This is a genomic window from Sinorhizobium fredii, assembly GCF_002944405.1.
Lineage (GTDB): Bacteria > Pseudomonadota > Alphaproteobacteria > Rhizobiales > Rhizobiaceae > Sinorhizobium > Sinorhizobium fredii_C.
The window spans coordinates 705693-817818 of the sequence record NZ_CP024307.1 but is presented as its reverse complement, the minus strand read 5'-3'; the positions used below and the strand labels follow the sequence as shown (position 1 = coordinate 817818).

Sequence of the window (112126 nt, the reverse complement as noted above, 5' to 3'; positions counted from 1 at the left end):
CCTGGTTCGAATCCAGGTTCCCCAGCCAATTCTTGCCTGTCCGCCACAAACCCCTTTTAGGGAACATTCTCTCAGTCGTGGTGTTATTCCTCTTTAGGGACGGCGACATGAAGAAGCCCCACAGGGACGTGGCGACGCATATCCGGCAGGTGATGGCAACCGACTCCAACGTCGCTTTTCTCCGATCACTTCCCGTGTTCACAGTCATCCCCAAACTCCCAAAGAATATAAGAGTTCTCGTTGAGCGGTTGCATGATGTGGAGAAAGCAGGGAAATGACCGTCCCTCACGTAGACGGCTTCGGTGGCCCCGTTGACACGGATGCTGGCCAGGGTCGGTATCACGCCGCGACGGTAAGCTGCCAGCAGTCCCGATCTGCGACGTTCAGATCAGGCACACTACAGTCTCTGCATGAAGGCCCTAAGGGCAAGTGTCGCCTGTTACCGGAGAACTAGGCGATCCGTTGCGTCATCACGAGAACATCGTTCGACAAGTAGCAAAACGGCCGGCGCCCTTGCGCTTGGCTGCTAAAGGGCGCATGTTCTCAACGTCAGCAGCCATTGTCAGGGCGCTGCTGCTTCGGGGCCTTGGTGTCCTGGCCCCAAAGAAAGGAGGACAGCATGTCTTCCGACCTCCACCTTCACATCGTCGCTCGTAATCTCGTCAGCGTCAGCGAATTTGGTTACGGCGAAAACGTTCGGCTTCAGCATAATGGTAAAGGCGAGCCAGCGGCAGCACCGCGCATCAAACGGTTCAACTTGGCAGCGCGAGCCGCCAGGCTTTCCTGCTTTCGTGGCGCAAAGCTTCGTCCTTGCTGAGTAAGAGTGCGCTGACGCCGCAGCGCAACCGATCATAAACCGAAAATTCAGGAGCATCAGATGGCCAAGGGCCAAGCTAGAAGCAATCGCGAAAAGCGAAAGCCGAAAAAAGACAAGACCGTGGCTCCGGGCGCGGGCCTGCAGGGCACGACCGCAAAGTTTGCGAACAGCGGGTTAGGTCTCGGAAAGAAGCAGAAGTGACTCTCACGGAAGTAGAGGCGCCGGGCCTATAGCTTCTGCCGCGTCGGTGAGGCCAAGGACGTTGCGCTTTTCGGCGGGCAGCAGTAGCCGTCTTGAATTGGACAGTACGCGTCACCACCTAAACACTGCGTTTCAGCTTTCGGCTACGTGATCCCCGGTTCGTCCGGGTGCTTGGCGACTCCCGATTTGCAACGTTTCGAACTCCGCCCATGGCAGGAGATAATCGCGCTACAAGTTATCCCGGCGCGCATCCAGTCTTAGGATACCCCTTATGAAAGACACGACCCGCCACGTGGCGGAAAGCCTATTTTCGCGCGCAATGCCCGAAGGCTCAAATGCTGCCAAGTTGCAGGAGATACGCGCCAGACAAGTCCGCAGGATGCGGGAACTCAGGCCAGTTGAAAGGCAGAGGCGCCTTGAAAAGCGTATGAGGACAGCCGACGCTTTGTTCGCCCCCAAGGAGCGGCTCCATGGCGACGTTTGATTACAGTGCCGGCGCAGGACTTTATCCATGTAAGACCGTGAGAAGAACGAGCCGCCTTCGATACAAGAGGTTTGAATCGGCCGCGGAAGCAATTCGCTTTGCGATCGAGGATATGCCGGTCGCGATGCTTCGCGGCTCCGTCCTGGAGGTCGACGAAGCCCGCTACGATGGTCAACAGATGCGGAGGCTTTACGAAGCCGATGCATACCCTCTGCCGCGGCGGGGCATGTGAAGTTACGATCTTCACGCACTTCCCGGCGTTCCCCTTTGCGTGGCAAGGCGGCAGGGTGACTCATCCCCCGATTTCTAGCAAAGGTAGTATATCTGCGAAACTCAAAACAAGAAGTTGACGCGCCGGTCAAAAAGCTGTACTGGACACCATCGATACTTTGTTTGCCGATATTTGTTTTTGCTGCGCCTCGCGCTTCTTAACGAACTTCTCCTTTCAAAAGTCGAAAAATGCCCGCTGTGCGTCGCCCAGCGGTGATCAATATTGCTAAGAAAGGGTTCGTTATGACCACTGGCACAGTTAAATGGTTCAATTCCACCAAAGGCTTCGGCTTCATCCAGCCTGACGACGGCAGCGCCGACGTGTTCGTTCACATTTCGGCCGTCGAGCGCTCAGGGATGAACTCGATCGTCGAAGGCCAGAAGCTCGGCTTCGAGCTCGAGCGCGACAACAAGTCGGGCAAAATGTCCGCAGGCCAGCTCCGCGCTGCCTAAAGCTTTTAGCCGCCGATGACCACGGATGTACTGGCATGGCGGCAAGAAGTTCGAAAAGGCCAGGCGGATGTCTGGCCTTTTTCTGTTCTGAGGCTCTATTTGCCGGCACGACATCCGTCTTTTCTTTCCGAGAGCGTGACCGGCTCGTCACCAGCGAGAATTAAGGATTTTCCATTGAGACACCCGAACGACAATGGCTTTGCCGAGCGCCGTACTGCTGCGGCCGAAGCCAAGCGTCAGCTTCTGGCAAAATTCGCCGCCGCCCCCAAGGCAACCGACCCGGAGATGCAGGAGCGGCTTGCCGCCCGCGAAACAGTGGCGGTTGCACGCGAGGCTCGTCGCGCCGAACGCGAAGCGCTGAAGCGGGCGGAAGCCGCAGCAGCGATGGCGGCGGCCGAAGCCATGGAGCGGAAAGAAACCGAAGCGCGGCAGGCTGAAATTGCCGATCACGCTTCACGTGCCGTGGCGGCCGAGGCTGCCCGCAAAGCCGAGCGCGATCGCCGCTATGCGGCACGCAAGGCTCGTCAGGCCTGACACCTTCAGCCATTGCAACTGAAGCTCAGGCGCAAGGCCACAGCCTGGCAGATGATTTACGAGTCGAGGAACACGGACCAGTTTTGATGAATGCACATGTCTGCCCGCCGGCTTCGCTTGCCGAAAATGATGCCGCAGCTTGGTTGAAGACGCTTGCGAAATACCGTCAGCCCCGCATTGGACGCAGCGCCTTCGAGCTTCTTGTCACCATCGTCCCGCTCGCCGGCTTCTGGGCCGTCGCCTATTTTTCCCTCGCCAGCGGGTTCTGGTTCGGGCTCATCGCAATCATTCCGGCCGCAGCCTTCCTTCTGCGGCTTTTCATGATCCAGCACGATTGCGGCCACGGCTCGTTCTTCGCTCGCCGCGGCCTCGACGATTGGACAGGGCGTGCCATCGGCGTGCTTACGCTGACCCCATATGATTACTGGCGCCGGGCGCACGCCGCTCATCACGCCTCGGCCGGCAATCTGGACGAGCGGGGTGTCGGCGATATCACCACGCTCACGATCTCAGAGTACCGTTCACTTTCTCCCATGAAGCGCTTGGGCTACCGCCTTTATCGGCATCCGCTGGTAATGTTCGGCATCGGCCCCGCGTGGCTCTTTCTCCTCAAGCAGCGCTTGCCGTTCGGAATGATGACGGGCGGTGCGCTGCCCTGGATCTCGACGATGGCGACGAACGTTGCGATCGTGACAGGCGCCGCCTTGATGGCTTGGGCGATCGGATTCCTGCCCTTCCTGTTGATCCACCTGCCGATCGTGCTCCTGTCGGGCACGGCCGGCATCTGGCTCTTCTACGTGCAGCATCAGTTTGAAGAGACGCACTGGTCGGCCGGCGAGGATTGGCGTTTTCCCCGGGCGGCCCTACACGGTGCGTCCCACTATGACCTGCCGCTGGTACTGCGATGGCTGTCCGGCAATATCGGCATTCATCACGTGCATCACCTATCGAGCAGGATCCCATACTACAGATTGCCGGAGGTTCTGCGTGACCACCCACAACTCGCGCGTATCGGCCGCATCACGCTTTGGGAAAGCTTTCGGTGTGTTAGGCTTGTCCTTTGGGACGATAGAAACCAAAAACTCGTTTCATTCCGTGACGCCGCCGATGCCGCCGTTCACGCACCATAACCACCCTTATTTGCTGAGCTTTAAGCCGAAACACCATAGCGCTTTCCAAATGAGCGCGCCGCGGTGCGGAATACACTCGGCTGAAGCCGCCTTTGTTCGGAGCTCGCTATTCCATGCTGCAGACGCCGCTGCGGAGCTGATACGGTCGGTTGCACTCCCAGGCGTTACCGGAAGAATCGAGATGCGCATTCTCAGGAAGCTTGACCTCTGAACACGTGGTTCCTTTCGATTCAAACCCGCGATCACACTTCCATTTCTGACCATAGGTCGTATCGACGAAGAATGCGTTTTTCGGAACTTGGACGGCAACGCAGGTTTCGCCCTTCTGTTCGAAACCACGATCGCAAATCCACTCGTTCCCGCTGGTCGTCAGATAAGCGTGCTCAGGCACGATCAACGCTACGCATTTGCGCCCGACATTCTGGTAACCGCGCTCGCATTCCCACCCCTGATTAAGGGCAGTGTCCGACAAAAACGCATTATCCGGCACCTCGATAAGCTCACATCCAGTGTCGTTGCGGCGATGCCCCCGCATGCATTTCCAGCGATCGCCATAGTAGGGGTCAAGATAGGCATTTGCAGGCACCCGGACGGCAAGGCACCGGTTGCCCTCTTCAGCGAATCCGTAGTGGCATTCCCAGCCCTTGCCATAGGATTTATTCGTTAGGAACGCGTGGTCGGGAGCCATCACTACAACGCAGGAATTGCCCTGTTTTCTGAACCCGCGATTGCACTCCCAGCCGGATCCGTAACGGCTTGCCTCGGCATTGGCGGGCACCCGCGGTGTCGCCTGGCCAAATGCGCTCGAGCTGAATAACAGAGTTGCTGATAGAAGGACGCTCATCCGGAGGGCAGATATTGAGCAGTACGGTTGGGGCATGACTTTATATCCGAAGGAGCCGGTGGGCCGTTATCTCGAGGTAGGTCCTGAACTGTCGGTGCCGATCGATGCCGGGGTCACCCGAAGGCGGTTGGCCACCGAGATCGAAATCCGGCTTGATCGATTTTCCAGATCTCCTCCCCGGGCATCTACAAGCGTCTTCCGGAGGGGCCGCAAAATGACGAGCGCGAGGAACCTCGCTCATCTCATGAGTCGCTCATCTCGTGAGGCGTTGCAGCTCGACTGGTAGACCTTGGATGGCGTAGCGGCCCAACTGCGATCCAGGCGGTTGCCTGTGCTTGCCGGCCTTGCCCAATTGATACTCGAGCTTCGCCGCTAGGCCCGACCGGGATTCAACACCCGCAAGCAACAGCTTAGTGACCAGCAATGTGGCAGTCTCAAAAAACCTCGGATCATCGACAAGGACATCCGCGCGATAGCCAGCTTCGTCTAAGACTGACCGGATCATTTCCCTATCGGAGGGCGATATATGGCGTGTGGTGGAAGACATGGCGCCCTCCTTGATTGGGGCCAGGGTATCTAGCCCTCAAGCAATAGCGCCCGTGACATTTGCTACTGAAGGTTGGACCCTGCGCCTTTATTTCGAGAATAGCAACTGCCCTCAGGTTTCATTCAGTCAGCCTCGAAGCGATGCCATGATGACCATGAAGAAAATCGACGTCGCCGCGATCGAGGCCGCGTGAGGCGGTTGACGCTCACGCGGACTTCCGGTCCAATATGCCGCCACGGCAGGCCGCTCCCCCCATTGTGGCACTTCGGCGGAGCGCCAATATCGAGCTGTCGGTAATCCGCGGCGGGCCTCACCGCGGCCGCCGCACCGCCCTCACCTTCCCGCTCTTTCCGCCACCGCAGAAGAACCGATCGCCGCCATCGGATTCGAGACCCGAGACGCCCATTCCGGCGGGCATGTCGAGGGCTTCCAACACCTTGCCCGTCTCAGGATCGACCCGCCTCACTTCGCTCTCGTCGCCCTCCCAGGTGCCGTGCCAAAGCTCGCCGTCGATCCAGGTGACGCCGGTGACGATGCGGTTGGATTCGATGGTGCGAAGGACCGCGCCGGTTTCGGGATCGATCTGATGGATCTTCCGGCCGCGGTGCTGTCCGACCCAGAGCGTTCCCTCCGCCCAGGCGAGCCCCGAATCGCCGCCGTTGCCTGGCGCCGGGATCGTCGAAAGCACGCGGCCGGTCCTGGGATCGATCTTCTGGATGCGGTCCTCGGCGATCTGATAGAGATGCCGGCCGTCGAAGGCCGTGCCGGCGTGGGCAGCGACGTCGATCGCGCGCACCGTATCGCCGCTTGCCGGATCGAAGGCATTGAGCTTGTCACCGGACGCGAACCAGACATGCTCGCCGTCGAAGGTGACGCCATGCACGTTGTCGGCGCCCTCAAAGGGTCCGTATTCGCGGAGAATTTCGGCCTGAGCGTGTTTCATCTGTTCATCCCATTCGATCGGTTGCAGCGGTTATCTTGATGCGCTGATCCTAGTCACCCGGCAGCGGGCCGGGGAGTAACAAGACTGTCGGGAATGCCGGCACCGGCGGGCTCATCCAGCGGCGCGCCCGGCCGCGGCCGAAGCACTGCACCTTGCCGGCGGCCACAAGCACTTCCAGGGCGCGCTGCACCGTGCGCGGGCTGCTACCAAGGGCGATCGCCAGCGCCGAGCTCGACCACGCCTCGCCGTCGAAAAGAAGGGCGAGCAACGCCGCGTGCCGCCCTTCGACGGGCGGCGCCAGCACCACGACCTCGCCTGTCCGCGGCGCCAGGGCAAAGCCGCGCTTCGTCGCCACCACCTCCGCCAACGTCCCAAGCTCCGCCCGAAGCCGGCCGATCTCGACGCGCAACCGGGCGCGATGCGATTCATCGGCATGCTTGGCCCGGAAGGCACGTGCAACGAGCACGCCTCTCGGCACATCGCCGGGCCAGGCTTCGCCGAGCGCGCGCGCCAGCGTGAAGAGGACCGGCCGCGTCGCGAGCGACACCGTCGCGCTTCCGCCCCGCACGACATGGCGACAGGCGTCCACCACAAGCGCTTCCGACGCCAGCAATGTTTCGACTTCCTCGAGCAGCAAGGGGTGCGCCGCGTCCCGGGCGATCAGCCGTGCCGCCGGAGAACCAAGGACGAGGGATGCGCTCTCGACCTCCGCCGCCAGTGCGGGGATATCGGCTTCGTGCGCAGCGTGCTCGGCGCGCGCAAGTGCTGCCCGGGCTGCTTTCGTCCTGAGGCGCCGGATTGCGATCCCGGCCACGACCAGCTCATAGGCGGCGCGCGCGGCGGGCGGAAGCGGTGCGGGGTCGATCTCACCGAGCGCGCGCTCGGCCTCGTCGAGCCGGCCGACCAGGAGCAGGCGCCGCACCTTGAGATTGCTCGCATGCGCGGCATTTACCCAGTCTCTATGCTTTTCGAGCGTCGCCCGCGCCGTGTCGAGCGCCTTTTCGGGCCAGGAGAGATCGCGCGAGACGAGGGCGATTTCGGCCTCGGCGACGACGCATCTGGCGCGGGCCACGGCCTCCCTTGGACCGAAGGCACGCCCGGCATTCTTGAGGAGGCTCTTTGCCCGGGCGAGGTCGCCGAGCTGCGCCATCGCGATACCCCTCAGCGCCAGCGCGGGCGGGTCGTCGCGCAGCGCCACCCGCTTCAAGGCGCCGAGCGGATCTCCCGTGGCAAGCGCGCGCGCCGCAGCGGTGATCAGCGAATCCATCGAAATCCCGTCACACTTGTAACTCCCGCCGCCTGGACATCCGCAGCTAGTCTAGCCGTAGACCCAACAAGCCGAAAGAAGGAGACGAGCGATGACGGAACAGAGGACCGGGAGCCGCGAAGAATGGTTGGCGGCACGGCTGGAACTGCTGAAGGCCGAGAAGGAGCTGACCCGCCGGAGCGACGAGCTGGCGCGGCAGCGCCAAGCCTTGCCCTGGGTCAAGATTGACAAGGATTACAGCTTCGAGACCGACGCAGGCAGCGCCTCGCTCAAGGACCTCTTCCGGGGCCGCTCACAGTTGCTCGTCTACCACTTCATGTTTGGGCCGGACTACACCGCCGGGTGCCCCTCCTGCTCCGCGATCGCCGACGGATTCGACGGCATCGTCGTCCATCTCGAGAACCACGACGTCGCCTTTTCGGCGATATCTCGCGCGCCACTCGCCAAACTGGAGGCCTACAAGCGACGGATGGGCTGGAGCTTTCCCTGGGCATCCTCGAACGATGGCGACTTCAATCGCGATTTTAGCGTCTGGTTCACAGCAGACGAACAGCGCGAAGGCCGCATCGAATACAACTTCCGCCGCGAGCCGCCCGCACCCGAGCCGCTCGCAGGAAAGACCGTACAGGAATGGCAGTTGCGTGGCAGCGAGGGGCCGGTCGCGCAGATCGCCGCCATGACCGGAACGGACGTCGCCACCTATACGCGCGACAGGCCGGGCCTCAGTGCCTTCGTGCTCGACGACGGCGACGTCTACCATAGCTATTCCAGCTATGCGCGCGGACTGGACAGCATATGGGGCATGTATCAGTGGCTCGACCGTGCCCCTCTGGGGCGCAACGAAACCGGTGTCTGGTGGCGCCGAAACGACGAGTACGGCCGGGGCTGACCTCCAATGTTGCGCCACTCCAGCAGTTTGAACTTGTCGCCGGCCTCCGATTGCGGCTCTGGCGGCGACCCGGGCGGCAACACCACCGCCCTCGGCACGGCCGACGTTCTGTCCTTGGCGGCGGCGCCGACCTTCGCCGTCATGGCGCTTCTTGCCGGCGTTCTCGGCACTCCGCCGGACATGCTCTGCTCGTCCGCCGGCGATGCGCCAGCCGTAACCGGCATGATCCCGATGTACGCGCTGATGAGCGCCTTCCATTCGGCGCCCTGGCTTAGACTGATCTCCGGCCGGAGAAGACCAGCCCGCCGGACGTGATGCGCCGACCTTCTCGACCGCGACTGCCAGCGGTTCACGAAGACAGTGCGCCTGGTGAGGGGCCGCCATGCATTTCGGCGGCCCCGGCAGCGATTCATGGGTCGTCTAGAGAGCATCCTGCGTTCAAGTGGAACCACTGAAAGCAGAAAGGATGCTCTAGATTCAAAGTGCTAGAGCGTCCTTTGCGCGTTCAAATAGCGCGCGGCGCTCTAGACCAGAAGGAAGTCGGTGGCGGCAAGTGAGGTAACCTTGTCCAAGGTCGCCATGAGCACGGCATCGGCCTCGTTGCCGGTGCCGTCGGCGTCGTACCAGAGCCGGCCATTGTCCGTCTCGAAGAAGAACTGCGCGGCCGTGCCGGTCGCCTTGAGGTCGTTGCCGGAGTAGAGCACCAGCGCGATAAAGCCGAACACATCCTTGTCGATGACAACCTTGTCCTCGCCGCGCTTGAAGTCGGTGATCTGGTCGCCGGAGCCGATCGCATCCCCGGTGACATAGATGAAATGGTCCGCGCCCGATCCGCCCGTCAGCAGGTCGCCGTGGGCGCCGCCTTCGAGCTTGTCGTTACCGGCGCGACCGTCGAGCCGGTCGTCACCCATTCCACCCTTCAGTGTATTGGCGACGCCGTTGCCGAGGATTGTGTCTTCTTTATTCTGCCCGACCACGTTTTCTATGCTCACTAGCGTTAGCCCCGTCGCCACGCCGCCGTTCTTCGCACTATTCTCCAGGTCGATGATGACCGCGCGGTCGGACACGATGTCGAATTCCAGCGTGTCGACACCGGAGCCGCCATCGAAATAGTCGGTGCCGGTCTCATCACTGAAGCGGTCGAAGGTGTCGTTGCCCGCATCGCCATAGAGCCTGTCATTGCCCTTCCCGTCGATCAGATAGTCATTGCCGCCGCCTCCCCTGAGCGCGTCGTTTCCGAGCCCACCTTCGAGATAGTCGATTTGCGTGCTGCCGGTCACAGTGTCCTTGCCCGAACCGCCCACATATTCGAGCGCCTCCATACCGGTGAAGGAGGTGTTGGCGTTCACCTTGACGAGGCCGCTGCCGAAGACGAAGGACACGTCGAACGTCTCTTCGCCGAACTCGATGACAGCTCGGTCGAAGCCATCGCCACCGGAGGCATAGTCGCCGGCATTCATGTTGAGAATGTCATTGCCCTTCTCGCCATAAAGGCTGTCGGCATTGCTGTCCTTGATGCCGCCGCTGCCCCAAAGCACGTCGTTGCCATCGCCGCCATAGAGCTTGTCGGCGCCGGTCCAGCCGGTCAGCTCATCATTGCCGCCAAGACCTTTGAGCGTGTCGTTGCCGCCCATGCCGTTGAGATCGTCGTCAAGGTTGCCGGCCGTCAGCGTGTCGTGACCCTGACCGGAAATGAAGTTGACCACTTCGACGTTTTTTACCGTGACGTCGCCGTTGACCAGCGTCGCGTTTGCGGAAAGCACGAAGGACAGGTTCTTCGTGCTGTCATATCGGCTGATCCACAGCGTATCGGTTCCCGATCCGCCGTCGACGGAGAACCGACCCGCCGTCGAGCCGCCCGCGTAGTTGACGCTCAGTTGGTCGCCGCCCGCGGCGCCGAGCATGATCGTCAATGCCGTCCCCGTCTCCGCCTCTGCGGAAATGTAGTCGTTGCCGTTGCCGCCATCGAGCCTATTGGTGCCGCCGCCGTTGTCGATGATGCGGTCGTCGCCGTCTCCGCCCGAGACGGTGTCGCTGCCGCTGGTGCTGTAGAAGCTGTCGCCGCCCTTGCCGCCGGTCAGCCTGTTGTTGCCGCTGCCGGCGTCGACGTTGAGATATGCCGCGGTGCCCGCCGATATGACGTCGCTGCCGTTGCCGGTGTCGATGGTGAAGCTCTCGCCGTCGGTGACGACCGTTCCATCGGAAAGCTTTGCGGTTGTACCGGAAACGGTGAAGGTCAGTCCGCTGTGGATGTCGGCACGATCAATCCAGACCGAATCGTTGCCGCTGCCGGCCTTTACCGTGTCCTTGCCGCCGCTGCCGACGATCAGGAGGTCATTTCCCTCGCCGCCATCAAGACTGTCGCTGCCGAGGCCGCCATCGAGATGATCATTGCCGCCGAGGCCGACGAGCGTGTCGTTGCCTGATTTCCCTGAAAGCGTATCGGCGCCGGTCCAGCCGGTGAACCAGTCGGCCGTGTCCGAGCCGTAAATCGTGTAGGCTTCAAAATTGATTATGGTGGTGCCGTTGGAAAGCGTCTGCTTGGTCGAGGAGGACTTGGCGGTGAAGGTTCCGGAGAGACCGCTCAGCTCGACCTCGTCGTAGCCGACGCCGCCGTCGAGCACGTCCTTGCCGTCGCTTGCCCAGCTTTCGATGCTGTGCCGGATCGTATCGTTGCCTGCGCCACCCAGAACCGTGTCGTCATCGCCGTCGCCGGCGAGATAATCGTCCTCCGAACCGCCGTCTATGACATCCCGGCCGGAGCCGCCGGAGATGGTATCGGTGCCGCTTTCGCCCTTGATGTTGTCATTGCCGGAATGGCCGTAGAGATAGTCGCCACCGGCGCCGCCGAGCAGCGTGTCGTTGCCCTCGTCGGCGGAAAGCCAGTCGATGCCATAGCCGCCGGAGAGATAGTCGTCGCCCGCATCCCCCAGCACAGAATCATCGCCGTTGCCGCCATAGATCCTGTCGCTGCCGGCTCCTCCCTCGAGCCAGTCCTTGCCAATGCCGCCATTCAGAACGTCAGCGCCGGCGCCGCCTTCGAACCAGTCGTTCCAGCGACCGCCAGTGAACGTATCGGCGAAATTGCTGCCCGCGAGTTCGAACCTTTCCACATTAAGGATGGTGGCGCCGAGAACCGCCTTCGTCACAATCGGGTCGAAGGCGGCAAAGGAGACGCCCTTGCTCGATCCGCTGAAATCGATGCCGAGCACGTCGAAGCCGAGGCCGCCGTCGATCTTGTCGCCAAGCAGGCCCGCGGGGCTCTGGTTGAGAATTTCGTCGTCGCCGGTGCCAGCCTTGATCGTGTCGGCGCCAAGACCGCCATCGATCGTGTCCGAACCGGAGCCGGTGCTGATGAAATTGCTGCCGCCGTCGCCGTTCACCGTCTGGTCGCCGACGCCGGGTATGGTATACCCGGCGGCCAACGGATCAAGCGCGAGCATCGCCTGAGGCGGCGCTATGGACTTCACTTTCTTGCTCATGGCTCCCTCGACAGTTGGGTTGCTACGCCGATCTGGCGTGACCATTAGCTAATCTGCGGGAGAGCCGGGAGTTGTTCCTGCGGTAACAGGTCTGCAATCGATAGGTTGTAGCCGCGGGCGTCTGCAGCAGCGTCGGCCATGGCGGAGTGCACTTGCCAGCGACGGTTCAGTGCTTGGGCTTGGCGGAGCCGCCTCAGCCCGCAAGTCCCCTCCGTCAGTCCGCCGAATAGAACTGCAGCGTAAACACGTTGCCCGAGATTTCGTCGGCGAGTTCCCGGGAGAAGTCCAGCGGCACGCAGTTCTCGAGCGCCGCCGTCGCGGCGGCGACGAAGGCCTTGCGCTGGTCTGCGTCTCCGGTGACGCGGATCGCCGTCGGCTGAGGCGGGCCCATCAGCGTGCCGTTGCCGCGGAAGCCGAATTTGAGCGTGACGAAGGAATCCCTGATGCCGGCGGGAGGAGTCCAGCATTTGCCGAGCGCATTGCTTACCTCCTCGATGGTCCGCAACGGTTCGGCGCGCAGCGGATGCGCCGCGACTGCGACGAACAGGCTAACCGCGGCCAACCCGAAGGCGACTTTCATTTCGACCCCCAGCCCTGAATGAACGATCAATCCAGCCGCCAGAGATTGCGACGGACGGCGCCCGGATGCAATCGCCCATCTCCTCGCGCTAAAGCCAGCCGCGTTTCGCAAGATTGCGCATCAGCGATGCAGCTCCGAAGGTCCAGGGCGGGCAATCGGTGGAAAGGCGAACCGTGTTGACGAGGCTGCCGAGGGCGGGGCTCGAGATCGTAACGACGTCGCCGATTTTGTGCGTGAAACCCTGGCCCGGCTCGCCGCGATCCTCGACCGGAGCGAAGAGCGTCCCCATGAACAGCATAAGCCCATCCGGATACTGGTGGTGCGGGCCGATCGTCTGGGTGACGAGATCGAGCGGGTCGCGGCTGATCTCGCGCATCGTGCTGGCGCCCTTAAGGCGGAAGCCGTCCGGGCCCTCGATCAGCAGATCGAGATCGGCGCTGCGCACGTCGTCAATCGCATAGGTCTCGTCGAAGAGGCGGATGAAGGGGCCGACCGAACAGGAGGCGTTGTTGTCCTTGGCCTTGCCGAGAAGCAGCGCCGAGCGTCCCTCGACGTCGCGCAGATTGACATCGTTGCCAAGCGTCGCACCCTTGGCGCGCCCGTCGCCGGAAACAGCAAGGACAATCTCCGGCTCCGGGTTGTTCCAGCGCGAAATCGGATGCAGGCCGACCGCGGCGCCAAAGCCGACCGCCGAGAGCGGCTGGGCCTTGGTGAAGACCTCGGCATCGGGGCCGATGCCGACCTCAAGATATTGCGACCAGACGCCCTCCTCGATCAGCGCGGATTTGACATCGGCTGCCTCCGGCGAGCCGGCCTTCAGGTTTCTCAGGCTGTTGCCGATGATCGCCGTCATCCGCGTGCGGATCGTCTCGGCCCGTGCGGCGTCGCCTGCAGCGCGCTCCTCGATGACACGCTCGATCATCGAGCGGGCGAAGGTGACGCCGCAGGCCTTGACCGCCTGAAGATCGCAAGGGGCAAGAAGATGGACCTTGTCCCGGCCCGGCTCCGTCTTGGCCATGACGGCGTCGACGGAGCCGATGGCCTCTCCGGAGGCCGAACGGACATGGGCGACGGGATCGGAAAGCTCGAGGAGGTCGCGCATCGTTGGCACCGCCTTCGAGGTGATGTCGATCAATTCTCCCGCTCGGACGGTCACAAGGCTCGGCCCTTCGACGTCCGGGCGCCACGCACGTCCGACGAAGGTTCCATTTTCATAGCTCGTGGTCATTCGTATGCCTCCCGTGCTTGCCCGTCCGGTGCATTCCCGTTTCAGTTCTTGCAGTCGAACGCGCGCTCTGTAAAGGACCTTCTACCAGCACAGGTGTGTGTTTCAAAAGGACCGCAACGGAACCTTGCAATATTTCGCGCGTTTAATATTGCAGCGCCTCTCCATCCACGATGGTGAGGCTCTAAATTATACTTGCGATGGTCGAACGCCCCTCCTTAAGTCCTCGCTGATTTGGGGAATCATAGCCGCCAGATGCTGGCGCCGAAGGGACGATGGCCAGAAAGGATGATACTGCCATGGACCCAAACGACCAGTTGAAGGATAGGCCTCCGGTCGATCCGGTTACAGGACAGCCAGCGCCGCGTCCCGAAGTGCATGAGGAGCGCGCCGCCCGAAGCACCTGGCCGTTGCTCGTCATACTGCTTGCCGGTCTCGTGCTTGCGCTGATTGCTTGGTTGCCGGCCGAACTGACCAGGGATGCGGAGGATACTCCCACCTCCTCGACGACGACCACGACGGAGCCCGCGACCGACCAACCCGCCACAAGCGGAGAGGCAACACCGCCCGCGGCAACGCCAGGGGGAACGACACCCGCTGAAACGCAACCTCAGCCGACTACCCCGGCGCCGGCACCGGCACCTGAAGGAACGGCACCTGAAGGAACGGCACCGCAGCCGCAGACGCAGACGCCTCCGGCCCAGTGACCGGAACGCGACGATTTCGGGCGGAGAGGAGGCTCTCCGCCCCCCTGATCTGAGTTCCGCCGCTCCGGCGCAGTGTCGCCTTGGCTTTGCAATCCACTACCGCGATCCGCACATTCATGGACCAGATCCTTGCCGACATCCTCGTTGGGACTCGCACCCCCTATCCGGTCATATTCGCACGGTTGGGCGGAGCAATCTTGCTTGGCGCCCTCATTGGCATCGAACGGGAGAAACGCCAGCGCCCCGCGGGTCTCAGGACGCATATCCTCGTAAGTCTCGCTTCGGCGATCTTCGCTGTAGTCGCGGTAGAGAGCGTGCACATGACGAGCTTGTCGGGCCCGGAGGTCCGCATCGATCCGATCCGCGTCGTCGAAGCGGTAACCGCAGGCGTCGCCTTCCTGGCTGCCGGCATGATCGTGTTCTCGAAGGGCGAGGTCAAAGGCCTGACGACGGGCGCCGGCATGTGGCTTGCCGGCGCCGTCGGCCTGTCGATCGGCTTCGGCTTCTGGTTGATTGCTGCCTTCGCCGCGGTGGCCAGCCTCATCGTCCTTTTCATCCTCGGCCGCATGGAGGTGGCGCTGCAATGGAAGGCGCCCGAAGGTGAAGAGGACGGCGCCAGCGAACCTCGCCGGAAAGACGCTGCCGGGGCACCTTCGGGATCGGGCGAACGAAGTCGATGAGAGAATAGTCTGTGGCCTACGTGGCCGAGCGAGATGAGCGCTTCGGCCTGTCAAACCTAGCAGGCGCTGACCATCGTTTCACTGCCCCCAGTCGGCACCGGCCCTGCCCCGACCGGCTCCCTCTGCCGCAAGACATGCAGCGAGGCGACCGCTCGAAGCGCCTCCTCGGAGGTCGCAAAGATCCGACCATCGAGAGACCACACGCTGTACTTAACCGCGACGAAACGCAATTGCCCATTGTCTGGGATCAGCGCGCCCACGGCCTCGCCGGCGAATTCGATCGTCTGCTTTTTCATTGAAGCGGCCCTCCCTCGCCCGCCGGCTGGGGCGGCTGGCTGCAAGGCAGAGAACGGACGCACCGAACCTTTCCTTTCAGCCGCGGGAGAAACACGCCTCCGCCGCTTAAGTTCCACTGGAGCAAAAAAATCGCTCCGGAAGGCCGAGAAATTTACGCGAGGAAGCGGTCTGGCCTGTAGGGCGCAAGGTCGATCACCGTCTTCTGGCCCGTGATCGCTTCTGCAAGCGCGCGACCGGTGACCGGGCCGAGGGTCATTCCGTGATGGGCATGCCCGAAAGCGAACCACAACCCCTCGTGCCTGGGGGCCTTGCCGATGATCGGCATCATGTCGGGCGTGCAGGGTCGAGCGCCGATCCATGGCTCCTCGTCGCGCCGTTCGGCGAGCGGGAAGAATTCGCGGGCGACGCGCTCCGCGCGGGTCAGCTGCACGGGCGTCTTCGGTGCGTCGCGGAGCGCGAATTCCGCCCCTGTCGTCAGGCGGATGCCGCGGAGCATCGGCGCCAGGAAATAGCCCATTTCCTCGTCCAGCACCCAATTGTTCAATTGTGCACCGTCCTTGGTGCCATAGTGCATATGATAGCCGCGCTTGACCGCAAGCGGGAAATGATAACCGAGCTTGCGCGTCACCGTGTCGGCCCAGGGGCCGAGGGCAACAACCACCTGGCGGGCTTCGAGCGGACCTTCCGGCGTCGCGACGCGCCAGCCGGGCCCCTCGAGAACATGTTCAAGCGTTGCGGCATCGCCCGAGAGGAGCCGGCCGCCGAGGGACTGGAAATAACCGAGATAGGCCTTGTTCAGGCTGTGCGGGTCGCGGATCGACCAGGGATCCGTCCAGCGCAGCCCGCCGGCCAGTTCCACCTGGATCGAGGGCTCCATGGTCTTCAGCTCGCTTGTCGAGAGCTTCTGGTGATTGACGCCGAACCCGGCCGAGAGCCGTTCAGCATCCTTGTAGGCGGCGTCGCGCTCCTTCTCGGTGCGGAACACCTTCATCCAGCCGTCCTTGCGGATGAGGTCGCCGGCGCCGGATGCGTCGATCAGATCGCTGTGCTCGGCGATCGAATTCTCGATCAGCGGAGCGTAGAGATGGGCGATCCGCTGATGCTGGGTGAAGCCCGAGTGCCACCAATACCGCGCCAGGAAAGGCACCAGGCTCGGCAGCGCGCGAAAGTGATAGCTGGCATCGATGGTGTTGTTCAGCGCGTAGCGGAAAAGCGCACCGAAATCATGCGGGAAGCCATAGGGAAAAACCCCCTCCCGCTGGATCAGGCCGGCATTGCCGTAGGAAGTCTCCTCGCCCGCGCCGCGACGATCGAGAAGCACCACAGATTTGCCGCGCCGCGCCAGGTGAATGGCGGTCGAAATGCCGACGATCCCGGCGCCCAATACCACTATGTCAGTCTTCATAGACGATGCCCGTTCCTTCGCCCCGTTCGATCCATGCGTCACGCATTTAGCTTTCCCTATCTCGGGAAACCTTGGCAGCAGGACCCGAGACAGAGGGCGCCCGGGCTCGTCGACAAAGTTCAAGTGATTTCATGAGCGTCGCCCCCGATGATACACGCATGAATAGCCAAGCGCGCCAGGCGGGGCAAGGGACGGCAAAGCTGCCAAGGAAAAGGGTGAGGCTTGAAGCCTCACCCTTTAAAGCAAGATATGTCTTGAGAACTGGCGCGGAGCGCAAGCGATCCGCTCCGTAAAGGCTCTCGTCAGGTTCGTCGGAAGAGTCCCATGACAAGCGAGACCACCAGGAAGATCAGGAACAGGAAGAACAGGATCTGGGCGATTCCCGCCGAGGTGCCGGCGATGCCGCCGAAGCCGAGAACGCCGGCTATGATGGCGACCACAAGAAAGATGAGGGCATAGTAGAGCATTTGCTATCTCCTTGCCTTGGAATTGGAATCCAAACGCTCTGCCGCTCGGCTTTGTTCCGGTTTCGCGGCAGCGCCCGTTAACCAGCCGGAAACCATGTGTTTAGCCAGGGACAGGAAAAACAATCCGCAATTGCGTCGCGGGTCATTACGACCGGAACCTTCGCCAGGACTTGGCGTTCTCCGGAAAACAGAGTTCCTCAGGCAAGATATGAAGATACCTTCGCGACATATACTCAAGACGGTGACAGAGATCACCCGGCCCGAGACGGATATGAGTGTTCATAATCTGCACATCGGCAGGACTTTGCGCGATCTCGAAATGCACACGGAAGAAAAGGGCAACGAGCGGCTTCAGGCGCTGCTTGAAAACCTGGAGCAGTGTGAGGGCAAGCGCCACAGCTAGGCGCGACCATTCTCCTCAAGAAACGTTTTGACGCAGCTCAGATTCCGGCCCCAGGCAGGACGGCGGCAACAACCGAGCGTAGCACGTCCCGGCCACGCGGAACAAAAGGCGTCAGACGGCGTTCTGACAACGATAACGCGCGCCGCAACGGCGGCAGTACAAGGGAGTCGCGAATTGCAAGCCTTCGCCGCGCCTGTCCTGATGGTTCCGGCAGAAGCCGATTCTCCCGCCTTATGGTGGCTGCCGACCATCTCGAATTTATTCCTTGAGAGCTTCATTCCGCGCCGTTTCGACCGCCCCGCGCCCATTTTTCGTTCAACCAACCTCGGATAGGAAAGCACCATGAAGAAGATCCTTCTTGTCGCCAGCGTAATTCTTCCCCTTGCTGCTTCGTGCACGCAAACGGAAAGGGGTGCAGCGATCGGCGCCGCTTCAGGCGGCATCATCGGCGGGGCCATTTCGAACGATGTCCGCGGCGCCGCGGTCGGCGCGGCGGTCGGCGGCGTAGCTGGCGCGCTGATCGGGCGCGCGAGCGAGCCCGGGTATTGCGTCTATCGCGACCGCTACGGCCGCCGCTATACCGCGCGTTGCTGATGCGGCCGCCGCGAAGCGGATCGATTTCGCGTCGACAGCTTCGCCATTTCCGTCGAGGCACAGGCCCTCTCGAAAGCGAGGGCCTGCCGGATCCTTCGTCAATCGTCCGACTGCGCCCTCTCGGCCTCGTCGAGGCGCCGGAGAAGATCGATAAATTGCTGTGGCACAGCCTCGGACTCGACAGCCTGATAGAGCGCTCTCAGGCGGGACACCACGATGCCATTAGCATCGCTTTTCGTGGCTCCGGTGGCCGATTTGCCTCCCGGACGACGGTTGGATTGATCGTTCATTTTTCAGTCCCGGATACCGAAGGCTCAAATCCTCCGGCGGTTTTCCATTCGTATCTCGTCGTCTGCAATCCGTTTCTTGAATTCGCAAGACGCGCGCACAACATTGACGTATCCTGCGTCATGCCACCCCATTAGTGCGACTTTATGCACAATAGTTTAGGAAGGCCTAAATGTCACTTTCCACCAGGATTGCGCCACATCTTCCTTATCTCAGGCGCTACGCGCGCGCCGCTACCGGCTCGCAAGCGGCAGGCGATGCCTATGTCGCAGCCACCTTGGAGGCATTGATCGAAGACATCAGCCTTTTCCCTTCGGCGTCCAACGACCGAATCAGCCTCTACAAGCTCTTCTGCTCGCTGTTCGACAAGCTGGAGGTCGACCGGGCCAATTTGACCTCTCCCTTTGCCTGGGAACAGAAGGCCGCCGCCAATCTGTCGCTGATCGCGCCCGCGCCGCGACAGGCATTCCTGCTCGTCTCCGTCGAAGGCTTTTCGAGCGCCGAAGCGGCGGAAATCATGTCCGTCGACCAGGGCGCCTTCGCCAAGCTCCTCGCCAGTGCGTCGGAAGAGATTTCCCGCCAGGTGGCCACCGACATCATGATCATCGAAGACGAGCCGCTTATCGCCATGGACATCGAGGACATGGTGACGAGCCTCGGGCACCGGGTGACGGGCATCGCCCGCACGCATCGCGAGGCGATCGACATCTATCGCCAGACGTCGCCCAAGATGATTCTCGCGGATATACAGCTGGCCGACGGGAGCTCCGGTATCGACGCGGTCAACGACATCCTGACGCAGGCGGCCGTTCCGGTGATCTTCATTACCGCCTTCCCCGAGCGGTTGCTGACGGGCAACAAGCCGGAGCCTGCCTTCCTCGTAACGAAGCCCTTCAATCCGGAAATGGTCAAGGCGCTGATCAGCCAGGCGCTGTTCTTCGACGAACAAGCGCACGCACGCGCGCGCTGACCTTCAGCCCGGCAGTTGCGGTTCGGGCGTCGCCTCGCGCAGCTGCTCGAAAATGGTCATGGCGATCAGCGAGAGCGGCATGGCGAGGATCGCCCCGACCGCGCCCCACATCCAGGTCCAGAACAGAATCGCGACGAAGATCAGGAATGGATTAATTTCAAAGCGTCGCCCCAGAATCGCCGGCACGACCAGATTCTCCATGGCGAGATGAATGAGGAAGAAGCCGGCGGCCGGCGCGAGCGCTGCGACCAGGGCATCATGGATCATCAGGCCGCCCACGAGCAGCGACAGCGTCATGAACGTGACCCCGAGATAGGGTATGAAGCTCGAAACGAAGGCGAAGAGTCCCCAGAGCGGCGGCATCGGCAAACTGCCGATCAGCGCGATCATCATCGTGAAGCCGCCCAGCGCCAGGTAAATCAGGCTCGCCGTGGAAAAATAGCGCGCCAGCCCGTCTTCGATGGCATTCATGATGCGGATCGCGCTCAAGCGCCCCTCGCGACTCGGAAATGCGAGGATGATGGTGCTGCGCAAGTGGACGCGGCCGAGCAGGAACAGCACGAGGGCGGCCAGGAAGATCAGCGTCTGGATCAGCGCCGGCGTGACGCTCGCCGCGGCGGCGCCGAGGATCGGGCCGGCATTCTTGACGATGACGTCCGCGAAGGCGGCGGCGCCGATGCTTCGCTCAAGCGCAATCCGTCCCCACTCGAAGCGCTCGATGAAGGGCAGCACCCGTTCCACTACGCCTTCGGCCAATCTCGGCGCCTCGCGCGCGACTTCGGTGATCGGCCCCAGCAGCGCATTGACGAGCGAGGATAAGCCGAGCACGAAGAACAGCGCCAGCAGGAGGCCGCCAAGCATCGGCGGAAGACCGAAACGCGCCAGCTCATCGGCTGCCCGGCCGAGCACGATGCCGACGACGATGGCGAAGGCAATCGGCATCAGGATCGCCGCCATCGTATAAACGGCTGCAGAGCAAGCCAGGACGAACAACCCGACGATGCTCCCGGCAACCACGAGATCCATGCCGTCGCGCTTCTGGGCAGCCGCCTTCGTCGCCTCCGCCAAGGCGATTTCCTTGTCGGCATTGCGCTTGCGGTTCCGGACAGCCGCTACACTTTTGGCGTCCATCGACACGCCTCTTCAACCTGCTCTGCCGCTGCCTCGCTTCTTTCCTGAGTGCGGCAAGAGGAAATCATGGGCAGTTCGCCGCCTCTCGATCTCGACGGCCGCGCGGTCAATGCTTTTCGGGAGGGAAGATGTGGAGCGTCACGGAAAGCAGCCCCAGCCCCACAAGGATTATCAGCAATGTGTAGGCGACCTCCTCCGACGTCCGCGGGAAAAGGCCGAAGCCCAGAATCACCCCGGCGATCAGCAGCAAACACAGCCGCGGCAGCCAGTAGACCATGGGCGATTCCTCCACATGCGGTTTGATCCACAAAAACGCTTCGAGGAGGAGAATCGTTCCGGCTGTGGGTATCGGCAGCGCACAGCAAAACGCCGCCGGGCCGTTCAGCCGGCGGCGTTCAAAATAGAGACATGAAGCGGTGTGACGCGACGCCTCAGAGCGCTGCCGTCACGATAACCTCGACGAGGTATTCCGGCGTTGCGAGCTTGGCTTCACCGGTGGCGCGGGCAGGCGTGTGGCCCTGCGGCACCCAGGCATCCCAGACGGAATTCATCTTGGCGAAATCCGCCATGTCGGCGAGCCAGACGGTGGCCGAGAGGATGCGCGTCTTGTCGGTGCCGGCGAGCGCTAGCAGACGATCCACTTCGGCGAGCGCCTGCTTGGTCTGGGTGACGACATCGTCTCCAGCGTTGCCAACCTGGCCGGCCAGATAGACCGTGTTGTTGTAGACCACGGCCTGACTCATCCGCGGGCCGGTTTCAAAGCGCTTGATTTCCATATTCGTCATCCTGGTGTTGGGCCGAACAAGGGATTGCCGGCCAATTCGGCTGCCCGCCGCCAGGGCCGGAATTCAAGTGGCGGCGCCGAAGCTCTACACGATCGGAATGAGAACGCCAACAAGCCGCGCTTCCGTGCGAGACGCGGCTTTCTGGGTTTTTTACTCGGCTCGCTCGGAGCCGCTCAGGCGGCGCTCTTGCGGGCGAGCCGCGCCTTGATGCTCGCAACATCGGCACGCGGCGTGGCCGCGAACAGCGTCTTGGTATAGCTGTGCTGCGGATTGGAAAACACCTCGTCCCGGCTGCCGTATTCGACTGCCTCGCCGTAATACATCACCATCACGTCGTCGGCGATGTAGCGCACCACCGAGAGGTCGTGGCTGATGAAGACATAGGTGAGCTTGAACTCGTCCTGCAGATCGGCAAGCAGGTTCAGGACCTGGGCCTGGACGGACAGGTCGAGCGCCGAAACGGGCTCGTCCAGCACCAGGAGCTTGGGATTGAGCATCAGAGCGCGGGCGATGGCGATGCGCTGCCGCTGACCGCCGGAGAACATGTGCGGATAGCGGTTGTAGTGCTTCTCCTCCAGGCCGACCTTCTTCAGCATCGTCATCGCCCGCTCGCGCCGCTCGGCTGCGGGAACTTTGGTGTTGATCACCAGCGGTTCCGCAAGGATGTCGCCGATCTTCTGGCGCGGATTGAGCGATCCGTAAGGATTCTGAAAGACGATCTGCACCTTGCGGCGCATTTCCGTGGTCAGGCCATCGCGTGCGATGTCCACCTTATTGCCATCGATCAGCAGCTCTCCGGCGGTCGCCGGGTCGATCAGGGTGATGATGCGGCCGAGCGTCGACTTGCCGCAGCCGCTTTCGCCGACGATCGCGAGGGTCTTGCCCTCGTCGACGGTGAAGCTGACGCCCTTCAGCGCATGGACGGTCCGCGCCTTGCGGAACAGGCTGCCGGGGATGTGATAGTCGCGCACCAGGTTGCGGGCTTCGAGAACGTGGGTCATCGAGCGGCTCCCTCGAGCGTCTGCTGCTCATTGAAAAGTTCGGAAATCGTCGGCAACCGGTCCCCCGTCGCGTTTTCCGGAAGGGCGGCGAGAAGCGCCCGCGTGTAATTGCTCTTCGGCGATTCGAACAGCGACAGCACATCCGCCTCCTCGATCTTACGACCCTTGTACTGGACGACGACGCGATCGGCCGTTTCGGCGACGACACCCATGTTGTGGGTGATCATGATCAGGCCCATGCGGTATTCCTGCTGCAGTTTCATCAGCAGGTCGAGGATCTGCTTCTGGATCGTCACGTCGAGCGCCGTCGTCGGCTCATCGGCGATCAGGAGCTTCGGATTGCAGGCAAGGGCAATCGCGATCATCACGCGCTGGCACTGGCCGCCCGACATCTGATGCGGAAAATGCCCGAGGCGCTCGCCCGGATCGGGAATGCCGACGGCCTCGAAGAGCTCGATGGCGCGCCTGCGCCGCGCCGTCCGGTCGAGGCCCATATGGATGCGCAGCACTTCCTCGATCTGGAAACCGACGGTGAAGCAGGGATTGAGGCTCGCAATCGGCTCCTGGAAGATCATCGCGATGTCCTTGCCGACGATCTTGCGGCGCTCGGCCGACGGCATTTTCAGGAGATCCCGCCCGTTGAAGGCGAGCTTGTCGGCCGTCACCTTCGCGGTCCAGGGCAGAAGCCCCATCGCCGCGAGCATCGACACGGACTTGCCCGAACCGGACTCCCCGACAATCGCCAGGACCTCGCCCTCATGAACCTTGAGCGAAACGCCGTCGACGGCTCGGAACGGCCCGGTAGCCGTCTGGAATTCGACGACGAGATTTTCGATTTCAAGAAGCGCCATGTCAGGACCTCTTCAGCTTGGGGTCGAGAGCATCACGCAGTCCATCGCCCATCAGGTTGATTGCCAGAACGGTCAGGAGGATCGCGAGACCCGGAAGCGTCACGACCCACCAGGCCCGCAGAATGAATTCGCGGGCTTCTGCAAGCATCGTTCCCCATTCCGGCGTCGGCGGCTGCGCGCCCATGCCGAGGAAGCCGAGCGCCGCTGCGTCGAGGATCGCGCTCGAAAAGGAGAGCGTCGCCTGAACGATCAGCGGTGCCATGCAATTCGGCAGGATGGTCCTGAACATCAGCCTCAGGTGCCCCGCCCCGGCGACCTTTGCGGCGACGACGTAGTCGCGGGTCTTCTCCGACATCACCGCGGCGCGCGTCAGCCGGACGAAATGGGGCTGGAAGACGATGGCGATGGCGATCATCGCATTGGTGAGACCCGGCCCCAGTACCGCCACCAGGACGAGCGCCAGGAGCAGCGACGGGAAGGCCAGGATGATGTCCATGATCCGCATGATGACGGTGTCGACCCATCCACGGAAATAGCCGGCGATGACGCCGACCAGAATGCCGCCGCTCAGCGACAATGTGGTCACGATGACGCCGACGAACAGCGAGAAGCGCGTGCCGTAGATGAGGCGCGAAAGCATGTCGCGTCCAACGGCGTCGGTTCCGAGAAGGAACTCGACGCGCCCCCCCTCCTGCCAGAAGGGCGGCAGCAGTACCGCGTCGCGGAACTGGACGGTCGGATCATGCGGTGCCACCAGCGGAGCGCAAATCGCCAGCACTACCAGGAAAAGAAAGAAGAAGAGGCCGATGACGGCGCCGCGGTTCTCCGAGAAATAGTACCAGAATTCGGCGAGCCGCGCCCGGCGGGACGGGTCGGTCGATATGGCGGTTGTTGCGGTAACTTCGGTCATATCGCCCTCCTCAATGCCGGATGCGCGGGTTGATCAACCCGTAGAGCATATCGACGGCGAGGTTTACCAGCATGATGACGCCGGCGATGATCAGCAGCCCGCCCTGGATGACGGCGTAATCGCGCCGGAACACCGAATCTACCATCCACTTGCCGATGCCCGGCCAGGAGAAGATCGATTCGGTCAGAATTGCGCCCGCCAGCATCACGCCGATCTGCAGGCCGATCGTGGTCACGACCGGGATCATCGCATTGCGCAAGGCATGGATGCCTACCACTCGAAAGGTCGGAAGCCCCTTGGCGCGCGCGGTGCGGACATAATCCTCCGAGAGCACTTCGAGCATCGCCGAACGGGTCTGCCGCGCGATGACGGCGAGCGGAATGGTGCCGAGCACGATCGTCGGCAAGATCAGATGACTGAAGGCCGATTGGAACGCCCCCTCCTGCCCCGACAGGAGCGAGTCGATCAGCATGAAGCCCGTGACCGACGGAAAGAAGAACATCAGCGAGATGCGCCCGGACACCGGCGTCCATTGCAGCATGCCGGAGACGACGATGATCAGCAGCAGCCCCCACCAGAAGATCGGCATCGAGAAGCCGACGAGCGCCGTGCCCATGATCAGCTGGTCGAGGATGGAACCGCGCTTGATCGCCGCAATCACGCCGGCCGGGATACCGACGACGACGGCAAAGATGATGGCGCACAGAGACAGCTCGACGGTTGCGGGAAAGAGCTCCATGAATTGGTCGATCACCGGCTTCTTGGTGACGATCGAGGTGCCGAAGTCGCCGCGGACGACACCCCAGAGATAATCCAGGTACTGCACGACGATAGGGCGGTCGAAGCCGAGCTGGTGAGAAATCTCGGCGTGCCGCTCCGGCGACATCACCCGTTCGCCGGAAAGCAGCGCCACGGGATCGCCCGGAAGCAGGCGGATGAAGGAGAAGGCAATGATCGACACCCCGATGAAGGTCGGGACCAGCACTGCCAAGCGCCCCAGCAAGAATCGAAACATAGTCAAACCTCATGCCATCGTAACCGCGGCCTCGTTGCTGCGGCACCGGCAAAAAGGAAGAGGGGCGTTCGCCAACGGCAAACGCCCCCTTCGGGTCAGTCGGTAAGATTACTCTACAATATCAACGCCGTCGAAAGCAAAGTCGCCGAGCGGGCTCTGGACGAAGCCTTCGACGTTCTTGCGCATCGGGACGATGGAGAGCGAGTGGTCGAGCGTCGCCCACGGCGCTTCGCGCTTGAAGACGACTTGCGCCTCTTCGTAGAGCTTGGTGCGCTCTGCGACGTCGGACGCTTCCTTGGCCTTGGTGACCAGATCGTCGAACTCCTTGTTGCACCACTGAGCGCGGTTGTTGCCGCCGACGGCGTCGCAGCCGAGCAGCGTGTCAAGGAAGTTGTCCGGGTCGCCGTTGTCACCCGTCCAGCCGAGGATCACCGCACCGTCGCGGTCCTTCGCCTTGGACTTCTCGAGATATTCGGCCCACTCGTAGGTGACGATCTCGACCTTGACGCCGATCTTGGCGAAGTCTGCCTGCATCATCTCGGCAGCGCGACGCGCGTTCAGCATGTAGGGCCGCGCGACGGGCATCGCCCAGACCTTCATCGACAGGTCCTTGACGCCGGCGTCCTCAAGCATCTTCTTTGCCACTTCCGGCTCGTAGGTGTCCTCTTCGAGATGTTCGTTATAGGACCACATCGTCGGCGGGATCGGGTTCGTCGCCGGCGTAGCCTGCCCCTGGAAGACGGCGTCGACGATCGCCTGCTTGTTGATCGCCTTGTTCAGCGCCTTGCGCACTTCGACCTTGTCGAAAGGCGCCTGCGTGGTGTTGTAGGCGAGATAGGCGACGTTGAGGCCGGCCTGTTCCATCACCTTGAGGTTCGGATCAGCCTTCATCGCCTCGACGTCAGCCGCGTTCGGATACGGCATCAGGTGGCATTCGCCGGCCTGAAGCTTCTGGAAGCGGACGGCCGCATCGGTCGTGATCGAAAAGACCAGGTCGTCGATCTTCTGCTTTCCGCCCCAGTAATCCGGGTGAGCCTTGTAACGGATGACGGCATCCTGCTGATAGGCGACGAAGGAGAAGGGACCGGTGCCGAGCGGCATCTGGTTCAGCTGGTTCATCTTGCCTTCGGCCTGCAGCTTGTCGGCATATTCCTTCGACATGATCGAAGCGAAGGGCATGGCCAGGTTGGCGAGGAAGGGAGCTTCTTTCCGCTTCAGCTTGATCTTGACGGTCATGTCGTCGACCTTCTCGATCGACTCGAGCAGCTCGGGCAGCCCCATGCCGGCGAAGTATTCCCAGGAACCGCCGGTTACATAGCCGTGCCACGGATTGTCGGACTTCCACTGGCGCTCGAGCGAGAAGACGACGTCGTCGGCGTTCAGTTCGCGGGTCGGGGTGAAGAACTCGGTCGTCTGGAACTTGACGCCGGGACGAAGCTTGAAGGTGTATTCGAGGCCGTCGTCGGAGATCGTCCAGCTCTCGGCGAGCCCCGGCTCGGTTTCCGTCGTGCCCTTCTTGAACTCGAGCAGGCGGTTATAGACGGTATGCGCGGAAGCGTCGAACGTTGTACCGGCCGTGTAGAGGCCGGGGTCAAAACCCTCCGGCGAGCCTTCCGAGCAAAAGACGAACGTTTTCGACCAGGCAGTGCCGGCCATCAGCGTGGCGAGCGCCGTCGCTGCGAAGAGAGTCGTGAGCTTTTTCATGAGCTTGCTTCCCAGATTTGTTTTTTGTTCTCGTATTGTTTTCGACCGCGGCGAGAGTTTTTCCATCCGGTCAAGAACGGATGGAACGACATTTGGCGTCGCATTGCAATAACTCGCTTAAGAAATTTGTCTATGCGAAAAATTCTTCCACAGGTAGAGGCTCGGCCCCGGCAGCGAATCGGTCTTCCGGCTGCGCCTGTCGCGTGTCGATGAGCCCTCCCCTACAGGCCCGCGCGTCTTATCAGACGCACAAAGGACCCTGTAGCACTTTGAATTGCTGCATCTTTTGTCCTCAAATCGGCACGACTCGAGGACACATGCAGTAAGACGGGGATGCGGCGGAAGAAGCGAGGAGAAGACGCAGAAAAGCGCGGAGAAGGGGCTCCGCGCTTCACATGTCGAACCGGTTTTTTTCAGGCGGCAGAGGGCTGCGGCTGCGAACCGGTGTCCAAACCCAGAAGGAAGTTGATCTGCGGTCGCGCCTTGACGAGATCGTCGATCGTATAGCCCTCGAGTACCTCGAAGAAGGCGTTCAACGCTTTGCGCAACGCGGCATTGAGGCCGCAACTGTCGACCAGAGGACAGTCGACCTCCCCCGCCTCGAAGCATTCGGCCATGGCGAAGCTGTCCTCCGTCACCTTGACCACGTCAAAGAGGCTGATCTCCGAGGCCGGCTTCGGCAGCCGAACGCCGCCATTGCGGCCGCGCACGGTTTCCACCAGACCCGCCTTGGTCAAGGGCTGCAAGATCTTGAACAGAAACAGCTCGGAAACACCGTACGCTTTGGCGATTTCAGGAATGCGGCTGAGCTTCTCGCCATTCGCAGCACAGTACATCAGCATGCGAACTGCGTAGTTTGTTTGCTTCGTCAGACGCATCATTCACTCCGGGATCGAGAAATTCGTCCCTCTCATATAGGACGGAACGTAGTTTGGAACAATTCCAAAACATGAAAAATTCACGAAGGCTTTACTTCGCCGTTTCGCCGTTGACTGTCGCTGTCGCGCGGTAGAAATATGACCCGCCTGGTTAACTTATAAGCACCACCAAACGGAGAGAACACCATGCTTGCCTCTAAAACGCTGATCGGCACCCTGTCGGTCGCGGCGGCGTTCCTTGCCTTGACGGCGCCTGCCCGCGCCGATGGCGAGGTCAACATCTATTCGTACCGCCAGCCCGATCTTATCAAGCCGCTGCTCGACGCCTTCACCAAGGAGACCGGCATCACCGCCAATGTGCTCTTCCTCGACAAGGGCCTCGTCGAGCGCATCCAGGCGGAGGGCGCGAACTCTCCGGCCGATGTGATCCTGACCGTCGACATCAGCCGCCTGACCGAGGCGAGGGACGCCGGCGTGACCCAGCCGCTCGTCAACGAGACGATCAACAAGGACATTCCGGCGCATTTCCGTGACCCGGACGGCAACTGGTTCGGCCTGACGACCCGCGGCCGCGTCATCTATGCGTCGAAGGAACGCGTGCCGCAGAACGACATCACTTATGAGGAGCTCGCCGACCCGAAATGGAAGGGCAAGTTCTGCACCCGCGACGGCCAGCATTCCTACAATGTCGGCCTGTTCGCCTCGATGATCGCCCACCACGGCGAGGCCGAGACGGAAAAGTGGCTGACGGGGCTCAGGGACAATCTGTCGAAAAAGCCCGATGGCGGCGACCGTGACCAGGCAAAGGCGATCTTTGCCGGCGAATGCGATATCGCGCTCGGCAACAGCTACTATGTCGGTCTCATGCTGACCAACGAGAAGGAGCCCGAGCAGAAGGAATGGGCTTCGGCCATCAAGGTCCTCTTCCCGAACGCGAAGGACCGCGGCACGCATGTCAACATCTCCGGCATGGCGCTCGCGAAGAACGCCCCGAACAAGGACAACGCCATCAAGCTGATGGAATTCCTTTCGGCCGGCGAAGCGCAGAAGATCTATGCCGAGCAGGTCTTCGAATACCCGGTGCTTCCGGGTGCCGAGCCGTCTGACGTCGTCAAGTCCTTCGGGACGATCAAGCCGGACACCCTGCCGCTTGCCGAGATTGCCGCAAACCGGAAGAAGGCGTCGGAACTGGTCGACAAGGTCGGCTACAACGATGGGCCGCAAGACTAGCGCATCGGCCCGAAAATCGGACCCGATTTTCGGAAAGCACGATCGTAGATTCAAAGACTTGCAGCGTCCTTTGTGCGTCCTAAGGACGCACGGCACTGTAAGGCGGTCATTGCCATTGAGAGGAAGCAGCGGGCACAAGGCCCGCTGTTTTCGTTTGGGGCACTCGACAGGCAAATTTCCGCCGACCGACGCTTTCGCAGACGCATTGACGGACCGATCCAACCATAGGATTCTCGACCCCTCGAAAGTCGCGCTCGGCTGGAACGGCCTTATCGGAGGGGAAATTGGAAGAGACGAATGACAAGAGCCAGTTGGAAATGGTCGTGCTGATGACCCCCGACATGGCGAATTTCAGCGGCAAGGTGCATGGCGGCGCGCTCCTCAACCTCCTCGATCGGGTCGCCTTCTCCTGCGCCTCGCGCTACTCAAAGCAATATGCGGTGACACTCTCCGTCGACCAGGTGGTTTTCCGCCAGCCGATCCATGTCGGCGAACTGGTGCACTTTCGGGCTTCCATCAACTATGCCGGCCGAACCTCGATGGAGGTCGGAATCCGGGTCGAAGCGGAGAACATCCGCACCGGCGAACGGAGGCACACCAACTCCTGCTATTTCACCATGGTGGCCGTCGACGCGGAAGGCCGGCCGATGAGCGTGCCGCCCTACCGCCCCGAGCCCGGCATAACGGAACGCCGCTACCGCGCCGCCGAGGTCCGGCGGGAACTGCGCCGGGAGTTCGAGGAACGGTTCCGGTCTGCCGGCTCCACGGCCGTTTCCGGCGGAGTTTAGCCCTTCCGCAGTTCGGCAATCAGCTCGAGGATCGCCTTGCGGCGCTCCGGCGTCCCGGGATGGGTCGAGAAGATGCTCGTGTCGGAATGATCGTCGAGCTTCGTCTCCAGCAGCTCGAAGAAGCGGGCGATCGCCGTCGGATCGCGGCCAGCCTTCATCATCAGCTCGACGGAATGCCGGTCCGCTTCCGCTTCCGCGGCGCGCGAATAGGAGAGCGCGAGCAGGCCGCCTCCCTCCACCAGAACATCTTCGGCTCCCGATCCGATATCGCCAGCGATCAGCATGATGAGTGCGGCAACCCCCGCCGCGCGATAGATCTGCCTGAGGCTGTGCTTGTGCTCGACATGGCCGATTTCGTGCGCCAGCACGCCGACGATCATCTCCGTGTCATTACCGGCAAGTTCGACGAGCTCATCCGTCACGATGAGAGTACCATCGGGCAGGGCGAAGGCGTTGGGACCCATCGGACCACCTTCGCGGAAGTTCAGCGTATAGGCCGCCTCACCCGCGGCCGAGAGCGCCGCGATACGCCGGAACCCGTCAACGATCCTGCCGCGCCGCGCCTCATCCAGCTTCGTTTCGCCAAGCAGCGTCCGATCCATGGTCTCGAGCGTGCTCGCCGACATGATCTGGGGCACGATCGGCGGCGTGACGGCGATGGCGACTTCGACGAGGGCCGGCAGCGCGTAGCGGTAGATCAACGCACCGAGCAGGATGGTCGCCGCGACGAAGGCGATCAGCCGCGGGTGGAAGCGCTCCAGCCAGTGGACAAGCCCTGCCCCGCTCCGGCCCTTGCGCGACAGGAAGCGGTCGATCGCGTCGTTGTCGTCGGTCTCGAAAAGAGAACCATCGGGGAAGGTGACCCGGCGCGGGATGCGGCCGACCCGCGCGGAGATTTCGATGGCCGAAAGGCTGCCCCCAGCGAGTTCCGCACCGGTTTCGTCACTGGCGACCAGCCGCTCCCCGGCCTCAGCGAGGCCGGAGGTCACTGAGCGGCTCGACCCCGGGGGATGCCACTCGCCATGCGCAAAGGCCGAATTGTCAGAAGCCAAAGTCGAAGCCTTCGATATCCATGAATTCGGCACCGACCGCCGAACCTTCCTGGGCGATCGCCGAGAAGATCTCGCCGACATTGCCCTCGAATCGGACGCCGGTGTGTTCGTTGACGTAGCGCGCCATCCGGACGGCGGCCCAGGGCCGCATCAGGCCGAGCGTTAGAAGCGTCACGACGACGTTCGAGATGGCGATCCAAGTGTAGCGCAGGCGCGAGAGATCGCTCAAGAGCCGGTGCTTGCCGTCGAAGGTGGTGGCGGACCAGGCGACATTGCGCACGCCGGCACGGTAGACCAGCGCCGCCACACCGAAGATCGCAAAAAACAGGATGTAGCCGAGCACCATCAGCGTGACGAGCGACATCTGCATGTCGGCCGGAAGCAAGTCGGGGCTCTCGATCGCCGTCGCAAAAAGCGCAATGTTGAGGAAGGCGATGAAGCCGACAATCAACAGCCCGAGAACAATGATCGCCGCCGAAATACCCCAGGACTTATAAATTACCCCGACCGAGGGTTCGGTGGAAAAGGCTCTTTGCCCGTAACGCAGATTGCTGCCGATGTAGCGATAGGTCCAGCGGCTGGCGAGCGGCGCAAGGATCCCGAGCGTCACCGCCGCAAGGAACGGGCCGACGATGAAGGCGAGAAAGGCGCCGCCGGCGCGGCCGACGAAATCGAAGCGGACATTGCGGTAGCTCGTCACCCGCGCGCTGAAGCGCAAGCCCCGGGCGACGAGCCACGGGACGAAACAGAGAAACAATAGAACGAGCGCGATGCCGGCGAACGGTGCGAAGGTCAGGAGCACGTTGTAGAGCACCAGATAGGCGAAGACGATGATCCGGCCGATCAGGATCTGCCCACCCCTGGCATGATATTCGAACCCGCGGCCGAGGAGCACTGTGTTGCCGTAGAAATAGCGATTGCGGCGCACCTTGGCCCAGGCGGAATAGATGCCGAGCGTGACAATCGTCAGCAGTATGTTGACGATCCAGATGCCGAAATACTCGCTGCCGCTGCCGGTAAATGACAGGCGCTGAAAATCGCCGTGACCGGCGCGCCCGAAACTGCCCTGCCCGACACTCTGTGCCGCCAACGGCTCAGCCAAAACCATGATCCATCCCCTCGTCAAAATCCATACGCCGCTTGCGCCGACTCCGCCATTCCGATTGCAGCCGGAAGCACCTAACGCAACGCATGCGCGAATCACCCGTCGACTGCACCGTCAAGCCCGACGTTAGTTGTGCCGCTGCGCGGAATGCAACAAAAAAGAGCCTCCCGGAGGAGGCTCTCAATGGGGGAGGATATTTTCTTTGTCAGCGCATCGTCGGGATCGAGAACTCCGCGCCGTCCTTGATGCCCGAGGGCCACCGCTCGGTGATGGTTTTGGTCCGGGTCCAGAACTTGATCGAATCCGGGCCGTGCTGGTTGAGATCGCCGAAGGACGACGACTTCCAGCCGCCGAAGGAGTGGTAGGCGAGCGGAACCGGGATCGGCACGTTGACGCCGACCATGCCGATATTGATGCGGGAGGCGAAGTCGCGGGCCGCATCGCCGTCGCGGGTGTAGATCGCGACGCCGTTGCCATATTCGTGCTTCATCGGCAGCGACAGAGCTTCCTCGTAGTTCTTGGCACGGACGACCGAAAGAACCGGGCCGAAGATCTCCGTCTTGTAGATGTCCATGTCCGGCGTGACGTGGTCGAACAGGCAGCCGCCGATGAAATGGCCGTCCTCATAGCCCTGCAGCTTGAAATCGCGGCCGTCGACGACGAGCTTCGCACCCTGTTCGATACCGCTGTCGATGAGGCTGCGGATGCGCTGTTCGGCCTCCTTGGTGACGACCGGGCCCATATCGGCCTTTTCGTCCGTATAGGGGCCGATGCGCAGGCTCTCGACCATCGGCGTCAGCTTGTCGATCAGGCGGTTGGCGGTTTCCTCGCCGACCGGAACCGCGACCGAGATCGCCATGCAGCGCTCGCCGGCAGAGCCGTAACCGGCGCCGATCAGCGCGTTGGCGGCCTGGTCGAGATCGGCATCGGGCATGATGATCATGTGGTTCTTGGCGCCGCCGAAGCACTGGGCGCGCTTGCCGTTCATCGCCGCGGTTCCGTAGACGTAACGGGCGATCGGGGTCGAGCCGACGAAGGAGACGGCGGCGATGTCGGGATGAGTCAGGATCGCGTCGACCGCGCCCTTGTCGCCGTTGACGACGTTCAGGACACCGGCCGGCAGGCCGGCCTCGATCATCAGTTCGGCAAGGCGAATCGGCACGGACGGATCGCGCTCGGAGGGCTTCAGGATGAAGGCGTTGCCGCAGGCGATCGCCGGCGCGAACATCCACATCGGGATCATTGCCGGGAAGTTGAAGGGCGTGATGCCGGCGCCGACGCCGACCGGCTGGCGGATCGAGTACATGTCGATGCCAGGGCCGGCACCTTCGGTGAACTCGCTCTTCTGCAGGTGCGGAATGCCGATGACGAATTCGCAGACTTCAAGACCGCGGACGACATCGCCCTTGGCATCGTCAATGGTCTTGCCGTGCTCGCGGGAGAGCATCTCGGCCAGTTCGTTCATGTTCTCGTTCAGGAGCTGAACGAACTTGATGAAGACGCGGGCGCGGCGCTGCGGGTTGGTGGCGGCCCACTTGACCTGCGCGGCCTTGGCGCTCTCGACGGCGGCTGCAAGCTCCGCGTCGCTCGCCAGCGCCACGGTGCCCTGAACTTCGCCCGTTGCCGGGTTGAAGATGTTGCTGACGCGGCCGCTCTTGCCGGCGACGCGCTTGCCGTCGATGAAATGTCCTACTTCATACATCGGTGTTCCTCCTGTCTTGATCCTGGTTGGTCTTGATCTTGGGCGCATGATCGCACTACGATTTCAACAAATCAATTTCCGAAATTCAGTAACCGTTGTGCGAAAATTGAAGTTCACTGGAGCAGCTACATGGACTGGGACGACGTCAGGGTGTTTCTCGCGGTGGCGCGAACGGGCCAGATCCTTGCCGCGTCTAAGAGGCTCGGCATCAATCACGCGACGCTCAGCCGGCGCGTCACTGCGCTCGAAGAAACGCTGAAGACGCGGCTGCTCGTCCGCCGTCCGAACGGCTGCGAACTGACCGCCGAGGGCGAGATCTTCCTTTCCGCCGCCGAGCGCATGGAAACCGAAATGCTCGCGGCGCAGTCGCAGATCGGCCGGATCGACACGGCAATCGCCGGCACGGTGCGCATCGGCGCCCCCGACGGCTTCGGCGTCTCCTTCCTGGCGCCGCGGCTCGGACGGCTGACGGCGCGCCATCCGGAACTCAAGCTGCAGCTCGTGCCGGTGGCGCGCTCCTTCTCGCTGTCGCAGCGCGAGGCCGACATTGCCATCACCATCGAACGGCCCGAACAGGGGCGGCTCGTTTCCTCCAGGCTCACCGACTATACACTCGGCCTCTATGCATCGGCAGACTATCTTGCCCGCTACGGCACTCCGTCAACGGTCGACGACCTCAAGAACCACCGACGGATCGGCTATGTGGAGGACCTGATCTTCACGCCGTCGCTGAATTTCTCCGCAGAGATCATGCGAAGCTGGGACGCTTCCTTCGAAATTTCCAGCGCCACCGGCCAGACCGAGGCGGTTCGCTCCAGCGCCGGCATCGGCATCCTGCACAACTATATCGCCCGGCAATATCCGGAACTCACGCGCGTCCTGCCCGAGACGACGATCAGGCGCGCCTACTGGACGACCTATCACGAGAGCGCACGCGAATTGGTGCGCGTGCGCACGGTCGTCTCATTCCTGCAGGAACTGGTGACGGCTGAGCATCAGATTTTTGTGTGAGGAAATGGTGGCGGTCTCCACCTTATCTTGCCAGCGGCAACGGGCGAATTCATTGCCGCCGGCAATCGTCTGGCTCAGTAGACGACCACGCTTCTGATGCTCTCGCCCGAATGCATCAGCTCGAAGCCCTTGTTGATCTCGTCGAGCGGCATGGTGTGGGTGATCATCGGGTCGATCTCGATCTTGCCCTCCATGTACCAGTCGACGATCTTCGGCACGTCGGTGCGGCCGCGGGCGCCGCCGAAGGCGGTGCCCATCCATTGGCGGCCGGTGACCAGCTGGAACGGCCGGGTGGAAATCTCCTGGCCGGCGCCGGCGACGCCGATCACCACCGACTTGCCCCAGCCGCGATGCGAGGCTTCGAGCGCCTGGCGCATCACCTTGACATTGCCGGTGCAGTCGAAGGTGTAGTCGGCGCCGCCGATCTGGTCGGCGCCGCGCTTCGTCATGTTGACCAGATGGGCGACGATGTCGCCGTCGATCTCCGTCGGGTTGACGAAGTGGGTCATGCCGAACTTCTCGCCCCAGGCCTTCTTGTCGTTGTTCAGATCGACGCCGATGATCATGTCGGCGCCGGCCAGCCGCAGCCCCTGGATGACGTTCAAACCGATGCCGCCGAGACCGAAGACGATCGCGGTCGAGCCCATCTCCACTCGTGCGGTGTTGACCACCGCGCCGATGCCGGTGGTGACGCCGCAGCCGATATAGCAGATCTTGTCGAACGGCGCGTCCGGATTGACCTTGGCGAGCGCGATCTCCGGCAGCACGGTGAAGTTGGCGAAGGTCGAGCAGCCCATATAGTGGTGGATCTTGTCCTTGCCGATCGAGAAGCGCGAGGTGCCGTCCGGCATGACGCCTTGCCCCTGGGTGGCGCGGATGGCGGTGCAGAGATTGGTCTTGCGGCTGAGGCAGGACGGGCAGGCGCGGCATTCCGGCGTATAGAGCGGAATGACATGGTCGCCCTTCTTCACGCTCGTGACGCCGGGGCCGACATCGACGACGATGCCGGCACCCTCATGGCCGAGGATTGCCGGGAACAGCCCTTCCGGGTCGGCACCCGAGAGGGTGAAATCGTCGGTGTGGCAGATGCCGGTGGCCTTGACCTCGACGAGCACCTCGCCGGCCTTCGGGCCCTCGAGCTGAACCGTCATGATTTCCAGAGGCTTGCCGGCCTGAACGGCTACAGCGGCGCGTACGTCCATTTTTGGACCCTTCTCATTGTGGTGAGCTGCTTGTTCGGGAAAACGGACGCGCGCCTTCGGCAGCATCCGTTTGATGTTCTGGTTCAGGTCGCCTCAGAGCGCCTTCTCGAGCTCCGGCAGGACGTCGAAGAGATCGGCGACGAGGCCGTAGTCGGCGACCTGGAAGATCGGCGCCTCCTCGTCCTTGTTGATGGCGACGATCACCTTCGAATCCTTCATGCCGGCGAGGTGTTGGATGGCGCCGGAGATACCGCAGGCGATGTAGAGGTCGGGGGCGACCACCTTGCCGGTCTGGCCGACCTGCCAGTCGTTCGGCGCATAGCCGGCATCGACGGCGGCGCGCGAGGCGCCGACGGCGGCGCCGAGCTTGTCGGCGACCGGCAGGATCACCTCCTTGAACTTCTCCGAGGAGCCGAGCGCCCGGCCGCCGGAGATGATGATCTTCGCCGAGGTCAGCTCCGGCCGGTCGGAGGAGGACAGCGCGTCGGAGACGTGACTGGAAAGCCCGGATCGGCGGCGGCCGAGACGCTCTCGATGACCGCTGAACCGCCTTCACCGGCGGCGGCGAACGAGGCGGTCCTGACGGTGATCACCCGCTTGGCTTCGCTCGTCTGCACCGTCTGGATGGCATTGCCGGCATAGATCGGCCGCCGATAAGTGTCGGCAGAGACCACTTCGATGATCTCCGAGACCTGGGCGACGTCGAGGAGGGCGGCAACCCGCGGCATGACGTTCTTGCCGACCGAGGTGGCGGCGGCAATCAGCGTGTCGTAGGAACCGGCGAGCGAGACGATCAGCGCCGCCAGCGGCTCGGCCAGGTTGTTGGCGAGCGAGGCGTCGTCGGCGACCAGCACCTTGGCGACGCCGGAAAGCTTGGCCGCCTGCTCGGCGACCCCTTTAACGCCTGAGCCGGCAATGAGCACATGCACATCGCCGCCGATCTTCGTCGCGGCGGTCAGCGCCTTCGCCGTCTGGTCGGAAAGGTGGGTGGTGTCGTGGTCAGCCAGAAGCAGAATGGCCATGATGGAAATCTCCCTTTCCTTAAACTTAAAGCACGCCGGCTTCGGACTTGAGCTTGTCGACGAGCTCGGCGACCGACTTCACCTTGATGCCGGCCTTGCGGCCGGACGGCTCTTCGGTCTTCAAGACCTTCAGCCGCGGTGCGGTGTCGACGCCGAAATCGCCAGGCGTGTGTCTGTCGAGCGGCTTCTTCTTCGCCTTCATGATGTTCGGCAGCGAGGCATAGCGCGGCTCGTTCAGGCGCAGATCGGTGGTTACCACCGCCGGCAGCTTCAATTCGACCGTCTGCAGGCCGCCGTCGACCTCGCGGGTGACGTTGACCTTGCCGTCGCCGAGCTCGACCTTGGAGGCGAAGGTGCCCTGCGGCCAGCCGAGCAGCGCCGAGAGCATCTGGCCGGTCTGGTTGCTGTCGTCGTCGATCGCCTGCTTGCCGACGATGATCAGCCCCGGCTGTTCGGCTTCGGCGACACCCTTGACGATCTTGGCGACGGCGAGCGGCTCGACCTGGTCCTCGGTCTCGACGAGGATCGCCCGGTCGGCGCCCATGGCGAGCGCGGTCCTCAGCGTCTCCTCGGCCTTGGCCGGGCCGATCGAGACGACGACGACTTCGGAAGCCTTGCCGGCCTCCTTGAGCCGCAGCGCCTCTTCGACCGAGATCTAGTCGAACGGGTTCATCGACATCTTGACATTGGCAAGCTCGACGCCCGAACCGTCCGCCTTCACCCGGATCTTGACGTTGAAGTCGACGACCCGCTTAACAGTGACCAAGATCTTCATGCTGGTTTTCCTAGTTCCTTGAGATGTTCTAGCTGAGGACTCGCTAAGCCGGCCCGTTCGCCAGCAGCACCCAGAAGGCAAAGAGCGGTGTGCCGACCGAGCGCATGGCGTGCCTGGTTCCCGGCTGGTTGTAGAAGGAGCCGCCGACGCCAGGCGAGAACCAGGCGCCCTGCCCCTGTCGGAATTCTCCCTCCGACAGGACGAGATAGACCTCTTCCGGCGGGTGATCGTGGTCGGGATAGCGGACGTCGGGCGCCATGAGAGTGACGCCGAACCATAGGTCCCGCCGCTCCTCGAGACCGCCGGGGCCGATGATCATCGCATTGGCGTGGCCCTCGAAGAAATTCTCGCTCTCCGAGCCGTCATAATTTGTCCGGCGCCGCCATTCGAGCAGCGGTTCGATCGTCTTGAACCGATCGACCAAGCGGCGGAGCGCGTCGTGTTGTGTCTCGACGGCACGCGCCGTGTCCAGATGGACGCAGACCGGCAGCCGGCTTCCGGGGCCGGGTCTTTGCACGCCCGGCACTTCAAGCGCGGAGAATATCTGCGCGATCGACCCGCGCGATTCCGTCGCCTGCGCGAACTGGTCGAAAGCCGCGGAGGCGGCGTCGACGAAAGACTGAAGGGCTTCGCTTCGAGCTGTCATTGCGTATCCCTCGTGCGGCCGGCAGGCCGCTCCCGGCGACCCAGCCCCGGCGTCAGATGTCCTTGAGAAGGCGAAGCGCGTCATAGATCGCCGCGTGGGTGTTGCGCGCCGAGACCGCGTCGCCGATTCGGAAGAGCTGGAACTTGCCGTCGGCGTTGCGCCAAACGGTTTGCGGCCTGCCGGCGATCAGCTGGTCGTGGGAAATCTCACCGAGATTGCTCGAGGCGGGCTTCAGCTCGAAATAGAGCTCGTCGAGCGGAATGGTGCCGTGGTTGATGACGACCTGATCGAAGGTCCGTTGTTTATTGACGCCGCCATAGTCGCTGCCGACATGGGCGACGAGTTCATTGCCGCTCTTCTCGACCGCTTCCAGCCGGTAGGTGACGGTGAAGGTCACGTCGAGCTTCTGCAGAGAGCGCATGTAGGGGACGAGGTTCATCGCCATGACTTCCGGCGCAAAGGAGCGATCGGGAGTCATGATCTCGACCTTGCCCCCTGCCTTGGCAATGAACTCGGCGGCCTGCAGGCCGGCATGGTCGCCGGCGTCGTCGAAGATCAGAGCGTTGGTGCCGGGCTTGACGTCGCCCGAGATGATGTCCCAGGCGGAAACGACCAGCTCGTTGCCCTTCGACAGAATGTCCGTGTGGGGCATGCCGCCGGTCGCAATGATGACGACGTCCGGGTTTTCCGCCTGAACCGTGTCCGCTTCCGCCCAGGTGTTGAAGTGGAAGGTCACGCCGTGCTTCTCGCACTGGCTCATGCGCCAGTCGATAATGCTTATCATTTCCCGTCGGCGTTCGCTCTGCGCCGTCAGCCGGATCTGGCCGCCCGGATCGTTGGCCGCCTCGAAGACGACGACCTCATGGCCGCGCTCGCCTGCCACGCGGGCCGCCTCCAGACCGGCCGGCCCGGCGCCGACGATCACAACCTTCTTGCGACGGTCCGCCTTGGCGATCGTGTGCGGCATCGTCAGCTCGCGTCCGGTCGCGGCGTTGTGGATGCAATAGGCGGCGCCGCCCTGATAGATGCGGTCGAGACAGTAGTTCGCCCCGACGCAGGGGCGAATGTCTTCCTCGCGTTTCCCGATGATCTTCCGGACGATATGCGGATCGGTCATGTGAGCGCGGGTCATCCCGACCAGGTCGACCTTGCCGGAGGCGATCGCATGGCGGGCGGTCGCGACGTCCGGGATTTTGGCGGCATGGAAGGTCGGGAAGTTGGTCGCGGCGCGAATCTCGCCGGCGAAATCAAGATGCGGCGAATTGGCCATGCCCTGGATCGGGATCACGTCGGTGAGGCCGGCGTCGGTATCGATATGGCCGCGGATGACGTTCAGGTAATCGATAAGCCCGCTTTCCTTGAGGCGCTTCGATATTTCCAGGCCATCCTCCCTTCCCGTTCCGCCGGGAAGACATTCGTCTGCCGTGTAGCGCACGCCAAGGATGAAATCCTCTCCGACGCGCGTTCGGATCGCCCTCAGGACGTCGAAACAGAAGCGCATGCGGTTGTCGAGCGAGCCGCCGTAAGGGCCGTCGAGTTCGTTCGTCAACGGCGAGGCGAACTGGTCGATGAGGTGCCCGTAGGCTTCGAGCTCGACCCCGTCCATGCCGCCCGCCTTCATCCGCTCGGCCGCATCGGCGAAATCCTTGATGATCCTTTCGATGTCCCAGTCTTCGATCTTCTTCGGAAAGGCACGGTGCGACGCCTCGCGGTGATGGGACGGCGCCACGACGGGCAGCCACTCACCCTTGTCCCAACGCGTGCGTCGGCCGAGATGGGTGAGCTGGATCATGATCGCCGCACCCTCCTCGTGCACGGCGTCGGTCATCTCCTTTATCCAAGGGACAATCTCGTCCTTGTAGGCGAGCAGATTGTTGAACACCGGCGGGCTGTCTTTCGAGACGGCCGCTGATCCGGCGGTCATCGTCATCGCCACGCCCCCCTTTGCCCGTTCCACGGTGTAGGCGCGATAGCGCTCCTTCGGCATGCCGTCTTCCGGATAGGCCGGCTCGTGCGCGGTCACGATGATGCGGTTGCGCAGCGTCAGGTGCTTGAGCTGATAGGGCTGAAGGAGGGGGTCGTTCGACATCTGCCGGGCTCCGGTCTAGAAAATTCACCCCGAACGCTACGCGGGAATGTACATTGGTGTCAATATAGAAAACAATAAAGTCATTAACGTTGACACGCATGTACATTTTTCTTGTACATCCTCTCACAATTTGCTAGGAGATAACCATGGAGCAGGTCTCAAACGACAGCGGCTGGCGCGGATCGCAGGAGGGTTGGCTGGAAGCGGCCTACGAATCCCTGCTGGAAGCAGGCGTGGATTCGGTAAAGATCCTGCCGCTGGCAAAGAGGCTCAATCTCTCGAGAACAAGCTTCTACTGGTTCTTCAAGGATCGGGAAGAACTGCTCGCTGCACTCATCGGTCGGTGGCGGGACAAGAACACCGGCAATATCGTCAAACAGTCGGAGGCTTATGCGGAATCTCTCGCCGAAGCGATGCTCAACGTCTTCGATTGCTGGCTGAACAAGGAGCTGTTCGACTCCAAGTTCGAGTTTGCCGTGCGCAGCTGGGCACTCCAGTCGGACGACATCCTGGCCGAGGTCCAGAAGGCCGACCAGGTCCGGCTGGAAGCCCTCAAACGGATGTTTATGCGTTTCGGTCATTCGGAGATAACCGCCGACGTCCGCGCCCGCACGACCTACCTGGTTCAGATCGGTTACATCTCGATGCAGACCCAGGAAGATGTCGCACTCCGTATGAAGCGCATCCCCGAATATATCGCGATCTACACGGGTCAGGTGCCGGAACAACGGGAGCTCGACCGCTTCTATTCCCGGCACGGCTACAAGCCCGACTAAGAGGTTAATGGAGACATGAGTGGCTCACTAAGAATTGGCATCATCGGAGGCGGCGGTTGGCTCGGCGGCGCCATTGCCACTTCGATCCTCGATGCTGGTCTGGTGCAGCCGCGCGATCTTTCCCTTTCCTATCGGCGCGAGCAACCGCACCGCTTTGCCGGTTCCTTCTGGACCACCGACAATCAGCGGCTGGCCGATCGCTCGGACGTTATCATTGTTTCGGTCCGACCCGCTGACTGGCCGCCGCTCAAGGTCGATGCCTATGGCAAGCTCGTGATCTCCGTCATGGCCGGTATTCGCTTGAGCCAATTGGCCGAACACCACAATACGGACCGGGTCGTCCGCAGCTTGCCCAACGCGGCGGCTGAGGTCGGCAAGTCCTATACCCCGTGGATCGGCTCCGGAGGCGTGAACGATCGAGATCGCGCCATCGTGTGCGCAATCTTCGATGCTTGCGGCACGCAGGACGAGGTCGCGAGCGAAAACGGCATCGACTACCTGACCGGCCTTTCCGGGTCCGGGCCAGCCTTCCCGGCTCTTCTGGCCGACGCCATGATGCGCGATGCCGTGGCACGCGGCATCAAACCGGATGTTGCGCGACGGGCCGTTACCGCCGTTCTGGTCGGATCCGGGCGACTCTTCGAGAAGAGCGGCGAATGTCCCGCCGATACGATGGAAGCCTTTGTCGGCTACCGCGGGACGACTGCTGCTGCAATCGAGGCGATGCGCGCCGCCGGCTTCGACGCTGCCGTCCGAAACGGGCTCGATGCCGCTTTTCAGAAATCGGTGACTATGGGAGAGCACTCCTGAGCCGATCGGATCTGGCGACCGCGGCAGGCCAGCTCCGTTAACAAACGCCGCCAAACAAAGGGAACGACAGTGAAAAAGCTCCTTGCATCAACCTGCCTTGCGCTTGGCGTCCTGGGAGGCGCGTCCGTCGCGAGCGCCGCGGAATGCGGATCTCTGACCATCGCGAGCATGAACTGGCAGAGCGCGGAAGTGCTCTCCAATCTCGACAGGTTCATCCTGAACGAGGGTTATGGATGCGACGCTGAAATCACCATCGGCGACACCGTCCCGACGATCACTTCGATGGCGGAAAAGGGCGAGCCCGATATCGCGCCGGAGGCGTGGATCGACCTGTTGCCCGATGTCGTGAAGAAGGGAACGGAAGAGGGCCGGATCGTGCAGGTCGGTTCGCCGCTGCCCGACGGCGGCGTACAGGGCTGGTGGATTCCGAAGTATCTGGCGGATGCCCATCCGGACATCAAAACAATTCCCGACATGTTGAAGCACCCGGAACTCTTCCCCGATCCGGAAGACCCGAGCAAGGGCGCGATCTTCAATGGCCCTCAGGGCTGGGGCGGCACGGTCGTCACCTCGCAGCTCTATAGGGCGTTCGAGGCCGAGAAGGCCGGCTTCAAGCTCGTCGACACCGGCTCCGCCGCCGGTTTGGACGGCTCCATCGCGAAGGCATACGAGTCCAAGCAAGCCTGGGTTGGTTACTATTGGGCGCCGACAGCGCTGCTTGGCAAATATCCGATGGTCAAGCTGGAGCCGGGCGTTGCGGAAGACGCAGCCGAGTGGAAGCGGTGCATCACCGTGGCCGATTGCCCTGACCCGAAGCCGAGCGCCTGGCCGGTCGACACCATCGTCACGCTGGTGGCCAAGCCCTTCTCCGAGAGGGCCGGCCCCGAGATCATGGAATACCTGAACAAACGCTCCTGGAGCAACGACACCGTCAGCAAGCTGATGGCCTGGATGACGGACAATCAGGCGAGCGGCGAAGAAGGTGCCAAGCACTTCCTCGAAGAAAACGAGGACGTCTGGACGAAGTGGGTGACGCCCGAAGCCGCCGAGAAGATCAAGGCGGCGCTCTAAGCCACTGACGCGTGGGCGCGCCTTGGCGCGCCCCATTCCACAGCCGAAAAAATAAAAAAGCATGCGCGGCTTCTTTGAACCGGGGAACCGAATGGACTGGTTTTTTAAATTTCCGAGCATGAACGACGACTCGCTCCGAGAGCTGAAAAAGCTCATCGACGAGGGATTCCGGGCGTTCACGCGCGCCTATGGTGATGGGATCGAGGTCTTCTTCTCGCCCTTGCAGCATTTCCTGATCGCCGCCGAGCGCTTCATGACCAAGACGCCCTGGCCGATCATCATGCTGATCATCCTTGTGATTGCCTGGGGTGCGAGCCGGAGCTGGAAGGTGGTGCTCGGCTGTCTCGTTACGCTGCTCGCCATCGGCTATTTCGACATGTGGGACGACACGATGCGGACGGTCTCGATGATCTTCGTCTGTACGGTGCTGTCGATCGCCGTCGGCATCCCGATGGGCATTCTGATGTCCCGTTCCGACCGCATGCAGCGGGTCGTGAACCCGGTGCTCGACGTGATGCAGACGATGCCGAGTTTCGTTTATCTGATCCCGGTCGTCATGCTGCTCGGCATCGGCAAGGTTCCCGGCCTGATCGCCGTCGTCATCTACGCCATTCCGCCGATGATCCGGTTGACCAATCTCGGCATCCGGCTGGTCGACAAGGACGTCCTGGAAGCGGCCGACGCCTTCGGCTCGTCGAGCTGGCAGAAGCTCAAGAACGTGCAGATGCCTCTGGCGCTGCCGACCATCATGGCCGGCATCAACCAGACGATCATGATGGCGCTCGCCATGGTCGTCATCGCCTCGATGATCGGCGTACAGGGCCTCGGCCAGCCGGTGCTGAAGGCGATCGCCAACCAGTACTTCACCCTCGGCATTTTCAACGGCCTCGCCATCGTCGGCATCGCCATCATCTTCGACCGCGTCAGCCAGGCCTATGGCAAGCGGCTGCAGAAGCACAGGGAGGTCGTCCATGGCTGATCATCGCTTCGACGGCATCAAGATCCGCAACCTCTACAAGATCTTCGGCCCGAACGCCGCAAGGCATGTCGAGGCCGTGCGCAACGGTCTCTCGAAAACCGAGTTGAATGCGAAATTCGGCCATGTGCTCGGCCTCAAGGACATCAACATCGAGATGCCCTCCGGCTGCATCCAGGTCATCATGGGGCTGTCCGGTTCGGGGAAATCCACCCTGATCCGCCACATCAACCGTCTGATCGATCCGACCGCCGGCGAAGTGCTGGTGAACGGCGTCGATGTGGTCAAGATGAACGAGATGGAACTGCGCGAGTTTCGCCGGCACCAGACGGCGATGGTGTTTCAGAAGTTCGCGCTTCTTCCGCATCGCAATGTTCTCGACAACACCCTCTACGGGCTCGAGGTCCAGGGTGTCGAACGCGCTAAGGCGGTCGAGATCGCCATGCGCTGGATCGAGCGGGTCGGGCTGAAGGGCTTCGAGAGCAAGTACCCAAACCAGCTCTCCGGCGGCATGCAGCAGCGCGTCGGCCTCGCCCGGGCGCTTTCCAACGACGCGCCGGTGCTGTTGATGGACGAGGCCTATTCGGCGCTCGATCCGCTGATCCGCATGGACATGCAGACGGTGCTTCTCGACCTGCAGAAGGAGATCAGGAAGACCATCGTGTTCATCACCCACGACCTCGACGAGGCGCTGAGGCTGGGCGACCAGATCGCCATCTTGCGCGACGGCGAAGTGATCCAGCAGGGCACCAGCCAGGACATCGTCCTCAGGCCGGCCGACGACTACGTGGCGAGCTTCGTCAAGGAGGTGAACCGCGGCCGCGTCATCCATGTGGACGCCGTCATGGCTCCGGTTGCGCCGGGCCATCCGGTCAACGGTGCGACTCTCTTGGCAGGAAGTTCGATCGAAGACGCGATCAAGGTCCTCGCCCATGGTGACGCCAAGGATCTGACCATTGTGAACGCCGCTGGCATGCCTCTGGGGAGCGTTGACCTCAAGACATTGGCTTCGGCCGCCGTCACGAGCAACTGACCGGCTCCGGGAGACCATCATCACGGCGCACGACCCTCCACGCATCGGATCTGAACATCCGATGCGGAAGAAGGCGCACGCGCGGCGCTCGACGACGAATTCCCCGGCTGACCGGTTGATGCCGGGGCCGTTTGACCGGGAATTCCAACGCGCCGGATCGGCGACTGCGCGGCACCGCGTCCGGCCCCATATGCCTTCTACGAAGGACGAAAACAGAACTGGAGATTGAGAATGTCAGATGAGGTTTCACTCGGCTTGGCGGAAGCAGAGGAACTGGCGAAACGCGCTTGCCTGGCGGCAGGCGCCACGGAAGCCACCGCCCGCTCGCTCGTCGACGCAACCTTGTCGGCCGCACTCTACGGCCCTCCCGTGCTTGGATTTCCCCACCTGGTGGATTATCTGAACAGCTTCCGCGAGGGGCGTATCAACTGCGATCCGGCACCGACCCTGCAACGCCCGTTTCCGGCGTGTTTCGTTTCCGATGCCGACCGGGGTATCGCACAGCTCGGCTTCGATCGCGCCTTCGAGGTTTTGGTTGGGACGGTGCGCCAATTCGGGGTGGCTGTCTTCACCCAGACGAACAGCTACACCGCCGGTGAACTGGGCTACTTCGTGCGAAGGCTCGCGGCGGAGGGAATTGTCGGGATCGCGGCGACGAACGCCAATGCAATGGTGGTCGCAAAGCCGGGCGGACCCGCCGTCTACAGCACGAATCCCATGGCATTCGGCTTTCCGCTCGGAGAAGGTTCGTTGCCGTTGATTATCGATCAGGCGTCGAGCGCCACGGCCTATGTCAACATCGTCGCAGCCGCTGCCGAAGGCCGCTCCATCCCCGAGGGCTGGGCCGTCGACGAAAATGGTGCGGACACCCAGGATGCCACGAAAGCACTCGCCGGTGCGCTCCTTCCCTTCGGCGGGCGCAAGGGAGCGAACGTGGCATTGATGGTCGAAATGCTATCGGCGGGGCTCTCCGGCGGGCCGTGGTCGCTGGACACGGCCGATTTCATGTCGGGCACGACGTCTCCAGCGGCGGGCTTGACGGTGGTCGCAATGATGCCGGGGCCCGCCGGCGCTGATCGTGTCGGACGAGTGCGCCAACAAGCAGCCCGGCTCCAGGGCCACGGCGTATTCGTGCCCGGGGTCAGCGGCATCGAATATCCGCGGCCGCCGTCAGAGGGCCTTCGAATGCCGCGAAGTGTGTATGAAAACATCGTTAAAATCGCGGGCGCATGATCCCCCGGTTTAGCGGTCGGGCTGAAGAGACCTTCGAAAAGGCCCTCGCCTACTGCGACGCCTTCGCTAAGGAGACCGACGTCGCTCGATGGTCGGAACTAAATTGGCGGTTCCACAGCTGTCTCTACGAGGACGCTCAGCGGCCGTTCCTCGTCAACACGATCCGCTCCGTGAACGATCGGCTGGAACGATACCTGAGAGTTCAACTGACGCTGTCGAAAGGCCAGCAGACAGCTGACCGGGAACATCGGCAAATTCTCAATGCCTGCAGGGACATGGACGAGGAAAAAGCAGCGGACCTGCTGTATGCCCATATTATGAACGCCTGCAAATCCCTCCTGAAGCATCTTCCTGCAAAGAAGACCGCTGACAGGTAGCCGCCCCTTTCTTGTTGTTCTCTTTCGGCGCCGGCGGACGCCTGGCTACGCTTCCACGGTCACGTGGCCCAGGGGTTTGGAGCAACAGGCGAGGATATAGCCCTCCTCGATATCCTCCTCCGTGATGCCGCCATTGTGCACCATGTGGACCCGGCCTTCCGTCTTGCGCACCTTGCAGGTGCCGCAGATTCCCATCGAACAGCCCGAGGGGATCACCAGTCCCGCCGCCTTTGCGGCCACCAGGATCGTGTCCGTCTCGTTGCACCGGGCGCTGATGCCGGAGAGGGAGAAGGCGATCTCGGCCTGGTTCTGCTGATCGGGGACCACATCCTCGGGAACATCTTCGGCGTGCTCGGGCTCTGCCGTGAAGCTCTCCTGATGGTAGCGGCTCATCTCGTAGCCGAGACCGGCAAGCGCCTCGCGCACGGCCCGCATGAAAGGTTCGGGGCCGCAGCAGAACACCTCGCGGTCGAGATAGTCCTGGGCCATCAGGCCCAGCATGATCTGGTTGAACATTCCCCGATAGCCGGTCCAGGGCCGGAAGGGATCGGGTTCCTCGACCACCCATTTCAGGTCGATGCCGACGATGCGCGAGGCCATGAGTTCCATCCTGTCGCGCAGGATGATCTCGGAGGGACGGCGCGCGCAGTTGATGAAGACGATATCCGGCTCGCGCCCGGAATCGTAAAGCCAGGTGGTCATCGCCACCATCGGCGTGATGCCGGAACCGGCGGAGATGAAGAGGTATTTCTCGGCCGGGTGATGCACGATCGAGAATTTTCCCGCCGGGCCGATGGCCCTGATGCGCATGCCCTTGTGCAGCTTGTCGAGCATCCAACGCGTGCCGATGGACCGATCCTGCGCCTTGACGGTGATCGTCAGCGCCGTCGGCCGCGATGGTGAGGAAGAGATCGTATAGGTGCGGTAGAGCGGCCCGCCGGGAGCGGGCAGTTCCAGCGTGACGAACTGCCCCGGATCATGGTTGAACAGCGCCCCGGAGGGACTTTGAAAGCTGAAGGTCACCACGTCTGGCGCTTCCGGCGTGCGGGTGACGCATTCGAGCGGTTCGGCATCGCCCCAGAAGCTGAGTGTCTTGAACTGGCTCATCCGCTCACTCCGCCGCCACCCGAAGCGGCGCAACGGCGCGCTCGAGCCAGGCCGCATACCAGTCGACGAACTGCGTCACCCCGCTTTCCTGGCCCGGCGAATAGGGACCGGGAACATAGGCCGGAGAGAAGATCCCCTGCTGGTTGGTCTCGACGATCTCGCGATCTTCGTCATTGGTGGCGATCCAGACTTCCGTCAGGCGCTTGAGGTCGTAGTCGACACCTTCGACGGCATCCTTGTGCACGAGCCAGGTGGTCGTGACCTCGGTTTCCGTCGGGCTGATCGGCACGACCCTGAAGGTCAGCGAATGATCCGGCAGGAAGTGATTCCATGTCGACGGATAATGGAACATCAGGAGCGTGCCGGCGTCGGGCGGGGCAACCCGGCCAAGGTTTCTGGCGACGGCGGCCTTGCCGTCCATCGTATAGCTCAATGCCTTTTCCTGGAGCGGCATGCGTGCCAAACGGTATTGACCGTCACCAGCAAGGACGAATTGCGCCGGCGCGCCGGCGGCCGCGCAACGGTCGAAATGCACCTGCAGCCTCGGTGACACCCCGCCATCGGCCTGGACGCCGGCAACTTCCGGGTCGAGCGGGAAAGAGCGGCAGAGCGCCGGATGGTTGCTGCTGCAGTGATAGCACTCGCGGTTGTTCTCCCAAACCAGCTTCCAGTTGCCCTTCTCGACGATGGTCGAGGTGAAGGCGACCTTGGCATCCTTGAGTTCGTGGACCTCCAGATACGGGCGCGCCAGTTTGGCGAAGGGTTCGAAGTCCGGTGGCGTGTCGGACAGGCAGATATAGATCAGGCCTTCGAGATTGCGCAGGTTGACCGGCTTCAGCCCGAATTGCGACGCGTCGAACCCAGGTCCCATGTCGTTTGCCCAGATCAGTTTGCCGTCAAGGTCGTAGGTCCACTGATGATAGGGACAGACGAGCTTCGCCACCTGGCCTTCGCGCGCCTTGCAAACCAGCGACCCGCGATGACGACAGGAATTGTGGAAGGCGCGGATCTCGCCGTCACGGCCACGCACGATGATCACTTCATAGGCGCCGACGCGCAATGTGACGTAGCTGCCCGCCTTGGCGAGTTGGCAGGCCGGAACGGCATAAAGCCACTCCTTGTAGAAGATGTGCTTGAGGTCGAGTTCATAGATCTCGCGCGAGGTATAGAAGGGCTGCTCCAGGCTGAAGCCCGCGACGCGGCGGGCAAGCAGTTCATGGACGGATGGCGAATTGGCTGTCATGGGCTGATTCCAGGTGCGGTAGCTTCAAACTGAGCTGAATTATTCTTGCCCATGAACCCGTTTGACAACGGCATAAAATTTCATCTTGAATTAGGTGAGCTAACCTCAAGCGTCTGCACACCGACAGGAACGATTCATCAGAGGTCCGGATGCCAAGCCCCTATGACTTCTCCTCCATGACCGCGCTTATCTGCTTCGAGGCGGCGGCGCGAAATGCGAGTTTCAAGAAGGCCGCGCAGGAAATGAATGTGACGCCGGCTGCCGTCAGCCACCAGATCAAGGCGCTGGAGATGGACCTCGGATGCAGCCTGTTCCTCCGCCACCACCGCGGCGTCGAACTCACGGAGAAAGGAGCGCTTCTGTTCATCGCGATCCAGCGGGGGTTCGAGACGATTTCCGAAGCCGTCACCCAGATGCGCGAGCGCCCGGAAACGGTCGACGTCACGGTCGGGACCACCACGGCTATCAGTTCGCTGTGGCTCACACCGAAGATCTCGGCCTTCTGGAAGATCCATCCCACCGTTACCGTCTCGCAACTCGTCAGCGACGTGCCGGGAATGACCGGCCGCTGCGATCTGAGCATCCATTACGGCAATCCGCAGGGGAACGGAGTTGAATACCGCGCTCTCTTTCAGGACCACATCGTGGCTATGGGAACATCCCGTTTCGCCGCCGAGCATGGCATTACCAGGCTTGAGGATCTGGTTAAGGCACCGTTGATTCACTCGAGCAGCAAGGAAACAGGCTGGACAAGCTGGGACGACTGGTTTGCCGCGCTTGGATACCCGGAGCCCAAGGGCCGCAGTTTCTATGTCAACAACTACATGATCGCGCTTCAGGCTGCGCAGGACGACGTCGGGGCGGTGCTGGGCTGGGACGGGCTGGTCGGAAGCCTGATCGAGGAAGGACGGCTGGTGAAACTTGTTCCGGAGAGCATCCCCTCACCCGTGGGCTTTTACCTGAAGATCCACCCGCGCGCTTCGTCGAAGGCGCGGCTTTTCGCGGACTGGCTTGTTGCAAGCGCTTGAGGTCCCGCCGAGGTGCCGAATGAACGGCCCGCTTGCTGGGAATTCGCGTCGCTGATTTCGAAGGGGAAATGGTACGGTTGGGTGGTCTCGAACCACCGACCTCAGGTGCCACAAACCTGCGCTCTAACCAACTGAGCTACAACCGCACTCGGGGCGCGCGATCCAAATCGCTTGGGCCGTCGCGTTGGCGGCTCACATACGGTCACTTCAGCCGATTTGCAAGCCTTAACTTCAGATTATCAAGCAAAAAGACCGGATGGCAAGCACCCGGTCCTTTAAGAAAATTTGAACGGGCGTACAGCGCCGCGCATCTCACCAGACGCGCAAAAGGTCGCTGTAGCACTTTGAATTGCTGCATGTCTTTGTCCTTAAATCGAGGTCGATTTAAGGAGACATGCAGTAGGGACCGATCAGGCCTTCTTGAAGGTGGAAACGACCTTTTCGGCGGCTTCCTTGCCGGGCTTGGCAACGTTCTCGGCGACCTTGCGGGTGGCTTCCTGCATCGTCTTGGCCTGCTCGACGGCGACTTCGGCCTGCTTGCGGATGAAGGCGGTCTGCAGTTCGACCAGTTCGGAAAGCGACTTCACGCCAAGCAGCGCTTCCATGTGCGAGAGCGAGTTCTCGGCATTGGTGCGCAGCGCGTTGATCGCCTTTAGGCCGAGCTCGACGGAGCCGGACTGGGCGCTTTCGAGCGTCGCTTCGACGGTCTTCGTTGCCTCTTCGGCGGCGGTCTTCATCTTGGCATAGGCGTCCTTCGACTGCGCGGCGCCCTTTTCGGCAAACTCGCGGAAGCTGTCGGCGAACTTGGTCGGGTCAAAGGAAAGGGAAAATGCGTCTTCGGTCTTCTTGGTAGCCATTGGTATGCGCTCCTTCGTGTGGCCCTCTTAAGAGGCGCCTTGGTGAGTGATGCCGCTCTTATAATCGATCTCGTTGTGCATTGCAACAAAATTGTGCATTGCACAAAAGCCGCCGCTATTAACCTTGCGGGGCGAAAGGCGGGCGGAGAGCAGGACCGTCGCTGGACCCTCGCAGATGCGGCAGGTATTAATAGAGTGTTAACACGCAAGAGCCCCGTCAATAGGCCTGCCCATGCCCGCGAGACAGTATCCATTCATCGACATTGCCGTGCATGCACGGGTGCGGGAGCATTTTGCCCGCGGCGATGCGTCGGTTCTCTTCTCGAAGGATCTGGCGCGCGTCCTGTGGGCAAACGACCAAGGCGCCAAGCTGTTCGGCATCGCGTCGGTCTACGACTTCATCGATAGTCCGCTCAACCCGAACGACCTGTCGCTGCGCCAGTTGCGCGCCGCCGCGGCGCAGCTTGCCGCCGTCGACGACCGGCGCCAGTTGTTGATCCGGATCGCGGCCGGCTTCCGCCGGCTGCCGCTCAACGCGACCGTCGAGATGATCCGCATCCGGCCCGGCGAGGACGCCGTTCTCTTCACCGCGCCGCACAACGGCAAGGCGCTTTCCCCGGAAGACCGCGCCGCCGCGATGATCGCCGGGCTGGACGGACCCGACACGCACATGGCCGTGCTAGACGACGACGGCAGCGTCATCGCCCAATCGCCCGGATTCGAGCATCTGGGCCTGTCGGACGACATCCGGCGGACGCTCGTCTCGGCGGTGGCGCGTGAGAAAGACCGGCTGATCAAGCGCCTCGTCGCGACCGAGAAGGGGCAATTGCCTGCTGCAATCGGCAGGATTTCCGATCACCCGGCCCTCCATCTTCTCTTCGCCGTCGAGGCCACGCTGGAGGCGCCGGATAGCGGAGAAACCACCGCCACGGACGGGCCAGACGCAATCGCCGTGGCTGCGGCAGAGGTCGAGACCGGCCAAGACGCCGCTTCGCCGGCCGCGCCGGACGAGCCTGCCGAATCTCCGGTGCAGGAAGATGCTTCGGAGACCGTATCGATAACCGAGCTCGGCGCAACCGAAGAGCAGCCGGCCGATACGACGCCGGTCGAGGAAGAACAGAGCGAACCGGCGCTTCAGTCCGGCGACGAGACTTCAGAGCCGATAGCGAGCGCAGGGACTCCCGAGTCCGGGCCGCAAGTGGCGACGTCGCACGCCGCCAGCGGCACGACTGCGGAGTCGGACTTCACCTTCACGCCGGGCAGCCGCGCCGTCCGCTTCGTCTGGAAAATCGATGCGGAGGGGCGCTTTAGCGAGATCTCTGAGGAATTCGCAGCCGCCGTCGGCCCGAGATCGGCCGGAGTGGTGGGCCTGACCTTCGCCGAGCTTGCGGACCGCTACGATCTCGATCCCGACCACAAGATCAACGCGCTTCTGCATCGCCGCGACACCTGGTCCGGCAAGACCATCCTGTGGCCGGTCGAGGGGACGAGCCTCAAGGTGCCGGTCGACCTCGCCGCCCTGCCGACCTATTCCCGTTCGCGCGAGTTCGACGGTTTCCGCGGCTTCGGCATCGTGCGGCTCGCTGACGCGGTCGAGGACGAAAGGGCGAGCGGCCTGGCGCTCGCCCTTGCGCCCCGCCAAGAGGAAATGACGGGCGAAGCTCCGGCCGAGGGCGTTTCCGACGCCGCTGGAGATCCGACGGAAGCGGAGTTGCAGGCGTCCGATTCGGCCGATGCCCCGCCGGGCGAACCTGAGGAGGGCGCGGCGGGAGACACGCCGGCGGCGGAAGACCCGTTTGCCGGCGAACGGCCCGCCCTTCGCATCGTCGATGCTCCGGTGCGCGCACCCTCCGACAAGGTCATCGATCTCGATGAGCATCGGCCGGCGGGCTCCGGGGCGCTGACACGCGGCGAGCAGGCGGCCTTCCGTGAAATCGCGCGGCAGCTCGGCGCGCATTTCGTTGAGCCGACGCCGCCGCCGAGTGCGGTGCGCAGCGATGATGCGCGCTCGGCGAGCAACCTGACTTCGGCAGAAGACACCACCACCGAAAGCACGTCGGCGGATGACGCGACCGCCGCCCGGCTGGAGGAGACGGCTCCGACGACCGGCGGCGAGGCACCCCCTGCCCCGCGCGGCGGCGTCGGCATGAGCAGCGAAATCCTTGACCGCCTGCCGGTCGCGCTCCTCATTCATCACGGCGACGCGCTGCTCCACGCCAATCCAGAATTTCTGCGGCTGACCGGCTACCCGACGCTCGGCGCCTTCGAGCAGGAGGGAGGCCTGGAAGCCCTCTTCGCCTATGGCAGCGAATCCGGAGAGCGCGAGCCGGACGGGACGATGACCCTGGTGCGCGCCAATGGTCAGCTCGCTCCGGTCAGCGCCCATCTCCACTCGATCCAGTGGGAGGGGAGAAGCGCGCTGATGCTGGCGCTAAGCCCCGCCGTCACCCGGGCCGTCGAGACGGCCAGACCCGTGGCAGAGGCCCCGCCTGGGGCCGAGGCGCGGCTCAGGATGGAAATCGACGAACTCCGCTCGATCCTCGAGACGGCCACCGACGGCGTCGTGGTCCTCGGCCAGGAGGGCGATATTCGGACGATGAACCGCTCGGCAAGCGCGCTCTTCAACTATGACGAAGAGGAGATGCGCGGAAAGCCGTTTGCCGCTCTCTTCGCGCATGAGAGCCAGAAGGCGGTGATCGACTATCTGCACGGCCTTTCCGGCCATGGTGTCGCAAGCGTGCTGAACGACGGCCGGGAAGTGATCGGCCGGGAGGCGGGCGGCGGCTTCATTCCGCTGTTCATGACGATCGGGCGGCTCTCCTCCTCCAACGGCTATTGCGCCGTCATCCGCGACATAACCCAATGGAAGCGGACCGAGGAGGAACTGCGCAACGCCAAGCGTGCCGCCGAGACCGCGAACGCCCACAAGACCGAATTCCTCGCACGGGTCAGCCACGAGATCCGCACGCCGCTCAACGCCATCATCGGCTTTTCCGACATGATGGCGAGCGAGCATTTCGGACCGGTCGGCCACCCACGCTATATCGAATATGCCGGCGACATCGGCCGGTCGGGCCGGCATGTGCTCGACATTGTCAACGACCTGCTCGACATCTCGAAGATCGAAGCCGGGGAGATGGAGCTCGATTTCAGCGCCGTCGACCTCAACGAGGCGGTCTCCGAAGCGGTCTCGCTGGTGCAGCCGCAGGCCAACAGCCAGCGGGTGATCATCCGCACCTCGCTGTCCGGCTCGGTGCCGGAGGTCGTGGCCGACGACCGCTCGATCAAGCAGATCGCGCTCAACATCCTGGCGAACGCCATCCGCTTCACGCCGTCCGGCGGGCAGATCGTCGTGTCGACGTCCTATGAGACGAATGGCAGCGTCATCCTCCGGATCCGCGACACGGGCATCGGCATGACGCGCAACGAGCTCGACCAAGCGATGAAGCCGTTCCGGCAGGTGACGACCGGCGGGCGCAAGCGCGGCGAAGGCACCGGCCTCGGCCTGCCGCTGACGAAGGCGATGGCCGAGGCAAACCGCGCCCAGTTCGCCATCAGCTCCGCGCCCAACGAGGGCACGCTGGTCGAAGTGTCCTTCCCGTCGCAACGCGTCTTGGCGAACTGAGGGCCGATGCTGTAAGGAAATGTTGACCCGCGACAGCCAGTTTGGCTGCCGCCAGCAGCACCTTGCCCCGGAACGGATCGTTTGCACTTCACCGCCAAAAGCCTCAAGCGACGCCATGCCAGGTCGGGCACCGGACTGACGCATCGGCTGCTCGCAAGCTGGTCCGGCCTCGCATCGGCGATCGTGCTCATGCCGATCGCCGCCATCGCATGGCTTGCGGTGACCGGCGGCGGCGCGGACTGGCCGCATCTCATCGAGAACGTCATTCCCCGCGCCACCGTCAGAACGCTGATGCTCGTCGGGCTGACCGGCGCGGTGACCGCCGCCGTCGGCATCGTGACGGCATGGCTGGTGGCGACCTGCGAATTTCCGCTGCGCCGGCTCCTCTCCGCCATGCTGGTGCTGCCGCTTGCTATCCCGGCCTATCTCGCGGCCTATGCCTTCGGCGAGCTCTTGACCTTCACCGGACCGGTCCAGGGCCTCATCCGGGCGCTCTTCGGTTTTCAGACGAGCCGGGACTATTGGTTTCCGGATGTGCGTTCGCTCGGCGGCGCGGTGCTGGTGATCAGCTCGGTCCTCTATCCCTATATCTATCTTGCCTGCCGCTCGATGTTTCTGATGCAGGGCCGTGCGGCCGCCGACGTGGCCCGCACGCTCGGCGCCGGGCCGCTGAAGGTCTTCCTGAAAATCCAGATCCCGATGGCCAGGCCGGCGGTCGTGATCGGCCTGACGCTCGTCGCCATGGAAACGATGAACGACATCGGCGCGGTCGAATTTCTCGGCGTTCAGACCCTGACCTTTTCTATCTTCGACACCTGGCTCAACCGCGGCAGCCTTGCGGGTGCCGCGCAGATCGCCTGCATCATGCTTGTTTTCATCGTCGCGTTGATGATGGTCGAACGTGCCGCCCGCCGCAGCCAGCGCTTCGCCAGCCAGAAGACGACGGCGGCCGTCCACGACGCGGTGCGCCTCGAGCTGTCGGGCTGGAAGAAATGGACTGCAACGCTCGTCTGTCTCCTGCCTGTTCTTTCCGGTTTTGCCGTCCCCTTCCTGGTGCTCGGCAACTACGCATTGAAGCGACTCGACCAATTTTTGGCGCCGCGCCTCCTCGACGCATTGCTGCACAGCGTCCTGGTCTCCGGCCTGACGGCACTCGTCGCGGTTTTCCTGGGTTTCGTCATGGCCTATGCGGCCCGCACCGGCCGCTCGCCGCTCACCGAAGCCGCCGGGCGGCTCGCCTCGTTCGGCTACGGCGTGCCGGGAACGGTGCTCGCCATCGGCGTGCTCTTTCCGCTCGCCGCCTTCGACAATGGCCTGGATGCATGGATGCGCAGCCTTTTCGGCACTTCCACCGGTCTCGTCCTCAGCGGCACCGGCTTTGCGATCGTCTATGCCTGCGCGGTGCGGTTTCTAACCATGGCCGAGGGAACGCTGGAAGCCGGCTTCCACAAGCTCTCGCCGCATCTCGACATGGCCGCCCGCGCGCTCGGCCGGACGGGCGGCCAGACCCTACGCTCGGTGCTTCTGCCGATGATGCGCCCGGCGGTGCTGACATCGGCGCTGCTCGTCTTCATCGAAACGATGAAGGAGCTTTCCGCGACCATCATGCTGCGGCCGTTCAATTTCAACACGCTCGCCACCCTCGTCTACGAGGACGCGTCGCGCGCCAAGGTAGAGGATGCTTCGGTCGCCGCGATGATCATCGTCATCTGCGGCATGATCCCGGTCATTCTGGTGTCGCGGTCGCTCGAACGCCGCTCATAGGACAGGCGCAAAAAAGAGGCGGCTCGCGGCCGCCTTTGAAGTCATGCTAACCAACAAATGCTCGAGAACTCGGGACGTCATGTCTGTGACAGCATCGCTGCTGCGGCACCGGCGCCTTGATGGACCGGCCTCCAGTTGGCTCGACCATGCCCCGGCAAACCTTAACAAGACCTTACCGCCAGACCCGACAATTTTAGGAAACGAACCGCAAGTCGGATTGCTTGGTTAATTCAGCGGGCGCGTCCAGGCTAACCGGCGCCGCCCCCTCAGGTCTTCAGCGCCTCCAGTCCGGCAAAGAGATCGAGCGCCTCGGGATTGGCGAGCGCCTCCCTGTTCTTGACCGGCCGGCCATGCACCACGTCGCGCACGGCGAGCTCGACGATCTTGCCGGATTTGGTGCGGGGAATGTCGGCGACGGGGATGATCTTCGCCGGCACGTGCCGGGGCGAGGCGCCGACGCGGATTCGCGCCTTGATCGCCTGCGTCAGCTCCTCGGTCAACGCAACCTCCGGCGCGAGGCGCACGAACAGGATCACCCGAACGTCGTCCTGCCAGTCCTGGCCGATGCAGAGCGCTTCCGCGACCTCCGGCATCTGCTCGACCTGATTGTAGATTTCCGCCGTACCGATGCGCACGCCGCCCGGATTGAGCGTCGCGTCGGAGCGGCCGTGGATGACGATGCCGCCATGTGGCGTCCATTCGGCAAAGTCGCCATGGCACCAGACATTGTCAAAGCGCTCGAAATAGGCGGCGCGATACTTGGCACCTTCGGGATCGTTCCAGAACATCACCGGCATCGACGGAAACGCCCTGGTGCACACCAGTTCGCCCTTCTCGCCGCGCACCGGCTTGCCCTCGTCGTTCCAAACATCGACGGCAAGGCCTAATCCCGGGCCCTGGATTTCGCCGCGCCAGACCGGCTTCAGCGGGTTGCCGAGCACGAAGCAGGAGACGATGTCGGTGCCGCCGGAAATCGAGGCGAGCTGGACGTCGGATTTGATCCCCTCATAGACGAAAGAGAAGCCCTCCGGCGAAAGCGGCGAGCCGGTCGAGGTCATCAGCCTGAGCGCCGAGAGATGGTGCGTCGTCGCCGGCGTCAGCCCGCCTTTGCGTACCGCATCAATGTATTTTGCCGAAGTCCCGAACACGGCGAAGCGCTCCTCGGCCGCGAAGTCGAAGAGGACGTTGCCATCTGGATAGAAGGGCGAGCCGTCATAGAGGCACAAGGTTGCGCCGACTGCCAGGCCGGAGGCCAGCCAGTTCCACATCATCCAGCCGCAGGTGGTGAAGTAGAAGAGCCTCTCGCCCTCTTTCAGGCCGCAGTGGAAGCGGTGCTCCTTGAGGTGCTGGAGAAGCGTTCCGCCGGCGGAATGCACGATGCATTTCGGCACGCCCGTCGTGCCGGAGGAGAACAGGATGTAGAGCGGATGGCTGAAGGGCAGGCGCTCGAAGGCAAGCGGCTCGGCTTCGAAAGCGGCGATGAAATCGGCAAGCGTCACGCCGCCGTCAATTGCCGCTGCAAGTGCGGCGCTGTCGCCGGCATAGGGGACGACGAGGGTCGGCACACGAAGCGTCTCCGCCACGGCGCGCACCTTCGCGTCGACGTCTTGGCGCTTGCCGTTGTACCAGTAGCCATCGCAGGCGACGAAGAGCTTTGGACCGATCTGGCCGAAGCGGTCGAGAACGCCCTGTTTGCCGAAATCCGGAGAACAGGAGGACCAGATGGCGCCGAGCGAGGCGGTGGCGAGCATCAGCGCGATCGTCTCCGGCAAGTTCGGCATCATCGCCGCGACACGGTCGCCGACGCCGATCCCCTGCGCCTTCAGCGCCTGCTGCAGGCGTGAGACGAGACTGCGCAACTCGTCCCATGAAAGCCGATAGCGGACCTTGTCTTCGCCACGGAAGATCAAGGCGTCATCGCCACCGCTGCCACGCAACAGATTTTCGGCAAAGTTGAGTTTCGCGTCGGGGAAGAAGCGGGCTTCGAGCATCCGCTCGCCGTTGATCAGCGCTCGACCGCCGCGCTCACCGACGACGCCGCAATGCTCCCAAACGGCAGTCCAGAAATCGCCGCGCTCCGCCACGGACCAGCCGTGAAAGGCATCGTAGTCGGAGAACCTGCGGCCGAAGCGCGCTTCGCACCAGGTGATGAATTGCGCCATCGGGCTCCGCGCGAGCGTCTCGGCATCCGGAACCCACAAAGGTCGATCTGTTTGCATGCGTTCCTCCACTCCCTCTGCCCTGTTCTATACCATGCTGCAACGCAAAATAAACAGCGTGCACGGCAGCGCCACCTCCTTGAAGACGACATTTCCATGTCAGTTGCATTTGCCCTCTTCAAGGCCTATCCAGACGGTTTCACCAAGGGCGATGCCGACCGACCGAAATGTCCAGACCCATCCGGAAAATATCGCGCGTCTTGAGGCTGCGCCTGCAGCGTCGCCATTTCGTCTGGTCTGCCGCAGGCGGGGTCATTCTCGCCCTCGGTTACAACGCCGCCCTGCCCCTGCTCGTCTCGACCACCGGCGTGCGCGCAGCGATGGAGCGGACGCTCGACAGCTGGTCTGGCGGCAAGAGCAGGATCAACGGTGAACCGACCGTCCGGCTCTGGCCCGAACCGCTATTGACCTTGCCGTCGGCGACGATCGAAACCAGAGGGCCCGAACCCCGTCCGCTTGCCGAAATTGGCCGCATCACCGCATCGTTCAGTCCGCTTTCGACGCTTCTCGGCGATCCGACGCTGGAGGACATAAGCCTTGTCGATCCCGTCGTCACGATCGAGCGCCGGGCCGACGGCACGATCAACTGGCAAAAGCCGCATTGGCTCGCCCCGTCCGAAGCCGCCGCATTGGCTCAGGAAAGCCCATTCGGCGACATCGCGATCGAGAATGGCCGGCTGATCGTGCTCGACCGAATGGCTGACGGCAGCGACATCGACATTCCGGGAATCTCCGGCACGATCAAGTGGCCCTCCTTTGCGGGACGATTGAGCACGCAACTGTCGGCACGGCTGAGCGGCGAAGAGGTCGCCTGGGCGTTCGTCTGCGACGATCCGCTCTCGCTCTTGGCGAAACAAAACGCGCCGCTGAAGACCTCGATCACATCGGCGCCGCTGACATTCTCCTTCGAGGGCGTCGGCAAGCTTTCGTCCGTTCCCTTCGCGTCCGGCCATCTGCAGATGTCCGCAGCTTCCCTTCAAACGCTCACTGAGTGGTATCACGGCGGCTCGACAGCGACGCTCCCGCCGGGAGGGCTCAGCATCGACACCAGAGTGACCACCGGCGAGAAGACGCTGAAGCTCGACGAACTGGCATTCACCATGGGCGGCGCCAGCGCGACGGGCGTACTCGATATCTCCCTTACGGACGGCAAGGCGCCGAGCATAGAAGGGACGCTCGCCTTCGATCGCATCGACCTCAACGGCGTTCCCGTCGCCGCGCTTTCACCGCTTGGTCGGGACGACCGCCTTTGGCGTCTGGTGGAAAGCTTTGTCGCTGCCTGGCAAACGGACGTTCGCCTTTCCTCGCAGGAGGTCCTCGCCGGTCCCCTGCACCTGACCGACGTCGCCGCCGGAGTGTTGATCGATGGCAAGCGCGCCTCGCTCGACATCGGCGACAGCAACTACGCCAACGGCAGCCTGAGCGGCCGCGTCGTGCTCTCTGATGAAGGGCTGGACCATGGCGGCCGATTGCAGGCGCGCCTCAAGGACGCCGACTTCGACGCAGTGCTCGGCAGCTTCGGCCTCAACGGTCCTGCGCCGGCCGGCCGGGGCATTCTCAGCATCGACATCGGTACCGATCATCCCGTCTGGGCCACGGGACTTGGCGACATATGGGGCAATCTCACGCTGTCGCTGGCGAATGGCAGCATCGCCGGCTTCGATGCCCACGCCTTCGCCGATCTCGTCCGCAAGGGCGAGTTCTTTTCGCTCTCTCAAGCGAATGAGGCGAGCTTCGACTTCCAGGTGGCGAACGTAAAGGCCAGCTTTGCCGACGGCACGGCGAGGCTCGACCGGGCCGATTTCACCGGAACGTCGGGCAACCTGTCCCTCGCCGGCGTTGTCCCCTATCGCAACGGCAGCTTGGCGCTTGCCGGAACGCTTCAAGCCGAGGCGCCCAGCGGCAACCAACCGGTTCGCTTCTTCGTCGGCGGCTCCTGGCCGAATGCGGTGATCTCGCCGCTTTCCGTTCTCGTCGCTCCAAAATGAGGCTCAGCCGATGGCCGCAATAGCAGCGCGCTCATCCTTTTCGCGCTGAACCTCCCGCCGCTTGGTGACGATCGATGCGACGACCACGCCAAAGGCGACGATACCGATCAGGATGGTGCAGATCGCATTGATCTCCGGCGTCACGCCGAGTCTCACCTGGCTGTAGATCTTCATTGGCAGCGTCGTGGCGCCCGGTCCGGTGGTGAAGCTTGAGATGACGAGATCGTCGAGCGACAGGGTGAAGGCCAGGACCCAGCCCGAAAATACGGCCGGCGCGATCACCGGCAGGGTGATCGCGAAGAAGGTCCTGACCGGGCTCGCGCCGAGGTCAAGCGCCGCCTCCTCGATCGATTGGTCGAAGCTCAATAGGCGTGACTGCACCACGACCGCGACGAAGCACATGGTGAAGGTGATGTGGGCGAGCGTGATCGTCCAGAAGCCGCGATCAAGCCCGATCGCCACGAATAGCAGCAGCAGCGACAGGCCGGTGATCACCTCGGGCATGACCAGCGGCGCATAGACCATGCCGGAGAAAAGCACGCGTCCGCGGAAGCGCGAATAGCGCACCAGCGCCAGCGCCGCCAACGTGCCCAGAACCGTCGCACACGTCGCCGACAGCAGCCCGACGCGAATGGTCACCCAGGCGGCATCGAGGAGCCCCTGATTGTGCCAGAGCTGGCTGTACCATTTGGTCGAAAAACCGGCCCACACCGTCACCAGTTTTGACTCGTTGAAGGAGAAGATCACCAGAAGCACGATCGGCAGGTAGAGAAAGCCGAAGCCGAGCACGACGGAGGCGATATTGAAGCGGGACCACTTTTCCATGTCCTATCTGCCCTCGCTATCGACCTTGGCCTGGACGTTCTGGAAATAGACGATCGGGATCACGAGGATCATCAGCAGGATGATCGCCACCGCCGAGGAGACCGGCCAATCGCGATTGGCATTGAACTCGTTCCAGAGCGTCTTGCCGATCATCAGCGTTTCCGACCCGCCGAGCAGGTCGGGGATGACGAACTCGCCGACGGCCGGAATGAAGACGAGCAGGCAGCCGGCGACCACGCCCGGCAGCGACAACAGGAAGGTGACGCGCCAGAAGGCGCTGATCGGGGTGCAGCCGAGGTCCTGCGCCGCCTCGATTAGCGAGTGATCCATCTTCTCCAGCGCCGAATAGATCGGCAGCACCATGAAGGGAAGATAGGAATAGACGATGCCGATATAGATCGCGGCATTGGTGTTGAGGATGATGAGCGGCTGGTCGATGACGCCGATCGCCATCAGGAACTGGTTCAGCAGCCCTTCGGGCTTCAGGATGGCAATCCAGGCATAGACGCGGATCAGGAAGCTCGTCCAGAAGGGCAGGATCACCAGCATCAACAGCATCGGTCGGATCGCGCGCGGCGCCCGGGCCATGCCGTAAGCGATCGGATAGCCGATCAGCAGCGTCAGGAAGGTCGAGATGGCGGCGATGACGACGCTCGACACATAGGCATTGAAATAGAGCGCGTCCTCGGTCAGCCAGACATAGTTGTCGACGGAGAATTCGCGGGCCTTCTCCAGCATGCCCGCCAGCCCGCCGGCCAGATCGAAGACCGGCGTATAGGGCGGCATGGCGACCGTGGTCTGCGACAGCGAGATGCGGAAGACGATGAAGAAGGGAATGAGGAAGAAGAACAGCAGCCAGGCATAGGGGACGATGATCACCAGGCGGCTCATGAGGGCTGAGGCAAGTTTCGCCATGGCTTCAATCCTTCAGGACGACGCCGGCATCCTCGCCGAACGAGATCCAGACCTGCTGGTCGTAACCGAGCGGGTCCTCGACCGCGCGCACCGCGTTCAGCGACGACGCCTTGACGACCTTGCCGTCCCTAAGGCGGACGTGGAACACGGTCATGTCGCCGAGATAGCCGATGTCCCAGATCTCGCCCTCGGCCGCATTGACCGGAGCATGGGCGGGCGGCTGGCGGCTGATCCTGATCTTTTCCGGACGAACGGCGAAGGCGGCCTTTGCTCCATTTGCCGGTTTTTCGGCCGAGGCGATGCGAAGCGGAATGCCGCCGGTCGTTTCGATCCGAACGGAACCGCCTTCAGCCGCGGTCACCGTGCCGTCGAACAGGTTCACGTCGCCGATGAAGTCGGCGACGAAGCGCGAATTCGGCGCCTCGTAAATCTCGGCCGGCGTCGCCACCTGGACGACCTTGCCGTGGCTCATGACGGCGATGCGGTCGGCCATGGTCATCGCTTCTTCCTGGTCATGGGTGACGATGACGAAGGTCAGGCCGAGTTCCTGCTGCAGATCCATCAGTTCGAACTGGGTTTCCTCGCGCAGCTTCTTGTCGAGCGCGCCGAGGGGCTCGTCGAGCAGCAGCACCTTGGGCCGCTTGGCCAGCGAACGGGCAAGCGCTACGCGCTGCCGCTGGCCGCCGGACAGCTGATGCGGCTTGCGCTGGGCGAATTTCTCGAGCTTGACGAGCTTCAGCATCTGCCCCACCCGCTCGGCGATATCGGCCTTCGGCATGCCGTCCTGCTTCAAACCGAAGGCGATGTTGTTCTCGACCGTCATGTGCGGGAACAGCGCGTAGGACTGGAACATCATGTTGACCGGCCGCCGATAGGGCGGAATGCCGGCGAGGTTCTGACCGTCGAGAACGATCTCGCCGGACGTCGGCTGCTCGAAGCCGGCGAGCATGCGCAACAGGGTCGACTTGCCGCAACCGGATGCGCCGAGCAGTGCAAAGAATTCGCGCGTGTAGATGTTCAGCGACAGGTCGTCGACGGCGGTGAACTCGCCGAACTTCTTGGTAACGTTCTTGACGGAAATGAATGGCTTGGAGGCGGGGTCCGCCCATGGTGCGAAGGAACGCCGGATACTACCGAGAGACTTCATCATATAACCCCGAAGTGCCGCAATCGATGGAGGCGGCGCCGCCCCGTTGCCGGCTGAACCGCTCCCGAAATCCCCCTGAAGAAATTGCCCGGATTGAGGTCCGGGCAATTCTTTTCCGCTCCTACTGACCGGTTACGATCTTCGTCCAGAGCCTTGTCAGTACCCGCTGCTCCTTGGCCTCGAACGGAGTCGTGGTGAAGAGCTTCTGCATCACGGCGTCCGAGGGATAGATGGCCGTGTCCTCGAGCACTTCCTTGTCGAGGAACTGTTGCGAGGCCTTGTTGCCGTTGGCGTAGAAGACGTAGTTCGACGCCTTGGCGATGACTTCCGGCTTCATCATGTAGTTGATGAACTCGTGCGCTTCGGCGACATGCGGCGCATCGGCGGGGATTGCCAGCATGTCGAACCACATCTGCGCCCCTTGCGCCGGGATCGAATAATCGACCGTCACGCCGGCCTTCGCCTCGGCCGCCCGGTCGCGCGCCTGGAAGATATCGCCGGAAAATCCGACCGCCAGGCAGATGTCGCCATTTGCCAGCGCATTGATATATTCCGACGAGTGGAACTTGCGGATATAGGGCCGGACCTTCAGGAGCAGATCGGCGGCCTTTTCGAGATCGGCGGCCTCGTGGCTGTCCGGATCGAGGCCGAGATAGGTCAGCGCCGACGGCATGATATCGGTCGGCGAATCGAGCAGGTGAATGCCGCAATCCTTGAACTTCGCCGCGATCTCGGGATTGAAGATGACGTCCCAGTTCGGCTTCTCGTCGGCGCCGAGAATTTCCTTCATCTTCTCGACATTGTAGCCGATGCCGGTGGTTCCCCACATGTAGTCGACGGCATATTCGTTGCCCGGATCGTACTTTGCCGTACGCTCCATGATCACGTCCCACATGTTCGAAAGATTCGGCAACTTCGATTTGTCGAGCTTCTGGAACACGCCCGCGGCGATCTGGCGCTGCAGGAAGCTCGCAGTCGGAACGACGACATCATAGCCGGAGCCGCCGGCAAGCAGCTTGGTTTCGAGAATTTCATTGGAGTCGAAGACGTCATAGACGACCTTGATGCCGGTCTCCTTGGTGAAATCCTCAAGGATGCTGTCGTCGATATAGTCCGACCAGTTATAGACGTTGACGACCCGCTCCTGGGCGAAAGCGAGCGTGGCCGCTCCGCCTAGCATTGCGGCCGCCAAAGAGGCGACAAAGAGTTTGCGCATACAACTCCCCCTTTTATTGGCTCGAGACACGCCGCATCTTTCCGCCGCGGTTGCGTCCTGTGTTGATCGATGCGATGCCGAAGTTAGGCATGTTTCTCAGTAAGCTCAAGCGCTTTCGCACCAGCCAAATCGACCATCTCCCAAGTCGATTGCTTTTTCACAAGCACAAGCAAAATCCGAGGCTTATACGCCGGTCCGCACGTGCCCGGCCACGGGCCACGCCAGCTCCGTCCGCGGTCTGCCGTCGCGTTCCGCGAGACCAGAACGACCTGCTGTCGCAGGCGCCAGCAAAGCGCGAGCTCCTCATTGAAAATCGAACACGCTCAAGCCCGTCGCCATCTCGTCGAGACCGAGTGGCCGGGTGACGGGCGGCTCGGCGCGGGCCAGACAGCCCTGGCGCTCGCACAGGCGACAGACCGGGCCGACGGCGATCGCCGGCAGACGGACGGCCCCATAGACCGTCTCCTGCGCGAAGCCGGCATCGCAGCCGATCAAGAGCGCGGTGCGCCTGACCCGCTCCTGAAAGGCCGCCTGGGGTCCCTCGACCGTCCGGGCGATGGTCAGGAACTCGCCGCCATCCGTCATCTCCACCCGGTCGACGAGGATCTGCCCCGGCACCGCGAAGGCGGCATGGATGTTGAGCTTCGGGCAGGCACCGCCGAAGCGGGCATGCGGAAAGCCCTGTGCGCCTGCGCGGCGCAGCCGATGGCCGGCATTGTCGATTTCCATCAGGAAGAAGGAAATGCCGACGGCGCCGGTCCGCTGCAACGTCGTCAGGCGGCCGGCCGCCTGCTCGAACGACACCTGGAAGCGTGCCCTCAGGAGGTCGATGTCGTATTTCGCCCGCTGGGCTGCGGCATGGAAGGCCGCGTAGGGCATCATCAGCGCATGGGCGGCATAGCGTGCAAGCTCGAAACGGCCGATGCGGCGCGCCTCCGCCGTCGAGAATTGAATCTGGTCGAGCTCCGCCACGATCGCGTCGTGACAGGCGATCGATGCGACCTCCATGGCGGTTTCGAGCGTTTGGTCGAAGGGCGACAGCCGCTCGGAAATGAAGAGGCGCATCGAGTGGCGATCGAATCGGCGGCGCAGGTTTGGCATGACGTGCACCGGCAAGGTCCGCACGACGAGACCGTGCTCTCTCTTCAGCCAGGCCCTCAGCACCCCCGCAAGGTCTTCGCCCGGCGACAGGCTCGCATGGAAGGCCTCCATGGCCTCTTCGATCCGGACAAAATGGTTCGGCCGCGCCTCAAGGGTCTCGCGGACCTCGTCGATCGGCAGCCGCGTGTCGGCAAGCGTCGCCATATGCCCCTGGCCGGCGAGGAGCTCCGCCAGGTCCTTCAGGCGCAACGCCTGTTCGCGATAGGCCCGATAGAGCTTGACGACGCCGCCCGACACGTTGGGAGCGGCTTCGGTGACCTCGATCAGCTCCTGATCTCCCGGCAGTTCGCCGGCGAGCAGTGGATCGGCAAATACCTCGCGCAATTGCGTGAGGCTGCCGCCGGCTTCGCCCTGCAATTCGTCGAGATCCACCTTATAGACCGAGGCCAGCTTGAGCAGCAGCTGCACGGTCAATGGCCGCTGGTTGCGCTCGATGAGATTCAGGTAGGACGGCGAGATGCCGAGCGCCTCCGCCATTGCCGTCTGGGTCAGTTGAAGGCCGTTGCGGATTCGTCTGACGCGCGGCCCGGCGAAGATCTTGTTCTCGGCCATTTGTCACTCCCTTTACAGAAGCTCCACAGACGCTTCTTTGACAAGTTTTACAGCTTTACCGCTTCACCCTGTCAAACACAAGACAAGGTAACCCCTTTTGCGACGACAGAACGGCGATAGATGTGGCTTGTTTCTGCAGCGCAATGTAAAAATTGTCGTATCAGTTCACAAGTATTCAGCGAGCTAAGACGATAGTTGTAGAGCTCATGATGTTGACGAGGAGAAAAGCATGACTGATTTTTACAAACTCGTTCCGAGCGCGCCGCAGCGCCGCTTCGACGGCATCGAGCGGCCCTACTCCGCCGCGGACGTGCAGCGGCTCCGGGGCTCGGTCGAGATCCGTTATTCGCTCGCGGAGATGGGCGCGAACCGCCTCTGGAAGCTCATTCACGAGGAGGACTTCGTCAATGCGCTGGGCGCGCTCTCCGGCAACCAGGCCATGCAGATGGTCCGCGCGGGCCTGAAGGCGATCTATCTATCGGGCTGGCAGGTTGCGGCCGACGCCAACACCGCCTCGGCAATGTATCCGGACCAGTCGCTTTATCCGGCCAACGCTGCGCCGGAGCTCGCCAAGCGCATCAACCGCACCCTGCAGCGGGCCGACCAAATCGAAACCGCGGAAGGAAAAGGCCTTTCGGTCGACACCTGGTTCGCGCCGATCGTCGCCGACGCGGAAGCCGGTTTCGGCGGGCCGCTCAACGCCTTCGAGATTATGAAGGCCTTCATCGAAGCGGGTGCCGCGGGCGTCCACTACGAGGACCAGCTCGCCTCGGAAAAGAAGTGCGGCCATCTTGGCGGCAAGGTGCTGATACCGACCGCGGCGCATATCCGCAACCTGAACGCCGCCCGGCTAGCCGCCGACGTCATGGGCACGCCGACGCTGGTCATCGCCCGCACCGACGCGGAAGCGGCCAAGCTGCTCACCTCGGACATCGACGAGCGCGACGGGCCCTTCGTCGACTACGATGCCGGCCGTACCGTGGAAGGCTTCTACCAGGTGAAGAACGGGATAGAGCCCTGCATTGCCCGCGCCATCGCCTATGCGCCGCATTGCGACCTCATCTGGTGCGAGACCTCGAAGCCGGATCTCGAACAAGCGCGCAAATTCGCCGAAGGCGTGCACAAGGCGCATCCGGGCAAGCTGCTCGCCTATAATTGCTCGCCGTCGTTCAACTGGAAGAAGAACCTCGACGACGCGACGATCGCCAAGTTCCAGCGCGAGCTCGGCGCCATGGGCTACAAGTTCCAGTTTATCACGCTCGCCGGCTTCCATCAGCTGAACTACGGCATGTTCGAACTGGCGCGCGGCTACAAGGACCGGCAGATGGCCGCCTATTCGGAGCTGCAGGAAGCGGAGTTCGCGGCCGAGGTGAACGGCTACACGGCGACCAAGCACCAGCGCGAAGTCGGCACCGGCTATTTCGACGCCGTGTCGCTGGCGATCACCGGCGGCCAGTCGTCGACGACGGCGATGAAGGAATCGACCGAGCACGACCAGTTCCGCCCGGCGGCGGAATGAGGGAAGGGCGTGAAACGAAGACCGGGGCGCGCGACATCCCTGCCCGTTGCGCGCCCCGGAACACCGAAAATTCTCGAACCGCAAGCGGACAGGAAAATGGTTTCCGCCGCATCCGGCTCTAAGCTTTGAAGGAGCACTCCCATGACAGTTCAGACACGCGTCAAGGAACGGGCCGAGGAACAGTCGTCGGCCATGACCGCGGACCAGCAGGCGGCGATCCGCATGGTCGCCAACGACCTGCACCGCCTCAACCAGTCGGTCATGAAGGCCGTAGAGGCCGGCGTCTCGGTCGAACTGGTGCGCTCGGCACGCCATCACGGCGGCGACGGCAACTGGGGCGACCTGCTGATCCCGGTCATCGTCACCCAGGGCCGGCCGTGACGGTGGCACTGGCCTTGGCGGCGGCCGCGCTCATGCTCGGCGCCGCACTCTGGCAGGAGATCGAGTGCCGCAGCAGGCAAGCGCTACAGGTTCGAGTTCTCCTTAGGAGATCTGGTAGACTGATCGACTGAACGGATAGCGTGGCGGCCGGTGAAATGCTGGCCACCACGCATTCTGCGGTCAGGCGGCACTCCGCCTCGGCCGCTTGCCGGCGAAGAGATCCGCATGGCTGCGGAGCAACCGCGTCAGCCGGTCCACGACGGTGCGGATGTCCCGCCGGTGGCGGTCCTCATTGTTCATGACGATCCATTGGCGATGCCGCAGCGGGCCGACCTCCTCGCCCGCTCGCTCCAGTTGCGGGTCGAGATCGCCGACGAAACAGGGGAGCACCGCCTTGCCGGCCCCGGCGCGGGCGAGGTCCAGGAGGGAGCGGGGGCGACTGACGGTAGCCACGATCCGGCCGGATGCATTTTCGTGCGGCCAGCGCAGATAGGCCGAGAGGGCGTCCTCTTCGGCGACGGCGACCCAACGATCCGATGCGCCGGGGGCGTTCTTCCGGCAATAGGCGGCATAGGCGACCTCGCCCACCGGCCGCGAGGCGAGATAGGTCTCCTCCGGTTCGAAGGCGCGAATGCCGATGTCGCTCTCCCGGTAGGCGAGGCTCGCCCGCGCCTCGCCTATCGACAGCGAGATGGCAAAGGTGTCCCGTTCCGTGCAGATCGCCGGGAAGTTTTCGGCGATCAGCCACGATCCCCAAGTACCCGCCGCAATGCGCACGACCGTGGCGCCCTCGCCCTCCTTCTGCCAGCTTTCGACCTTGCGGGCCGCCGCTTCCATCTCCTGCAACTGCTCGAACAGGAAACGGCCGTCGGCCGTCAACCCGTAGCCGGTCTGGCTGCGGACGAATAGGGCGCGGCCTGTGCGCTCCTCAAGTTCCAGCATCCGCCGCCCGATCGTGGCGGGGCTCAGCCCCGTCGCCTGCGCGGCACCGGTCAACCCGCCGCCGCGCGCCACGGTCATGAAACAGCGATAGACGTCCCAATCCATGTTTTTCATGTTTGAAAAACGTATGAGGAAATCGGCTGTATGTAAAACAGTTTCAGCTGCATAAAAGAGGAGATGCCCACGAAATGAGGAGCATCACGATGGACATGATGGCAATGGCCCTGCTGTTCGACATGGCGTCGAAGAACCGCCGCTCTGACGAACAGGCCGAGCGGCGGTCGCGAGACCGGACGGGAAACCTCGCGGAACATCTGATCGGCGCGCTTTTCCGCAGGCCGCGGCCTCCAGCGAGGCACGGCGATTGCGAAGGTTTTCCGCGCTTTGTGCCTTGAAGAACTGACGCAAGACAAACAGGAACGCCGCGCAGCTTCGATGCGCGGCGTTCATCTGAAGCATTGTGGCGGGAACGCTCCGTCTGCGCTATGCGGCGTGATAAATCTGCCCGGCTGCGCTTTCCGGCTCCAGGCGGAACTGCTCGACCAGCATCATCAGCGTATCGGCCTGGGTCGCCAGTGCGCGGCTGGTGGCCGTCGCCTCCTCGACCATGGTGGCATTCTGCTGGGTCATCTGATCCATCTGGTTGACGGAACCGTTGACCTCGTGCAGCGCCGTCGCCTGGTCGCGGCTTGCGGTGGCGATCATCTCGACATGCTGGCTGACGGTGACGATCTGCGCGCTGATCGAGGCGAGCACCGCCCCCGTCTCCTTGACGAGCAGCGAGCCGGAGCTGACCTCGTCCGTCGACTTGTTGATCAGTCCCTTGATTTCCCTTGCCGCCTCGGCCGAGCGCTGCGCCAGTTCGCGAACCTCCTGCGCGACGACCGCGAAGCCCTTGCCCGCCTCGCCAGCCCGCGCCGCCTCGATACCGGCATTCAGGGCAAGCAGGTTGGTCTGGAAGGCGATGTCGTCGATCACTTCGATAATCTGCTCGATCTGACGTGACGCATCCTCGATGCGACCCATGGCGGCAATGGCATTCGCGACCACGGTCGCCGAATTGTCGGCGCTCCGCTTGGTTTCGGAAACCGCTCGGTTCGCCTCATGGGCGCGTTCCGCAGAGGAGCGCACCGTCGCGGTGATCTGGTCGACGGCGGCAGCCGTCTGCTCGAGCGAAGCGGCCTGTGCCTCGGTTCGCCGTGACAGCGCATCGGCGGAATGGTGCATGTTGGCACCGCTCTGCTGTATCCCCTGGGCATTGCCGCGGATCTGCGCCAGCGTGTCCTGCAGGCGGATGAGCGATCCGTTGAAGTCCTGTCGCAGTTGCTCCAGGCGGCCGTGGAAGGGCACCTCTATCTGCTGGGAGAGGTCGCCCTGGGCGAGCCGGCCGAGGCCGGCAGCAAGCTCGCTGACGGCGAGATCGATCTGCCGGTCGAGCTCGCGCTTATCCGCATCGTTGCGGCTGCGTTCGGCTTCAGCCCGAGCGCGCTCTTCCGCGCTTTCCGCCTCGATGCGCACCTTCGAGAGGGCGTTCTCCTTGAAGACGCCGAGCGCGCGCGCCATGTCGCCGATCTCGTCGCGCCGTGCACCGCCGTCGATCGCGGTATCCAGCCTGCCGTCAGCGAGCCGGCGCATGGCGGCAGTGATCTGTCCGATCGGCCGTTTCAGTGTGAGCGTCAGCGCGACCCCCGCAAGCAGGGCGATCACGACGCCAGCCACCGTGGCGGCCACAGAGATCTGATTGGCTTCCTCGCGCTCGGTGCCGGCGGCGACCTTCTGCTGCTCGGCAAATCCGGTGAGATCATTCCAGATCTCGCTGATCGAGGCGCCGGCCGCGTTGAATTCCGCCGTCCGCTTGTCGGTGATCTCGACCAGCGAAACGCCGTCCTTCTTCATCGCATTGATGATCGGCAAGACCGTTTCGGCCATCGCATCGAAGAAGCTCAGGTCCTTCGCGATGCCGCGCAAGGTCGTGAGGTTCGACTGAACGGCCAGAAACTTGTCCAGAAGCTTCTGGCGGTTCTCCTCGTTGGTGTTGCCGAGGAAAGCGGCCGTCGCGATTTGAATGTCGGTGATCGACACGGACAACCGGCGGGTGGCAGTCAGGACCGACTCCGTCGCAGCAATCTTGCCGTCGAGCTCCGCAAAGATCTGCGTCGCCTCTCGCATCTTGCCGACGGAGGCGGCCTCCAGGCGGAAGCTGGCATTACGGAAGCGATCGACGAATTTCGAAAGGTTGGCAAGCGTTTCGGGGCCGGCGGGCGCCCGGATCAGCGCGCCGATTGCGCCGGCGGCCGAATTGACCGTTTCGGCGAGTGACTTCTCGCCCTTGGGCAGCAGGGTGAAAATGTCGCGCTGGGTGCGGCCGAGCACCGGGAAGCGATCCTTTGCAACCTTCAGCTTTTCCTCGACCGTGATCGCCTTGCTGACCTCGGTGGCGAACTCGGTATAGAACCGGCTGGCACGCATGAGCTTCTCGGCGTTGCGCAGCATCGTCTTTGCCGCGTTTTCGTCCTTGCGCACCGCATATTGCAGCCGGTTTGTTTCGTCGTTTATCTTCACCTGCTCGGTCGCCAACTTCTGGAGATTGGCCTTCGTCGCCGCGCGCAGTTTCTGTTCCCCCTCGTGGAGCGTCCAGAGTCCGTCTATGCGGGCCTCGATATCGGTCGTGGCGCCGATCGCGGCGGTCAGTTCCGTCTCGCCGCTTGCGCCTGCGACCTGCGCCGCCGTGTCGGCCAGGACCTCCTTCTGCGCGGTGATCGTGTCCTTGACTGCCTTGCGGCTCTCCTCGGTGGTCTCGTGCAGGAACTGGTTCATTCCGGCATAAACATCCTTGAAGCCGCTCAGCGTCTGCAGGACGCTGTTCGAGATCTCCATGCGGCCCTGCAGCAGGCCCGAGGCATAGAGGCCGGTGATACCGACCGCCGTGATGCTGACGACGAACGGCAGGATGAAGAACAGAACCTTCGTCTGGATCTTGAAGCGGGCAAGAATCCTGTCAATGAACATGGAAAACACCTTGGCTCCCAGCGCGCGTTTGGCCTCCCCCATGGCAGCTGGCGTCCAAACAGGACACCGAAGCGCCACCCGATGCGCAAACAGGCTGATGTTTTTCGGAAATCATGCGGCGCACGCCGCCAGTCCGTCGGCAATCATTGCGGGACCCGCACCGCTTCTGCGGCGAGGACCTGACGGACTCACGTCATCCGCATAGTCGTTTTGAACGATTAAGATTCCTATAAGCGCGGCGTACGCCCGAGGCCCGGTCGAAACCGGCGGCGGTTACTTGCGCTCGCGTCCGCGGCAAACCGCCCGCGGAATGCGTTCGATCGAGGCGAATGAGAAATCAGAGGGAGGAAAAGATTGCCAAAGCGACGATCGCGAAAAGTGCAAGAGTGGCGGCGAAAGCGATCAGTTCGCCTTGCGCGCGGCTTTCATCGGCGCGGGCGATGGCAATAGCACGGGGACGGCGACGTTGCTGGCTCATGGCATCCTGTCCTTCCTGTTTGGCAGGACCGTTCGGGTCTTGCCATGCGCTTCATGGTGCAACCATCCCGCGGCTGAGGAAAGGCCATGAATTGGAAACAGTCTGGTCTGCGTTCTGAGACCGTACCACCAGTCCTCGGCCGGCTGTGGAAGCCATTTGCAAAGCAGGTTCGACTATTTCCCTTAACAATGGCTGAAGAGGCAAATCACCATTTTTGCCTCCCGGTTACACGTCTTGACCGGCAGCAAAGCCGGATGCCCAGGCCCATTGGAAATTGTAGCCGCCTAGCCACCCGGTGACGTCGACGCATTCGCCGATGAAATAGAGGCCGGGGATGTTCGTCGCTTGCATGGTCCGCGAGTCGAGCGCGCGCGTGTCGACGCCGCCGAGTGTCACTTCGGCGGTCCGGTAGCCCTCGGTTCCGGCCGGCTTCAATGTCCAGGCCTGGATGGAAGCCGCGAGCGCGTCGATCGCCTTGTCCGAGAGATCGGCAAGCAGGCGCCCGGCGAGCTTTGCCTCCTCGGCAAAGAACTGCGCGAGCCTCCGCGGCAGTATGTCGGCCAGTGCCGTCTGCGCCGCCTGGCGTCCGCTGGTGCGGCGCATACCCTTCAGGATCGAGGCGATATCGATGTCCGGCATCAGGCGCAGGACGATCTCCGCGCCCTCGCGCCAATAGGAGGAGATCTGCAGGATCGCCGGTCCGCTCAAGCCGCGATGGGTGATGAGCACCGCCTCGCGGAAGGCCACCTTGCCGAAGCGCACCTCGGCATCGGCCGCGACACCGGCAAGCGCGCCGAGCTTCTCAAGCTGGGCCGGATCGAGCGTGAAGGGGACGAGTGCCGGCCGCGTCTCGACGACCGGCAGGCCGAACTGCTCGGCAGCTTTATAGGCAAAGCCTGTCGCTCCCATCTTCGGGATCGATTTGCCGCCGCTCGCAATCACCAGCGAGGCGGCATCGATCGTCCCGGCGCTGGTGGTGACGCGAAAACCCGAAGCGGTCCGTTCCACGGCCGAAAGCGCGGTCTCGAGCCGCAGCATCGCGCCTGCTTCCTTCATCTCGGCAAGGAGCATGCGGATGATGTCCTTGGCCGAGTGGTCGCAGAAGAGTTGCCCGAGCGTCTTCTCATGCCAGGCGATGCCGTGCCGCTCGACGAGCGATACGAAATCCTGCGGGCGGTAGCGGGCAAGCGCCGACTTGCAGAAATGCGGATTGTCGGAAAGGAAATTCTTGGGGCCGGTGTGACTATTGGTGAAGTTGCAGCGGCCGCCGCCCGAAATGCGGATCTTCTCGCCCGGCGCCTTGGCATGGTCGACGACGACGACACGGCGGCCGCGCTTCCCCGCCTCGATCGCGCACATCATGCCGGCGGCGCCCGCGCCGATGATCACCACATCCTGCTTTTCGATCACGGAGAGCCCTCTTCGCGTTTCTCGCCTTCCTTTCCGGCGAGAGGCGAAAAGTCAATCGCGAAGCACTGCAGCGCCGGGCGTCTTTCAAAAGCGCAAAGGATCCTGCGGCAAGTTGGGAGCTGTGGGCTTTGTCCGCAAATCGCATCCGATTTGCGGAACATGCAGTAGCCAATTGGCAAAGGGCGGCTATGATGCGGGCTATCCTAAGCAGAATCCGGTGAATTATGTCTTCCAAGAGAAGCGTTGCCCAACAGACAGCAAAGGTCAGCAAGAGTACAGGAGTTCCCCTCGCCCTGCATTCCCCCCGAGGTGTCAAGACGTGGAAGGAGGCGGTCGACTGGCTGAAGATCCGCGGCATCGAGGACATCGAGTGCATCACCCCCGACCTTGCCGGGGTGCCGCGCGGCAAGATGATGCCGACGTCGAAGTTCACGTCCAACACATCGCTGGCACTGCCTTCGGCGATCTACCGCCACACGATTTCCGGCGAGTATCCGGAAGAGACCGGCCAGTTTCGCTATGACTCGCGCGACAGCGACATCAAGCTGGTGCCGGACCTTTCGACAATCTCCATCGTTCCCTGGGAAAGCGATCCGACGGCCCAGGTGATCTGCGATATCGTCGGCTCGCAGGGCGAACAGATCAGCTATACGCCGCGCAATGTCCTGAAGCGAGTCGTCGACCTCTACCGGCAGAAGGGCTGGAAACCGGTTGTCGCGCCCGAGATCGAATTCTACCTCGTCGCCCAGAACGATGACCCGGACTATCCGCTGCGTCCGCCGAAGGGCCGTTCCGGCCGCTCCATTCTCGGCGGCCAGGGCTATTCGATCGCTGGCATCAACGAATTCGACGAACTGATCGACGACATCTACCACTTCTCGGAAAAGCAGGGCCTGGAGATCGACACGCTGATCCACGAAGAGGGGCCGGCGCAACTCGAGATCAATCTCAGGCACGGCGATCCGATCGAGCTTGCCGACCAGGTGTTCCTGTTCAAGCGCACCATTCGCGAAGCGGCGCTGAAGCATGGCATCTACGCCACCTTCATGGCGAAGCCGATGCAGGGTCAGCCGGGCTCGGCAATGCACATCCATCAATCGGTCCTCGACATCGAGACCGGCCGGAACATCTTCTCCAACCCGGATGGCGCGCCCTCCAAGGAGTTCTTCTCCTTTATCGGCGGCATGCAGCACTATGTGCCGAAGACGTTGTCGATGATGGCGCCCTACGTGAACTCCTACCGGCGCCTGACGCCGGACATGTCGGCGCCGGTCAACACGGCCTGGGGCTACGACAACCGCACGACGGCCTTCCGCATCCCCGTTTCGGACCCGGTCGCGCGGCGCATCGAAAACCGCCTGCCGAGCTCCGATGCGAACCCTTATCTGGCGCTCGCCGCCTCCCTCGGCTGCGGCTATCTCGGCATCATGGAGGGTCTGCAGCCGACGCCGCCTTCGGAAGACACTGCGAATGACGGTGAGATCGATCTGCCGCGCGGCCTGCTCGAAGCCATTTCGCTGCTCGAATCGGCGCCATCGCTGGCCGAGGTCTTCAGCGCCGAGTTCATCGCCATCTATGCCGGGGTGAAGCGCGGCGAGTTCGAGACCTTCATGCAGGTCATCAGCCCGTGGGAACGTGAATTCCTGCTCCTCAACGTCTGACCTGAGGAGCATGCGGATGGAATGGCAAAGCCCGATCTCGCCCGGACTCTCCTGGTACGAGGCGACGGTCCCGGACCGGCCCAGCTATCCGGCAATGCCGGGATCGCAGAGGGCTGATGTCGCCATCATCGGCGGCGGCTATACCGGGCTGCAGGCGGCCTTCAACCTTGCGAAGGGCGGGGCCGACGTCACGCTGATCGACGCCTGCCGCCTCGGCGACGGCGCCTCGGGGCGCAACGGCGGCCAGTTCGGCACCGGCCAGCGCGCCTGGGCCGACGAGACGGAAGAGGTGCTCGGACACGAACGGGCGCAACTGCTCTTCGACATGGCGGAGAACGCCAAGCGCTACGTGCTGGATTTCGCAAGCGCGCACGGGATCGATATCGAGTTCGTGCCCGGCCAGCTCTCAGTCGGCCATAAGAGGAGCTTCGAGACCGACTATCGCCGCCATGTCGAGGCGATGGCGGAACGGTTCGGCTACCCGCACCTCTCCTTCATGGACCGGGAGGAAACCGCGCACCGGCTCGGCTCGCGCCACTACCACTTCGGCATCCGCGACACCGGCACCGGCCATATTCATCCGATGAAGCTGCTCGTCGGGCTCGCAAGGCAGGCGGCCCTTGCCGGTGCCAAGCTCTACGAACAGACGAAGGCGCTGAGGGTCGAGAAAAAGGGCGGTGCGGTCGTTATCGAGACGAACCAAGGCACGATCACCGCGGACCGGGCGCTGATCGCCTGCAACGCCTATATCGGCGATCTCGAGCCGGTGACCGCCAGCCACGTGATGCCGATCCGCTCCTTCATCGGCGCGACCCCGGTGCTGACGAACCACCCGGAGATTCTTCCGGGCGGCGAGTCGGTCGACGATTCGCGGTTCGTCGTGCGCTATTTCCGCAAAACGAAGGATGGCCGGCTGCTGTTCGGCGGGCGCGAGGCCTATACCGCCGACAATCCGCGCGACATTTCCACCCACATCCGCCGCCAGATCCGCGAAATTTATCCTTCGCTTGCCGATATCGACATCACCCATGCCTGGGGCGGTTCGGTCGGCATCACCATGCCGCGCCAGCCCTTCTGCCGCGAGGTCATGCCGGGGGTGACGAGCATCGGCGGTTATTCGGGCCACGGCGTCATGCTCTCCAACTATTGCGGCAAGCTGTACGCTGACCTCGCACTCGGCAGAGCAACGGAACTTGACCTTCTCAAGGACTTGAAAATACCGGCGTTTCCAGGCGGGATTCGTTTTCGCTCCGCCCTCCTCTTCCTTGCCCTGAGCTGGTATGCCTTGCGCGATCGGCTTTAGAGCCGCATGGTTACGGAGCGGGTATTGCCCAGGCCGACTCCCTAGGTTCATGCACAGAGCGTCATGCTTTGGAAAAATTGGGCAGATACGATTTTGTTGCGTTGCACCCTAGCGCTTTTAAATCGATTAGATTATATCTGCCCCTGACCTGAAACAGATCGAGACATGCCATGAGTAGCCAGATCATTCCTGTCGAACCGTTTGACTATGTCGTGTTCGGCGGCACCGGCGATCTTGCGGAGCGCAAGCTGTTGCCGGCCCTCTACCACCGGCAGATCGAAGGCCAGTTCACCGAGCCGACACGAATCATCGGCGCTTCGCGTGCTGCCCTTAGCCATGAGGAATATCGCAGCTTCGCGTCCGACGCGCTGAAGGAACACCTGAAGCCCGGCGAGTTCGACGAGGCCGAGGTGGCCAAATTCACCGCACGTCTCTATTACATATCTGTCGACGCCAAGTCCGAGCAGGGCTGGGACGATCTCAAGAAATTGCTCGAGGAAGGCAAGGATCGCACCCGGGCCTTCTATCTCGCCGTCGGGCCGGCAATCTTCGGCGATATTTCGGAAAAGATCCGAGACCACAAGCTCATCACCAAGAACACCCGCATCGTCGTCGAAAAGCCGATCGGTCGCGATCTCGCTTCGGCGACGGAGCTGAACGACACGATCGGCAAGGTGTTCCGCGAAGAGCAGATCTTCCGCATCGACCACTATCTCGGCAAGGAGACGGTGCAGAACCTGATGGCGCTGCGCTTCGCCAACGCACTCTACGAGCCGCTGTGGAATTCGGCCCATATCGATCACGTGCAGATCACCGTCGCCGAATCGGTCGGCCTGGAAAATCGCGCCGGCTATTACGACAAGGCCGGCGCTCTGCGCGATATGGTGCAGAACCATATTCTCCAACTCGTCTGCTTCGTCGCGATGGAAGCGCCGACCTCGATGGATGCGGAAGCGGTGCGCGACGAGAAGCTCAAGGTGCTCCGGGCCCTGAAGCCGATCACCGCCGCCAATGTCGAGCAGGTCACGGTTCGCGGCCAGTATCGCGCCGGCGCATCGGCAGGCGGCCCGGTCAAGGGCTACCTCGAAGAGCTCGAAGGCGGCGTCTCCAACACCGAGACCTTCGTCGCGATCAAGGCCGAGATCAGCAATTGGCGCTGGGCCGGCGTGCCGTTCTACATCCGCACCGGCAAGCGCATGGCCGGCCGCATGTCGGAAATCGTCATCACCTTCAAGCAGATCCCGCATTCGATCTTCGACCACAGCGCCGGGCGCATCTCCGCCAACCAACTGATGATCCGGCTGCAGCCGAACGAGGGCGTCAAGCAATCGCTGATGATCAAGGACCCCGGACCGGGTGGAATGCGGCTCAGAAACGTACCGCTCGACATGAGCTTCGCCGAAGCCTTCGGCGTGCGCAATGCCGATGCCTATGAGCGGCTGCTGCTCGACGTCATCCGTAACAACCAGACACTGTTTGTGCGCCGCGACGAGGTGGAGGCCGCCTGGCAATGGATCGACCCGATCCTTAAGGCCTGGGAAACGGCCGGCCAGCAGGTGCAGGGCTACACTGCCGGCACCTGGGGGCCGAGCCAGGCGATCGCGCTCATCGAACGCGACGGCCGCACCTGGAACGACACAATCTAGGACCGGCCCATGAGCGAGACCCTGCACACATACGAGAATGGAGCGGCCCTGGCGGAGGCGCTTGCCGATGCCGTCAGCGCCAGGCTCGCCGCAGCGATTGCGGCCCACGGCAAGGCGAGCATTGCGGTGTCCGGCGGCTCGACGCCGAAGGCCTTTTTCCGCGCGCTGGCCGGGCGCGACCTCGATTGGACGAAAGTGACGATCACCCTCGTCGACGAGCGGTTCGTACCGCCGGAAAGCGATCGCTCCAATCACGCGCTCGTCGCTTCGAACCTGCTTCAGGACAAAGCGGCCGCGGCGAAGTTCGTGCCGCTCTATCATGCCGCGGCGACGGCCGAGGCCGCCGCTGCGATCGCAAGCGAGGTGACCGCCGCGATCGCTGCGCCCTTCGACGTGGTGGTGCTCGGCATGGGAACGGACGGGCATACGGCCTCGTTCTTCCCCGGCGGGACACGCCTTGAAGAGGCCCTTGACCCGGCAACTCCCCGTGGCGTGGTCACGATGGAGGCTGACGGCGCCGGTGAACCCCGCCTCACCTTTACTTTCTCGAGCCTTCGGGATGCCGGATATCTCGTCCTACATATCGAAGGCGAGGGAAAAAAGGAGGTCCTCGCCCGGGCGCAAGCCGCGGGAGAAGAGGCCGAGATGCCGATCCGCGCCATGCTGAGGCGGGCGGCATCGCCGCTGCAGATCTACTGGGCGCCGTAAGGCGTCCGGACAGGAGACAGCAATTCAGAAGCGTTACAGCGACGCGCCGCCTTGGAAACATTGCCGCTGTAAGCCGATGACAGGATGAAGACCAAGGGGTCCGAAGACTCCGGAACAGGATGTGCCATGTCCGCCGATTCCCGCATTGCCGCCATTACCGCCCGTATCGTCGAGCGCTCAAAGCCCTATCGCGAACCTTATCTGGAACGCATCCGCAGCGCCGCGGCGACGGGACCGCACCGGAGTGTCCTCGGCTGCGGCAACCTGGCGCACGGATTTGCCGTCTGTTCCCCCGCCGAGAAGGACGCGCTCGCCGGCGACCGCGTCCCGAACCTCGGCATCATCACCTCCTATAACGACATGCTCTCGGCGCATCAGCCTTTCGAAACCTATCCGGCGCTGATACGCGAGGCGGCCCGCGAGGCTGGCGGTGTGGCGCAGGTTGCGGGCGGCGTGCCGGCGATGTGCGACGGCGTCACGCAAGGGCAGCCGGGCATGGAGCTGTCGCTCTTCTCGCGCGACCTGATCGCCATGGCAGCCGGCATCGGCCTGTCGCACAACATGTTCGATGCGGCCGTCTATCTCGGCGTCTGCGACAAGATCGTGCCGGGCCTGGTAATCGCGGCGCTGACCTTCGGTCACCTGCCCGCCATCTTCGTTCCCGCCGGACCGATGACCTCGGGCCTGCCGAACGACGAGAAGGCCAAGGTCCGGCAGCTTTTCGCCGAGGGCAAGGTCGGCCGCGACGAATTGCTCGAGGCGGAATCGAAGTCCTATCATGGCCCCGGCACCTGCACCTTCTACGGCACCGCCAACTCCAACCAGATGCTGATGGAGATCATGGGCTTCCACCTGCCGGGCGCCTCCTTCATCAATCCCGGCACGCCACTGCGCGACGCGCTGACCAAGGAGGCAGCGAAGCGGGCGCTGGCGATCACGGCCATGGGCAACGAATTCACGCCGGCCGGCGAGATGATCGACGAGCGGTCGATCGTCAACGGCGTCGTCGGCCTGCATGCGACCGGCGGCTCGACCAACCACACCATGCACCTCGTTGCCATGGCGCGCGCCGCCGGGATCGCGCTCACTTGGCAGGACATTTCGGAACTCTCCGACGTCGTGCCGCTGCTCGCCCGCGTCTATCCAAACGGCCTTGCCGACGTGAACCATTTCCACGCGGCCGGCGGCATGGGCTTCCTGATCAGCCAATTGCTCAAGAAGGGGCTGCTGCATGACGACGTCCGAACCGTCTTTGGCCAGGGCCTCGATGCCTATGCGATCGACGTGAAGCTCGGCGTCAACGGCACCGTCCAGCGCGAGCCGGCGCCGGAGGAAAGCGCCGATCCGAAAGTGCTCTCGACCATCGACCAGCCCTTCCAGCATACCGGCGGGTTGAAGATGCTGACCGGCAATATCGGCAAGGCGGTGATCAAGATCTCCGCCGTCAAGCCGGAACGCCATATCATCGAGGCCCCCGCCAAGATCTTCAACGATCAGGCCGAGCTCAACGCCGCCTTCAAGGCGGGCAAGCTCGAAGGCGATTTCGTCGCCGTTGTTCGCTTCCAGGGCCCGAAGGCGAACGGCATGCCGGAGTTGCACAAGCTGACGACCGTGCTCGGCATCCTGCAGGACCGGGGCCAGAAGGTGGCGATCGTCACCGACGGGCGCATGTCCGGCGCATCCGGCAAAGTCCCGGCTGCTATCCATGTTACGCCGGAAGCAAAGGAGGGCGGGCCGATCGCCCGCATCCAAGAGGGCGACATCATCCGCATCGATGCGGTCAAGGGGACAATCGAGGTCAAGGTCGACGACATTGCCCTGAAAACGCGGGTGCCGGCTCGTATCGACCTCTCCGACAACGAGTTCGGGATGGGCCGCGAACTGTTCGCGCCGTTCCGCCAGATCGCCGGTGCGGCCGATCGCGGCGGCAGCGTTCTGTTTCACTGAGGCACCTGCGCCGTCGGAATGTGCCGACGGCTCTCGCCGTCAGCGATAGATGTCCAGCGTGCGGTTGCGATGGTTCGGATGGGTGCTGTAGACGAAGATCCGATTTAGGTCGCGATCGCTTAACAGCCGCAGGAACCGGGCCTCAATGAGGTTGTTGGCATGCACCCGCTTCAACAGGCAGCCGATCAGCGGAAGGCGGGCGCTCGGTATGTCGAGATAGAAATTCTGCGGCAGCTGGAACTTCGTCACGATGCCGATCACGGCGCTGCTTTTCGACAGCTTGATGATCTCGCAGCGGCGCGACGAGAGGTTCTGCATCCCCTTCTCGGTAAATTCAATTCGCGCGTCGTTCCGCGTGTCCTCCATCGGGAAATTAGCCTCTCGATCATACATGAACGACTCTTCCTTGTTGAGGAAGTGCCGTTGCATCTGAGGGGCCGGGCTGCGCATCAATTCACCTTTCGCATTCGAATTGCGGTCACGCTACCCAATGAAATTTAACAGAGGGTTTGGCGCCGCGGTGGAATGCGCATATTCCGTCCGAAAGCATCTATCAGCGGTACTGATGTTGGTGTGTCAGATGCCCCTCATCCGGCCTGCCGGCCACCTTCTCCCCGCAGGCGGGGCGAAGGGAGCTCGCCGCACTGCCTCAGTCCCCTCGCCCCGCTTGCGGGGGGAGGGCTAGGGTGAGTGGCATTCTCAGACATTACACTAAACGCGATAGCTGCGCCCGTCGGCGTCGAAAAGGTGAAGCTTCGACTTGTCGGCGGTAAAGCGCACTCGGTCGCCACGTCCGACCTTGAGGATGCCGGGGATCTTGGCGATGATCGGCTCGTTCTCGACGAGACCTTCGATATAGAGCAGCGTCACCTCGCCAAGCGCTTCGACAATGGCAATTGTTCCCTCGAACAGGAAATCCTGGCCGTCGGTCACCTCAAGGTCTTCCGGCCGCACGCCAAAGCTCGCCTTCTTGCCGTTTTCGGACGCGTTCGTCGGGATGTCGAGCGTCACGGATTTTCCGCCCGTAAGGTTCACCGTCGTCTGCGCGCCGGTGGCCGTGATCGTCGAGGGGATGACGTTCATGGCCGGCGAGCCGATGAAGCGGGCGACGAACAGGTTCGCCGGCCGCTCGTAGAGCTCGAGCGGCGCCCCAACCTGTTCGATGTGACCGAGAGAGAGCACGACGATGCGGTCGGCGAGGGTCATCGCCTCCACCTGGTCGTGGGTGACATAGATCATCGTCGTGTCGGCCATCCGCTCGCTGAGCTTGGCAATCTCGATGCGGGTCGCCACGCGCAAGGCAGCATCCAGGTTGGACAGCGGCTCGTCGAACAGGAAGACCTTGGGATTGCGGCAGATCGCCCGGCCGATCGCGACGCGCTGGCGCTGGCCGCCGGAAAGCGCCTTCGGAAGACGATCAAGGAATTTCGTGAGCTGGAGGATGTCGGCTGCCGACCGAACCCGGCGGTCGATCTCCTCCTTCGATTCCTTGGCGATCCGCATGCCGAAGGCCATGTTGTCGTAGACGGTCATATGCGGGTAGAGCGCATAGGACTGGAACACCATGGCGATGCCGCGTTTCGATGGCGGCACGTCGTTAACCCGCTCGCCGTCGATAAACATGTCGCCGCCGGTGATCTCCTCGAGCCCGGCGATCATCCGGAGCAGCGTCGACTTGCCGCAGCCGGACGGCCCGACGAAGACGACGAACTCGCCCTGTTTGATGTCGAGATTGATGCCGTGAATGACATCGACCGCCCCATAGGACTTGCGGATGTCTTTAAGCAGCAGGCCCGTCATTGCACCCTCCCCTCGGTTTCTAGGCCAGGCGCGCGAAGAACGCGCCCCAGGCCGGAAGACTGATCTTGTTGTCCCTTATATCAGAGATGAAGCCGTGACCGTCGAGCGGCTCGATCCCGTCGCTTGGCGATTCCGCGGCCGCAGGCTCGTCGCCCATATTGAACAGGCAGAAGAGCTTTTCATTGCCGTGGGTCCGGATGAAGCCGAGAAGCGGTGCCCGCGTCTCGACGAATTCGATATCTCCCTTGGCGAAGGCCGGATGGGCCTTCCTGAAATGGAGAAAACGGCGATAGTGCTCGAGCACCGAAGCCGGGTCGCCCTCCTGGATGGCGACCGCCTGCGGCAGGTGGGCCTCGGGAATCGGCAGCCAGGGCTTCGCGCTGCTGAAGCCGCCGTCCGGCAGGCTCTCCCACACCATCGGCGTCCGGCAGCCGTCGCGGCCCTTGAAATCGGGCCAGAACTGGATGCCGTAAGGGTCCTGGAGGTCCTCATAGGCGAGCTCCGCTTCCGGCAGCGCCAGTTCCTCGCCCTGATAGATGCAGACCGAACCACGCAGCGACATCAGCAGGCTGGCGAGCAGCTTGGCATGACCGGCGTGGTCGGCAACGCCGGAACCCCAGCGGCTGACGTGGCGGACGACATCGTGGTTGGCGAAGGCCCAGCAGGCCCAGCCCTCCGGCGCGACCTTCTCGAAATCGCGCAACACCTCGGCAACGCGTTCCGGGGTCAGCGGATCCGGCGCCAGGAACTCGAAGGCATAGCACATCTGCACCTTGTCGCCGCCCGAGGTGTATTCACCGGCGATTTCAAGACCGCGCTGGCTGTCGCCGACCTCGCCGACGGCGGCGATCGCCGGGAATTCCTCCATCACCGCACGGAAGCGCTTCAGAAAGTCCAGATTCTCCGGTCTGTTCTTGTCGTAGATATGTTCCTGATAGTTGTAGGGATTGACGGCAGGCGCGGTCGAGGCGTTGCGGCGCTCCGGCGCCAGCGCCGGGTTGTCCCGCAGCTCTCGGTCGTGGAAATAAAAATTGATGGTGTCGAGGCGGAAGCCGTCGACGCCGCGCTCCAGCCAGAAGCGCTCGACGGCGAGAAGCGCATCCTGCACATGCGGATTGTGCAGGTTGAGGTCCGGCTGCGAGGTCAGGAAATTGTGCAGGTAATATTGCAGCCGGGTCGGGTCCCAGGCCCAGGCGGAGCCGCCGAAGATCGACAGCCAATTGTTCGGCGGCGTGCCATCCGGCTTGGAGTCAGCCCAGACATACCAGTCAGCCTTGGCATTGCTGCGGCTGGAGCGGCTCTCGACGAACCAGGGGTGCTGGTCGGACGTGTGCGACAGGACGAGATCGATCATCACGCGGAGGTCGAGCCTATGGGCTTCCGCAATCAGTGCATCGAAATCCTTGAGCGTGCCGAAGATCGGATCGACATCCGTGTAGTTCGAGACATCGTAACCGAAATCGCGCATCGGCGAGGTGAAGAACGGCGAGATCCAGATGGCATCGGCGCCGAGCGCCGCGACATGCGGTAGGCGGGCGGTGATGCCCTTCAGGTCGCCGATGCCGTCGCCGTTGGTGTCCTGGAAGGAGCGCGGGTAGATCTGGTAGATCACCGCGCCGCGCCACCAGTCCTTGTCGGCCGTCAGGATTGCGCCGGTCGTTTCGGTCTTGTCCATGCGAATTTGAAGTCCCTGTCTTGAAATGTCAGCCGCCCTTGACCGATCCCGCCAGCAGGCCACGCACGAGGTAGCGTTGCAGGGCGAAGAAGACGATCAGCGGTACGACGATGGTGATGAAGGCGGAAGCGGTGAGGATTTCCCAATTGCCGCCGCGGGAACCGAGGAGATTGACCAGGCGCCCGGTCAGCACCAGCGAATCCTCGCCGGCGCCGAGAAAGACGATGGCGACGAGGAGGTCGTTCCAGGTCCAGAGGAACTGGAAGATGGCGAAAGAGGCGAGCGCCGGGAACGACAAGGGCAGGATGATCTTGACGAAGATGTCGAAATCGCTGGCGCCGTCGACGCGCGCCGATTCCATGATCTCGCGCGGCAGGCCGGCCATGTAGTTGCGCAGAAGATAGATCGCCAGCGGCAGGCCGAAGCCGGTATGGGCGAGCCAGATGCCCATATAGGTCTTGGCCGGCACGCCGAAGAAGGCGCCGACGCCGTTATAGAGCTGCAAAAGCGGAATGAGCGACATCTGCAGCGGCACGACGAGCAGACCGACGACGACGGCGAGCAGGACGGCGCGGCCCGGGAAAGGCATCCAGGCCAGCGCATAGGCCGCAAAGGCGGCGATCAGGATCGGGATCACCGTCGACGGTATCGCGACGGTCAGCGAGTTGAGGAACGACGTGCCGATGCCGGCCGCACTCAGCACCTCGATATAGTTGTCGATCGTGAAGCGAGGCGGTGTCGAGGCGGTATAGAAGATGCGCTGGCCGCGCGATCCTTCCATCTTCGTATCCGAGACGATTTCGAAGCCGCCGTCCGTCTGCACGGTCAGCCGCTCGCCGTCATTGAGCTCTGCCGTCTCGCCGGGTTTGAACTTCGCCGGCTCGCGGCTGGAAAAACCGAAGGCGGAAATCTGGCCGCCACCCTGACCTTCAAGCAGATTTCCGGAGATCACGAACTTGCCGTCCCGCTCGACCTGGTTGTCGGCCGAAGGGGCACGCGCCACGGCGTTGCGCGATGAGGTGGCGAGCGCCGTCCACCAGCCGGAGACGGCGAGTTGGTCCTTGTCGCGTAGAGAGGAGATCAGCAGGCCGGCAGTCGGCATGGTCCAGAGGAGGACGAGGAGCAGGACCGAAAGATGAACGGCCCAGGTGAGCGGAGAACGCGTCGACGGGTTCATCTCAGTGACCTCCCGATTCCTTGGTCGCGTTGCGGATGTTCCAGATCATGATCGGAATGACGAGGATCATGATGACCACCGCGATCGACGCGCCGCGGCCGAAGTCGCCGCCGCCGCGGAACATCCAGTCGAACATTAGGTTGGCAAGCACCTGGCTCTGCCATTGACCATTGGTCATTGCGAGCACGATGTCGAAGACCTTCAGGACAAGGATGGTGATGGTGGTCCAGACGACCGCGATCGTCCCCCAGATCTGCGGCACCATGATCTTGAAGAAGATCTGCCAGCCGTTGGCGCCGTCGATAACCGCCGCCTCGATCGTCTCCTCCGGAATGCCGCGCAGCGCCGCCGAGAGGATGACCATGGCGAAACCGGTCTGTATCCAGATGAGGATGACCATCAGGAAGAAATTGTTCCAGAATGGAAGCGTGATCCAGGCCTGCGGCTCACCGCCGAAAGCAACGACGATGGCGTTCAGGAGCCCGATCTGCTCGGAGCCGGCAGCCCGGTAGTCGTAGATGAATTTCCAGATGACGGCGGCGCCGACGAAGGAGATCGCCATCGGCATGAAGATCAGCGTCTTGGCGATGTTGCCCCACCAGATGCGGTCGGTCAGCGCGGCGATGATCAGGCCGAAGAAGGTCGAGAGCGCCGGCACGACTAGCAGCCAGAGGAAATTGTTGAAGATCGACTGGCGGAATTCACCGTCATTGATCATCCAGCTGTAGTTGCGCGCGCCGACGAAATTCTGGCCGCCCCTGTCGTGGAAGCTCAACCAAACGGATTGGACCACCGGATAGATGAGATAGATCGTCAGCGCGAACAGGGCCGGCGCCAGGAACAGCCACGGCCGGATCGCGTTAGTGATCCGCAAATTGCGGGAGGCGGCAGCGCCTGACAGCCCCTTCGAAGGGAAAATCCAATCGAGAATGAAATTGGTGGCCCAGAAATAGACCGCACAGGCCAGGACACCGGCTATCATCGTCACAATCGCAGCGACAAGCTGCATGACACATCCCTCCCCTCAAACGCTTCCGGAACCGGTCGCTCCAGGCGCATTGCACGATGGCGGCTTCCGCTTTTTATTGGGATACCCGCCTACAGCGGCGCGCGTCTCATCAGACGCGCAAAGGCCGCCGTAACCTTTGAGTTACTGCATGCTTAAATCGGCTGCGATTTAAAAATGCAGCAGGCAGGCTGATCCGAAGAGGAAAGGCGGCGGACGAGGCATTGGTCCGCCGCCCTGGAGACTACTTGATAGCGTCCCAGGCCTTCTGGACACCAGCCGCGACGTCGGCCGAGGGCTTGCCGCCGACATAGTCGACCATGCCGGTCCAGAGCGCGCCGGCGCCGATCTTGCCGGGCATCAGGTCCGAACCGTCGAAGCGGAAGGTCGTGGCGTTGAGCAGGATCTCGCCCTGCTTCTTCAGCGGCGGGTTGCCGTAGACGTCGACATTGACGCTCTTATAGGGCGTCAGGAAGCTCGTCTGGGCCATCCAGACCTCATGCGCGATCGGCGTCTTCAGGAACTCGATGAACGCGCGCGCGGCCGGCGTATCCTTGGTGATCATCGCAAGCGTGCCGGCGCCGAGCACCGGATTGCCAAGCTCCTTCTTGCTTTCATAGGGCGGCATGTAGAAGAAGTCGGCATCCTCGCCAACCACCGTACCTTCCGGGAAGAAGGAGGGAATGAAAGAGGCCTGGTGGTGCAGATAGCACTTCGGCGGCGAGGCAAAGAGACCCTTCGGGCTATCGCGGAAGTCAGTGGAGGCGACCGCCGCCGCGCCGCCGTCGACGAACTTGTCGTTTCGCGCAAACCAGCCGAATTCATCGATCGCGTTGATCACTGCCGGGTCGGTGAAGGGAATTTCGTTTTTGACCCACTTGTCATAGACTTCGGGCGACTGCGTGCGCAGCATCAGGTCCTCGACCCAGTCCGTCGCCGGCCAGCCGGTGGCGCCGCCCGATCCGAGACCGATGCACCAGGGCTTCTCGCCGTCGGCCGCGATCTTCTCGGTCAGAGCCTTCAGATCTTCCATGGTCTTCGGCACTTCGTAGCCGGCGTCCTCGAAGTTTTCCGGGACGTACCAGACGAGCGACTTGACGTCGATCTTGTAGGGGAAGGCATAGAGCGCCGCGGTGCCGTCCTTGCCGTTATAGGTGGAGAGATCCACCCAGGACTGACCGGCGGCGTAGTTGTCGAGCAGCCATTGCTTGGTTTCGTCGCCGAGCGGCGTCAGAAGGCCCTTGGCGGCAAGGTCGGCAATCAGGCCTGGCTGGGGTAGGATCGCCACATCGGGTGGGCTGCCGGCCTGGGTGTCGATGACGATCTGCTGTTCGTAGTTTTCGGAAGAGGAATACTTGACCTCGACGCCCGTCGCTTCGACGAAATAGGCAAAGACGCTCTTGAACAGAGCCTCGTCCTCGCCGCGCCAGGGACCGAAGATCGTCAGCGTCTGGCCTTTCAGGTCGTGCCCCTTCTTGAACTCCTCGAAGCTTCCCCAATTGAACTTCGAATCCTCGCCCGGCTTGAACTTCAGGTCGGCAGCGCTGGCAGCCCCTGCAAGCAAAGCGAGCGCAGCGACGCCAATCAGCAATGATCTCTTCACGTTCGGTCCTCCCCAAAAAGAAACCCGGGCGCTGCGCCACGGGTGGATCGTCAAAGACACGTTATTCAAAGCGCTTTGAGTTTGCCAACACTCCATTGCCGCCAGGAAAGAGTCAAGAGCTTTCATCCGGCTGCGCGCTGCATTGCAACATTTTGCCCTGCGGCACGGTTTTGCGGCGCAAAATCAAGGTTTCGAGCTTTTTCATAGGCGGGCCGGATGGTATCAGGACAAGTTAGCGCTTGCCGAAAGGGCAAAAAATAAAGCGAATATCCAAAGCGCTTTGAGAGGAAACCGGCCATGGCAGTGAATCTGAAGCAGCTGGCGGAGATCCTCGGCCTCTCACAGACGACCGTCAGTCGCGCACTCAACGGCTATCCGGAAGTTAATGCGGAAACGCGGCAAAGGGTGCTGCAGGCGGTGCGGGAGACCGGCTACCGGCCGAATCGTGCCGCCCAGCGGCTGGCAACCGGCAAGGCCTATTCGATCGGGCTCGTCATGCCGATCGCGGCGGGCATCGATTCGGACATCCATTTCGGCGAGTTCCTCGCCGGCCTCGCAGAGGAGTCGGTGAAGCACGATTTTCATTTCGTCCTCAATCCGAGCGCACCGGACGACGAGGAGGCAACGTTCCGGCGGCTGGCGGCAAGCGGCAATGTCGACGCGGTCTTCCTCGCCTATATGCGCCCCAACGATCCGCGCATTCCCATGCTGAAGGCGCTCTCCATTCCCTTCGTCGTTCACGGCCGGTCGATCGGGGGGCCGCGCGATTACCCGTTTCTCGACATCGACAATACCCAGGCCTTCTACGACGCCACCAAGCTTCTTCTGCAACTCGGCCACCACCGGATCGCGCTGATCAACGGGCCGGACTATCTCGCCTTTTCCATCCGCCGGAAAAAGGGGGTGACGCGGGCGCTTACCGAATGGGGCCTCGGCCTCGACGAAGAACTCGTCCATCATTCGGTGATGGCCGACGAATACGGCTATCGAAGCATGCAGCACTTTCTTGAACGGCCCAACCCGCCGACGGCGGTCCTTTGCTCCAGTACGGTGCTGGCGCTCGGCGCAGTGCGGGCGATCAACCGGGCGGGGCTCGCCATCGGCAGCGACATCTCGGTCATCGCCCATGACGACGTCCTGCCGATGCTGAAGCCGGAGAACTTCAGCGTGCCGCTGACGACCACCCGCTCATCACTGAGGGCTGCCGGCGCGCGCATCGCGACTCGGCTGATCGGCGGGATCATCGGCCGCGGCGACTATCCGGAACAGGAACTCTGGCGCGCCGAGCTGATCGTGCGCGCTTCGACCGGACCCGCCCCGGGCCGGTAGAGACGGACTTCGTCGTCAGAACTTCGGCGGCTTGCGACCGGCCCTGCGGTAGGCGGCGATGATCGTGTTCGCCATCAGCATGGCGATCGTCATCGGCCCGACGCCACCCGGAACCGGCGTGATGACGCTTGCGACCTTGGCGCATTCCTCGAAGGCGACGTCGCCGACGAGCTTCGTCTTGCCCTCGCCGCGCTCCGGCGCCGGGACACGGTTGATGCCGACATCGATGACCAGCGCCCCGGGCTTCACCCAATCGGCCTTGACCATTTCCGGCCGGCCGACCGCCGCCACGAGAATATCGGCGTTGCGGCACACGGCCGGAAGATCCTTGGTGCGCGAATGTGCGGTCGTCACCGTCGCATGGGCGGCGAGCAGCAGCGCCGACATGGGCTTGCCGAAGAGATTGGAGCGGCCGATGACGACGGCGTTCAGCCCGGAGAGGTCTTCACCATGGGTGCGGCGCACGAAGACCATGGCGCCGGCCGGAGTGCATGAAACCAGCCCGCCCTCGAGATCGCCCGTCGCGACCTTGCCGGCATTGACGACATGCAGACCGTCGACATCCTTCTCGGGGAGGATCGACTGGATGATCGGCTCCGATTGAAGATGTTTCGGCAGAGGCAGTTGGACGAGGATGCCGTGGATCGACGGATCGGCATTGAGCTCGGTGACGAGCGCCGCCAGCTCCTCCTGCGAGGTCTCCTCGGGCAGCGTGTGCTGGACGGAGAGGAAACCGCATTCCTTCGCCATCCGGCTTTTCGCCGACACATAGGCATGGCTCGCCGGATCGTCGCCGACGATGACCACCGCGAGGCCGGCCCGGACGCCTGCCTCCGTCTCCAGCGTCTTGGTAGCGGATTTCACGGTTTCGATGACCGAAGCGGCAACGGCCTTGCCATCAATCACAGTCGTCACGGCGTATCTCCCGGTTTGTCCTCGACGCGCCACACTCTAGCTGGCGTCGCTTTGCGCAATTGCCTGCAAGCGCCCTATGCTGTCCCAAACGCATAAATGCAAGGGCTTGGAGGAACCGCAACGCCATTCGGCGCATTTCCTTGCACGGTTGCAAGGCCGGGCGTTCAGGCGACGGGCGCTTGAGAGTTCGGTCGCATGGCAGCAGCCCATTGGACCCAACCGCGAGCGATCGTCAGGCTCCGTCAGGATCATGCCCGCCAGTCACGCTCCGGCCGTTAACGTGATACACTCCCATTCCGATTCACGTTCGAAGATTTGTTTTATTGCTTGCCTTTAGCTGCGCGGGTTTTGTCGATGTCGCCGACCGGTGAGGATATTTCGATCCACTTCCAGAGCGAAAGGGAGAATACGGCGGATATCGAACTCGTCGTCGTAGTCCCGACATTTCGCCGCCCGGACCATCTCGTCAAGACGTTGAAGACCATCGTCTCCCAAAGGCCCGACGTTCCTTACGCGACCGTGGTGGTTGAAAACGACCCGGACGGTCTCACCGGCGCCGAAGCGGCAAAGCGCTTTTTTCTCGAACACCGGTCGGATTCGACCGTGATCGTCGCCCATCGGCAGGGCCACAGCCATGCATGCAATGCCGGTTGGGCGGCAGCCCTCGACCACTATCAGAACCTGCGCGCGATAGCGGTGATCTACGACGATGCGGTTGCTGCTCCCGAATGGCTCGATGGCCTTGTCGCCGTTCAGGAGGGCCACGCGGCGGACATCGTCGGCGGCCCGCAGCTACCGGTCTTCGAGAATCCGGATGGGCAGAAATGGAAGCATCATCCCATCTTTTCGCCCCACTACGATGCCACCGGGCCGGTGCCGAGGCTTTATTCCGCCGGCAATGTCCTCATCACGCGAGCGGTGCTCGATGCCATGCCGCGGCCGTTTCTGAACCCGGCCCTCAATTTCGCCGGCGTCGGCGACGGGGATTTCTTCAATCGATGCAGGGCGAAGGGGTTCTCTTTTGCCTGGGCGGCAGAGGCCTGGGTGGCGGAAGCAGTTCCGCGAGACCACACCACCGCGTCCTGGATCCGCGCCCGCAGTCTCGAACAGGGGGCGATTTCGACGCTGCTCGAGCATCAGCGCGATGCGACCCTTGCCGGGCGGTTGCGAGCGCTCGGCAAAACCATCGGACTGCTCGCCGTGTCGCTGCCGCGCGGCCTCAAGCTATGGTCGGAAACGGGCCTTGCAATAGCAAGCCTTTATCCCTTCCATTTGGCGGTCGGCCGACTGAGGGCCAGGATCGGCCCTGCGGACGAACAATACCGCGAAGCGAAATGAGTGGGCCTCAATGGCCGCTCGTCGCCTTCACGGCTCCCTCGGGGATCTTGTCGGCAGCGACCTTGCCGTTCCTGTCGACCACGGCAACGGGCTCTTTGTAGGGCCTGTCCTCGCCATTCGCGGCGCGGTTCATGTCGTCCTTGCCGAGATATTCGAGCTGTTCCACCAGGACTTCGGTGATGACCTCGCCACCCAGCTTCTTGTTGAGGCCGTCCTTGACGGCGACCTTGAAGCTCGGCAGGTCGAAGCTGCCGGTGTCGGCGACATCGACGAACCGCGAGCCGACGAGCATGTCATAGAGTTCGTCGGTCACGATCTGTCGGAGCGGTGCGTGGAGCTTCTTTATCCCCTCCCGCGTTGCCGAAAAAGACAATTTCGCCAGGAAGTAGCCCTGGACCGCGCCGTCCTCGATCACCGGGACGGTGATGATCTCTCCCGGAACATATTCCTCCGATGCCCGCCTGTCGGCCTCGGCGTCCGAGAGAACAGGCGCCGAGGCGTACTGCATCGAGAAATAGACGGATCCGAGCGTCACGGCGCAGACCCAAACCCCGGTGAGGACAAGCTTCAGCATCAGAAATCGCTATAGCGGAATTGCGCTTCGGTGTAGATGCCATCGGCATCGGCGTCCTGAGCGGCGGTCTTCAGAAGATCGACGACCGAGCGCACGGCTTCGAGATGCGCCTCGACCTTCTGGGCGTTAAGCTTCAGCTTCTGCCTGAGGTGGCGCGTCTGCGAAGCGAAGGAGGGCGAGATTTCGCCGGGCCCGGCGGCTCGATGCAACATTGTCAGCTCGTAAAGGCAGCGGCTCTTGTGCGCGTTCGACGTCTTGATGTCGAATTTCGGGTCCACGCCGATGCGGCTGTTCTCGTTGTCGATGATCATCTCCAACCGGCCGAGAACGTTCTGTATCCGCAGATCGTGGGATGCCACAGCTTCCATAAAATCAACTCCCGAATTATGCGTTTCAGGGAAGGCAGCCTACAAAGGCGCAAGCCGTCCCGACCAAATCATGCCTGGTTCTTCTTCTCGTCGGCGGTCAGCAGCCCGGCATTGCGCTCGAATTCGTGAATCATGCCGGCGGCGAGGTTGCTCGTATCGTCGTCAAGCCGCGCATTGGCGCGTTCGGCCGGATCGCTGCCGACCATCCGGTCGGCTATGCCGATGCCGCCGCCGTCAGCCAGCACGTTGGCAATCTGCTCCGCCATCATGCCTTTCCAGACCTCGCCTGACGTGCCCTTGCCGAAGACGTTCTCGCTTTCGCTCGGCAGCATCGACTTGACGAAATTCTGCAGCACCATCGCCTCGAACTTGCGGTAGGTCTCCGGCACCTTCTTCGGTTCGACGCGGTTGCTGATGTCGCCGAGGCCGGTCGATCCTTCCGAGGAATTCAGCACCGAAACCGCAGCGGCGAAGCCCTTGCCGTTTTCCGCAAGACTAGTGGCCTGAAAGGCGGCGCGATTGGACTTGAGCCGTGCCTGCGCCTCCTGCACTTCCGCCGGATCGGCCGCGCGGACGACGTCCAGCACCAGATCGCTGGGCGGGGAAATAGCCATGTCAGATCCTTTCGAGGCGGCGGCCCTGCGTCTTGTCACACGGGGCAGCGCAATCAGTGCGAACCGGAGGACCTTTTCGACGGCCCGCCCGGATAACCCACTATCGCCCCTCAACCTTACCGGAAGCTGGCGCGTAACCGGCGACATGCTGATCGATGAGGTCGAGTACCTGATTGTCGTCCGCCTGGCGGTCTTCCGCCATGCGCGCCTCCTTCATGCTCTCTTCCAGCCGATCGCCCTTCGCACGCTCCTTCAGCATGCGCGCCTCGTGCACCTGCTGCATGCCGAGCAGCATCTGGTCCTTCTGCATCAGCCGGCCGAGCTGCGAGGCATAATGACCCGAGAAGACGCGGTGCATGGGATGGGCCGAGCCCATGGCATCGACGACGACATCGATCGTTTCGGCCAGCACGCCGCGCTGGCGGGCCGTCTCGGCAAGTTCGCTTTCGGCCATTCGCTCAAGGTGCCGCTGCACGGCGACCAGGCGCTTCAGTTTATCCGACCGTGATTTCATCGTTTTCTAGCCACCTTGCATCACCGGCGCGAAGCCGTCGGCAAACAGGCGCAGCATCGCCGCCACGCCGAGATAGAGCAGGAACAGGCCGCCCATGATCAGATAGGGCTGGGAAATGAAATAGACCGGAACCTGCGGGGCAAGCTTGTTGACCATGCCGATCGCCACGTTGAACAGCAGGCCGTAAATCACGAAGGGGCTCGCCAGGCGCAGCATGATCATGAAAGTCTGCCCGAGCGAATTCGAAAGCGTGATCAGCATGCCCTGCGGATCGAAGCCGATGCCGATCGGCATCGCACGATAGGACTGCGCGATGGCCTCGAAGATCACGTGGTGAAAGTCGAGCATGAAGAGAAGCATCAGGCCGGCGAAGCTGATCATGCTGGTGAGCTGGTTTTCCGCCGTTTCTTCGAGCACGTCGGTCGCCGGCGGCGGGTTGAAGCCGATCAGCATGGTGATGGCCGTCCCGGCAAATTGCAGGCCGAGCACGTAGTAGCGTGCCACGAGGCCTATGACGGCGCCGATGACGCTCTCGGTCGCAATGAGATAGATGTAGCTGTGGCCCTTGTCGGCGACCGCAGGATAGATGTCGGTCCACATGATCGGCAGGATGGCCATGGAGAGCGCGACGGCGATGAACAGCCGCACCTGCATGGGAACGCGCGCCGTCGAAAACCCCGGCATGATCATGATGCAGCCGCCGATCCGACAGAATGCCGCAAACAGCGCAAGCACCGTGCCCTCGGGATCGGTGATCATGAAAGCGCGCCGATGATCTTGATTTCCAGCCCCTTGGCGAGCTCGACATGGGAGAGCACGGGCAGCGTTGCGAAGAGGCGTTCGATGATCATGCGCACATATGAGCGGGATTCGGGCGTACTTACCAGCACGAAGGGCACGCCCCGGTCGAGATGTTCACGGATAACCTTCGTCGCCTGCTCGCTGAACTCCTCCAGGTGGCGCGGGTCGATGTCGAACTCGACGATCTCGCCCTTGGCGTCGCGCTTCAGCGCCTGGTGGAAGACCATGTCCCACTTGTTGCCGAGCCGGAGCACGCGCAGCACGCCGTTTTCGGCAAGATCGCCGCAGAGCTGCTGCGACATGCGCACCCGGACATGTTCGACGATCTGCTCGGTCTTGCGGACATGCGGCGCCAACTCCGCCACGGCTTCGAGAATGAGATGCAGGTTGCGGATCGAAACGCGTTCGGCGAGCAGCAATTTGAGGACCGCCTGCAGGCCGGAATAGGACATGTGCGAGGTGCAGATCTCGTCGGCGAGCTTGCGGTATTCCGGATCGAGCCGCTCGATCAGCACCTTCACGTCCTTGTAGGAAAGAAGCTGCGGCAGGTTGTTGCGGATCACTTCGCTCAAATGCGTCAGCACGACCGAGACGTTGTCGATCGGGTGAAAGCCCTCGCGCTTCAGGTCTTCCGTGAAGGTCTCCAGTATGGAAAGCGCCGGCATGCCGAAGGCCGGCTCGCGGATCTCGTCGCCGGGGACGCTGGGGCGGCGGCCGCCGCCGGTAACGACGAGCACTTCGCCGACGCGCACGGTGTTGGAGGCGACGGTCGTGCCGTGGATGCGGATGTGATAGGCCTTGTCCGGAATGGAGATATCGTCGGAAACCTTGATCTCCGGGACGACGAGCCCGTATTGCAGGGCGAACTTGCGGCGCATCTTGCCGACGCGGAAGGCGAGCTCCTGATGCGCGCCGAGCAGTCGGGTGGAGACCTGCTTGCCGAGCAGGAGCTCGATCTCCGCCGTTTTCAGCACCGATTTGACGGAATCCCTGTCGCTGTCCTTCGTCTGCTGCGCCTTCTCTGCCTCCTGGGCGCGCTTCTCGGCATTGGCCGCTTCGATCTGCCTCGGGATAGCCCATCCCAGGAAGGCCATGCCGCCGCCGAGTACCGCGAAGGGCACGAAGGGCAGGCCTGGCATCACGGAGAGGAGGACGATGAGGCCGGCCGCAACCATCAGCGCCCGCGGGTAGCCGCTCAACTGACCGACGACGGCCTGGTCGGTCGAGCCGGCGGTGCCGCCGCGCGACACGAGAAGGCCGGCGGCGAGCGAGACGATCAACGCCGGGATCTGCGAAACGAGGCCGTCGCCGACCGAAAGCTTGACGAAGACATCCGCCGCCTCGCCGATCGGCATGTCGTGGCGCAGATAGCCGATGATGATGCCGCCGAAGACATTGATCGCCGTGATGATCAGGCCGGCAATCGCATCGCCGCGGACGAATTTCGAGGCACCGTCCATCGCACCGTAGAAGGAACTCTCCTCCTCCAGCTCGCGGCGGCGGCGCTGCGCCTCCTTCTCGTCGATCAGCCCGGCCGACAGATCGGCGTCGATCGACATCTGCTTGCCGGGGATCGCATCGAGGGTGAAGCGGGCGCCAACTTCGGCGATACGCGTCGCACCCTTGGTGATGACGATGAAGTTCACCGTGATCAGGATGAGGAAGACGATCAGACCGATGACGAAATCGCCGGACATGACGAGGCTGGCAAAGCCCGAGATGACGCCGCCGGCGGCGCCATGCCCCTCGTGGCCATGGGAGAGGATGACGCGTGTCGTGGCGATGTTCAGCGCCAGGCGGGTCATCGTCGAGATCAGGAGGATCGTCGGAAAGGACGAGAATTCGAGCGGCCGCTGAATCCACAGCGCCACCATCAGGATCAGCACCGAGAAGGCGATGGAGAAGGCCAGCCCGAAGTCGATGAGAACCGGCGGAATGGGCAGAAACAGGATCGACAGGATCATCACGATCCCGAGCGCGAAGCCAATGTCCCGGCTCTTCGGTGCGAGTTTCGGGATGGTCAGGGTCGCCTGTTGTGCCATGTCTCTTCCGTCTCGTCATGAGAGGCGGGCAGCGCGCCGCGCGTAGCTGCCCCAAACTATGACGGAAGATCTAGAGACCCAAGCTTGCGCGAGGGTGGTATTGGGATGGGATGAGGAAGGTACGCGCAGTTTTCCGCCCGCCGAATAAAGCGGCGAAAGTCTCAGAACCCCGACTGGATTCGTGAGAAGATGATGTCGGTGAAGATGGAGATCTGTGCACCGACGAACGGCGCCGAGATCGCCCCCGTGACCATCACCGCCAGGATCTTCGGCACGAAGGTCAGCGTCATTTCCTGAACCTGGGTCAGCGCCTGGATAAAAGCGATGACAACGCCGACCACCATGGCGGCCAGAACGGCGGGACCCGAGGCGACGATCACGGTCCAGATCGCTGCCTGCACGATATCGAGAGCGTCCGCCTCATTCATTCGCGTTTCGTCCTATCCTGCCGGCGCGCACGAGCAGCGGCGAAGCTCTTAGGTTCGAGGGTGATTCTTCAGAGGATTCTCAACAATCACCGGCGCCGGTCAAGCCAGGGCCAACTATGTGTGCGTGGTCCGCCGCCGCCGCTCTAAAGAGCAGGAATTACGTCCCCGAGCCGGACGAGGTCGTCGATACGGTGATGCCGGTCTCGATGGCGATCTCTTTGCCGTCGGTGGTGATCGCGATCACGCCGTCGGAGGTCACCTCGACCTCGGCGACGACCCCGCTCGTCTTGCCGTCACTGCTGGTGATCGTCTTGCCGATGTAGGTCGAAGCCTGGGTAAGACTTTCGCTCGCCAGCAGGCTTTCGAGATTGCTGTTCGTCTTGATCGATTGCTCGACCTGCGAGAAGGTCGCCAGCTGCGATATCTGCTCGGTCGCATCCATCGGATCGGTCGGATCCTGGTTCTGCATCTGCGCGATGAGCAGCTTCAGGAAGCTCTGATAGTTCAGGGTCGCGTCAGTCGCGTCGGTGCTGCTCGTCGAAGTTGAACTCGTCGTCGAGGTCGTCGAGGTGCTCGAGGATACTCCGCTTACCGCCATGGCGCGATCTCCTTGCGAATCTGGTCGATCGTGGCCGGCGTGATTTCCTGATTGTTCAGGATGCGCTCTTCAATCGGGTAAAGACCGCGGATCGCCTTCAGCGCTTCGAAGGCACGGCCCTGGGTGACCAGGCCGTCGATGCGCTTCAGCTCCGCCAGAACTTCCTCGTTCTTGAAGCAGGCGAGCAGCATGACGATCGACTTGCGGAACATGGCGGTCGACTGCTCGGCGCCTTCCGGATTGATCAGGATCATCTGGGCGATGAAGTAGAGCTGCCGCAACGGTGTCGTGGCGTCTTCCGGCTGCAGGACGTGGTTTTCCAGGAGGAAGGTAACGTCGTTGAGGAATTCCACGGCGACCTTGCGGTCAACGCGAAGCACCGCGCCGTTTACAAAGATTCGTTCGCCCGATTTCAGCGAGATACGCAGTGTGCTCTTCATTTCAGTCCATCCCTGATGATGGTGGTAATGTCAATTATGCCCTGGAAGTTGGAGGAGTCGCGTTTGCGGATCTTCTCCGTCTCGTTCAGTATCCAGATCCCGATCGAGATCAGATTGGCACGCAGTTCGTCGTTGAGCTGGTTATCCGGAGCGCGCAGGTCCTCGATGAAGCGTATCCAGACGCGTCGGGTGTAGTAGATCGCCTCGATCGCTTCCTTTGAGTATCCCTTCTGCTGCTTTGCCGCTTCCAGGAGCGCGATCGAGCGATTGAGGACTTGCCACTCGCGATCCTTGGAAACGGCTACGCCTTCCTCCATGATCTCGGCGTATGCAAACTGATACATTCAGACATCCTTCATGCTTGTCCTTATCCTCTTGTCATCAGAGGAAATCTATCAAACTCAACTGCTGGATCCTTCCGGTGAGGGTGTAGGACGTCTCCATCTGCGTCAGCAGCGTGTTCATCCGGGTCGACGCATCATAGGTGTCGACCCCCTCGAGATCGGTGATGTGGGTGTTGATGAGCTTGATCTGAACTTCGAGCGAGGTGTTCGCCTTTTCCACGCGCGCTTCGGAAATGCCTAGCGTGCTGCGTTCGGCGGTGATCCCGGTGATCGCCTGCTCGACATAGCCGAGTGCCGCCTCGCCGACATAGGCCCGGACGTCCGATCCGATATCCTCGTCCATCAGTTCCGAGGATATCACACTCGCAAGAGCGAACATGCGGAAGCCGGTCGTCGTCGCACTGGTCGAGCTCTGCACGACTTCGGACGTGCTGATGCGGCTCGTCATGTTCTGGCCCGAGGCCGCGGACCAATCGGTGGCCCACTGCGTGTCGTCGGTATAGAGTGGCTCGAGGGTGTTGGTGATGAAGTCTTCCATCTGCGCCTCAGTGAAGTCGCTCATGGAAGAGATGCCGTTGCCCGACATGTAGGTCGCGAGCGCATCGTCGAAGGTCGTCTTCGCGGCCGAACCGGTTGCGGCATAGTCTTCGAAAGGCTTCACATCGGTGTTGATGCCGGCAAACAGGAACTCGCCGTTGAAGGACGTGTTCGCCGAGGCGGTGAAAAGCGACATGGCGCTTTCGATCTCGGTCTTCTGGACCGACAATTGGTCGACGGAATCGTTGCCCTTGAAGGTGACGAGCGTATTGCGCACCTGCTCGGCAGCCTCCGCCATCGTTCCAAGGGCTTCCTGAGAGGACGCCAGCCGCTGCGTGACGACGGCGTTGGTATCGACCAGGGTTTCCAACCGAGCAAGCTCGCGCTGCAGGTTGACGGAGCGCGCCGTGGAGGAGCCGAGCTCGAGGCCGACATCCGCATGCCGGCCGGTCGAAACCTCCTCCTGAAGCTTCAGCAGTTCCTCCTGGCCCTGCTGAATGGTCAGGCGCATGGCATTCTGCACCGCCAGATTAGAAACGAAGGACGTCTTCATGATTACCTCACGGCTTCCAGAAGGGACGCCATCATGGCGTCCACGGTACTGATCAACTTGGCAGATGCCTTGTAGGACTGTTCGAGATCGAGCAGCAGCGAGAGCTCTTCATCGATGCTGACGCCGGTGACGTTGCCCAGCGCTTCCTCCGTCCGTGCCAGGAGAGCCGTCTTGTTGTCGTCGGCCGTCGAGGCAGCGCTGCGGATCTGCTCGAACCAGCCGATCGACGAGGCGGCGAATTCCATGATCGAACTGGTGCTGTCGAGCCCCGCCGCCGCGTCGAAATCAATGTCGCCGTCCATGGCGGTGATGAAGCCGTCGAGGAGATCGGTGTAGCCGGAATTCGGATCCGTGGCGCCGCCGGGGTTGGAGACGAGGCCGTTGAATCCGCCGTCGCGAAGCAGGAACGGATCGGTTTGCGCGGCGGCGTTGACAGTCAGCGACGCGGCGATGCCGGGCTCGATCGTCCCGTCGGCGGGAACCGTTCCGTCCGCCCAGGTGAAAAGGCCGGGGGCGCCGTCCTCCTGGAAGAGGCTGACCAGGCCGCGGGCCATCTCGTCGAGTTGCGACTGGAAGGTCGGCGCGATGTCGTCGCGGAGCTGCAAGAGGCTCGCGAGCTTTCCCTCTGCGGTCGTGTCGGCGCCGGCGCCGGCTGAAAGCGACGCCCCGTCGACGAAGATGGCGTTTCCGGTCGTCGATGCATCGAAGGCCGAGGTTGCCGTGAACGTCACCTGCCGGGCTTGCGTCTCGAAGAGGACCGTTCCGTCCGAGGTATAGATGACCGTATCGTTGTCCGCCCTGGTGACGGTCGAAATGCCGACGAGCTCGGAGATCTGCTTCAGGAGCTTGTCGCGGTCGTCGAGCGCGGCCGAGGCGTCGGTGCCCGCCGCCGTCGCTTCCTTGACGGCGTTGTTCGCCGTTTCAAAACTGGCGAGCAGTGCATTCAGGTTGTCGACCTCTTCGGCGATCTGCTTGTCGGTATCGAGACGCAGGTCCTGGACCGCGGTCGCCGTCTTAGTGATCGAATTGGCAAGGTCCGAGGCGTCCGCGACGACGGTTGCGGCGATCGTCGAGTTGCCCGGTGTCGAGGCGAAGGTCTGCAGGCTGTTGCGGAAGGTGGAAAGGTAGGTCGATGGCGCCGTCTCGTAGTCGTTGCCGCCGAGCGCCGATTTCAACAGCTCGAGCCCGGAAAGCAGGCTGCTCTGCGCCGAGGATTGCGAGATGCTGGTGAGATTCTGCTTGAGCAGAGCCTCGTTCTGCGCCCGGTAGACGGAGACGATCTGGGCGCCGTCGGCCGTGGTTCCCAGCATGGCCATGCGGCGCGAGTAATCCGCGTTGCTCGCATTGGCGACGTTCTTCGACACCGTGGCCGTTTGCGAGGCCGTGGTGCTGAATGCTGATTGCGCAATTGCGATTGCCGAGGACAACGACATGCTGGGACCGTTTTCTGGGAATTACCGCTTCAGGTTGACAAGAACTTCGAGCAACTCCGAACCGGTCTGGAAGACCTTGGAGTTGGCCGTGTAGTTGCGCTGCGATTCGATCATCGACGTCAGCTCGTCGGCGATGTCGACATTCGAGCTTTCAAGCGCGCCGGAAAGGATCTCGCCAAAGCTGCCGGACCCGGCGAAGCCGGTGACGATGACGCCGGAATCGACGCCCTGCGAATAGACGTTACCGGATTCCGGCACCAGCTTGTCGGGGCTTTGGACATTGGCGAGAGCAATGCGATAGCGCGGCTCGAGCTCGCCGTTAGCATATTTGATGTAGACGACGCCGTCGGTGTCGATCTGATAGCCGGAAACCTTGCTCGGGGCGTTGCCGTCGATCTCGCCGCCGTCCGGCGTGAACGACGTGCCAAGCTGAGTCGTCTCGGAAAAGTCGATGACGATGTCGTTGAGCACAGCGCCCGTACCGGAAATGGGGTTGAGACCGGCCCCGGTCGGGTCCAGCGTCAGGCTTCCCGGCGAGGTAGTCAGGACGCCGTCGGTGTCGAAATCCAGCGTCGCAGTGCCGAGAGAGAGGGCCGAGGTCCTGTCGATGATCTCCAGTTCCCACTGGTTATCGGCAAGCTTCGTGTAGTTGAAATCCAGGATGCGGGTGTTGCCCTGGCTGTCGTAGACGATGAGGGAGGTCGTCGACACATCGCCGTTCGCGGCACCGGAAGGCAGGTTGGCGCCCATCGCGCCGGCGGTCGAGCCCGCCGCCGACAGGCCTTCCGAAGCGAGGTTGACCTCGGTCAGGCCATCGAAACCGTTGACGACGACCGTCGGATCCACGCCCGCTTCGTACTCGTAGCCCATCAGGGTGAAGCCGGCGGCGTTGACGAGATTGCCAGCGTCGTCCTGGACGAAGGCCCCGGCGCGCGTCAGGTACTCCTGGCCGTTGGCGCCTTGAACGATGAAGAAGCCATCGCCGTCGATCGCAAGGTCGCTTCCCGATGTCGTGTAGGTCGTCGAGCCCTGGTCGGAAATCGAGTAGCGCACCGATGTCTGGACCCCGCCGGAATTGTAGGAGCCGTTGCTGGAAGGCAGGATCATCGAGGAGAATTCGGTCGACGCCCTCTTGTAGCCGGTAGTGCTAGAATTCGCGATGTTTTCAGCCACCGTGCTGAGGCGGTTGGCCTGGGCGTTCATGCCAGAGACGCCCGTTCTCATGGTACCGTAGAGACTCATAGAGGATCCTCGTTTCCTGCTTCAGTGGGAGACTAGAAGTCGGGCCTTGCGTGAACCTGTCTTGGGGACCAGGTTGTGGTCCGGCTCAGTTCCAGTCGATGCAGTAGCCAAGGAAACGCTTGGAATCGATCGGGTCGAAGCCGAGCTTCTTGCGTAACTTCTTGCGCAACTTGCTGATGTGGCTTTCGACGACGTTCTCTTCGACGTCTTCGTCAAAGATGCCGTAGATCGCATTGAAGATCTGCGACTTGGATACCCGCCGGCCGCGATTGGCGACGAGATATTCGAGAATGCGCCGCTCGCGGCGCGGCAGCGCGAAGACTTCGCCGTTAATCTCCGGGTCGCGGCCGTCGGCAAAGACGCGGATCGGGCCGATGTCGGTGTAGTTGGCAATGGCCTTCAGGCGCCGACGGATCGCCGCGACCCGTGCGAGGATTTCCCGCGGATGGACGGGCTTGCGAACGACATCGTCGACGCCGCAGTCGAACAGCGCCAGGGTGTTTTCGAGCGACGGCGTGTCGCTCATGGCGATCACCGGCGCCTGGGAGCGATCGCGGATCGCCCGCGGCAGGCTGAAAGCGCTATCGCCCTGCCCGATCAGGAACGCCTCTACCGCATCGATGTCCGAATCGGCGGCGGTGTTCACCCATTCGCCGAATTCCTTGGGATCAAACCCGGTCGAAGGAATGCCCTCGCGTCCGAAAAGCGACGCGTAGCCATCCTTCACAAGCTCTCTTTCATCAACCACCACGATCATTCGTCCGCCTCCGAATCAGTATGGGTGTCTTGCTGATTGAGAGGTACGAATCCGGGGATTCACGAACAACTAGAGGAAGTTAATGGGAGATTTTAATAGTTGATTAAGGAATGCGTGCCGATTTGATCTATATCTAGTATGTCCCTGTTAACGCTGACACTAAATTCGTGTGGAAAAGTTAACGCATGGCAACAAATAGCGCTTGCGATCACAATCTGTTCGCATTGTCGCCACAATGCGGCAGCGGCCCGATTATCACAACCTTCGATTGATTATTGACAAAACTGCGCCGCGTTCGGCGTCCACTTTCCATAGCCCGTGGCGACGAGGTTCGCGATGACCCTGCAGACATATTTCTTCTGCGCCGGATCGTTGTTCGGCCCGGCGTGATAGCGGGCGACCGCCATCGTCCAGCTCTCGTGTCTGGCGCGCAGATTGGAGAGGAAGCGCGCGGCATAGTCGACATTCCGCCTGGGATCAAGCATTTCCTCCGGAGAGCTGAAATGCTCGCCGTGGAAATGATAATTGATCTGCATGCAGCCGAGATCGATGAGCTTCGCCCCTTGCGCCCGCGCCGCGCCGAATCGGCTGAGGACATCCTGAACGCTCGTGCCGAAATAAGCCTTGCCCTCGATGTTCATGGCATAGGGCTGGAGCGACCCCTTGCGGCCGGTCTCCGTCAGCCCGACCGAGTAGAGGATTCCCGTCGGAATACCGTATTTCGCCGCAGCCGACGCAATCTCGCGCTCGCAGATGCCGGTGCTCGCAAGGGCGCTACATGTAGACGTCACCAGTGCGAGAATGCTCAACGCCGCCAGACGCATCGTCCGTTCCATCATTGCCCCACCATGTCTCGGCCTGTGCCGCCGCGCCTCCGTCTTGCTGCTGACGTCCCTGCCCGCTGTCTCCGCCGGTGCGCTCGCCGCCCGACTGGCCAAGCTGGGCCTGCGTCTGCGGATGCGAACCGCTGCCGCTCGAAGCATCGCCGCCGGCATTGAACACGACGTTCACCTGATCGACAGCGAAGCCTTGGGCGCGCAAGGCCTTCACTATCTCGCTCTGGTCGTCGCGCAACTGACGGAAGGCCTCGCCTGTTTCCACCTTGAGATCGACCTGCAGTTCGTCGTCCTTCAGGCGCAGCGTGGCCGTGACCGTGCCGAGTTCGATCGGATGCATCTGGATCTTGAGCGTGTTCAGCGTCTTGCCGGCTTGGTTCGACGCCTCCGGCTGCGCCAGGAGGGGGCTCGACTGGAGCGCCTGTGCCCATTCGCCGTCACCGGCAATCGCGCCGGCCACGGCGGCGGAGTTTGTATTCATCGCCACCCCGAGATAGCGGCGCGCCTCGAGGACGGTCACCGTCTCGGCCCTGGCACTGGCTGATGAATTGCCGTTCTCGACGGCGGTCGCTTCGCCGCCCGCCGAAATGGTCATCGAGACCGCCTGCCCCTTGCCGTCGGCGCGAGCCAGGCGGAAGAGGCGGTCCGATCCTGCGTCACCTTGCTGTTCGGTCCGTGAACCGTCTTCCGCTGTGGCGTCCGACAGGATATTCGACATCTCGGCCGCCGGGCCGGCGGTGCGGTCGACTGCAGAACGCATCGTCTTGTCCGTGATCTCACCACCGGCGCTGTCGATCTGCATTGCCGCCGGCGCATTGCCGCCAAGCAAGGTCAGGAGGTCGCTGACAGGGCCGTTGGCCGGCGCGCCGGAGGCGGCATTGCTATTCGACATCTGATCGGACGCCCCGGAACTCTCCGCCGCGCCAGTCTCCACGAGCCTGTGATCTTTCGGGCTATCCGTGGCCGTCTTGTCTTGGGGTTTGCCGGCCTCTTCTCCCGCGATGGAAGCCGCCGAAAACTGCCGGTTTCCTTTGTCCCGAACAACCTTGAGCTCGGAGGATTGCTGGCCTTCCAGCAGCGCGCCGTTCGGATCGCCCTGAGCATGGCCTGGCGCCGAAGGCGTCGATAGCCGCCCGGTTCCAGTGACGGCGGCGCTTGCGATCAAGATGCTTGGCTTGCGATTGCCGATGGTGAACTCGGTACCCGCCGTTTGGGCGCCGTCCGGAAGCGCGTCAACTGCATCCGATCCGGCGTCCTGAATTGCACCCTGGGCAGACGCCTTCTGGCGGCCGGCATCGGCGACCACGCTCTCGAAGGCCCCGGGCTCCCCGGCAACCTGCTCGTTGCCGCCCTGCCGGGACCCGGATCGGGTTCCCAGCGCCGCGGCGGGAGCACGGAATGTCTCTTCAAGTGGCCTCATAGTCCTTCCTCCGCAAGGAGCGCATCGATCTCCTTGATCTTCGAGCGCCCATTGGCCACGAAATCGTCGACAGCCGGATCGGATGCCGCAGCGTGTTCGGCGCCAGTCGGCGGCTCGCCACCCGGCGCGGGCGCCTTCTCGGGCGGCGAGGTATGGGTCGCGTCGGCAAAGGGGCTCATGCCGCTTCCCGTTTCCCCCGCTTCGCCGCCTTCGGTCTCAGGGGCAGGGGGTGTCTCCGGTATAGGCAAGGACGCTTGCGCGGGGCTTTCATCCTGCGGTCGTCGCACAACCTCTTCCGCAATCGCCCTGGCGGCCTCCCTGAGGGCCCGGTCGCGCGGCGAGAGCTTGTCGTCCGGAATTGCCGCCAGCGTCTGTGCCGCCGTGAACACATCCTCGGAGGGTACGGCCGCGAGCCCCTCGTAGAAGCTCGCCAGCAGCAGCGATTGGCCGCCGCCGGCCCGTGCGAGCTCTTCGGCCCGGCCGGATGCCAGCCGCGCCAGCGTCTCGTTGCCGGCGATCGCTGCGCGCCTGGCGACGCGCAGATAGACCTCGCGTTGCCGCGCCTGATCCATGCAGCCGAGTATCTCGGCGACTCTCTTTTCGACCGCCTCGTCGAAATGCGCGACCGCCAGGTCGACGAAGACGTCGGCGAACTGGCTCGCATAGGGCGATGTCAAATAGCGGCGGGCATAGTTCAGCGCATAGCGGAAGCCCTTTTCCTGATCGCCTGCCTGGACCGCAAGCGAAACGGACCGGCGAAGCGCCGCCTCCTCTATGATCGTCCCGGGCGCCGTCAGACGCGCCCAGTCGTAATATCTCATCGCGGCGACCGGGTCCTGCTGCGACGAGGCGTTGCCGAGGATCAGAAACAGGTAGGGACCGACCCGGGAGTTCTTGTATTCGGGTGCCGCCTTGGAGAGGCTTTCGACGATCAACGGCCCCTTGCCGCGCAGATATTGCCTGAGGGAGTCGGTGACGCGGGCGTCGAAATTGCCCTCGATATCCCTGTCGGTGAGATATTCCAGCGTTTCCGGATTGCCGCCGCTCATCACGTAGACGAGCGCCGCATCGACGTTGCGGGGGTCGCGAAAAATCGCTTCGTCGGCCGCCCTCAGGCGCTTGTCGATCTCGCCTAGCATGAAACGCTGCATCTCGATCGCCGAGTGATCGCCGAGCACGACGGAATCCTGGACGTATTGAAGCGACCGGATCATCTTGAACGGCGCGAGCTCTTCCGTTTCGCTTGCGCGGGCCACGCCAAACGCGAGCGGAGCCGCAAGAACTGTTGTCGCCAGGATGGCGCAGAGCCGCTTCAGCATCTCTCTCAGCCCTGCCCCGCCTGCAGCAGGATCTCGATCCGCCGGTTGCCGGCGGCATAAGGATCGTTCGGCACCTGCAGGCGCCGGTCCGCAAAGCCGCTGATCTGATTAACGCGCTCTTCCTTGAGACCGCCGCGCACCAGCATGTAATAGGCGCTCTGGGCACGCGCCGCCGACAGCCGCCAGTTGTCATAGGTGCCGTCTTTGAACGGACGGCCATCCGTGTGGCCGCGGATCGCCACGGCGCCCTGGCGCTCGGCGAGCAGCTTGCCGATCTTTTCCATGGCAAGGACGAGCTCCTTGCCGGGAACGGCGGAACCCACCGCAAACATCGGCGCGTCCGTCTGCTCGCTGATCGTCACCAGCAGGCCGCCCTCGGAGGGCGTCACCACCAGTCCCTCGAGAAGCCGCCCGGCCTCGCCGCCGACCGCCTTTTCGATTTCGGCCTTCAGGGCCTCGGCCCGCTTCTTCTGCTCCTCTGCGTCCGCTTCCTTCTTGAGTGGCACTTCGCCCTTTGCAGTCTCGTCCGCGGTCTTCAGCGCCTCGCCGGCCTCCGGCTTCTCACCGGCATCGGTCTCGGGGCCGCGCCTCTCAGCCGCCGCGACGTCGCTTTCGGCCGCATCGCCGGCGTCCTTGACCTCGACCTGCTTGGTCCAGAAATCCGGATCAAACGGATCGCGATAGGCCTCGCCGCCGTCGGCACCGGTCGCCGGGCCCGACTGGGCGGCACCGCCCTCGCCCTTGGCACTGATATTGGCCTGCTGGCCGACCTCCTTGGCGATTTCGGAGAGAACCGAATAGGGGTTCTCGAAGAAGTCGGCGTCGGAATATTTGGTCTCCTCGCCCGAGGTTGCCGTCAGCTGGTCGCCGGTCTTGGCCGAGCCGCCGGACTTCGCCTGCTCGCCATCCGCCTTCGACCGCTGCTGCGTCTCGTCACCCTGCGCATCCTTGGCCGGATTCTTCAGGCCCTTTTCCGCGGGCTTCTGGTCGGTGAGCTGCACCGGATTGAAATAGGAAGCGATTGCCGCCTTCGTTTCCTCGTTGGCGGCGTTGATCAACCACATGACTAGGAAGAAGGCCATCATCGCCGTCATGAAGTCGGCATAGGCGATCTTCCAGCCGCCGCCGTGATGGCCGTCGTGTCCATCGCCGGAGCGCTTGACGATGATGATTTCGTTCTTGCCGTTGTGATGGCTTTCTTCGCTCATGCCAGAACCTTCCGCACGGTTTCGGACCAGGCCGCCATTCTGGTCACCAGAACCGCTTCGCCCAGCTCAACCGTCAGATCGATGTCGTCGGCAACGACGTGCCGGAAAACCAGAGTGTCGTCGTCGAGATGCTGTTTCAGCGCTTCGAAGAGCACCGGCGATCCCTTGACGGTGATGGTGAGCCCCTCTCCCGCGCCGATGCCCTGCCTGACCATCGCCGCCAGGTCTTCGACGGCGCGCTTGATGAGTGCCTCCTCCATGACCGGCGCGAGCACCCGCGCCGCCTGGTCGCCAAGCGCCAGGGCCAGCCGCTCGGTGATCTGGGAGAACCCGGCGGCGAGTTTCGAAGCTGTGTCTTCCGCCAGGCGATGCTTCACGGCATCGAGGTCCTCGGCGTGGCGCGCCTTGAGCTCGGCGATTTCCCGCTGATGCTCGAAGGCGAGCTCGGCGGCGGCCTCCGCGCGACCCTGCGCGAAAGCCTCGCGCCGCTCGGCATCGACGTCGAGTTCAGGCATGGCGGGCCTCTGGGCGGTCCGATCTTCGGCGGGGAAGTCCGCCTCGAGGTCCGGAAAATATTTCGGCGGCATGCGCGTGATTTCGATCTTCGGCGCGCTGAAATCCTTGAGATAACGGGAGAGCGACGCACTCATCGATGATCCCCCCGGCGGCTCGCAGCCAATGCCGGCGCACGTCCCCCGCCCGGCAGGGGGTGGCACATGGTCCAGAAATCCAAAGCGCCTGACACGTCTATGATGTCTCCTTCGGCCCTTCCGCCCGAGACAGCGACAGGACCAGCATTCTCGATGCGCAACGGTTCGCGGTGGAGGACCCGAAGCGGGACCGGTGCAACGGCGACCAGGATCATCTTGGCCGGCAGCCGGCCGAGCAGACTGCGAGGAAAGGCTAGCCGGTCAAACTTGTGCGAAAATGAAGGTTGTTGGACCGCGCCAGGGCAACAGCGCGGTCCAACCAGTCCCGCCTGATGCCGATGACCGGCGGCACGGCGGAAGCGAAGATCTCGCTTACTCCTGGAACAATCTGAGGATGTTTTCGGAGTTGGTATTGGCGATCGACAGCGACTGGATGCCGAGCTGCTGCTGGGTCTGCAGCGCCTTCAGGCGCGTCGACTCCTCGTTCATGTCGGCGTCCACGAGTCGGCCGACACCCTTGTCGATCACATCCATGAGGTTGGCGACGAAGTTTTCCTGCATCTCGATGCGGCTGGTGATCGCGCCGAGCGTCGCGGCGGAATCGGTCAGCTGGCTGATGAGCTCGTCGACGACGCTGATCATGTCGTCCAACTCGTTATCGGTAGTCGTTTCGGAAAGCGCGATTTCCGTTCCGGTCGGCGGGCTGCCGGCGTCGATCAGGTAATATTCGCGCGCCGTTCCCGTCGGGCTAGAGGCAAGCGCATCCGCATCCACCGCCATCGTCAGCAAGCCGGCGCTTGCATCCTGGACGTCGACGAGAATTGAGCCCGAGGTGTCGTAATCAAGCGTCGTAACCGAGACACTGCCATCCGCGCTGCGATTGAAGGAGGCGACGATGGATTTCGTGCCAACCGCCGTAGCCGCGTCGTTGTAGAGCCAGTTCTCACCCGAGAAGGATGCCGACTGGGCGGCCGAGACCAGCTGGTCCTTGAGTTGCGAGATCTCCTTGTCGATCTTGCTTTTGTCGACGCCGGGTTCGCGTGCCGCGACCAGCTTCGCCTTGACCTCGCTCATCAGCTCGATGACGGTGTCCAAGGCCGCATAGGCAGTATCGACCTTGGCCGCGCCCAGGCCAAGCGCGTCCTGGACCGTCGAAAGCGCCGCATTGTCCGACCGCATCGTGGTCGCGATCGACCAATAGGCAGCGTTGTCGGCGGCGGTCTCGACGCGATAGCCGGAGGACACGCGGCTTTGGGTCTCGTCCAGGTTTCTGTTGATCGAACGCAAGGTCTGCAATGCCGCCATGGCGGCAGCGTTGGTCATGATGCTGGTCATTGGCTATCGCCCCTGTCGATGGGAGATCGAAGACATTCCGGGTGTGACCGGCAGGGATGGTGCGGCATCATGCGCGCTGCCACCGTTTTGCCCTGGGTGACAGACCATCGTGTTTAACAAAGCGTTAATGGGAAATGGTTAACAAATGGTTAACGCGGTTAACCGCTTGTTAAGGCGGGTGAAGAAAGGGTTACTTCACCGTTCGAGTACCGGGGACATCGACAACGACAAAAGGCCGCGCAATAGTGGCGCGGCCTTGCGAAGATAGTGTGCTTGGAGCCTCAGAAGGCTGTGGACAGATCCTACTGGCGGAAGAGCTGGAGGATGTTTTCCGAGTTGGTATTGGCGATCGACAGCGACTGGACGGCGAGCTGCTGCTGCGTCTGCAGGGCCTTCAGGCGAGTCGATTCCTCGTTCATGTCGGCATCGACGAGGCGTCCGATGCCCGAGTCGATCGAGTCGGTCAGGGCCGCGACGAACTCCTCCTGAAGGCCGATGCGCATGGAGATCGAGCCGAGTTCCGAGGCCGCGCTGGTCATCGCCTGGAGGCCATCTTCGACGAGCGTCAGAGCTTCGGCCATTTCGGCGGTGTCGAAGCCGGTGATATCGAGAGCATAAATAGAGACGCCGATCGTCGCACCACCGGTGGTGCCGAGAATGCCGTTGGTGTCCACGATGGCGCCGGCGCCATCACCGCCGAAGAGCAGATTGCCCGTCGCCGTATCGTCGAGTGTATAGGCTGTGGTCTTCACCGAAACGGTACCATCGGAGGCGCGCACGAAGCCCGAGACCACGCTCTTGACGGCCGCGTCGCCGGCAACCCAGTTTTCGCCGCTGAAGGAGGCAGACTCAGCGATCGACATCAGTTGCTCCTGCAACTGGTCGATTTCTTCCTGGATCTTCGTCTTGTCGACACCTTCTTCGGTGGCGGCGACGATTTTCGACTTGATTTCCTTGACGACTTCGATGGCGCTTTCCATCGCGGCATAGGAGGTATCGACCTTGGCAGCCCCAAGTCCGAGCGCGTCCTGGACGGCGGAAAGCGCCATGTTATCGGAACGCATGGTGGTGGCAATTGACCAGTATGCGGCATTGTCGGCTGCCTCGCCGACGCGCAACCCTGATGAAACCCGGCCCTGCGTCGTCTCCATATTGTCGTCGATCGCGCGGAGGGTCTGAAGTGCGGCCATCGCCGCCGTGTTCGTCAGGATGCTGGTCATTGTCTGCTCGCCCCTCGAATGGCATTAGAATGAATTGAGCATTCCGGATTGCCGCCGGGACGAATGATCGGCTTCATGCCTGTTAACCCGCTGGTCACCTTGGTTAACTCATTGTTTCGGTGCGGCCAGCTAACGGGAACATGGTTAACAAACTCTAAAGGCGAGTTAACAAAATTAACAAAACCTAACAATTTCCTTGCGCTGGAGCCCAAATGCGCGAAAGCCGCGCCTTTCGCAAGGCGCGGCTTTCTGAAGTGGCTCGACCTATGAGGGAACGAGTGATCCCTGGTCCGGTTCCGTCGATTAACGGAAGAGCTGGAGAACGTTCTCCGAGTTGCTGTTGGCGATCGACAGCGACTGAACGGCGAGCTGCTGCTGCGTCTGCAGGGCCTTGAGGCGGGTCGATTCCTCGTTCATGTCGGCATCGACGAGGCGGCCAACGCCGGAGTCGATCGAGTCGGACAGCTTCGCGACAAAATCTTCCTGCAAGCCGATGCGCATGGAGATCGAGCCGAGCTCAGCAGCAGCGCTGGTCATGGCCGAGAGTGCATCGTCCACATCCGACAGCACGTCATTCATGTCCGCCGTCGCCAGAGCGCTGATATCCAGCGAGTAGACAGCGTAGCCGCCGGCGGAAGCGCCGGCGGTACCCAGGATGCCGGTTGCCGTATCGAGAGCACCCGTGCCGTCGTCGCTGAACAGCAGGTTGCCGCCGGTGACGCCATCGACAAGCGCATAGCTCGTCGTCT

General features: G+C 62.7%; 105 protein-coding genes, 2 tRNA genes and 2 pseudogenes (2 of these 109 only partly in view). 38 read left to right on the top strand and 71 right to left on the bottom strand.

The window, feature by feature from the left end; translation table 11 throughout:
- The 7 genes from NXT3_RS03895 to NXT3_RS03865 all read left to right on the top strand — a co-directional run.
- A tRNA-Gln gene (locus tag NXT3_RS03895) sits at positions 1 to 28 on the top strand (it extends 46 nt beyond the left edge of the window).
- Positions 29 to 619: 591 nt separating this feature from the next.
- A complete protein-coding gene (locus NXT3_RS31575) occupies positions 620 to 817 on the top strand; it encodes a hypothetical protein (protein ID WP_141471723.1) in 198 nt (65 codons plus the stop codon).
- A gap of 60 nt (positions 818 to 877) precedes the next feature.
- Positions 878 to 1018: a hypothetical protein gene (locus NXT3_RS31895; protein WP_199773321.1), complete on the top strand. Its 141-nt coding sequence runs from the start codon at positions 878 to 880 to the stop codon at positions 1016 to 1018.
- Between the two features lie 470 nt (positions 1019 to 1488).
- The gene (locus NXT3_RS03880; protein WP_037413178.1) at positions 1489 to 1734 is read left to right on the top strand and encodes a hypothetical protein; all 246 of its coding nucleotides are present in this window, start codon (positions 1489 to 1491) and stop codon (positions 1732 to 1734) included.
- Positions 1735 to 2015: 281 nt separating this feature from the next.
- A complete protein-coding gene (locus NXT3_RS03875; protein ID WP_037413176.1) occupies positions 2016 to 2225 on the top strand; it encodes a cold-shock protein in 210 nt (69 codons plus the stop codon).
- A gap of 174 nt (positions 2226 to 2399) precedes the next feature.
- Positions 2400 to 2759: a DUF6481 family protein gene (locus tag NXT3_RS03870; protein WP_037413174.1), complete on the top strand. Its 360-nt coding sequence runs from the start codon at positions 2400 to 2402 to the stop codon at positions 2757 to 2759.
- An 86-nt stretch (positions 2760 to 2845) separates the two neighbouring features.
- A complete protein-coding gene (locus NXT3_RS03865) occupies positions 2846 to 3889 on the top strand; it encodes a fatty acid desaturase (RefSeq protein ID WP_104838810.1) in 1044 nt (347 codons plus the stop codon).
- A 106-nt stretch (positions 3890 to 3995) separates the two neighbouring features.
- On the opposite strand, the gene NXT3_RS03860 is transcribed toward NXT3_RS03865, so the two are convergent.
- From NXT3_RS03860 to NXT3_RS03840, 4 genes are all read right to left on the bottom strand, one after another.
- Complete coding sequence (locus NXT3_RS03860; RefSeq protein WP_141471720.1) at positions 3996 to 4667, bottom strand: hypothetical protein; 672 nt, start codon at positions 4665 to 4667, stop codon at positions 3996 to 3998.
- Positions 4668 to 4986: 319 nt separating this feature from the next.
- The gene (locus NXT3_RS03855) at positions 4987 to 5280 is read right to left on the bottom strand and encodes a hypothetical protein (protein ID WP_104838809.1); all 294 of its coding nucleotides are present in this window, start codon (positions 5278 to 5280) and stop codon (positions 4987 to 4989) included.
- A 310-nt stretch (positions 5281 to 5590) separates the two neighbouring features.
- On the bottom strand, positions 5591 to 6223 hold the full coding sequence (locus NXT3_RS03845) for a Vgb family protein (protein WP_037413166.1): 633 nt from the start codon (positions 6221 to 6223) through the stop codon (positions 5591 to 5593).
- 49 nt (positions 6224 to 6272) lie between these two features.
- Entirely contained in the window at positions 6273 to 7490 is a 1218-nt protein-coding gene (locus NXT3_RS03840) for a hypothetical protein (protein ID WP_037413163.1), read from the bottom strand.
- Positions 7491 to 7581: 91 nt separating this feature from the next.
- Between NXT3_RS03840 and NXT3_RS03835 the strand changes: the two genes are divergently transcribed.
- Positions 7582 to 8379, top strand: a complete 798-nt coding sequence (locus NXT3_RS03835; RefSeq protein WP_104838808.1) for a DUF899 domain-containing protein — start codon at positions 7582 to 7584, stop codon at positions 8377 to 8379.
- Positions 8380 to 8412: 33 nt separating this feature from the next.
- Entirely contained in the window at positions 8413 to 8694 is a 282-nt protein-coding gene (locus tag NXT3_RS03830) for a hypothetical protein (protein ID WP_337441793.1), read from the top strand.
- 209 nt (positions 8695 to 8903) lie between these two features.
- On the opposite strand, the gene NXT3_RS03825 is transcribed toward NXT3_RS03830, so the two are convergent.
- The 3 genes from NXT3_RS03825 to NXT3_RS03815 form a co-directional block, all read right to left on the bottom strand.
- The gene (locus tag NXT3_RS03825; protein WP_104838807.1) at positions 8904 to 11861 is read right to left on the bottom strand and encodes a calcium-binding protein; all 2958 of its coding nucleotides are present in this window, start codon (positions 11859 to 11861) and stop codon (positions 8904 to 8906) included.
- Between the two features lie 214 nt (positions 11862 to 12075).
- Complete coding sequence (locus tag NXT3_RS03820) at positions 12076 to 12441, bottom strand: UCP034077 family protein (RefSeq protein ID WP_179864777.1); 366 nt, start codon at positions 12439 to 12441, stop codon at positions 12076 to 12078.
- An 88-nt stretch (positions 12442 to 12529) separates the two neighbouring features.
- Positions 12530 to 13669 carry a fumarylacetoacetate hydrolase family protein gene (locus NXT3_RS03815; RefSeq protein ID WP_179864778.1) on the bottom strand — a complete coding sequence of 380 codons (1140 nt, stop codon included), beginning with the start codon at positions 13667 to 13669 and terminating at the stop codon, positions 12530 to 12532.
- Between the two features lie 296 nt (positions 13670 to 13965).
- On the opposite strand from NXT3_RS03815, the gene NXT3_RS03810 reads away from it, so the two are divergent.
- Together NXT3_RS03810 and NXT3_RS03805 are read left to right on the top strand one after the other, a co-directional pair.
- Positions 13966 to 14373 (top strand): hypothetical protein, encoded by a 408-nt coding sequence (locus NXT3_RS03810; protein WP_097526392.1) that lies wholly within the window; start codon positions 13966 to 13968, stop codon positions 14371 to 14373.
- Positions 14374 to 14489: 116 nt separating this feature from the next.
- Positions 14490 to 15053, top strand: a complete 564-nt coding sequence (locus NXT3_RS03805) for an MgtC/SapB family protein (RefSeq protein ID WP_104838806.1) — start codon at positions 14490 to 14492, stop codon at positions 15051 to 15053.
- Positions 15054 to 15109: 56 nt separating this feature from the next.
- Here NXT3_RS03805 and NXT3_RS03800 read toward each other — a convergent pair whose 3' ends face one another.
- From NXT3_RS03800 to NXT3_RS03790, 3 genes are all read right to left on the bottom strand, one after another.
- Complete coding sequence (locus NXT3_RS03800; RefSeq protein ID WP_097539221.1) at positions 15110 to 15349, bottom strand: hypothetical protein; 240 nt, start codon at positions 15347 to 15349, stop codon at positions 15110 to 15112.
- Positions 15350 to 15501: 152 nt separating this feature from the next.
- On the bottom strand, positions 15502 to 16755 hold the full coding sequence (locus NXT3_RS03795; RefSeq protein ID WP_037413146.1) for an NAD(P)/FAD-dependent oxidoreductase: 1254 nt from the start codon (positions 16753 to 16755) through the stop codon (positions 15502 to 15504).
- 302 nt (positions 16756 to 17057) lie between these two features.
- Positions 17058 to 17222 carry a DUF1328 domain-containing protein gene (locus tag NXT3_RS03790; RefSeq protein WP_012706940.1) on the bottom strand — a complete coding sequence of 55 codons (165 nt, stop codon included), beginning with the start codon at positions 17220 to 17222 and terminating at the stop codon, positions 17058 to 17060.
- A gap of 271 nt (positions 17223 to 17493) precedes the next feature.
- Here NXT3_RS03790 and NXT3_RS32890 point away from each other — a divergent pair, with 271 nt between their 5' ends.
- Together NXT3_RS32890 and NXT3_RS03780 are read left to right on the top strand one after the other, a co-directional pair.
- On the top strand, positions 17494 to 17625 hold the full coding sequence (locus NXT3_RS32890; protein WP_272939094.1) for a hypothetical protein: 132 nt from the start codon (positions 17494 to 17496) through the stop codon (positions 17623 to 17625).
- A gap of 342 nt (positions 17626 to 17967) precedes the next feature.
- Positions 17968 to 18219, top strand: a complete 252-nt coding sequence (locus NXT3_RS03780) for a YMGG-like glycine zipper-containing protein (protein ID WP_037378934.1) — start codon at positions 17968 to 17970, stop codon at positions 18217 to 18219.
- Positions 18220 to 18317: 98 nt separating this feature from the next.
- Here NXT3_RS03780 and NXT3_RS03775 read toward each other — a convergent pair whose 3' ends face one another.
- Positions 18318 to 18509, bottom strand: a complete 192-nt coding sequence (locus tag NXT3_RS03775) for a NepR family anti-sigma factor (protein WP_104838805.1) — start codon at positions 18507 to 18509, stop codon at positions 18318 to 18320.
- Between the two features lie 170 nt (positions 18510 to 18679).
- Here NXT3_RS03775 and NXT3_RS03770 point away from each other — a divergent pair, with 170 nt between their 5' ends.
- The gene (locus NXT3_RS03770) at positions 18680 to 19477 is read left to right on the top strand and encodes a response regulator (RefSeq protein ID WP_104838804.1); all 798 of its coding nucleotides are present in this window, start codon (positions 18680 to 18682) and stop codon (positions 19475 to 19477) included.
- 3 nt (positions 19478 to 19480) lie between these two features.
- On the opposite strand, the gene NXT3_RS03765 is transcribed toward NXT3_RS03770, so the two are convergent.
- From NXT3_RS03765 to rirA, 9 genes are all read right to left on the bottom strand, one after another.
- Positions 19481 to 20608 (bottom strand): AI-2E family transporter, encoded by a 1128-nt coding sequence (locus NXT3_RS03765; RefSeq protein WP_037413134.1) that lies wholly within the window; start codon positions 20606 to 20608, stop codon positions 19481 to 19483.
- Positions 20609 to 20714: 106 nt separating this feature from the next.
- Complete coding sequence (locus tag NXT3_RS03760) at positions 20715 to 20885, bottom strand: hypothetical protein (protein WP_080605498.1); 171 nt, start codon at positions 20883 to 20885, stop codon at positions 20715 to 20717.
- Positions 20886 to 21039: 154 nt separating this feature from the next.
- On the bottom strand, positions 21040 to 21384 hold the full coding sequence (locus tag NXT3_RS03755; protein ID WP_037413132.1) for a RidA family protein: 345 nt from the start codon (positions 21382 to 21384) through the stop codon (positions 21040 to 21042).
- Positions 21385 to 21566: 182 nt separating this feature from the next.
- Positions 21567 to 22394 carry a dipeptide ABC transporter ATP-binding protein gene (locus NXT3_RS03750; protein WP_037413131.1) on the bottom strand — a complete coding sequence of 276 codons (828 nt, stop codon included), beginning with the start codon at positions 22392 to 22394 and terminating at the stop codon, positions 21567 to 21569.
- Complete coding sequence (locus tag NXT3_RS03745) at positions 22391 to 23245, bottom strand: ABC transporter ATP-binding protein (RefSeq protein ID WP_097526371.1); 855 nt, start codon at positions 23243 to 23245, stop codon at positions 22391 to 22393. The genes NXT3_RS03750 and NXT3_RS03745 overlap by 4 nt, the downstream gene beginning before the upstream one ends.
- Before the next feature lies 1 nt (position 23246).
- A complete protein-coding gene (locus NXT3_RS03740) occupies positions 23247 to 24155 on the bottom strand; it encodes an ABC transporter permease subunit (protein ID WP_037413129.1) in 909 nt (302 codons plus the stop codon).
- A 10-nt stretch (positions 24156 to 24165) separates the two neighbouring features.
- Positions 24166 to 25170: an ABC transporter permease subunit gene (locus NXT3_RS03735; RefSeq protein WP_037413126.1), complete on the bottom strand. Its 1005-nt coding sequence runs from the start codon at positions 25168 to 25170 to the stop codon at positions 24166 to 24168.
- A 108-nt stretch (positions 25171 to 25278) separates the two neighbouring features.
- Positions 25279 to 26874, bottom strand: coding sequence for an ABC transporter substrate-binding protein (locus NXT3_RS03730; protein ID WP_097526372.1), 1596 nt, complete (start codon positions 26872 to 26874; stop codon positions 25279 to 25281).
- Positions 26875 to 27287: 413 nt separating this feature from the next.
- On the bottom strand, positions 27288 to 27752 hold the full coding sequence (rirA, locus tag NXT3_RS03725) for an iron-responsive transcriptional regulator RirA (protein ID WP_037413208.1): 465 nt from the start codon (positions 27750 to 27752) through the stop codon (positions 27288 to 27290).
- Positions 27753 to 27938: 186 nt separating this feature from the next.
- Between rirA and NXT3_RS03720 the strand changes: the two genes are divergently transcribed.
- On the top strand, positions 27939 to 28982 hold the full coding sequence (locus NXT3_RS03720; RefSeq protein WP_097539219.1) for a Fe(3+) ABC transporter substrate-binding protein: 1044 nt from the start codon (positions 27939 to 27941) through the stop codon (positions 28980 to 28982).
- Between the two features lie 317 nt (positions 28983 to 29299).
- Positions 29300 to 29770 (top strand): acyl-CoA thioesterase, encoded by a 471-nt coding sequence (locus NXT3_RS03715; protein ID WP_199773341.1) that lies wholly within the window; start codon positions 29300 to 29302, stop codon positions 29768 to 29770.
- Here NXT3_RS03715 and NXT3_RS03710 read toward each other — a convergent pair.
- The 3 genes from NXT3_RS03710 to NXT3_RS03700 form a co-directional block, all read right to left on the bottom strand.
- Positions 29767 to 30822, bottom strand: coding sequence for a M48 family metallopeptidase (locus NXT3_RS03710; protein ID WP_104838802.1), 1056 nt, complete (start codon positions 30820 to 30822; stop codon positions 29767 to 29769). The genes NXT3_RS03715 and NXT3_RS03710 overlap by 4 nt on opposite strands.
- Positions 30812 to 31930 (bottom strand): YjgN family protein, encoded by a 1119-nt coding sequence (locus NXT3_RS03705; protein WP_104838801.1) that lies wholly within the window; start codon positions 31928 to 31930, stop codon positions 30812 to 30814. Before NXT3_RS03705 ends, NXT3_RS03710 begins: the two co-directional genes overlap by 11 nt.
- A 202-nt stretch (positions 31931 to 32132) precedes the next feature.
- Complete coding sequence (locus tag NXT3_RS03700; protein ID WP_037413113.1) at positions 32133 to 33629, bottom strand: CoA-acylating methylmalonate-semialdehyde dehydrogenase; 1497 nt, start codon at positions 33627 to 33629, stop codon at positions 32133 to 32135.
- Positions 33630 to 33758: 129 nt separating this feature from the next.
- On the opposite strand from NXT3_RS03700, the gene NXT3_RS03695 reads away from it, so the two are divergent.
- The gene (locus NXT3_RS03695) at positions 33759 to 34640 is read left to right on the top strand and encodes a LysR family transcriptional regulator (RefSeq protein ID WP_037413111.1); all 882 of its coding nucleotides are present in this window, start codon (positions 33759 to 33761) and stop codon (positions 34638 to 34640) included.
- A 74-nt stretch (positions 34641 to 34714) separates the two neighbouring features.
- Here the strand turns inward: NXT3_RS03695 and NXT3_RS03690 are convergent, their stop codons facing one another.
- The 5 genes and pseudogenes from NXT3_RS03690 to NXT3_RS03670 form a co-directional block, all read right to left on the bottom strand.
- Positions 34715 to 35842 (bottom strand): S-(hydroxymethyl)glutathione dehydrogenase/class III alcohol dehydrogenase, encoded by a 1128-nt coding sequence (locus tag NXT3_RS03690; protein ID WP_104838800.1) that lies wholly within the window; start codon positions 35840 to 35842, stop codon positions 34715 to 34717.
- Between the two features lie 93 nt (positions 35843 to 35935).
- A pseudogene (locus tag NXT3_RS03685) lies at positions 35936 to 36864 on the bottom strand (electron transfer flavoprotein subunit alpha/FixB family protein).
- A 25-nt stretch (positions 36865 to 36889) separates the two neighbouring features.
- Positions 36890 to 37639, bottom strand: a pseudogene (locus tag NXT3_RS03680) (electron transfer flavoprotein subunit beta/FixA family protein).
- A 43-nt stretch (positions 37640 to 37682) separates the two neighbouring features.
- Positions 37683 to 38285, bottom strand: a complete 603-nt coding sequence (locus NXT3_RS03675; RefSeq protein ID WP_104838799.1) for a dimethylsulfoniopropionate lyase — start codon at positions 38283 to 38285, stop codon at positions 37683 to 37685.
- Positions 38286 to 38337: 52 nt separating this feature from the next.
- Entirely contained in the window at positions 38338 to 40374 is a 2037-nt protein-coding gene (locus tag NXT3_RS03670) for an NADH:flavin oxidoreductase (protein ID WP_097527240.1), read from the bottom strand.
- 146 nt (positions 40375 to 40520) lie between these two features.
- Here NXT3_RS03670 and NXT3_RS03665 point away from each other — a divergent pair, with 146 nt between their 5' ends.
- The 7 genes from NXT3_RS03665 (at position 40521) to NXT3_RS03630 (ending at position 46650) form a co-directional block, all read left to right on the top strand.
- Positions 40521 to 41150: a TetR/AcrR family transcriptional regulator gene (locus tag NXT3_RS03665; protein WP_097527241.1), complete on the top strand. Its 630-nt coding sequence runs from the start codon at positions 40521 to 40523 to the stop codon at positions 41148 to 41150.
- A gap of 15 nt (positions 41151 to 41165) precedes the next feature.
- The gene (locus NXT3_RS03660; RefSeq protein WP_097527242.1) at positions 41166 to 41960 is read left to right on the top strand and encodes a pyrroline-5-carboxylate reductase family protein; all 795 of its coding nucleotides are present in this window, start codon (positions 41166 to 41168) and stop codon (positions 41958 to 41960) included.
- Positions 41961 to 42029: 69 nt separating this feature from the next.
- A complete protein-coding gene (locus NXT3_RS03655) occupies positions 42030 to 43031 on the top strand; it encodes an ABC transporter substrate-binding protein (protein ID WP_097527243.1) in 1002 nt (333 codons plus the stop codon).
- Between the two features lie 91 nt (positions 43032 to 43122).
- On the top strand, positions 43123 to 44010 hold the full coding sequence (locus NXT3_RS03650) for an ABC transporter permease (protein ID WP_097527294.1): 888 nt from the start codon (positions 43123 to 43125) through the stop codon (positions 44008 to 44010).
- Positions 44003 to 45040, top strand: coding sequence for a quaternary amine ABC transporter ATP-binding protein (locus NXT3_RS03645; protein WP_179864825.1), 1038 nt, complete (start codon positions 44003 to 44005; stop codon positions 45038 to 45040). The genes NXT3_RS03650 and NXT3_RS03645 overlap by 8 nt, the downstream gene beginning before the upstream one ends.
- Positions 45041 to 45271: 231 nt before the next feature.
- On the top strand, positions 45272 to 46273 hold the full coding sequence (locus tag NXT3_RS03635) for an Ldh family oxidoreductase (RefSeq protein WP_104838798.1): 1002 nt from the start codon (positions 45272 to 45274) through the stop codon (positions 46271 to 46273).
- The gene (locus NXT3_RS03630) at positions 46270 to 46650 is read left to right on the top strand and encodes a GntR family transcriptional regulator (RefSeq protein WP_272938876.1); all 381 of its coding nucleotides are present in this window, start codon (positions 46270 to 46272) and stop codon (positions 46648 to 46650) included. The genes NXT3_RS03635 and NXT3_RS03630 overlap by 4 nt, the downstream gene beginning before the upstream one ends.
- A 45-nt stretch (positions 46651 to 46695) precedes the next feature.
- Here NXT3_RS03630 and NXT3_RS03625 read toward each other — a convergent pair whose 3' ends face one another.
- Positions 46696 to 47757, bottom strand: a complete 1062-nt coding sequence (locus tag NXT3_RS03625; RefSeq protein WP_104838797.1) for an FAD-binding oxidoreductase — start codon at positions 47755 to 47757, stop codon at positions 46696 to 46698.
- Between the two features lie 4 nt (positions 47758 to 47761).
- Positions 47762 to 49000, bottom strand: a complete 1239-nt coding sequence (locus NXT3_RS03620; RefSeq protein WP_097527247.1) for an aromatic ring-hydroxylating oxygenase subunit alpha — start codon at positions 48998 to 49000, stop codon at positions 47762 to 47764.
- Between the two features lie 149 nt (positions 49001 to 49149).
- Between NXT3_RS03620 and NXT3_RS03615 the strand changes: the two genes are divergently transcribed.
- A complete protein-coding gene (locus NXT3_RS03615) occupies positions 49150 to 50028 on the top strand; it encodes a LysR substrate-binding domain-containing protein (RefSeq protein ID WP_104838796.1) in 879 nt (292 codons plus the stop codon).
- Positions 50029 to 50097: 69 nt separating this feature from the next.
- Here the strand turns inward: NXT3_RS03615 and NXT3_RS03610 are convergent.
- Both NXT3_RS03610 and NXT3_RS03605 read right to left on the bottom strand, forming a co-directional pair.
- A tRNA-His gene (locus NXT3_RS03610) sits at positions 50098 to 50174 on the bottom strand.
- A 264-nt stretch (positions 50175 to 50438) separates the two neighbouring features.
- The gene (locus tag NXT3_RS03605; protein ID WP_037424041.1) at positions 50439 to 50885 is read right to left on the bottom strand and encodes a phasin; all 447 of its coding nucleotides are present in this window, start codon (positions 50883 to 50885) and stop codon (positions 50439 to 50441) included.
- 232 nt (positions 50886 to 51117) lie between these two features.
- Here NXT3_RS03605 and NXT3_RS03600 point away from each other — a divergent pair, with 232 nt between their 5' ends.
- Both NXT3_RS03600 and NXT3_RS03595 read left to right on the top strand, forming a co-directional pair.
- Positions 51118 to 54510: a PAS domain S-box protein gene (locus tag NXT3_RS03600; protein WP_104838795.1), complete on the top strand. Its 3393-nt coding sequence runs from the start codon at positions 51118 to 51120 to the stop codon at positions 54508 to 54510.
- 81 nt (positions 54511 to 54591) lie between these two features.
- Complete coding sequence (locus NXT3_RS03595) at positions 54592 to 56274, top strand: ABC transporter permease (protein WP_104838794.1); 1683 nt, start codon at positions 54592 to 54594, stop codon at positions 56272 to 56274.
- Between the two features lie 266 nt (positions 56275 to 56540).
- Here NXT3_RS03595 and NXT3_RS03590 read toward each other — a convergent pair whose 3' ends face one another.
- Positions 56541 to 58493, bottom strand: a complete 1953-nt coding sequence (locus NXT3_RS03590; protein WP_104838793.1) for an acetoacetate--CoA ligase — start codon at positions 58491 to 58493, stop codon at positions 56541 to 56543.
- Between the two features lie 167 nt (positions 58494 to 58660).
- On the opposite strand from NXT3_RS03590, the gene NXT3_RS03585 reads away from it, so the two are divergent.
- Entirely contained in the window at positions 58661 to 60481 is a 1821-nt protein-coding gene (locus NXT3_RS03585; protein WP_179864827.1) for an AsmA family protein, read from the top strand.
- 3 nt (positions 60482 to 60484) lie between these two features.
- Here the strand turns inward: NXT3_RS03585 and NXT3_RS03580 are convergent, their stop codons facing one another.
- The 5 genes from NXT3_RS03580 to NXT3_RS03560 all read right to left on the bottom strand — a co-directional run bounded on the left by NXT3_RS03580 (position 60485) and on the right by NXT3_RS03560 (position 66297).
- Positions 60485 to 61306: an ABC transporter permease gene (locus NXT3_RS03580; RefSeq protein ID WP_037424027.1), complete on the bottom strand. Its 822-nt coding sequence runs from the start codon at positions 61304 to 61306 to the stop codon at positions 60485 to 60487.
- Positions 61307 to 61309: 3 nt separating this feature from the next.
- Entirely contained in the window at positions 61310 to 62221 is a 912-nt protein-coding gene (locus tag NXT3_RS03575) for an ABC transporter permease subunit (protein ID WP_097527253.1), read from the bottom strand.
- Between the two features lie 4 nt (positions 62222 to 62225).
- Positions 62226 to 63368, bottom strand: a complete 1143-nt coding sequence (locus NXT3_RS03570) for an ABC transporter ATP-binding protein (protein WP_037424111.1) — start codon at positions 63366 to 63368, stop codon at positions 62226 to 62228.
- Between the two features lie 121 nt (positions 63369 to 63489).
- Positions 63490 to 64584, bottom strand: a complete 1095-nt coding sequence (locus tag NXT3_RS03565; RefSeq protein WP_097527254.1) for a polyamine ABC transporter substrate-binding protein — start codon at positions 64582 to 64584, stop codon at positions 63490 to 63492.
- Between the two features lie 303 nt (positions 64585 to 64887).
- Positions 64888 to 66297, bottom strand: a complete 1410-nt coding sequence (locus tag NXT3_RS03560; protein ID WP_097527255.1) for a helix-turn-helix domain-containing protein — start codon at positions 66295 to 66297, stop codon at positions 64888 to 64890.
- Between the two features lie 229 nt (positions 66298 to 66526).
- Between NXT3_RS03560 and aceA the strand changes: the two genes are divergently transcribed.
- Together aceA and NXT3_RS03550 are read left to right on the top strand one after the other, a co-directional pair.
- The gene (gene aceA, locus NXT3_RS03555) at positions 66527 to 67816 is read left to right on the top strand and encodes an isocitrate lyase (protein ID WP_097527256.1); all 1290 of its coding nucleotides are present in this window, start codon (positions 66527 to 66529) and stop codon (positions 67814 to 67816) included.
- A gap of 141 nt (positions 67817 to 67957) precedes the next feature.
- Positions 67958 to 68197: an SMc00767 family acetate metabolism repressor gene (locus tag NXT3_RS03550; RefSeq protein WP_037378705.1), complete on the top strand. Its 240-nt coding sequence runs from the start codon at positions 67958 to 67960 to the stop codon at positions 68195 to 68197.
- Positions 68198 to 68377: 180 nt separating this feature from the next.
- Here NXT3_RS03550 and NXT3_RS03545 read toward each other — a convergent pair whose 3' ends face one another.
- Entirely contained in the window at positions 68378 to 69253 is an 876-nt protein-coding gene (locus NXT3_RS03545; protein WP_037424009.1) for a LysR family transcriptional regulator, read from the bottom strand.
- A gap of 104 nt (positions 69254 to 69357) precedes the next feature.
- Between NXT3_RS03545 and NXT3_RS03540 the strand changes: the two genes are divergently transcribed.
- A complete protein-coding gene (locus NXT3_RS03540; protein ID WP_234819563.1) occupies positions 69358 to 69534 on the top strand; it encodes a hypothetical protein in 177 nt (58 codons plus the stop codon).
- Positions 69535 to 69622: 88 nt separating this feature from the next.
- Here NXT3_RS03540 and NXT3_RS03535 read toward each other — a convergent pair whose 3' ends face one another.
- The 3 genes from NXT3_RS03535 to NXT3_RS03530 form a co-directional block, all read right to left on the bottom strand.
- The gene (locus NXT3_RS03535) at positions 69623 to 72148 is read right to left on the bottom strand and encodes a methyl-accepting chemotaxis protein (protein ID WP_104839926.1); all 2526 of its coding nucleotides are present in this window, start codon (positions 72146 to 72148) and stop codon (positions 69623 to 69625) included.
- Positions 72149 to 72485: 337 nt separating this feature from the next.
- Positions 72486 to 72626, bottom strand: a complete 141-nt coding sequence (locus NXT3_RS31890; protein ID WP_086022794.1) for a hypothetical protein — start codon at positions 72624 to 72626, stop codon at positions 72486 to 72488.
- A gap of 225 nt (positions 72627 to 72851) precedes the next feature.
- Positions 72852 to 74036: a BaiN/RdsA family NAD(P)/FAD-dependent oxidoreductase gene (locus tag NXT3_RS03530; protein WP_037424007.1), complete on the bottom strand. Its 1185-nt coding sequence runs from the start codon at positions 74034 to 74036 to the stop codon at positions 72852 to 72854.
- A gap of 224 nt (positions 74037 to 74260) precedes the next feature.
- Between NXT3_RS03530 and NXT3_RS03525 the strand changes: the two genes are divergently transcribed.
- From NXT3_RS03525 to edd, 5 genes are all read left to right on the top strand, one after another.
- On the top strand, positions 74261 to 75697 hold the full coding sequence (locus NXT3_RS03525; protein WP_037424005.1) for a glutamine synthetase family protein: 1437 nt from the start codon (positions 74261 to 74263) through the stop codon (positions 75695 to 75697).
- 16 nt (positions 75698 to 75713) lie between these two features.
- Positions 75714 to 77000: an NAD(P)/FAD-dependent oxidoreductase gene (locus NXT3_RS03520; RefSeq protein WP_097527257.1), complete on the top strand. Its 1287-nt coding sequence runs from the start codon at positions 75714 to 75716 to the stop codon at positions 76998 to 77000.
- 170 nt (positions 77001 to 77170) lie between these two features.
- Positions 77171 to 78646: a glucose-6-phosphate dehydrogenase gene (gene zwf, locus NXT3_RS03515; protein ID WP_037423999.1), complete on the top strand. Its 1476-nt coding sequence runs from the start codon at positions 77171 to 77173 to the stop codon at positions 78644 to 78646.
- 9 nt (positions 78647 to 78655) lie between these two features.
- A complete protein-coding gene (pgl, locus tag NXT3_RS03510) occupies positions 78656 to 79354 on the top strand; it encodes a 6-phosphogluconolactonase (protein ID WP_037423996.1) in 699 nt (232 codons plus the stop codon).
- A gap of 126 nt (positions 79355 to 79480) precedes the next feature.
- A complete protein-coding gene (edd, locus tag NXT3_RS03505; protein WP_037423993.1) occupies positions 79481 to 81301 on the top strand; it encodes a phosphogluconate dehydratase in 1821 nt (606 codons plus the stop codon).
- Positions 81302 to 81340: 39 nt separating this feature from the next.
- Here the strand turns inward: edd and NXT3_RS03500 are convergent, their stop codons facing one another.
- The 6 genes from NXT3_RS03500 to NXT3_RS03475 all read right to left on the bottom strand — a co-directional run bounded on the left by NXT3_RS03500 (position 81341) and on the right by NXT3_RS03475 (position 88562).
- Positions 81341 to 81751 carry a hypothetical protein gene (locus tag NXT3_RS03500; RefSeq protein ID WP_083854240.1) on the bottom strand — a complete coding sequence of 137 codons (411 nt, stop codon included), beginning with the start codon at positions 81749 to 81751 and terminating at the stop codon, positions 81341 to 81343.
- 261 nt (positions 81752 to 82012) lie between these two features.
- A complete protein-coding gene (locus NXT3_RS03495) occupies positions 82013 to 83101 on the bottom strand; it encodes an ABC transporter ATP-binding protein (protein ID WP_037423990.1) in 1089 nt (362 codons plus the stop codon).
- Between the two features lie 19 nt (positions 83102 to 83120).
- Positions 83121 to 84776, bottom strand: coding sequence for a beta-galactosidase BglA (locus NXT3_RS03490; protein ID WP_037423987.1), 1656 nt, complete (start codon positions 84774 to 84776; stop codon positions 83121 to 83123).
- A 28-nt stretch (positions 84777 to 84804) separates the two neighbouring features.
- Positions 84805 to 85953, bottom strand: a complete 1149-nt coding sequence (locus NXT3_RS03485; RefSeq protein WP_104838792.1) for a carbohydrate ABC transporter permease — start codon at positions 85951 to 85953, stop codon at positions 84805 to 84807.
- A 1-nt stretch (position 85954) separates the two neighbouring features.
- A complete protein-coding gene (locus tag NXT3_RS03480) occupies positions 85955 to 86962 on the bottom strand; it encodes a carbohydrate ABC transporter permease (RefSeq protein WP_097527259.1) in 1008 nt (335 codons plus the stop codon).
- Positions 86963 to 87203: 241 nt separating this feature from the next.
- Entirely contained in the window at positions 87204 to 88562 is a 1359-nt protein-coding gene (locus NXT3_RS03475; RefSeq protein WP_104838791.1) for an ABC transporter substrate-binding protein, read from the bottom strand.
- Positions 88563 to 88859: 297 nt separating this feature from the next.
- On the opposite strand from NXT3_RS03475, the gene NXT3_RS03470 reads away from it, so the two are divergent.
- Positions 88860 to 89891, top strand: a complete 1032-nt coding sequence (locus NXT3_RS03470) for a substrate-binding domain-containing protein (RefSeq protein WP_097540086.1) — start codon at positions 88860 to 88862, stop codon at positions 89889 to 89891.
- Positions 89892 to 89906: 15 nt separating this feature from the next.
- Here the strand turns inward: NXT3_RS03470 and folD are convergent, their stop codons facing one another.
- Entirely contained in the window at positions 89907 to 90806 is a 900-nt protein-coding gene (gene folD, locus NXT3_RS03465; protein WP_097527262.1) for a bifunctional methylenetetrahydrofolate dehydrogenase/methenyltetrahydrofolate cyclohydrolase FolD, read from the bottom strand.
- 354 nt (positions 90807 to 91160) lie between these two features.
- On the opposite strand from folD, the gene NXT3_RS03460 reads away from it, so the two are divergent.
- Positions 91161 to 92144: a glycosyltransferase gene (locus NXT3_RS03460; RefSeq protein ID WP_104839925.1), complete on the top strand. Its 984-nt coding sequence runs from the start codon at positions 91161 to 91163 to the stop codon at positions 92142 to 92144.
- A gap of 7 nt (positions 92145 to 92151) precedes the next feature.
- On the opposite strand, the gene NXT3_RS03455 is transcribed toward NXT3_RS03460, so the two are convergent.
- From NXT3_RS03455 to NXT3_RS03350, 22 genes are all read right to left on the bottom strand, one after another.
- Positions 92152 to 92718, bottom strand: a complete 567-nt coding sequence (locus NXT3_RS03455) for a hypothetical protein (RefSeq protein WP_097527263.1) — start codon at positions 92716 to 92718, stop codon at positions 92152 to 92154.
- Positions 92718 to 93086 (bottom strand): hypothetical protein, encoded by a 369-nt coding sequence (locus NXT3_RS03450; protein ID WP_037423967.1) that lies wholly within the window; start codon positions 93084 to 93086, stop codon positions 92718 to 92720. The genes NXT3_RS03455 and NXT3_RS03450 overlap by 1 nt, the downstream gene beginning before the upstream one ends.
- Positions 93087 to 93154: 68 nt before the next feature.
- Positions 93155 to 93700: a rod-binding protein gene (locus tag NXT3_RS03445; protein WP_037423965.1), complete on the bottom strand. Its 546-nt coding sequence runs from the start codon at positions 93698 to 93700 to the stop codon at positions 93155 to 93157.
- A gap of 100 nt (positions 93701 to 93800) precedes the next feature.
- Complete coding sequence (locus NXT3_RS03440; RefSeq protein ID WP_037423963.1) at positions 93801 to 94214, bottom strand: hypothetical protein; 414 nt, start codon at positions 94212 to 94214, stop codon at positions 93801 to 93803.
- A gap of 6 nt (positions 94215 to 94220) precedes the next feature.
- Positions 94221 to 94973: a flagellar biosynthetic protein FliR gene (fliR, locus tag NXT3_RS03435; protein WP_037423960.1), complete on the bottom strand. Its 753-nt coding sequence runs from the start codon at positions 94971 to 94973 to the stop codon at positions 94221 to 94223.
- A complete protein-coding gene (flhA, locus tag NXT3_RS03430) occupies positions 94970 to 97057 on the bottom strand; it encodes a flagellar biosynthesis protein FlhA (RefSeq protein WP_104838790.1) in 2088 nt (695 codons plus the stop codon). Before flhA ends, fliR begins: the two co-directional genes overlap by 4 nt.
- Positions 97058 to 97218: 161 nt before the next feature.
- The gene (gene fliQ, locus NXT3_RS03425; protein ID WP_037423956.1) at positions 97219 to 97485 is read right to left on the bottom strand and encodes a flagellar biosynthesis protein FliQ; all 267 of its coding nucleotides are present in this window, start codon (positions 97483 to 97485) and stop codon (positions 97219 to 97221) included.
- A gap of 157 nt (positions 97486 to 97642) precedes the next feature.
- Complete coding sequence (gene flgD, locus NXT3_RS03420) at positions 97643 to 98083, bottom strand: flagellar hook assembly protein FlgD (RefSeq protein ID WP_104838789.1); 441 nt, start codon at positions 98081 to 98083, stop codon at positions 97643 to 97645.
- A complete protein-coding gene (gene flbT, locus NXT3_RS03415) occupies positions 98074 to 98523 on the bottom strand; it encodes a flagellar biosynthesis repressor FlbT (protein ID WP_012706881.1) in 450 nt (149 codons plus the stop codon). The genes flgD and flbT overlap by 10 nt, the downstream gene beginning before the upstream one ends.
- Positions 98520 to 98867, bottom strand: a complete 348-nt coding sequence (flaF, locus tag NXT3_RS03410; RefSeq protein WP_014327358.1) for a flagellar biosynthesis regulator FlaF — start codon at positions 98865 to 98867, stop codon at positions 98520 to 98522. Before flaF ends, flbT begins: the two co-directional genes overlap by 4 nt.
- 37 nt (positions 98868 to 98904) lie before the next feature.
- Entirely contained in the window at positions 98905 to 99957 is a 1053-nt protein-coding gene (locus NXT3_RS03405) for a flagellar hook-associated family protein (protein ID WP_104838788.1), read from the bottom strand.
- Positions 99958 to 99959: 2 nt separating this feature from the next.
- Entirely contained in the window at positions 99960 to 101390 is a 1431-nt protein-coding gene (flgK, locus tag NXT3_RS03400) for a flagellar hook-associated protein FlgK (protein ID WP_097527268.1), read from the bottom strand.
- 21 nt (positions 101391 to 101411) lie between these two features.
- Positions 101412 to 102632 carry a flagellar hook protein FlgE gene (locus NXT3_RS03395; protein WP_097527269.1) on the bottom strand — a complete coding sequence of 407 codons (1221 nt, stop codon included), beginning with the start codon at positions 102630 to 102632 and terminating at the stop codon, positions 101412 to 101414.
- 85 nt (positions 102633 to 102717) lie between these two features.
- Entirely contained in the window at positions 102718 to 103389 is a 672-nt protein-coding gene (rem, locus tag NXT3_RS03390; protein ID WP_037423941.1) for a transcriptional activator Rem, read from the bottom strand.
- 272 nt (positions 103390 to 103661) lie between these two features.
- Positions 103662 to 104213, bottom strand: coding sequence for a transglycosylase SLT domain-containing protein (locus NXT3_RS03385; protein WP_037423938.1), 552 nt, complete (start codon positions 104211 to 104213; stop codon positions 103662 to 103664).
- Positions 104164 to 105645: a flagellar hook-length control protein FliK gene (locus tag NXT3_RS03380; RefSeq protein WP_097527270.1), complete on the bottom strand. Its 1482-nt coding sequence runs from the start codon at positions 105643 to 105645 to the stop codon at positions 104164 to 104166. Before NXT3_RS03380 ends, NXT3_RS03385 begins: the two co-directional genes overlap by 50 nt.
- A complete protein-coding gene (gene motC / locus NXT3_RS03375) occupies positions 105642 to 106964 on the bottom strand; it encodes a chemotaxis protein MotC (RefSeq protein ID WP_097527271.1) in 1323 nt (440 codons plus the stop codon). The genes NXT3_RS03380 and motC overlap by 4 nt, the downstream gene beginning before the upstream one ends.
- Positions 106965 to 106969: 5 nt before the next feature.
- Positions 106970 to 108172: a MotB family protein gene (locus tag NXT3_RS03370; protein ID WP_097527272.1), complete on the bottom strand. Its 1203-nt coding sequence runs from the start codon at positions 108170 to 108172 to the stop codon at positions 106970 to 106972.
- Entirely contained in the window at positions 108169 to 108822 is a 654-nt protein-coding gene (locus NXT3_RS03365) for a hypothetical protein (RefSeq protein ID WP_097527273.1), read from the bottom strand. Before NXT3_RS03365 ends, NXT3_RS03370 begins: the two co-directional genes overlap by 4 nt.
- A 372-nt stretch (positions 108823 to 109194) precedes the next feature.
- The gene (locus NXT3_RS03360; RefSeq protein WP_037423923.1) at positions 109195 to 110157 is read right to left on the bottom strand and encodes a flagellin N-terminal helical domain-containing protein; all 963 of its coding nucleotides are present in this window, start codon (positions 110155 to 110157) and stop codon (positions 109195 to 109197) included.
- 302 nt (positions 110158 to 110459) lie between these two features.
- On the bottom strand, positions 110460 to 111377 hold the full coding sequence (locus NXT3_RS03355; protein WP_037423920.1) for a flagellin N-terminal helical domain-containing protein: 918 nt from the start codon (positions 111375 to 111377) through the stop codon (positions 110460 to 110462).
- 303 nt (positions 111378 to 111680) lie between these two features.
- Positions 111681 to 112126, bottom strand: partial view of a flagellin N-terminal helical domain-containing protein gene (locus tag NXT3_RS03350; RefSeq protein WP_037423917.1) — the 3' portion only. It continues 475 nt past the right edge of the window; 446 of the gene's 921 nt are visible here — the last part of the coding sequence; its start codon lies off the right edge, out of view; the stop codon is at positions 111681 to 111683.

What these genes read in the sequence shown, in the direction of transcription:
- NXT3_RS31575 (WP_141471723.1), top strand. Translation starts at nt 620, where the DNA reads ATGTCTTCCGACCTCCACCTTCACATCGTCGCTCGTAATCTCGTCAGC.
- NXT3_RS31895 (WP_199773321.1), top strand. Translation starts at nt 878, where the DNA reads ATGGCCAAGGGCCAAGCTAGAAGCAATCGCGAAAAGCGAAAGCCGAAA.
- NXT3_RS03880 (WP_037413178.1), top strand. Translation starts at nt 1,489, where the DNA reads ATGGCGACGTTTGATTACAGTGCCGGCGCAGGACTTTATCCATGTAAG.
- NXT3_RS03875 (WP_037413176.1), top strand. Translation starts at nt 2,016, where the DNA reads ATGACCACTGGCACAGTTAAATGGTTCAATTCCACCAAAGGCTTCGGC.
- NXT3_RS03865 (WP_104838810.1), top strand. Translation starts at nt 2,846, where the DNA reads ATGAATGCACATGTCTGCCCGCCGGCTTCGCTTGCCGAAAATGATGCC.
- NXT3_RS03855 (WP_104838809.1), bottom strand. Translation starts at nt 5,280, where the DNA reads ATGTCTTCCACCACACGCCATATATCGCCCTCCGATAGGGAAATGATC.
- NXT3_RS03845 (WP_037413166.1), bottom strand. Translation starts at nt 6,223, where the DNA reads ATGAAACACGCTCAGGCCGAAATTCTCCGCGAATACGGACCCTTTGAG.
- NXT3_RS03840 (WP_037413163.1), bottom strand. Translation starts at nt 7,490, where the DNA reads ATGGATTCGCTGATCACCGCTGCGGCGCGCGCGCTTGCCACGGGAGAT.
- NXT3_RS03835 (WP_104838808.1), top strand. Translation starts at nt 7,582, where the DNA reads ATGACGGAACAGAGGACCGGGAGCCGCGAAGAATGGTTGGCGGCACGG.
- NXT3_RS03825 (WP_104838807.1), bottom strand. Translation starts at nt 11,861, where the DNA reads ATGAGCAAGAAAGTGAAGTCCATAGCGCCGCCTCAGGCGATGCTCGCG.
- NXT3_RS03820 (WP_179864777.1), bottom strand. Translation starts at nt 12,441, where the DNA reads ATGAAAGTCGCCTTCGGGTTGGCCGCGGTTAGCCTGTTCGTCGCAGTC.
- NXT3_RS03815 (WP_179864778.1), bottom strand. Translation starts at nt 13,669, where the DNA reads ATGACCACGAGCTATGAAAATGGAACCTTCGTCGGACGTGCGTGGCGC.
- NXT3_RS03810 (WP_097526392.1), top strand. Translation starts at nt 13,966, where the DNA reads ATGGACCCAAACGACCAGTTGAAGGATAGGCCTCCGGTCGATCCGGTT.
- NXT3_RS03805 (WP_104838806.1), top strand. Translation starts at nt 14,490, where the DNA reads ATGGACCAGATCCTTGCCGACATCCTCGTTGGGACTCGCACCCCCTAT.
- NXT3_RS03800 (WP_097539221.1), bottom strand. Translation starts at nt 15,349, where the DNA reads ATGAAAAAGCAGACGATCGAATTCGCCGGCGAGGCCGTGGGCGCGCTG.
- NXT3_RS03795 (WP_037413146.1), bottom strand. Translation starts at nt 16,755, where the DNA reads ATGAAGACTGACATAGTGGTATTGGGCGCCGGGATCGTCGGCATTTCG.
- NXT3_RS03790 (WP_012706940.1), bottom strand. Translation starts at nt 17,222, where the DNA reads ATGCTCTACTATGCCCTCATCTTTCTTGTGGTCGCCATCATAGCCGGC.
- NXT3_RS32890 (WP_272939094.1), top strand. Translation starts at nt 17,494, where the DNA reads ATGAGTGTTCATAATCTGCACATCGGCAGGACTTTGCGCGATCTCGAA.
- NXT3_RS03780 (WP_037378934.1), top strand. Translation starts at nt 17,968, where the DNA reads ATGAAGAAGATCCTTCTTGTCGCCAGCGTAATTCTTCCCCTTGCTGCT.
- NXT3_RS03775 (WP_104838805.1), bottom strand. Translation starts at nt 18,509, where the DNA reads ATGAACGATCAATCCAACCGTCGTCCGGGAGGCAAATCGGCCACCGGA.
- NXT3_RS03770 (WP_104838804.1), top strand. Translation starts at nt 18,680, where the DNA reads ATGTCACTTTCCACCAGGATTGCGCCACATCTTCCTTATCTCAGGCGC.
- NXT3_RS03765 (WP_037413134.1), bottom strand. Translation starts at nt 20,608, where the DNA reads ATGGACGCCAAAAGTGTAGCGGCTGTCCGGAACCGCAAGCGCAATGCC.
- NXT3_RS03760 (WP_080605498.1), bottom strand. Translation starts at nt 20,885, where the DNA reads ATGGTCTACTGGCTGCCGCGGCTGTGTTTGCTGCTGATCGCCGGGGTG.
- NXT3_RS03755 (WP_037413132.1), bottom strand. Translation starts at nt 21,384, where the DNA reads ATGGAAATCAAGCGCTTTGAAACCGGCCCGCGGATGAGTCAGGCCGTG.
- NXT3_RS03750 (WP_037413131.1), bottom strand. Translation starts at nt 22,394, where the DNA reads ATGACCCACGTTCTCGAAGCCCGCAACCTGGTGCGCGACTATCACATC.
- NXT3_RS03745 (WP_097526371.1), bottom strand. Translation starts at nt 23,245, where the DNA reads ATGGCGCTTCTTGAAATCGAAAATCTCGTCGTCGAATTCCAGACGGCT.
- NXT3_RS03740 (WP_037413129.1), bottom strand. Translation starts at nt 24,155, where the DNA reads ATGACCGAAGTTACCGCAACAACCGCCATATCGACCGACCCGTCCCGC.
- NXT3_RS03735 (WP_037413126.1), bottom strand. Translation starts at nt 25,170, where the DNA reads ATGTTTCGATTCTTGCTGGGGCGCTTGGCAGTGCTGGTCCCGACCTTC.
- NXT3_RS03730 (WP_097526372.1), bottom strand. Translation starts at nt 26,874, where the DNA reads ATGAAAAAGCTCACGACTCTCTTCGCAGCGACGGCGCTCGCCACGCTG.
- rirA (WP_037413208.1), bottom strand. Translation starts at nt 27,752, where the DNA reads ATGCGTCTGACGAAGCAAACAAACTACGCAGTTCGCATGCTGATGTAC.
- NXT3_RS03720 (WP_097539219.1), top strand. Translation starts at nt 27,939, where the DNA reads ATGCTTGCCTCTAAAACGCTGATCGGCACCCTGTCGGTCGCGGCGGCG.
- NXT3_RS03715 (WP_199773341.1), top strand. Translation starts at nt 29,300, where the DNA reads ATGGTCGTGCTGATGACCCCCGACATGGCGAATTTCAGCGGCAAGGTG.
- NXT3_RS03705 (WP_104838801.1), bottom strand. Translation starts at nt 31,930, where the DNA reads ATGGTTTTGGCTGAGCCGTTGGCGGCACAGAGTGTCGGGCAGGGCAGT.
- NXT3_RS03700 (WP_037413113.1), bottom strand. Translation starts at nt 33,629, where the DNA reads ATGTATGAAGTAGGACATTTCATCGACGGCAAGCGCGTCGCCGGCAAG.
- NXT3_RS03695 (WP_037413111.1), top strand. Translation starts at nt 33,759, where the DNA reads ATGGACTGGGACGACGTCAGGGTGTTTCTCGCGGTGGCGCGAACGGGC.
- NXT3_RS03690 (WP_104838800.1), bottom strand. Translation starts at nt 35,842, where the DNA reads ATGGACGTACGCGCCGCTGTAGCCGTTCAGGCCGGCAAGCCTCTGGAA.
- NXT3_RS03675 (WP_104838799.1), bottom strand. Translation starts at nt 38,285, where the DNA reads ATGACAGCTCGAAGCGAAGCCCTTCAGTCTTTCGTCGACGCCGCCTCC.
- NXT3_RS03670 (WP_097527240.1), bottom strand. Translation starts at nt 40,374, where the DNA reads ATGTCGAACGACCCCCTCCTTCAGCCCTATCAGCTCAAGCACCTGACG.
- NXT3_RS03665 (WP_097527241.1), top strand. Translation starts at nt 40,521, where the DNA reads ATGGAGCAGGTCTCAAACGACAGCGGCTGGCGCGGATCGCAGGAGGGT.
- NXT3_RS03660 (WP_097527242.1), top strand. Translation starts at nt 41,166, where the DNA reads ATGAGTGGCTCACTAAGAATTGGCATCATCGGAGGCGGCGGTTGGCTC.
- NXT3_RS03650 (WP_097527294.1), top strand. Translation starts at nt 43,123, where the DNA reads ATGGACTGGTTTTTTAAATTTCCGAGCATGAACGACGACTCGCTCCGA.
- NXT3_RS03645 (WP_179864825.1), top strand. Translation starts at nt 44,003, where the DNA reads ATGGCTGATCATCGCTTCGACGGCATCAAGATCCGCAACCTCTACAAG.
- NXT3_RS03635 (WP_104838798.1), top strand. Translation starts at nt 45,272, where the DNA reads ATGTCAGATGAGGTTTCACTCGGCTTGGCGGAAGCAGAGGAACTGGCG.
- NXT3_RS03630 (WP_272938876.1), top strand. Translation starts at nt 46,270, where the DNA reads ATGATCCCCCGGTTTAGCGGTCGGGCTGAAGAGACCTTCGAAAAGGCC.
- NXT3_RS03625 (WP_104838797.1), bottom strand. Translation starts at nt 47,757, where the DNA reads ATGAGCCAGTTCAAGACACTCAGCTTCTGGGGCGATGCCGAACCGCTC.
- NXT3_RS03620 (WP_097527247.1), bottom strand. Translation starts at nt 49,000, where the DNA reads ATGACAGCCAATTCGCCATCCGTCCATGAACTGCTTGCCCGCCGCGTC.
- NXT3_RS03615 (WP_104838796.1), top strand. Translation starts at nt 49,150, where the DNA reads ATGCCAAGCCCCTATGACTTCTCCTCCATGACCGCGCTTATCTGCTTC.
- NXT3_RS03605 (WP_037424041.1), bottom strand. Translation starts at nt 50,885, where the DNA reads ATGGCTACCAAGAAGACCGAAGACGCATTTTCCCTTTCCTTTGACCCG.
- NXT3_RS03600 (WP_104838795.1), top strand. Translation starts at nt 51,118, where the DNA reads ATGCCCGCGAGACAGTATCCATTCATCGACATTGCCGTGCATGCACGG.
- NXT3_RS03590 (WP_104838793.1), bottom strand. Translation starts at nt 58,493, where the DNA reads ATGCAAACAGATCGACCTTTGTGGGTTCCGGATGCCGAGACGCTCGCG.
- NXT3_RS03585 (WP_179864827.1), top strand. Translation starts at nt 58,661, where the DNA reads ATGTCCAGACCCATCCGGAAAATATCGCGCGTCTTGAGGCTGCGCCTG.
- NXT3_RS03580 (WP_037424027.1), bottom strand. Translation starts at nt 61,306, where the DNA reads ATGGAAAAGTGGTCCCGCTTCAATATCGCCTCCGTCGTGCTCGGCTTC.
- NXT3_RS03575 (WP_097527253.1), bottom strand. Translation starts at nt 62,221, where the DNA reads ATGGCGAAACTTGCCTCAGCCCTCATGAGCCGCCTGGTGATCATCGTC.
- NXT3_RS03570 (WP_037424111.1), bottom strand. Translation starts at nt 63,368, where the DNA reads ATGAAGTCTCTCGGTAGTATCCGGCGTTCCTTCGCACCATGGGCGGAC.
- NXT3_RS03565 (WP_097527254.1), bottom strand. Translation starts at nt 64,584, where the DNA reads ATGCGCAAACTCTTTGTCGCCTCTTTGGCGGCCGCAATGCTAGGCGGA.
- NXT3_RS03560 (WP_097527255.1), bottom strand. Translation starts at nt 66,297, where the DNA reads ATGGCCGAGAACAAGATCTTCGCCGGGCCGCGCGTCAGACGAATCCGC.
- aceA (WP_097527256.1), top strand. Translation starts at nt 66,527, where the DNA reads ATGACTGATTTTTACAAACTCGTTCCGAGCGCGCCGCAGCGCCGCTTC.
- NXT3_RS03550 (WP_037378705.1), top strand. Translation starts at nt 67,958, where the DNA reads ATGACAGTTCAGACACGCGTCAAGGAACGGGCCGAGGAACAGTCGTCG.
- NXT3_RS03545 (WP_037424009.1), bottom strand. Translation starts at nt 69,253, where the DNA reads ATGAAAAACATGGATTGGGACGTCTATCGCTGTTTCATGACCGTGGCG.
- NXT3_RS03540 (WP_234819563.1), top strand. Translation starts at nt 69,358, where the DNA reads ATGGCCCTGCTGTTCGACATGGCGTCGAAGAACCGCCGCTCTGACGAA.
- NXT3_RS03535 (WP_104839926.1), bottom strand. Translation starts at nt 72,148, where the DNA reads ATGTTCATTGACAGGATTCTTGCCCGCTTCAAGATCCAGACGAAGGTT.
- NXT3_RS31890 (WP_086022794.1), bottom strand. Translation starts at nt 72,626, where the DNA reads ATGAGCCAGCAACGTCGCCGTCCCCGTGCTATTGCCATCGCCCGCGCC.
- NXT3_RS03525 (WP_037424005.1), top strand. Translation starts at nt 74,261, where the DNA reads ATGTCTTCCAAGAGAAGCGTTGCCCAACAGACAGCAAAGGTCAGCAAG.
- NXT3_RS03520 (WP_097527257.1), top strand. Translation starts at nt 75,714, where the DNA reads ATGGAATGGCAAAGCCCGATCTCGCCCGGACTCTCCTGGTACGAGGCG.
- zwf (WP_037423999.1), top strand. Translation starts at nt 77,171, where the DNA reads ATGAGTAGCCAGATCATTCCTGTCGAACCGTTTGACTATGTCGTGTTC.
- pgl (WP_037423996.1), top strand. Translation starts at nt 78,656, where the DNA reads ATGAGCGAGACCCTGCACACATACGAGAATGGAGCGGCCCTGGCGGAG.
- edd (WP_037423993.1), top strand. Translation starts at nt 79,481, where the DNA reads ATGTCCGCCGATTCCCGCATTGCCGCCATTACCGCCCGTATCGTCGAG.
- NXT3_RS03500 (WP_083854240.1), bottom strand. Translation starts at nt 81,751, where the DNA reads ATGCGCAGCCCGGCCCCTCAGATGCAACGGCACTTCCTCAACAAGGAA.
- NXT3_RS03495 (WP_037423990.1), bottom strand. Translation starts at nt 83,101, where the DNA reads ATGACGGGCCTGCTGCTTAAAGACATCCGCAAGTCCTATGGGGCGGTC.
- NXT3_RS03490 (WP_037423987.1), bottom strand. Translation starts at nt 84,776, where the DNA reads ATGGACAAGACCGAAACGACCGGCGCAATCCTGACGGCCGACAAGGAC.
- NXT3_RS03485 (WP_104838792.1), bottom strand. Translation starts at nt 85,953, where the DNA reads ATGAACCCGTCGACGCGTTCTCCGCTCACCTGGGCCGTTCATCTTTCG.
- NXT3_RS03480 (WP_097527259.1), bottom strand. Translation starts at nt 86,962, where the DNA reads ATGCAGCTTGTCGCTGCGATTGTGACGATGATAGCCGGTGTCCTGGCC.
- NXT3_RS03470 (WP_097540086.1), top strand. Translation starts at nt 88,860, where the DNA reads ATGGCAGTGAATCTGAAGCAGCTGGCGGAGATCCTCGGCCTCTCACAG.
- NXT3_RS03460 (WP_104839925.1), top strand. Translation starts at nt 91,161, where the DNA reads ATGTCGCCGACCGGTGAGGATATTTCGATCCACTTCCAGAGCGAAAGG.
- NXT3_RS03455 (WP_097527263.1), bottom strand. Translation starts at nt 92,718, where the DNA reads ATGCTGAAGCTTGTCCTCACCGGGGTTTGGGTCTGCGCCGTGACGCTC.
- NXT3_RS03450 (WP_037423967.1), bottom strand. Translation starts at nt 93,086, where the DNA reads ATGGAAGCTGTGGCATCCCACGATCTGCGGATACAGAACGTTCTCGGC.
- NXT3_RS03445 (WP_037423965.1), bottom strand. Translation starts at nt 93,700, where the DNA reads ATGGCTATTTCCCCGCCCAGCGATCTGGTGCTGGACGTCGTCCGCGCG.
- NXT3_RS03440 (WP_037423963.1), bottom strand. Translation starts at nt 94,214, where the DNA reads ATGAAATCACGGTCGGATAAACTGAAGCGCCTGGTCGCCGTGCAGCGG.
- fliR (WP_037423960.1), bottom strand. Translation starts at nt 94,973, where the DNA reads ATGATCACCGATCCCGAGGGCACGGTGCTTGCGCTGTTTGCGGCATTC.
- flhA (WP_104838790.1), bottom strand. Translation starts at nt 97,057, where the DNA reads ATGGCACAACAGGCGACCCTGACCATCCCGAAACTCGCACCGAAGAGC.
- fliQ (WP_037423956.1), bottom strand. Translation starts at nt 97,485, where the DNA reads ATGAATGAGGCGGACGCTCTCGATATCGTGCAGGCAGCGATCTGGACC.
- flgD (WP_104838789.1), bottom strand. Translation starts at nt 98,083, where the DNA reads ATGGCGGTAAGCGGAGTATCCTCGAGCACCTCGACGACCTCGACGACG.
- flbT (WP_012706881.1), bottom strand. Translation starts at nt 98,523, where the DNA reads ATGAAGAGCACACTGCGTATCTCGCTGAAATCGGGCGAACGAATCTTT.
- flaF (WP_014327358.1), bottom strand. Translation starts at nt 98,867, where the DNA reads ATGTATCAGTTTGCATACGCCGAGATCATGGAGGAAGGCGTAGCCGTT.
- NXT3_RS03405 (WP_104838788.1), bottom strand. Translation starts at nt 99,957, where the DNA reads ATGAAGACGTCCTTCGTTTCTAATCTGGCGGTGCAGAATGCCATGCGC.
- flgK (WP_097527268.1), bottom strand. Translation starts at nt 101,390, where the DNA reads ATGTCGTTGTCCTCGGCAATCGCAATTGCGCAATCAGCATTCAGCACC.
- NXT3_RS03395 (WP_097527269.1), bottom strand. Translation starts at nt 102,632, where the DNA reads ATGAGTCTCTACGGTACCATGAGAACGGGCGTCTCTGGCATGAACGCC.
- rem (WP_037423941.1), bottom strand. Translation starts at nt 103,389, where the DNA reads ATGATCGTGGTGGTTGATGAAAGAGAGCTTGTGAAGGATGGCTACGCG.
- NXT3_RS03385 (WP_037423938.1), bottom strand. Translation starts at nt 104,213, where the DNA reads ATGCGTCTGGCGGCGTTGAGCATTCTCGCACTGGTGACGTCTACATGT.
- NXT3_RS03380 (WP_097527270.1), bottom strand. Translation starts at nt 105,645, where the DNA reads ATGAGGCCACTTGAAGAGACATTCCGTGCTCCCGCCGCGGCGCTGGGA.
- motC (WP_097527271.1), bottom strand. Translation starts at nt 106,964, where the DNA reads ATGCTGAAGCGGCTCTGCGCCATCCTGGCGACAACAGTTCTTGCGGCT.
- NXT3_RS03370 (WP_097527272.1), bottom strand. Translation starts at nt 108,172, where the DNA reads ATGAGCGAAGAAAGCCATCACAACGGCAAGAACGAAATCATCATCGTC.
- NXT3_RS03365 (WP_097527273.1), bottom strand. Translation starts at nt 108,822, where the DNA reads ATGAGTGCGTCGCTCTCCCGTTATCTCAAGGATTTCAGCGCGCCGAAG.
- NXT3_RS03360 (WP_037423923.1), bottom strand. Translation starts at nt 110,157, where the DNA reads ATGACCAGCATCATGACCAACGCTGCCGCCATGGCGGCATTGCAGACC.
- NXT3_RS03355 (WP_037423920.1), bottom strand. Translation starts at nt 111,377, where the DNA reads ATGACCAGCATCCTGACGAACACGGCGGCGATGGCCGCACTTCAGACC.